This window comes from Arcicella aquatica (assembly GCF_034928825.1).
Taxonomy (GTDB): domain Bacteria; phylum Bacteroidota; class Bacteroidia; order Cytophagales; family Spirosomataceae; genus Arcicella; species Arcicella aquatica.
In genome coordinates, this window is record NZ_JAYFUL010000005.1 from 57,672 (window position 1) to 173,014 (window position 115,343).

At 34.9% G+C, this 115,343-nt stretch carries 93 protein-coding genes (2 of these 93 cut by a window edge); 51 read left to right on the forward strand and 42 right to left on the reverse strand.

Features of this window, described 5'->3' with window-relative positions; all coding sequences use genetic code 11:
• Positions 1-662: the 5' portion of an aspartyl protease family protein gene (locus VB264_RS04240; protein ID WP_323247057.1), read on the reverse strand. The gene continues 679 nt to the left of window position 1, outside the view; the window shows 662 of its 1,341 coding nt (coding positions 1-662); it begins with the start codon at positions 660-662; its stop codon lies off the left edge, out of view.
• A gap of 327 nt (positions 663-989) precedes the next feature.
• On the opposite strand from VB264_RS04240, the gene tpiA reads away from it, so the two are divergent.
• The 3 genes from tpiA (at position 990) to VB264_RS04255 (ending at position 3,676) form a co-directional block, all read left to right on the forward strand.
• Complete coding sequence (gene tpiA, locus VB264_RS04245; RefSeq protein ID WP_323247059.1) at positions 990-1,751, forward strand: triose-phosphate isomerase; 762 nt, start codon at positions 990-992, stop codon at positions 1,749-1,751.
• Between the two features lie 157 nt (positions 1,752-1,908).
• Entirely contained in the window at positions 1,909-2,799 is an 891-nt protein-coding gene (locus VB264_RS04250; protein WP_323247061.1) for a hypothetical protein, read from the forward strand.
• 13 nt (positions 2,800-2,812) lie between these two features.
• A complete protein-coding gene (locus VB264_RS04255) occupies positions 2,813-3,676 on the forward strand; it encodes a glycosyltransferase family 2 protein (RefSeq protein ID WP_323247063.1) in 864 nt (287 codons plus the stop codon).
• 1 nt (position 3,677) lies between these two features.
• Here the strand turns inward: VB264_RS04255 and VB264_RS04260 are convergent, their stop codons facing one another.
• Positions 3,678-4,781, reverse strand: a complete 1,104-nt coding sequence (locus VB264_RS04260; RefSeq protein ID WP_323247066.1) for an endonuclease/exonuclease/phosphatase family protein — start codon at positions 4,779-4,781, stop codon at positions 3,678-3,680.
• Between the two features lie 253 nt (positions 4,782-5,034).
• Between VB264_RS04260 and rpmB the strand changes: the two genes are divergently transcribed.
• Entirely contained in the window at positions 5,035-5,274 is a 240-nt protein-coding gene (gene rpmB / locus VB264_RS04265; protein ID WP_184137596.1) for a 50S ribosomal protein L28, read from the forward strand.
• A 141-nt stretch (positions 5,275-5,415) separates the two neighbouring features.
• Here rpmB and VB264_RS04270 read toward each other — a convergent pair whose 3' ends face one another.
• Complete coding sequence (locus tag VB264_RS04270; protein WP_309922433.1) at positions 5,416-6,225, reverse strand: enoyl-ACP reductase FabI; 810 nt, start codon at positions 6,223-6,225, stop codon at positions 5,416-5,418.
• 168 nt (positions 6,226-6,393) lie between these two features.
• Here VB264_RS04270 and VB264_RS04275 point away from each other — a divergent pair, with 168 nt between their 5' ends.
• The 13 genes from VB264_RS04275 (at position 6,394) to porN (ending at position 25,990) form a co-directional block, all read left to right on the forward strand.
• Positions 6,394-6,837, forward strand: a complete 444-nt coding sequence (locus VB264_RS04275) for a GNAT family N-acetyltransferase (RefSeq protein ID WP_323247068.1) — start codon at positions 6,394-6,396, stop codon at positions 6,835-6,837.
• Between the two features lie 195 nt (positions 6,838-7,032).
• Positions 7,033-7,506: a ribosome maturation factor RimP gene (locus VB264_RS04280; protein ID WP_323247070.1), complete on the forward strand. Its 474-nt coding sequence runs from the start codon at positions 7,033-7,035 to the stop codon at positions 7,504-7,506.
• A 102-nt stretch (positions 7,507-7,608) separates the two neighbouring features.
• Positions 7,609-8,856, forward strand: a complete 1,248-nt coding sequence (nusA, locus tag VB264_RS04285) for a transcription termination factor NusA (RefSeq protein ID WP_323247072.1) — start codon at positions 7,609-7,611, stop codon at positions 8,854-8,856.
• A 125-nt stretch (positions 8,857-8,981) separates the two neighbouring features.
• The gene (gene infB, locus VB264_RS04290; protein WP_323247074.1) at positions 8,982-12,458 is read left to right on the forward strand and encodes a translation initiation factor IF-2; all 3,477 of its coding nucleotides are present in this window, start codon (positions 8,982-8,984) and stop codon (positions 12,456-12,458) included.
• A 214-nt stretch (positions 12,459-12,672) separates the two neighbouring features.
• Positions 12,673-16,251 (forward strand): FG-GAP-like repeat-containing protein, encoded by a 3,579-nt coding sequence (locus tag VB264_RS04295; RefSeq protein WP_323247076.1) that lies wholly within the window; start codon positions 12,673-12,675, stop codon positions 16,249-16,251.
• A gap of 481 nt (positions 16,252-16,732) precedes the next feature.
• Positions 16,733-17,608 carry a succinate--CoA ligase subunit alpha gene (sucD, locus tag VB264_RS04300; protein ID WP_309922454.1) on the forward strand — a complete coding sequence of 292 codons (876 nt, stop codon included), beginning with the start codon at positions 16,733-16,735 and terminating at the stop codon, positions 17,606-17,608.
• Between the two features lie 60 nt (positions 17,609-17,668).
• A complete protein-coding gene (locus VB264_RS04305) occupies positions 17,669-18,925 on the forward strand; it encodes a DUF4271 domain-containing protein (RefSeq protein ID WP_323247078.1) in 1,257 nt (418 codons plus the stop codon).
• An 85-nt stretch (positions 18,926-19,010) separates the two neighbouring features.
• Positions 19,011-19,796, forward strand: coding sequence for a uroporphyrinogen-III synthase (locus VB264_RS04310; RefSeq protein ID WP_323247079.1), 786 nt, complete (start codon positions 19,011-19,013; stop codon positions 19,794-19,796).
• Between the two features lie 202 nt (positions 19,797-19,998).
• Complete coding sequence (locus VB264_RS04315) at positions 19,999-20,973, forward strand: PorP/SprF family type IX secretion system membrane protein (RefSeq protein WP_323247081.1); 975 nt, start codon at positions 19,999-20,001, stop codon at positions 20,971-20,973.
• A 256-nt stretch (positions 20,974-21,229) separates the two neighbouring features.
• Positions 21,230-22,375, forward strand: coding sequence for a T9SS ring complex lipoprotein PorK/GldK (gene porK, locus VB264_RS04320; protein WP_323247083.1), 1,146 nt, complete (start codon positions 21,230-21,232; stop codon positions 22,373-22,375).
• Between the two features lie 139 nt (positions 22,376-22,514).
• Positions 22,515-23,303 (forward strand): type IX secretion system motor protein PorL/GldL, encoded by a 789-nt coding sequence (gene porL, locus VB264_RS04325; RefSeq protein ID WP_323247085.1) that lies wholly within the window; start codon positions 22,515-22,517, stop codon positions 23,301-23,303.
• A gap of 105 nt (positions 23,304-23,408) precedes the next feature.
• On the forward strand, positions 23,409-24,989 hold the full coding sequence (gene porM / locus VB264_RS04330) for a type IX secretion system motor protein PorM/GldM (RefSeq protein WP_323247086.1): 1,581 nt from the start codon (positions 23,409-23,411) through the stop codon (positions 24,987-24,989).
• 107 nt (positions 24,990-25,096) lie between these two features.
• Positions 25,097-25,990, forward strand: coding sequence for a type IX secretion system ring subunit PorN/GldN (gene porN, locus VB264_RS04335; RefSeq protein WP_323247088.1), 894 nt, complete (start codon positions 25,097-25,099; stop codon positions 25,988-25,990).
• Between the two features lie 76 nt (positions 25,991-26,066).
• On the opposite strand, the gene xylA is transcribed toward porN, so the two are convergent.
• Positions 26,067-27,398, reverse strand: coding sequence for a xylose isomerase (gene xylA, locus VB264_RS04340; protein WP_323247089.1), 1,332 nt, complete (start codon positions 27,396-27,398; stop codon positions 26,067-26,069).
• Between the two features lie 549 nt (positions 27,399-27,947).
• Here xylA and VB264_RS04345 point away from each other — a divergent pair.
• Complete coding sequence (locus VB264_RS04345; RefSeq protein ID WP_323247091.1) at positions 27,948-28,682, forward strand: polyprenol monophosphomannose synthase; 735 nt, start codon at positions 27,948-27,950, stop codon at positions 28,680-28,682.
• Between the two features lie 22 nt (positions 28,683-28,704).
• Entirely contained in the window at positions 28,705-29,250 is a 546-nt protein-coding gene (locus VB264_RS04350; RefSeq protein WP_323247093.1) for a CopD family protein, read from the forward strand.
• A gap of 232 nt (positions 29,251-29,482) precedes the next feature.
• Here the strand turns inward: VB264_RS04350 and VB264_RS04355 are convergent, their stop codons facing one another.
• Positions 29,483-31,225: a RagB/SusD family nutrient uptake outer membrane protein gene (locus tag VB264_RS04355; RefSeq protein WP_323247095.1), complete on the reverse strand. Its 1,743-nt coding sequence runs from the start codon at positions 31,223-31,225 to the stop codon at positions 29,483-29,485.
• Positions 31,226-31,281: 56 nt separating this feature from the next.
• Positions 31,282-34,557 carry a SusC/RagA family TonB-linked outer membrane protein gene (locus VB264_RS04360; protein ID WP_323247096.1) on the reverse strand — a complete coding sequence of 1,092 codons (3,276 nt, stop codon included), beginning with the start codon at positions 34,555-34,557 and terminating at the stop codon, positions 31,282-31,284.
• A 516-nt stretch (positions 34,558-35,073) separates the two neighbouring features.
• Here VB264_RS04360 and uvrC point away from each other — a divergent pair.
• On the forward strand, positions 35,074-36,885 hold the full coding sequence (gene uvrC / locus VB264_RS04365; RefSeq protein ID WP_323247098.1) for an excinuclease ABC subunit UvrC: 1,812 nt from the start codon (positions 35,074-35,076) through the stop codon (positions 36,883-36,885).
• A 37-nt stretch (positions 36,886-36,922) separates the two neighbouring features.
• Here uvrC and VB264_RS04370 read toward each other — a convergent pair whose 3' ends face one another.
• Positions 36,923-37,939: a GntR family transcriptional regulator gene (locus tag VB264_RS04370; protein ID WP_323247100.1), complete on the reverse strand. Its 1,017-nt coding sequence runs from the start codon at positions 37,937-37,939 to the stop codon at positions 36,923-36,925.
• Between the two features lie 71 nt (positions 37,940-38,010).
• Entirely contained in the window at positions 38,011-40,338 is a 2,328-nt protein-coding gene (locus VB264_RS04375; protein ID WP_323247102.1) for a penicillin-binding protein 1A, read from the reverse strand.
• A gap of 401 nt (positions 40,339-40,739) precedes the next feature.
• Between VB264_RS04375 and VB264_RS04380 the strand changes: the two genes are divergently transcribed.
• The gene (locus VB264_RS04380) at positions 40,740-41,654 is read left to right on the forward strand and encodes a PfkB family carbohydrate kinase (protein WP_323247104.1); all 915 of its coding nucleotides are present in this window, start codon (positions 40,740-40,742) and stop codon (positions 41,652-41,654) included.
• 46 nt (positions 41,655-41,700) lie between these two features.
• On the opposite strand, the gene VB264_RS04385 is transcribed toward VB264_RS04380, so the two are convergent.
• From VB264_RS04385 to VB264_RS04440, 12 genes are all read right to left on the reverse strand, one after another.
• The gene (locus VB264_RS04385; protein ID WP_309922504.1) at positions 41,701-42,138 is read right to left on the reverse strand and encodes a CBS domain-containing protein; all 438 of its coding nucleotides are present in this window, start codon (positions 42,136-42,138) and stop codon (positions 41,701-41,703) included.
• A gap of 71 nt (positions 42,139-42,209) precedes the next feature.
• Complete coding sequence (locus VB264_RS04390) at positions 42,210-43,487, reverse strand: M16 family metallopeptidase (RefSeq protein ID WP_323247106.1); 1,278 nt, start codon at positions 43,485-43,487, stop codon at positions 42,210-42,212.
• 132 nt (positions 43,488-43,619) lie between these two features.
• On the reverse strand, positions 43,620-44,795 hold the full coding sequence (gene porV / locus VB264_RS04395; RefSeq protein WP_323247107.1) for a type IX secretion system outer membrane channel protein PorV: 1,176 nt from the start codon (positions 44,793-44,795) through the stop codon (positions 43,620-43,622).
• A gap of 95 nt (positions 44,796-44,890) precedes the next feature.
• Entirely contained in the window at positions 44,891-48,310 is a 3,420-nt protein-coding gene (porU, locus tag VB264_RS04400; RefSeq protein ID WP_323247108.1) for a type IX secretion system sortase PorU, read from the reverse strand.
• Positions 48,311-48,354: 44 nt separating this feature from the next.
• Positions 48,355-48,963 carry a SprT-like domain-containing protein gene (locus VB264_RS04405; RefSeq protein ID WP_309922519.1) on the reverse strand — a complete coding sequence of 203 codons (609 nt, stop codon included), beginning with the start codon at positions 48,961-48,963 and terminating at the stop codon, positions 48,355-48,357.
• A 107-nt stretch (positions 48,964-49,070) separates the two neighbouring features.
• On the reverse strand, positions 49,071-49,241 hold the full coding sequence (locus VB264_RS04410; protein WP_309922522.1) for a PG1828 family lipoprotein: 171 nt from the start codon (positions 49,239-49,241) through the stop codon (positions 49,071-49,073).
• Between the two features lie 239 nt (positions 49,242-49,480).
• Positions 49,481-49,969, reverse strand: a complete 489-nt coding sequence (locus VB264_RS04415; protein ID WP_323247111.1) for a GtrA family protein — start codon at positions 49,967-49,969, stop codon at positions 49,481-49,483.
• A gap of 2 nt (positions 49,970-49,971) precedes the next feature.
• The gene (locus VB264_RS04420) at positions 49,972-51,387 is read right to left on the reverse strand and encodes an NADH-quinone oxidoreductase subunit N (RefSeq protein ID WP_323247113.1); all 1,416 of its coding nucleotides are present in this window, start codon (positions 51,385-51,387) and stop codon (positions 49,972-49,974) included.
• Between the two features lie 73 nt (positions 51,388-51,460).
• Positions 51,461-52,912 carry a complex I subunit 4 family protein gene (locus VB264_RS04425; protein WP_323247115.1) on the reverse strand — a complete coding sequence of 484 codons (1,452 nt, stop codon included), beginning with the start codon at positions 52,910-52,912 and terminating at the stop codon, positions 51,461-51,463.
• Positions 52,913-52,973: 61 nt separating this feature from the next.
• Positions 52,974-54,875, reverse strand: a complete 1,902-nt coding sequence (gene nuoL / locus VB264_RS04430) for an NADH-quinone oxidoreductase subunit L (protein WP_323247117.1) — start codon at positions 54,873-54,875, stop codon at positions 52,974-52,976.
• A 55-nt stretch (positions 54,876-54,930) separates the two neighbouring features.
• A complete protein-coding gene (gene nuoK / locus VB264_RS04435; protein WP_309922538.1) occupies positions 54,931-55,260 on the reverse strand; it encodes an NADH-quinone oxidoreductase subunit NuoK in 330 nt (109 codons plus the stop codon).
• Between the two features lie 195 nt (positions 55,261-55,455).
• Positions 55,456-56,271, reverse strand: a complete 816-nt coding sequence (locus VB264_RS04440; protein WP_309922541.1) for an exonuclease domain-containing protein — start codon at positions 56,269-56,271, stop codon at positions 55,456-55,458.
• 155 nt (positions 56,272-56,426) lie between these two features.
• Between VB264_RS04440 and VB264_RS04445 the strand changes: the two genes are divergently transcribed.
• From VB264_RS04445 to VB264_RS04465, 5 genes are all read left to right on the forward strand, one after another.
• Positions 56,427-57,398 (forward strand): polyprenyl synthetase family protein, encoded by a 972-nt coding sequence (locus VB264_RS04445; RefSeq protein WP_323247120.1) that lies wholly within the window; start codon positions 56,427-56,429, stop codon positions 57,396-57,398.
• A 121-nt stretch (positions 57,399-57,519) separates the two neighbouring features.
• Positions 57,520-58,137, forward strand: a complete 618-nt coding sequence (locus VB264_RS04450) for a rhomboid family intramembrane serine protease (RefSeq protein ID WP_323247122.1) — start codon at positions 57,520-57,522, stop codon at positions 58,135-58,137.
• A gap of 267 nt (positions 58,138-58,404) precedes the next feature.
• Positions 58,405-59,556, forward strand: a complete 1,152-nt coding sequence (locus VB264_RS04455; protein ID WP_323247124.1) for a 1-deoxy-D-xylulose-5-phosphate reductoisomerase — start codon at positions 58,405-58,407, stop codon at positions 59,554-59,556.
• 89 nt (positions 59,557-59,645) lie between these two features.
• Positions 59,646-61,037 (forward strand): RIP metalloprotease RseP, encoded by a 1,392-nt coding sequence (gene rseP / locus VB264_RS04460; RefSeq protein WP_323247126.1) that lies wholly within the window; start codon positions 59,646-59,648, stop codon positions 61,035-61,037.
• 163 nt (positions 61,038-61,200) lie between these two features.
• Positions 61,201-61,710, forward strand: coding sequence for a DUF6702 family protein (locus VB264_RS04465; RefSeq protein ID WP_323247128.1), 510 nt, complete (start codon positions 61,201-61,203; stop codon positions 61,708-61,710).
• Position 61,711: 1 nt separating this feature from the next.
• Here the strand turns inward: VB264_RS04465 and mcrC are convergent, their stop codons facing one another.
• The 5 genes from mcrC to VB264_RS04490 all read right to left on the reverse strand — a co-directional run bounded on the left by mcrC (position 61,712) and on the right by VB264_RS04490 (position 67,812).
• Entirely contained in the window at positions 61,712-62,752 is a 1,041-nt protein-coding gene (mcrC, locus tag VB264_RS04470) for a 5-methylcytosine-specific restriction endonuclease system specificity protein McrC (RefSeq protein WP_323247130.1), read from the reverse strand.
• A gap of 90 nt (positions 62,753-62,842) precedes the next feature.
• Positions 62,843-64,180, reverse strand: coding sequence for an AAA family ATPase (locus tag VB264_RS04475; RefSeq protein ID WP_323247132.1), 1,338 nt, complete (start codon positions 64,178-64,180; stop codon positions 62,843-62,845).
• 86 nt (positions 64,181-64,266) lie between these two features.
• Positions 64,267-65,823, reverse strand: coding sequence for an Rne/Rng family ribonuclease (locus VB264_RS04480; protein WP_309922564.1), 1,557 nt, complete (start codon positions 65,821-65,823; stop codon positions 64,267-64,269).
• A gap of 725 nt (positions 65,824-66,548) precedes the next feature.
• Positions 66,549-67,409, reverse strand: coding sequence for a tetratricopeptide repeat protein (locus VB264_RS04485; protein ID WP_309922567.1), 861 nt, complete (start codon positions 67,407-67,409; stop codon positions 66,549-66,551).
• Between the two features lie 118 nt (positions 67,410-67,527).
• A complete protein-coding gene (locus VB264_RS04490; protein WP_309922569.1) occupies positions 67,528-67,812 on the reverse strand; it encodes an HU family DNA-binding protein in 285 nt (94 codons plus the stop codon).
• A 350-nt stretch (positions 67,813-68,162) separates the two neighbouring features.
• On the opposite strand from VB264_RS04490, the gene mutY reads away from it, so the two are divergent.
• From mutY to VB264_RS04510, 4 genes are all read left to right on the forward strand, one after another.
• On the forward strand, positions 68,163-69,227 hold the full coding sequence (gene mutY, locus VB264_RS04495) for an A/G-specific adenine glycosylase (protein ID WP_323247134.1): 1,065 nt from the start codon (positions 68,163-68,165) through the stop codon (positions 69,225-69,227).
• 141 nt (positions 69,228-69,368) lie between these two features.
• A complete protein-coding gene (locus tag VB264_RS04500) occupies positions 69,369-69,836 on the forward strand; it encodes a single-stranded DNA-binding protein (protein ID WP_323247136.1) in 468 nt (155 codons plus the stop codon).
• 132 nt (positions 69,837-69,968) lie between these two features.
• Complete coding sequence (gene gldE / locus VB264_RS04505) at positions 69,969-71,342, forward strand: gliding motility-associated protein GldE (protein ID WP_323247137.1); 1,374 nt, start codon at positions 69,969-69,971, stop codon at positions 71,340-71,342.
• Entirely contained in the window at positions 71,335-72,234 is a 900-nt protein-coding gene (locus VB264_RS04510) for a hypothetical protein (RefSeq protein WP_323247138.1), read from the forward strand. The genes gldE and VB264_RS04510 overlap by 8 nt, the downstream gene beginning before the upstream one ends.
• 66 nt (positions 72,235-72,300) lie before the next feature.
• Here VB264_RS04510 and VB264_RS04515 read toward each other — a convergent pair whose 3' ends face one another.
• From VB264_RS04515 to VB264_RS04525, 3 genes are all read right to left on the reverse strand, one after another.
• Positions 72,301-73,515, reverse strand: a complete 1,215-nt coding sequence (locus VB264_RS04515) for an ATP-grasp domain-containing protein (protein WP_323247140.1) — start codon at positions 73,513-73,515, stop codon at positions 72,301-72,303.
• A gap of 76 nt (positions 73,516-73,591) precedes the next feature.
• Entirely contained in the window at positions 73,592-75,052 is a 1,461-nt protein-coding gene (locus VB264_RS04520) for a leucyl aminopeptidase family protein (RefSeq protein WP_323247142.1), read from the reverse strand.
• Positions 75,053-75,227: 175 nt separating this feature from the next.
• Positions 75,228-75,449, reverse strand: a complete 222-nt coding sequence (locus tag VB264_RS04525; protein WP_092018230.1) for a DUF2795 domain-containing protein — start codon at positions 75,447-75,449, stop codon at positions 75,228-75,230.
• Positions 75,450-75,746: 297 nt separating this feature from the next.
• Here VB264_RS04525 and VB264_RS04530 point away from each other — a divergent pair, with 297 nt between their 5' ends.
• The 20 genes from VB264_RS04530 (at position 75,747) to VB264_RS04615 (ending at position 94,555) form a co-directional block, all read left to right on the forward strand.
• Positions 75,747-76,544, forward strand: a complete 798-nt coding sequence (locus tag VB264_RS04530; protein ID WP_323247144.1) for a copper homeostasis protein CutC — start codon at positions 75,747-75,749, stop codon at positions 76,542-76,544.
• Between the two features lie 198 nt (positions 76,545-76,742).
• Positions 76,743-78,479, forward strand: coding sequence for a tetratricopeptide repeat protein (locus VB264_RS04535; RefSeq protein ID WP_323247146.1), 1,737 nt, complete (start codon positions 76,743-76,745; stop codon positions 78,477-78,479).
• Between the two features lie 41 nt (positions 78,480-78,520).
• Positions 78,521-79,366, forward strand: a complete 846-nt coding sequence (locus tag VB264_RS04540) for a DUF4292 domain-containing protein (RefSeq protein WP_323247148.1) — start codon at positions 78,521-78,523, stop codon at positions 79,364-79,366.
• Positions 79,367-79,381: 15 nt separating this feature from the next.
• Positions 79,382-80,674: a murein hydrolase activator EnvC family protein gene (locus tag VB264_RS04545; RefSeq protein WP_323247150.1), complete on the forward strand. Its 1,293-nt coding sequence runs from the start codon at positions 79,382-79,384 to the stop codon at positions 80,672-80,674.
• A 264-nt stretch (positions 80,675-80,938) separates the two neighbouring features.
• Positions 80,939-81,628: a tetratricopeptide repeat protein gene (locus tag VB264_RS04550; protein ID WP_323247152.1), complete on the forward strand. Its 690-nt coding sequence runs from the start codon at positions 80,939-80,941 to the stop codon at positions 81,626-81,628.
• Between the two features lie 144 nt (positions 81,629-81,772).
• Positions 81,773-82,249, forward strand: a complete 477-nt coding sequence (ribH, locus tag VB264_RS04555) for a 6,7-dimethyl-8-ribityllumazine synthase (RefSeq protein WP_323247154.1) — start codon at positions 81,773-81,775, stop codon at positions 82,247-82,249.
• Between the two features lie 65 nt (positions 82,250-82,314).
• A complete protein-coding gene (locus VB264_RS04560; RefSeq protein ID WP_323247156.1) occupies positions 82,315-82,551 on the forward strand; it encodes a DUF2281 domain-containing protein in 237 nt (78 codons plus the stop codon).
• Between the two features lie 233 nt (positions 82,552-82,784).
• The gene (locus VB264_RS04565) at positions 82,785-84,143 is read left to right on the forward strand and encodes an aspartate kinase (RefSeq protein WP_323247158.1); all 1,359 of its coding nucleotides are present in this window, start codon (positions 82,785-82,787) and stop codon (positions 84,141-84,143) included.
• Positions 84,144-84,269: 126 nt separating this feature from the next.
• Entirely contained in the window at positions 84,270-85,541 is a 1,272-nt protein-coding gene (gene serS, locus VB264_RS04570) for a serine--tRNA ligase (protein WP_323247160.1), read from the forward strand.
• 133 nt (positions 85,542-85,674) lie between these two features.
• The gene (locus VB264_RS04575; RefSeq protein WP_323247162.1) at positions 85,675-86,292 is read left to right on the forward strand and encodes a hypothetical protein; all 618 of its coding nucleotides are present in this window, start codon (positions 85,675-85,677) and stop codon (positions 86,290-86,292) included.
• A 46-nt stretch (positions 86,293-86,338) separates the two neighbouring features.
• On the forward strand, positions 86,339-86,902 hold the full coding sequence (locus VB264_RS04580) for a hypothetical protein (protein ID WP_323247164.1): 564 nt from the start codon (positions 86,339-86,341) through the stop codon (positions 86,900-86,902).
• 59 nt (positions 86,903-86,961) lie between these two features.
• Positions 86,962-87,798 (forward strand): hypothetical protein, encoded by an 837-nt coding sequence (locus tag VB264_RS04585; RefSeq protein ID WP_323247166.1) that lies wholly within the window; start codon positions 86,962-86,964, stop codon positions 87,796-87,798.
• A gap of 241 nt (positions 87,799-88,039) precedes the next feature.
• Entirely contained in the window at positions 88,040-88,333 is a 294-nt protein-coding gene (locus tag VB264_RS25095) for a transposase family protein (protein ID WP_407654641.1), read from the forward strand.
• 183 nt (positions 88,334-88,516) lie between these two features.
• Entirely contained in the window at positions 88,517-89,092 is a 576-nt protein-coding gene (locus tag VB264_RS04590) for a transposase (RefSeq protein ID WP_323247289.1), read from the forward strand.
• A complete protein-coding gene (locus VB264_RS25100) occupies positions 89,089-89,226 on the forward strand; it encodes a transposase (RefSeq protein WP_407654642.1) in 138 nt (45 codons plus the stop codon). The genes VB264_RS04590 and VB264_RS25100 overlap by 4 nt, the downstream gene beginning before the upstream one ends.
• Positions 89,227-89,312: 86 nt before the next feature.
• Positions 89,313-90,032 (forward strand): LytR/AlgR family response regulator transcription factor, encoded by a 720-nt coding sequence (locus tag VB264_RS04595; protein WP_323247168.1) that lies wholly within the window; start codon positions 89,313-89,315, stop codon positions 90,030-90,032.
• 1 nt (position 90,033) lies between these two features.
• Positions 90,034-91,143, forward strand: coding sequence for a sensor histidine kinase (locus VB264_RS04600; protein ID WP_323247170.1), 1,110 nt, complete (start codon positions 90,034-90,036; stop codon positions 91,141-91,143).
• 29 nt (positions 91,144-91,172) lie between these two features.
• Positions 91,173-92,270 carry a sensor histidine kinase gene (locus VB264_RS04605; RefSeq protein WP_323247172.1) on the forward strand — a complete coding sequence of 366 codons (1,098 nt, stop codon included), beginning with the start codon at positions 91,173-91,175 and terminating at the stop codon, positions 92,268-92,270.
• Between the two features lie 22 nt (positions 92,271-92,292).
• Positions 92,293-93,396: a sensor histidine kinase gene (locus VB264_RS04610; RefSeq protein ID WP_323247173.1), complete on the forward strand. Its 1,104-nt coding sequence runs from the start codon at positions 92,293-92,295 to the stop codon at positions 93,394-93,396.
• A 61-nt stretch (positions 93,397-93,457) separates the two neighbouring features.
• Positions 93,458-94,555 carry a sensor histidine kinase gene (locus tag VB264_RS04615; protein ID WP_323247174.1) on the forward strand — a complete coding sequence of 366 codons (1,098 nt, stop codon included), beginning with the start codon at positions 93,458-93,460 and terminating at the stop codon, positions 94,553-94,555.
• Positions 94,556-94,964: 409 nt separating this feature from the next.
• On the opposite strand, the gene VB264_RS04620 is transcribed toward VB264_RS04615, so the two are convergent.
• Positions 94,965-96,035 carry a mannose-1-phosphate guanylyltransferase gene (locus tag VB264_RS04620; RefSeq protein WP_323247176.1) on the reverse strand — a complete coding sequence of 357 codons (1,071 nt, stop codon included), beginning with the start codon at positions 96,033-96,035 and terminating at the stop codon, positions 94,965-94,967.
• A 428-nt stretch (positions 96,036-96,463) separates the two neighbouring features.
• On the opposite strand from VB264_RS04620, the gene VB264_RS04625 reads away from it, so the two are divergent.
• Positions 96,464-99,424 (forward strand): TonB-dependent receptor, encoded by a 2,961-nt coding sequence (locus VB264_RS04625; RefSeq protein ID WP_323247177.1) that lies wholly within the window; start codon positions 96,464-96,466, stop codon positions 99,422-99,424.
• A gap of 141 nt (positions 99,425-99,565) precedes the next feature.
• On the opposite strand, the gene VB264_RS04630 is transcribed toward VB264_RS04625, so the two are convergent.
• The 13 genes from VB264_RS04630 to VB264_RS04690 all read right to left on the reverse strand — a co-directional run.
• Positions 99,566-100,852: a DUF4861 domain-containing protein gene (locus tag VB264_RS04630; RefSeq protein ID WP_323247179.1), complete on the reverse strand. Its 1,287-nt coding sequence runs from the start codon at positions 100,850-100,852 to the stop codon at positions 99,566-99,568.
• A gap of 21 nt (positions 100,853-100,873) precedes the next feature.
• The gene (locus tag VB264_RS04635) at positions 100,874-101,695 is read right to left on the reverse strand and encodes an alpha/beta hydrolase (RefSeq protein WP_309924253.1); all 822 of its coding nucleotides are present in this window, start codon (positions 101,693-101,695) and stop codon (positions 100,874-100,876) included.
• A gap of 116 nt (positions 101,696-101,811) precedes the next feature.
• Positions 101,812-102,159, reverse strand: coding sequence for an MmcQ/YjbR family DNA-binding protein (locus VB264_RS04640; RefSeq protein WP_323247180.1), 348 nt, complete (start codon positions 102,157-102,159; stop codon positions 101,812-101,814).
• Positions 102,160-102,327: 168 nt separating this feature from the next.
• Positions 102,328-103,914, reverse strand: a complete 1,587-nt coding sequence (locus tag VB264_RS04645) for a glycoside hydrolase family 43 protein (RefSeq protein WP_323247291.1) — start codon at positions 103,912-103,914, stop codon at positions 102,328-102,330.
• 38 nt (positions 103,915-103,952) lie between these two features.
• Positions 103,953-105,089, reverse strand: coding sequence for a serine hydrolase domain-containing protein (locus tag VB264_RS04650; RefSeq protein WP_323247181.1), 1,137 nt, complete (start codon positions 105,087-105,089; stop codon positions 103,953-103,955).
• 235 nt (positions 105,090-105,324) lie between these two features.
• Positions 105,325-106,548, reverse strand: a complete 1,224-nt coding sequence (locus VB264_RS04655) for a sugar MFS transporter (protein WP_323247183.1) — start codon at positions 106,546-106,548, stop codon at positions 105,325-105,327.
• 9 nt (positions 106,549-106,557) lie between these two features.
• Entirely contained in the window at positions 106,558-107,418 is an 861-nt protein-coding gene (locus VB264_RS04660; RefSeq protein ID WP_323247185.1) for an ROK family protein, read from the reverse strand.
• 212 nt (positions 107,419-107,630) lie between these two features.
• Positions 107,631-109,529: a glycoside hydrolase family 97 protein gene (locus tag VB264_RS04665; RefSeq protein WP_323247186.1), complete on the reverse strand. Its 1,899-nt coding sequence runs from the start codon at positions 109,527-109,529 to the stop codon at positions 107,631-107,633.
• A 28-nt stretch (positions 109,530-109,557) separates the two neighbouring features.
• Positions 109,558-110,751 (reverse strand): glycoside hydrolase family 88 protein, encoded by a 1,194-nt coding sequence (locus VB264_RS04670; RefSeq protein WP_323247187.1) that lies wholly within the window; start codon positions 110,749-110,751, stop codon positions 109,558-109,560.
• Positions 110,752-111,113: 362 nt separating this feature from the next.
• Entirely contained in the window at positions 111,114-112,139 is a 1,026-nt protein-coding gene (locus tag VB264_RS04675; RefSeq protein ID WP_323247188.1) for a LacI family DNA-binding transcriptional regulator, read from the reverse strand.
• Between the two features lie 205 nt (positions 112,140-112,344).
• The gene (locus VB264_RS04680; RefSeq protein WP_323247190.1) at positions 112,345-113,655 is read right to left on the reverse strand and encodes an oligosaccharide flippase family protein; all 1,311 of its coding nucleotides are present in this window, start codon (positions 113,653-113,655) and stop codon (positions 112,345-112,347) included.
• Positions 113,656-114,027: 372 nt separating this feature from the next.
• On the reverse strand, positions 114,028-114,627 hold the full coding sequence (locus VB264_RS04685) for an RNA polymerase sigma factor (RefSeq protein ID WP_323247193.1): 600 nt from the start codon (positions 114,625-114,627) through the stop codon (positions 114,028-114,030).
• 278 nt (positions 114,628-114,905) lie between these two features.
• Positions 114,906-115,343, reverse strand: the 3' portion of a protein-coding gene (locus tag VB264_RS04690) for a hypothetical protein (RefSeq protein ID WP_309924228.1). It continues 9 nt past the right edge of the window; only the last 438 of its 447 coding nucleotides appear in the window; the start codon falls outside the window, past its right edge; it ends in the stop codon at positions 114,906-114,908.

The window sequence follows — 115,343 nt, forward strand, 5'->3', positions numbered from 1 at the left end:
TTTTCTTCTATAGAAATAGGGAACCGTTCTCCTTTAGAAGGTTTATATTTATAATGTTCTGGATTCTCCAGAATCAACTGATTTTCTGCAAAATCAATTGTTACGGTAAAGCGGTTAAAAAGGTCATATCCGATGATACCATGAATAGGTTTTCCGACAAATTCACTCAGTCTTAGGATATCGTCTTTTAAGACAACAATATTCTGACGATAGCCAATGGCTTCGCCCAACTTGATAGTGTTGTCTAATACAATTCCTGCTTCAAGGTCATTCCCAATACCAACACCCGCAATTTTCACATTTCTACTATAAATCATGTGTTGTGATTGTGCTATTTTGAAATCAGTAAGAATGATTGAACTTACGCCAGTATCCAGAATAAAACGTAAGGTATCAGAATTATTAATTCTGAGCGGCACTATCACTAAATTAGCGTGAAATTCAAATGGGATGATAGTCTTGTTTTTTTTCTTAAGTAACTGAAAACCAAATTTTTCATCGGTTACGGGCTTCAGCTTAAATTTCTTTGGATATTCGTTTCGGGGAATAGTAGTGACAGTAACACCACTATTATTTTGTTCAGCAGATACAATAGAATCTTGACAATACCCTGCCAGCGGTAAAGTACTGAACAATAATATTTTATGCCAAGTGAGTTTCATAAAGAGGAGTCATTTTCTTAAATAAATATCGGAATAATATTACATATTTCCAAGAGCATACATAGAAAAATTAATGTTTATTCAAAGAAAAGTACACAAAACTCTCCATCACATATCTTTTAAGAAAAATAGCAGATTTAGGGTATCCAATAAAAGCAATTTTATTTTGAATTGATAGTCAATATTCTACCCATTTGAGAGGCTAACTTTTAAAAAAAATCAAAATTTTCTCTATCAGAATGAAGATACTTGTCCTTTTTTGTTTTTTAAAATTGTGATAACGAGTACTTTTGTTAAAGTATCTAATTTATAATTAACCAAAAAACAATGAGAAAGCAAATTGTAGCAGGAAACTGGAAAATGAATAAAACAGCTGATGAGGCATTAATTTTAGCATCTGAAGTTGTAAACATGGTAAAAGACGAAGTAAATACTGATGTGCAAGTAATTATTGCTCCACCAGCACTTTATTTAGCTACTCTACAGAAATATACTGAAACAGTTTCGAATGTGGGTATTGCTGCACAAAACTGTTCAAGCAAAGCTTCAGGTGCTTATACTGGCGAGATTTCAGCTTCTATGCTAAAGTCAATCGGTGTTACACACGTTATTCTTGGGCACTCAGAGCGTCGTCAATATTTTAACGAAACGAACGAGGAGTTAGCTGAAAAAGTAAACATTGTACTTGAAAACGGATTAACGCCAATTTTTTGTTGTGGTGAATCGTTAGAATTACGTCAAGGAGAAGATTTCCTTGCTTTTGTAGCTTCACAATTAACAGACAGTCTTTTCCATCTTTCTGCTGAAGATTTTGCTAAAGTGGTGATTGCTTACGAACCAATTTGGGCAATTGGAACAGGTCTAACGGCTTCTTCTGACCAAGCACAGGAAATGCACGCTTATTTAAGAGCGCATCTTGCTACAAAATATGGCCAAGAAGCTGCTGATAATACTTCTATCCTTTATGGTGGAAGCTGTAATGAAAAAAATGCTCCAGAATTATTTGCTTGTCCAGATGTAGACGGAGGATTGATTGGTGGTGCATCATTGAAATCTCGTGAATTTACGAATATTGCAAAGTCATTCTAATAAAATAATCATATAAAATCCCGTTTAGGAAAACCTATGCGGGATTTTATGTAAAATAAATGCTAACTTCACTTATTAATCAAGGACAACAACTTGATTAACAATATATTACTCAACTTTTCTTTAAACTCACATTCTTAATTATACCATTTTATACATGGCATTTAAAAAACTGAACCCATTTGAAAGACTCTATTTAAAAAACACTAACAAAGACGCTTATCAAAATTATAAATATCAACTAAAAGTTAGCAAAATTCCTTCGATCAATTTTTTAGATACCCCCAAACCTCTTGTTGACTTCAAACATAGTGGGCATTTGGGTGATATTATCTATGCTATTCCTACCATGTATGCTTTGGCTGAAAATGGCAAAGCACGTCTCCATTTGAATATCGGTCAGAAAATAAAAGTTGACGGAGAGCACCCTCTTCAAGGCATTGGGCTAAACGAAAAATCAATACTGATGCTAGAGCCTCTTTTGACTCATCAGCAACAGTTTCAGCAAATTGATATTTATGATAAGCAAGAAATTGATTATGATTTAGATGTATTCAGAAAATTTCCTTTCGATTATTCTAAAGGACATATTAGCAGATGGTATTTTAATTGTTTTGCGGTAAACTACGACCTCAGCAAACCTTGGTTAACTATCCCAAAGGACAATTCAATGGCTGATAAAATCGTTATTGCCAGAAGCACCCGCTATAACTCGCCAGTTATTGATTATTCTATTCTCAAAAAATATAACAATCTGGTTTTCGTTGGTTTACCAGAGGAATATGCTTTGATGAAGGCGGTTATACCACATTTAGTATACGTTGAAGTAAGTAATTTCTTTGAATTAGCAAAAATTATTGCAGGGGCAAAGCTTTTTATTGGGAATCAATCCTTCCCTTATGCCATCGCAGAAGCACTAAAAACACCGAGAATGCTGGAAAGTTATTATAAATCACCTAATGTTATTCCAGAAGGACCAAATGCTTTTGAATTTTCTTTTCAACCTCAATTTGAGTTTCTAGTTCAAAAACTAATTCTTCAGCATTAAAATCAATATTATTATGAAGACAGCAGCAGTAGTAATACTTTATCATCCGACACAACAAACCTTACAAAATATCAACAGCTATCATACCGCTGTTGATAAACTATTTGTATTGGACAACACTGAAGGTTCTGCCAGCATTATCAATCAATCATCATTTAATAACCCTACTATACATTATTCAAGTGATGGTATCAACAAGGGTATTGCTGAAAGGCTGAATGAAGCTGCCCAGCAAGCTATTAATGAGGGTTTTGAATGGTTGTTGTTGATGGATCAAGATTCAAGTTTTGAGGGCAATACTTTTGACTTATACATTGATAGTATTACTAATTATCAAGATAAAAAACAGGTTGCCTTATTTGGGCCTAATTTCAGCAGACAGTACAAAGAATCAATCGCCGAGACTAACCTCGTAAAAGTTCCTGCCATGATTACTTCTGGTAGCTTTTTAAATTTAGCAGCCTATCAGCAGATTGGACCATTCGACGAAGCCCTATTTATTGACGGGGTAGATACGGAGTATTGTTTAAGGGCACAGAACTGCGGCTACGACATCATAAAGTTTCTTAATATATTTCTTAAACATGAGCTTGGAGAAGCTGTAAAAAGGGCTTCAATCAAGACCCTATATATGGTAAAGAAAGTCAAGGATATTCACTCTCCAATCCGTTGCTATTATATCTATCGTAACAACCTTTATTTGCAAACAAAATACAAGCATTTAGATAAGATGGTAATGAAAGATATCAATGGTTGTGCGATAACAAATATAAAAAAGAGTATTTTTTACGGAACTGAGTCTCGACAAATTTTCAAATACCTGATTAAAGCACATCGTGATTTTAAACAAAACAAGATGGGAAAATATCAGCCATAAATCAATGTATTTTATATGTTCCAAATACAGGGTAATGGTCTGATGATTTAATATGATTATGCGTTTGAAAATCTAATACTTCAATAGATTCACTACAGAATTGGTTATCAATTCTCACAAATCGTGGACTGCGATTTAGGGTAAATCCAAAGCCATTTCCAGCTTCTTCGAAAGAATTTTTCAACCTATCACGAATATGCCCATAAGCATTTCCATAAGGCGTTTCATTAAAGTCTCCACACACAATTACAGGGTACGGACTTTCATCAATACGTCTTTCGATTAGTTCTATCTCCTTTGAATGTTTAATGAATCCCATTTTCAAACTCCATAGAATAGCACGAGTTTCATCTCTAGCCTGACCAAATGAGCTCCCCTTTACTTCATCCACTACTTTTTTTACCCTTATACCCATTGATTGTAATTGTAAATTAATTACTCTGATGGTATCATTTTTCAACGCAATATCGGCTAGTAGGTATCCATTACCATTGTCCTTTCCGGGTGTTTGACCAAACAAACTCTTTTCTTCATGAATGATTGGGTATTTAGAGAATATCGCTAATGAAAAAACTCTACCTGTGCCATAAATACTGTTAATAACATAATAGGGGTTATCCACAATCATGGCGTCAAAAGTATTAAAGGTTGCATCTTCCCTAAAACTAGAAAATTCTTGAAAGCATTTAATATCAGCCTGAGTATCTACACAATATGAAATCTCGTTCTTTACCTTTTCTTTAATCTCGTTATCTTCAAAATGTTCATAATATGCACTATGTTGAAAACCATACACATTATAATCAAGTACAGATAAGCTTTTATCTGCTTCTTTGGCTGAATGAAATCCAAATGTTCGTCGGATAAATGGATAGCCTATTAACAAAACAATAATAGGAAGAATCATTCTAGATGGGCGAATAAACAACCATGTAACGGCAGTGATAGCACAGAGCAACATGACGACGGGTAGGCTCATCATCATAAAACCAACAAACCAGTGATCAATCACTAGAGTATAAGCTAATAAATAGGTAAATAAAGTATATATATATAAAGGAAGACTTATTAGCCACAAAAGAGATGTTACTGTTTTTTTTAGCATGATGTAATCTTGGCGGTTAGCTTTAAACAAAAGTACTAATTTTGAATGTCTTGAATAAATAATAAAACATGAATATTTCCATTTAAGTGTGTTCTTGGATGATAACACGAAAAATATTCGTTTTATTTCAGTAATTAATTGTTAGATTAACAAATATTTCATAATTTTGCATTCCATTTCGGAAAACACTGGTAATCAAGTCTATTACATCGCTCTCAAGGCGATTTTACATAACAAATAAAAGAATTTTATCATGGCGAAGGTTTGTCAATTAACAGGAAGAAAAACACAAGTTGGAAATAACGTTTCTCACGCTAACAACAAGACTAAGCGTAAATTTTTTCCAAACTTACACACTAAGAAATTTTTCTTAGAATCAGAAGGTGTATGGGTACAGTTGAAAGTTTCAGCGAAAGCTATCCGTACTATTAACAAAAAAGGCTTAGAAGCTTCTTTAGTAGATGCTGCTCGTAGAGGTACTTTGAGTTTATAGTAATAAAAATATTTGCTTAAAAAGCTCTTTGCATTTGATGTAAAGGGCTTTTTTCGTTTAAGCCTAAAACAAAACATGGCAACCTCTAAAGAGATTGCCATGTTTATTTACACTAAATATTATTACGCAAGCTTATTTTGATTATCCCATTTTAGCTACGATTTCTTCTGAAATACCTACAGAACAGAAACCACCATCATGGAAAAGGTTTTGCATTGTTACCTTCTTCGTTAAGTCAGAGAATAAAGTAATTACGTAATCTGCACATTCGTCAGCTGTTGCATTTCCTAGTGGTGCCATTTGGTTAGCATATTCATAGAAAGCATTGAATCCAGAAATACCAGTCCCAGCAGTAGTTTTAGTAGGCGATTGTGAAACTGTATTTACGCGTGTTCCATTTTTCTTTCCATAATGGAAACCATACGAACGCGCTATCGACTCTAACATCGCTTTAGCTTGTGCCATATCGGTATAGTCAGGGAAAGAGCGTTGTGCTGCAATATAAGACAAAGCCACCACTGAACCATTATTAGCAATAGCATCCATTTTGTCAGCTACCTGCAACATTTTGTGGAATGATAAAGCAGAAACATCTAACGATTTCATAAACCATTCATAGTTCAAATCGCCATAAGGTCTGTTTTTACGGATGTTTGTACTCATTCCAATTGAATGCAATACGAAATCAATTTTTCCACCCAAAGCATCCATTGATCCTTCATAAAGTTTTTCCAAATCTTCCACAGAAGTAGCATCAGCAGGAATAATCTTAGCTTCGCACTCTTCGGCTAATTTATTGATTTCTCCCATTCTCATTGCTAAAGGTGCATTGGTAAGGGTAATAATTGCTCCTTCTTCTTTAGCACGCTGAGCTACTTTCCAAGCGATAGAGTTGGAATCTAATGCTCCAGAAATAATTCCTCTTTTTCCTTTTAATAAACCGTATGACATTTTTTTGATTTCTGATTGTTGATTTTAGTGCTTAAAATTAAATTATTCTTCTAACGAACTTATATTCTGAGGATACGGAGTTCATTTTAAAATAATTAAGTATTTTAGATGGATACTAAAATCAAGGTTAAAATTTTGTCCAAAAGTACTATTTTTTTTCTTAAAACCATGAATATTCAAATTCGACAAGCTATAAAAGAAGATTTACCTGCTATCCTCAGTCTCTATGCCAAAGTACTTGATAAAGGAGAAGTTCTAACCATTGAACAAGCAGAAACTCTCTTTCAGAAAATGATGAGTTACCCTAACTATAAGGTATATGTTGCTGCAAATGAGGATGAAGTTATTGGCACTTTCGCCTTATTAATTATGGACAATCTGGCACATATCGGTACTCCCTCCGCAGTGGTTGAAGATGTAGTAGTTTCTGATGCTTTTCAAGGAAAAGGAATTGGCAAAAAAATGATGATTTTTGCAATGGAGAAATGCACAGAAGCAGGTTGTTATAAATTAGTATTATCCAGCAATTTAAAACGCCACGAAGCCCATGCATTTTATGAAAGCCTGGATTTTGAAAAGCATGGATTTAGTTTTAGGATAAATTTTGAATGATTTTTTCAATATTATAATTTTATTATGCTGTTGTTTGCTGATTACTTTATCAAATACCTACTAAACCAACAAGGAAGCTTGCTTTCTAACACATTTTTTATTACTTTTGCAGAGAATTTAAAGGAAGAGGGGTCGATAGTCCCTCTTTTTTGTTTACTAGATTGTAGCACGGTTGTGTTATCGTGATAAAAAGAAATGACAAAAGAAAAAATAACCGAACTTATTGAACCATACCTTGAAGAAGGACGATTGTTTATTGTAGATGTTCAAGTAAGTGAAAGTAAGACAAGACAGAACATCATTATTTTATTGGATACCGACGAAGGTATCAAAATAGAAGAATGTGCTTCTGTAAGTAGAAGATTAGCTCATTTTATTGAAACTAACGAATTGATAACTGGTGCCTATAATCTTGAAGTATCGTCGCCCGGTATCGATCACCCGCTTAGCTTTAAGCGTCAGTTTGTAAAAAACATCGGTCGTAATTTGAAATTAGTTTTGAAAGACAACGTTGAAAAAATAGGGGCTTTGGAAGATGTAAGCGATGAAGGCATTATATTTAAAGAAGAACCAAAGAAAACAAAAAGTAAGAAAGTAGAGCCAATAGAGGCAGTCGCGATTCCTTTTTCGAGTATACAGCAAGCAAAAGTACAAATATCGTTTAAATAGTGGTCGAGTTGCCGAATTGTTGAATCATTGAAATTAGAGCAAATCTATTCCTCATACATTCTACTTGTTGGCTTCTTTTCACATTAATAAAATTATGAAAAGATGAACAGTGCAGAGTTAATTTCATCGTTTGCGGATTTTGCAAAAGAAAAAAATATCGACCGTCCGACGATGATTAAAGTGCTGGAAGACGTATTCCGCACGATGATTCGTAAAAGATACGGTACGGATGAAAATTTTGATGTAATTATCAACCCTGAAAGTGGCGACTTAGAAATGTGGCGTACACGTGAAATTGTTGATGACAATTCAGAAGATATTTGGGATTATGACAAAATTCCTTTGGCAGAAGCAAAATTGATTGAACCTGATTTTGAAATTGGCGAAGAAGTAGCGGAATTAATCAAACTAGAAGATTTCGGTCGTAGAATTGTTCAAACGGCTCGTCAGACATTGATTCAAAAAGTTAAGGATTTAGAAAAAGAAGGCCTCTTTGAAAAATACAAAGACTTGGTGGGTGAAATGGTTTCGGGAGATGTTTACCAAATTATTGGAAAAGAATTTATCATTACTGATGGTGAAGGCAACGAATTGACTTTACCAAAATCAGAGATGATTCAGAAAGATCGTTTCAAAAAAGGTGAAGCAGTAAAAGCAGTTATTCATAAAGTAGATATGAACAACGGTACGCCAAAGATTATCCTTTCTCGTACTTCTCCTGTTTTCTTGGAACGTTTGTTTGAACAGGAAATTCCTGAGATTTATGATGGACAAATCATGATTCGTAAAATTGTTCGTGAACCAGGTGAGCGTGCAAAAGTAGCGGTAGAATCGTATGATGATCGTATTGATCCTGTAGGTGCGTGTGTGGGGATGAAGGGTTCTCGTATTCATGGAATTGTTCGTGAATTACAGAATGAAAACATTGATGTTATCAATTATACTGAAAACCTTGAATTACTAGTTGGTCGTGCTTTAAGCCCTGCCAAAGTGAGCTCAATGAAAATTGATAAAGAAAGAAAGAGAATTGCGGTGTATTTACAACCAGACCAAGTTTCTTTGGCCATTGGTAAAGGAGGACAAAACATTAAGTTAGCAGGCAAGTTAGTAGGCTACGAATTAGATGTGTATCGCGATATTAAAGAAAGTGAAGTTGACGAAGAAGATGTTGACTTAACTGAATTTACAGACGAAATCGAAGATTGGGTAATTGCAGAATTACACAAAATCGGTCTTGATACGGCAAAACAAGTACTCAAATTGAATAGTGATGAATTAATTCGTCGTACTGAACTTGAGGAAGAAACCGTAAACGAGGTATTATCAATTCTACGTTCGGAGTTTGAGTAATTTAGAATGAGTAAGTGATAGAATGATAGAATAGTCATTGTTTATATCTCATTTACTCATCAAAGCTATTCTATCATTCATTACTTAAAATTACAAATTACTATAGAAAAGTATCAACAGAAATTATGGCAGAAGATAAAATGATGCGTTTGAGCCTTGTGGCAAAGCAGATTAACGTGGGAACCTCAACCATTGTTCAATATCTCTCTGTCAAAGGTCATAAGGTTGAGAACAACCCCAACGCCAAACTAAATTTTGAGCAGTTAAAGCTCGTAGCAAAAGAATATGGAGCCGAATCCTTATTAAAGGATGTTGGTGCAGCAAGTCCTGTGGTTTCATCAAAACCTACAGAGGAAGAGTTTGTTCCTGTAAAAAAACAGGATGATGATATGCCTCTTTACTTCCGAGGAAAAGAGAATACAGAAACATCAGAACAAACAAAAGTAACCGAGCCAGCAAAAGCTGAGAAAGAATCAGATGTTATTTTGGGAAGAGCCGAAGTACAATTTAAAGTACTTGGCAAAATAGAATTGGATGCTAAAGGCAATCCTGTTCCTCAAAAGCCTGCAATAGTTGAACCAAAACCAGCGCCTATAGTAGAAGAGCCCGTGGTGAAGGTTGAAACTGTTAAACCTGAGCCACAACCTGAAATTCAAGTGAAAGTTGAACAACCTAAAGTTGAAGAGGTAAAGCCAGTGATTATTCCTGTAGTAACCCAAGAGGTTAAAGTAGTAGAGATTCCAAAAGTTGAAACGGTTAAGGAAGCACCAAAGCCTGAACCTGTGGTAGTATTAGAAAAACCAGTAGTGATAGAAGCAGTCGCAACACCAATAGCAGAACCAAAAATTGCTGAAGCAGCAATACAGCCTAATAATCAGAACCAACACAATAGACCACAAGGTGGGGTGAATAATAATAATAACCAAAATCAACACAACAAGCCACAAGGCGGTGGGAATAATAACAACCCAAATCAGCCAAATAAACCGCAAGGTGGCGGGAATCCGAATCAAAACCCTCAGCATAATAAGCAACAAGGTGGCGGGAATTCCCATCAAAACCCTCAACACAACAAACAGCAAGGCGGTGGTGGAAACCACAATCAGGCTCGTCCAGTACAACAGGGTGGCAACTTACCAACGCCTAATCCAGCTCCTCAGCCGCAACAACAACGCCCTAATCCTGCTCCAGCGCAAAAATTAGGACGTAACGATGAAATTCCTGAAGATACTTCAAATGTGGAATTAATCGAAGCCAAAGGAGAGCAACTAAAAGGATTAACAGTTTTAGGGAAAATTTCTTTACCTGTCGAGCCTTCTCGTGGTGGTTCTAGAAATAACAACAACAATAATAACAATAAGAAGAAGCGTAAGCGTATTGATAAACCTGGTGGTGCTAAAGTTACAGAAGCTGAAATCCGTAACGAAAGAGGCGCTCCTCGTCCTAAAAAAGATGGTGTACCTAATACTACGCCTGCTACGAACGACCCTAATGCTAAAAAACCTGCTAATAATGGTGGAGCATCGGGCAATAACAACAATCAGAACAACAATAATACCCAGAATAATAACAACAATCAGGGTAATAACAATAATAATCAGCACAACAACAACTTTAAGAAAAAACCAGCAGGAAATAATAACAACAATAATGCTGGAGGTGGCGTAAAACCACAACCTAAAGGTGAAGTTTCTGAAAAACAAATTCAAGACCAAATCAAGGCTACGATGGCTCGTCTGCAAGGACAAACCAACAAGTCTAACTTTGGTGCAAAAGAACGTCGTGTTAAGCGTAAGTTCCGTGCAGAAAGAAATGAACAACGTCAATTAGCAGAAGACGAAGAAGCAAAAATCTTAAAAGTAACTGAGTTTATCTCAGCGAGCGAATTGGCTTCTTTAATGGATGTATCTGTAAACGAAATTATTTCTACTTGTATGAGTTTAGGAATGTTCGTTTCAATCAACCAACGTCTGGAAGCAGATGTTATCGCATTAATTACGGAAGAATTCGGCTTTGAAGTTCAGTTTGTTTCGGCCGAAGAAGAAATCGAATCTGCTATTGCAGAAGAGGAAGATGCTCCTGAAGATTTATTACCAAGAGCCCCTATCGTAACAATCATGGGTCACGTTGACCACGGTAAGACATCATTACTTGATTATATCCGTCGTGCTAAAGTTGCCGCTGGTGAAGCCGGAGGTATTACGCAGCACATCGGTGCATATTCTGTAAAACATGATGACGGTCGTAGAGTTACATTCTTAGATACGCCAGGTCACGAAGCCTTTACGGCCATGCGTGCTCGTGGTGCTAAACTGACAGACGTTGCCATTATCGTAATTGCAGCAGACGACGCAGTGATGCCACAAACAGAAGAAGCTATCAACCACGCAATGGTTGCTGGCGTACCTATCGTTTTTGCATTCTCGAAAGTTGATAAACCTGGTGCAAACACAGAAAAAATTCGTGAGCAATTGTCTATCAAAAACATGCTTGTAGAAGAATGGGGTGGTAAATACCAAACTCAGGAAATTTCTTCAAAATCAGGGATGGGTATCAATGAATTATTAGAGAAAGTATTATTAGAAGCCGAATTATTAGAATTGAAAGCCAATCCTGATAAACGTGCTGTAGGTGCTGTTATTGAAGCTTCATTAGATAAAGGACGTGGTTATGTTGCTAATATCATGGTTCAGTCTGGAACCTTGAAAGTTGGAGATATGATGCTTGCGGGTGCTCATTATGGTCGTGTTAAAGCCATGTTTGATTACCGTGGTGTAAAACTAAAAGAAGCTGGTCCATCTATTCCAGTACAAGTACTTGGTTTGAGTGGCGCTCCTAATGCTGGTGATAAACTAAGCGTCATGGAAAATGAACGTGATGCTCGTGAAATTGCTAACAAACGTGAGCAAATCATCCGTGAACAATCATTACGTACACGTAAACACATTACCTTAGAAGAAATCGGTCGTCGTAAAGCTATCGGTACATTCAAGGAATTGAACGTAATTGTGAAAGGTGACGTGGATGGTTCAGTAGAAGCATTGTCAGATTCATTATTGAAACTATCAACGGAAGAAGTACAAGTTCGTATCATTCACAAAGGAGTTGGTCAAGTTTCAGAATCAGACGTATTGTTGGCTTCTGCTTCAGATGCCGTAATTGTAGCTTTCCAAGTTCGTCCAAGTGTAAACGCTCGTCGTTTGGCAGAAAACGAACAAATCGAAATTCGTACATACTCTATCATCTACCAAGCAATTGATGATGTAAGAGACGCAATGGAAGGTTTATTAGCACCGAAATTTGAAGAAGTAGTAACTGCTAACATTGAAGTACGTGACGTATTCAAAATCTCTAAAGTAGGTACTGTTGCAGGTTCTTATGTATTAGATGGTACAGTGAAACGTTCTCATAAGATTCGTGTTATCCGTGACTTCGTCGTGGTTCATGAAGGTGAAATTTCTGCGCTAAAACGTTTCAAAGACGATGTGGCAGAAGTGAAATTTGGATATGAATGTGGTCTTTCTATCAAAAACTTCAATGACCTTGAAGTGGGTGACATCATCGAATGTTATGAAATGAAAGAATTGAAACGTACATTATAATTCGTTAATAAAAGTACAAAAAAAGCTCGGAGATATCTTCGAGCTTTTTTTGTGTTCTACCCTCCCTACCCGCTTTTTCCATACCAACTACTTAATTTTACTATTTAAATATAAATTATAAAAAAATATGCTATCAATATTTATTTAAAGGCTTTAGCATATAGAATTCATATAAAATCTTGCTAATTTTATATTCAAACTTATCTTATTTAATATGAATCAAAAACTTTTACTGCTGTTATTAATCACAATTATCTTTTCATTTAGCGCTTGTGAAAAACAAGAAACACTTTTTACTCAATTATCCGCAGAAGATACAGGCATTACTTTTTCTAATCGAATTATAGAAAACGATACAATGAATGTCCTTGAGTTTGAATATGTGTATAATGGTGGTGGGGTAGCCCTTGGAGACTTCAACAATGATAATCTTACTGATATTTATTTTACGGGCAATCAAGTAGCGAATAAACTGTATCTAAACAAAGGCGTAGATGAGGCAAATAAACTAAAGTTTGAGGATGTAACCGAAAAATCTAACGTTGCAGGACAGGGAAAATGGTGTTCTGGTGTAGCTGTCGTTGATATCAACAATGATAATCTATTAGATATATACGTATGTGCTACTGTTAAAAAGGTAGCCTCAGAACGTGCTAATATGTTATATGTTAACCAAGGCGTTGGTAAAGATGGCATTCCTATGTTTAAAGAAATGGCGAAGGAATACGGTATTGCCGACACTACTCATACAACCAATGCTGCATTTTTTGATTATGATAACGATGGGGATTTAGACTTATATGTATTGATTAACGAAATGGAAGACATTCGTTTTCCAAACAAATACCATGATAAAATAGTAGATGGTTCATCTAAACGTACAGGTAGATTATACCGCAACGATTGGGATGAAAAACTAAAGCATGGCGTATATTCGGATATTTCAAAAAAAGCAGGCATTTTGATAGAAGGCTATGGTTTAGGAATAAACATTACTGATATCAACAGAGATGGCTGGAAAGATATTTACATTACCAATGACTACCTGACGAACGATTTACTTTATATCAACAATCAGAACGGTACTTTTACCGACCAAGCCCACGATTATTTCAAGCATACTTCATATTCAGCTATGGGTAATGATGTTGCCGATTTAAACAATGATGGTCTTGTTGATATTTTAGCCGTTGATATGATGCCTGCGGATAATTATCGCAAAAAGATGATGTTGGCTCCCAATAATTACCTGACATATCAAAACAATGAAAAGTTTGGGTATGATTTTCAATATCCTCGAAATACCCTACAAATGAATCAAGGCTTTAACCCGAAAACGGGCAAACCTGTTTTTAGTGAGATTGGCTTATTGGCGGGTATTGCTGAAACTGACTGGAGTTGGACGCCTATGGCAACAGATTTTGATAATGACGGACTCAGAGATATTATTATCACAAATGGTTTTCCACGTGATATTACTGATCAAGACTTCATGATTTACCGTGCTGAAATGGGTAATGTGGTACCTAGAATGATGCTCTTGGATTCTATTCCATCCGTAAAAATTACGAATTATGCCTTCAAGAATAAAGGGAACTTTGCTTTTGATGATGTAAGTGCTTCGTGGGGGCTTACCAATCCTAGTTTTTCTAATGGGGCAGCCTATGGAGATTTAGATAATGATGGCGACTTAGATTATGTCACCAACAACATCAATGATTCGGCTTCTGTATATCGCAATAATCTAATTGAAACGAAGCCCACAGAAAGTAATTATCTACGCATAAAGCTAAAAGGACTTGATAAAAACATTGGTGGCTTAGGGGCATTCATTGAAATCAGTTATCAAAATGGACAGAAACAAGTGTACGAAAATACCCCTTACAGAGGGTATCTTTCTACTATCGAAAACGTTGCTCATTTCGGTTTAGGCAAAAGCAATAAAATAAATGAAGTGAAAATCATTTGGCAAAGTGGCAAAACTCAACTATTGAAAGATGTAGCTGCCAACCAAGTGTTAACGGTTTATGAAAAGAATGCTACGCTTCTCAATGTAAGTCAGCCATTAAAACGTACAACGCTTTTTGCAGATATTACAGATTCCCTTAATATCGATTATGTTCATACTGAAAAAGATTTTATTGATTTCAATATTCAGAAATTGATTCCCCACAAGTTATCACAATTTGGCCCCGCCATTGCCGTTGGCGATGTAAACGGCGATGGCCTTGAAGATATTTATATTGGTGGGCCTTCTGAACAAAAGGGTACTTTCTTATTACAAAACCAAAGTGGAAAGTTTGTGAAGTCTGATTTGATAGGCGGTGAAACTAACCTTACAAAAATTGCGGAGGATATGGGGGTTTTGCTTTTCGATGCTGACCTTGATAACGACCTTGATTTATACATTGTAAGTGGTAGTAATGAACAACCTAAAGACTCACCGACTTATCAAGATAGATTTTATGAAAATGATGGCAAAGGGCATTTTGTACAAAAAACACAAGCTTTACCTAGCTTCTTAAAAAGTGGATCGTGTGTCAAAGCTGCTGATTATGATAAAGATGGCGACCTTGATTTATTCATTGGTGGGCGTGTAGAAGTTTCTAGTTATCCGATGCCTGTTTCTAGTTATATCCTTAGAAACGATTCAAAAATTGGACAAGTAAAATTCACTAATGTGAGTACTCAGGTAGCCCCAAGTCTATCAAATATAGGTTTAGTTTGTGATGCTCTTTGGACAGACTTCAACAATGATGGCTGGATAGATTTGATGCTTGCGGGCGAATGGATGCCCATTACGATGCTACAAAATAACAATGGGAAATTAGAAAAACTAGAAGGAGCTTTAGACCTAAACAAGCAAATTGGGTTTTGGAACAGTATTACTTCTGGCGACTTTGATGATGATGGAGATATAGATTATATCGTTGGGAATTTTGGTAAAAACTCTATTATGAGAGCAAGCGATACCGAGCCTGTTTCTATATATGCCAAAGACTTTAATACAGATGGTAATTATGATGCTATTCCAACTGTTTTTTTTAAACCTAAAAACACAGACACTCATAAAAAAGAATTTGTTTTTAATAGTCGAGACGATTTGAATAAACAAATGATTACGACTCGTAAGAAATTTGTAACCTATAATCAACTGGCTAAATCTGACATTAAAGGTTTTTTCACCGAAGAGGAATTAAAAGACGCCCTCATTTTAAAGGCTAATTACCTAAAAACAAGCTATATAGAAAACCTTGGAAGTGGTAATTTCAAAGTAAAAGCATTGCCAATGGAAGCACAAACAGCCCCTGTATTAGGAATGCTGACGGAAGATTTTGACAATGATGGTTATCTTGACGTACTCATGGTAGGAAACGACTTTTCAGCGGAAGTGTCAGTAGGCAGGCTAGATGCTTTCAATGGCCTCCTCTTGAAAGGCGATGGAAAAGGAAATTTCAAGGCAAGCCTATTGCCTGAAACAGCCTTTGGCGTAACGGGTGATGCAAAAGGCTTAGTAAGACTTACTAATGCAAAAGGAAAAACCTTGGTAATGGCTACACAAAACCGTGGCGCATTAAAAACATTCCAATTAAGCAACAATACTCTTCAAAGTAAGCCTTTGAAAACCAATGACTGTGTTGTGCTAGAAAATCTAAAAAATGGCAAAACACGAAGAGTAGAAGTTGGCTATGGCACTTCGTTTTTATCACAATCATCACGAAGTGTATTGATAAATTCAAATTTGAAATCAATAGAAGTAATAGATTCAAAAGGTAAAAAGCGAGCACTTTAACCTGCACAATAAATAGGTATTTCAAAAAAAGCAAATCTAGCTAATTAGCTGGATTTGCTTTTTTTATTTTCTTTTCTCATTAGATTCTCTTCTTATTAGGCTTTATCCTCACAAATAGCAAAAGGATATTTGATGGTTATTTTGTTAAACATAAATTCTACCAAGGCAGGATTAAAATCTTGAATAAAATTTTAGCTCAAAACATTATCTCAAAATTGCTAAACAAAAAGTACTTTATGCCAATAAGCTATACTATATTTCCAGAAATAGAAACACTATTAAACACCTAACAATCAACCAATTAAATACAATTTAAAATAAGTATATTACTCAATATCCAAATTCCTTTTTGTCCTTTGCCTTGCAAACTATACCTTTACGATAAATTTACGTAGGCACTGTATAAATATAATCGCTGTTAAGATTAAATGCAGTAATTTCACAAAAAAACTGATTTTTACAAACCAAATATTTATCTGAAATGAGTGTACTTGTTAACAAAAACTCAAAAATAATCGTACAAGGCTTTACTGGGTCTGAAGGTTCATTCCACGCTCAGCAAATGATCGAATATGGTACTAATGTAGTTGGTGGTGTAACGCCAGGAAAAGGTGGTTCAACCCATCTTGACCGTCCTGTATTTAATACAGTTACTGAAGCTGTAGAAAAAGCAGGTGCTGATACTTCAATCATCTTTGTACCACCTGCATTTGCTGCTGATGCTATTATGGAATCGGCTGATGCTGGTATCAAAGTAATTATTTGTATCACAGAAGGTATTCCAACCAAAGACATGATTTATGCTAAGGAATACATTCAGAACAAAGATTGTCGTTTAATTGGGCCAAACTGTCCGGGAGTAATGACAGCAGGTGAATGTAAAGTAGGTATCATGCCTGGTTTTATTTTCACTAAAGGTAAAATTGGTATCGTATCAAAATCAGGAACTTTAACTTACGAAGCTGTAGATCAATTAACAAAAGCAGGTTTAGGACAAACAACTGCAATTGGTATTGGTGGTGACCCTATCATTGGAACAACTACTAAAGAAGCCGTTGAATTATTAATGAATGACCCTGAAACTGAGGGTATCGTAATGATTGGTGAAATTGGTGGTGGTATGGAAGCAGAAGCTGCTGAATGGATTAAAGCTGATGGAAACAGAAAACCTGTAGTAGGTTTTATCGCTGGACAAACTGCACCGAAAGGTCGTAGAATGGGTCATGCTGGTGCTATCATCGGTGGTGCAGACGATACTGCTGCTGCTAAAATGGCTATCATGGAAGCTTGTGGTATCCACGTAGTACATTCTCCAGCTGATATTGGTGCTACAATGTTAAAAGCATTAGGATTGTAGTAAACGGTTTCAATGAATTATTGATAGTTTTTTTCTAATTTTGCACAAAACTATCAAGACTTGAAATTCTTCCAGCAATATATTCATTCACAAAATCCTGCACGATTTATTCAATCATGCAGGATTTTGCGTTTAGTCAAATCATACTCTTTCCTCAGAATAGCCTTTTTAATCATATCGGGGTATTTATTTTTCATTCCTAACATCACTGCTAAAGACACCGTTGGTCCAAACAATGGCTATTATTTAGTGCATGACTACCGAGATGACTGGCAGGTATTTGATGAACGCTATAAGGCATACGTGCCATATGTTCGTGAGCTCCATAAAGACTATAATTCATTTAGCTTGTTTTGTGATATAGAAAATTATAAAACTTATAAAATTCTATATTATTCCTCTAAAGAAAACTATCTATTCATTAATGCATCATTACAGCAACAATTGCCCATTAATAAATGGGTTGTTTTAGATGTTGACAGCTTGCAGAGAGTCTATAAAAAAACGAAGTTATTTCTTACAATTTATGGCAGTAATACCAATATTGAAGAAATGATGGTTTATGTAGGGAATCGAATATCTAAAACTCAGGAAACATTTGAATTATCCGAGTCTTTATTAACGATTATTCCACGAGATATTTCCTCTTTTCAAAACTTTTTTGTGATTGGCCTATTCTTACTGGTAGGTGCTTACGCATTTATGTATAATTATCAGCCAAAATCTTTTGAGCGTTTTTTTAACCCTAAAGATTTGCTAACAATTAGTGTACGCGATGATTCATTTATCGTAAACAAACCCTTTGATTTAGGGAATTTACTGTTTGTGGTCAATCTTAGTTTTACTATTGGGTTTATTTTTATGTTGGTCATTAATGAAAAGAACGATTTATTCTCAACTAGCAGTATCCTTCAAGAAGGAGAAACACTTGGCGTATTATTGAGCAACTTCTTGGTAATTTCTTCTATTATCTTTGGCGCATATATTTTCAAATACATCTCACTATTGATTCTTTCAAACCTCTACAGGCTAGATAAAATCATCAATATCCATTTTTTTAAAATTATTCAAGCATCAAGTATTTTTTTCCTGATTGTACTAATTATACTCACCTACAGTACGATATCAATACCTGAAATTACGGAAAATGCAGAAAAATATCTGTTCTTTCCCATTTCATTATTCTTTATCGGACGCTTAGCACTATTATACTTTACGATAAATAAGATGACGGCACTAAAAAATCTGTATTTATTTTCGTACCTTTGCATCGTTGAATTAATACCGCTTATAGTAGGCATTCGTTTTGCACTCTAAATAATGTGATAATTCAACAAAAAAATGTTCTAAAAATAGCACATTAGCCCAAACAATAATCCAATCAAGTTTAACTGCATTGAGCATGAGCGAAATAGCATTAACCGCACATCCAGACAGATTAACCAAAGTAACCAGTATTTTAGTTACGCAAGCACGCCCAGCCGACGATAAATCACCATATTTTGAGTTGGAAAGAAGATACAATATCAAAGTTGATTTTCGCCCATTTATCGAAATTCAAGGCGTTGCTTTTAAGGACTTCCGGAAGCAAAAAATCAATATTCTTGATCATACTGCCATTATTTTTACTAGTCGTAATGCTGTAGATCATTTTTTTCGCATTTGTAAAGAAGCGCGTATAGAAGTACCAGCTGATATGAAATACTTCTGTATCACAGAACAGACTTCTAATTACTTGCAGAAATATATTGTAATACGTAAACGTAAGATTTTTACAGGAACAAAAACTGCTGCTGAATTACTTGAGTTAATCAAGAAACATAAAACTGAGAAGTTTTTATTTCCTTGTTCAGACAAGCGTCGTAGTGATATCCCAGAATTTATGGGAACAAACGATTTACAACTTACAGAGGCTGTAATGTATGAAACAGTTTCTTCAGATTTATCTGATCTAGAAAGCGTGTTTTATGATGTAATTGCATTTTTTAGCCCTTCTGGCATAAAATCTTTGTTTCATAATTTTCCAGATTTCAAGCAAAACAAAACTAGAATTGCTGCCTTTGGACCAACAACGGCAAAAGCAGTAACAGAAGCAGGCTTGATTTTGGATATTCAAGCGCCTCTTCCAAATGCCCCATCTATGACGGGTGCTTTGGAACTTTATATCAAGAAAGCAAATAGTATTTAAGACTATTAAAAGGAATTAATGAAAGACCTGTGAGTGATATAAACTCATGGGTCTCTTTTTTTATCAACATATCACAACAAATATTAATAAATTAGCGTTAGGAATATCTATGAGATACATTTTTTGACGTAATTTATACAAATGTTTATTAGATTTGGAATTAAAGCCTGTATTTGACTTATTTGTACTTTTTTGAAAGACTATGCGAAAGAATTTACAATTTTTTACTATAATTCTACTGCTATTGGCAAACTATTCCGTCTTTGCTCAACAAGATGCACAGTTAAGCCAATATATGTTTAATCCGCTATACATTAATCCAGCCACTGCTGGTACTGATGGTGTGATGAGATTTCAATTACATTACCGTAATCAATGGACAGCCTATCAAACTACTTATGATGGTTCTGGTTCATTGGGAACACAGCTTTTTACGGCCTCAATGCCCCTAAATGGCCTTCATAGTGGGCTTGGTATCCAATTTGTAAATGACAAAACACCATCTGGAAGTGGTTATCAGAATATGTTGCTATCGTATTCTTATCAAATCGGGCTTAGAAATGGTTCAATTATTTCAATTGGTGTAAAAGGTGGTTTTCATACTAAAACATTTGATTCAAATTTCAGACCTGGTGAATCTGGAGACCCAATTGTGGATGCAGCCCTAAAAAAACTTAATGAAACCAAAGCAGACCTATCACTAGGAGTTTTATATAAAGCAGAGAATTACCAAATCGGGGTAAGCCTTAATCACGTAAATAATCCAAATTATAGTTTTGGCGTTGACAGAGCTAGTCAGTATACCATCAAACAAGCATTGAATGTGACTGCGAGCTATGATTATTATTTGAATGATGACGTAAAAGTTACTCCTACAGCCCTTTGGCGTAGTGATTTCGTAACAACGGCTTTAGAAGGAGGTGCGATTTTTACTTATACAGAAAAATATTGGTTAGGAGGCTCCTATCGATTAAACGATGCTGGTATCATTATTGCAGGTATTTCGATGTTGAACAACTCTTTACGATTAGGATATTCGTTAGATTTAACCACCGTTGGGCAAACAGCTAAGTCGCCTACATCTCACGAAGTATTAATAAGTTATGCCCTGCCAGCGCCTAAATTATTTGGTGGAAAGAAGACCCCTGTACGTACGCCAAGGTTCAGACATCAGTAGTTTTTTTTGACTAAAGTGTACTTACAAAAACGTAAATAAACGATTGATGTATTTACAACAAAAAAAAATATTAACTTTGTTTTTGGGTTACTATACTAACCGAGTAAAAAAGGTCGTTTTTAAGAAGATTTAACACTAAAAATGAATTTTATTACAATAAATATAAAGTACTATTATTAATACAACCATTATCAAAATTTACAGAGATCATTACCTTATTTTACTCACGGGTATCAATTAAAAAAGTTAAGACACTATGAATTACAGTGGAATTTTCAGGAAAATATCCTTACTACTTTTAGTAGTTACTACTGTTCTGTTTTTGGATAGCTGTAGCTCTTCTGGTACTAGCAAATCGACTAGTAGTAGAGGACGAAGCAGCAGATCTAGAGGAGAACAGGTTGCTAAAGGCAAAAGCGGTAAACGAAGTAGAAGTAGTAGCAAAAAAGAAGATATTAAAATGGTCAATGGGGAAATTGCAGCTACTAGCCGTAAAGGTTGGAAGCAAACAACTCCACTAGGCATGGTTTTAATTCCGGCTGGCTCTTATATGATGGGGCAAGCGGATGAAGATATTGCTGCATCGTCAGTTGGTTTTAACAAACGTGTAACAGTCATTCAATTTTATATGGACGACACTGAAATCACCAACAACGAATACCGCCAATTTACTGATGTAATGTTGACAGACTCAATCGCTGTACTAGGCGAGGAAAAAATTATCTCTGAAATTTATCCTGATACTACCGTATGGAGTAAAGACTTTACTTATCATAATGGTGACCCCATGACTGAATATTATTACTCAAGCCCTGCGTTTGATATGTATCCAGTAGTGGGCGTAAGCTGGATTGCTGCAAGATATTTCTGCGACTGGCGAACAAAAGCTTATAACGATTACAGAACCTCAGAGGGAATGTATATTTCTCCAAGATTCCGCTTACCATCAGAAGCTGAATGGGAATGGGCTGCTCGTGGTGGAAAAGCTTCTGCTAAATATCCTTGGGGTAACCCTTACGTAGCAAACGTAAAAGGATGTTTGCTAGCTAACTTCAAGCCTCATAGAGGTAATTATGATGCAGATGGATATGCTTATACAGCTCCTGCAAACCAGTTCAATCCGAATGATTATGGTTTATACAATATGGCTGGAAACGTTGCCGAATGGTGCCTAGATGCTTATGCAGACAATGCTGTAGCTATTACTTGGGACTTAAACACGATGAATGATGATAAAGATGAACCAAGAAAAGTTATTCGTGGTGGTTCATGGAAAGATGTTGCTTATTATCTTGAAACGGGTACTCGTTCTTATGAATATGAAACAAAGAAACGATCTTACATCGGCTTCCGTTGTGCCATGAATCATTTAGGACGTTCATCTGGAAAAGAATTCAGATAAAAGAAAAAACGATTTTAAATCGTAAGCGAGGGAATCCAGTCGTTAATTTACGACAACATTCTCTCGCTTCGTTTTGATAATCCCTTCGTACATCAAATCATTCTCAAATCATATTACACTCAAAATCATTACAAAACAAATGGAAAGAATTATTAACGTTATCGCCAGTTTTGGTGCAGCAGTTGTTATCGTTGGTGCTTTATTTAAAATCTTACACTGGAATAATGCCAATGAAATGCTAATGGTTGGTATGTTCACTGAAGCATTTATATTTATATTATTTGGGGTATTGTATCTTTCTGCAAAACCTGAAAAGTCTTACGATTGGGAAAAAGTATATCCAGAATTATCTAAAGATTTTCAAGGTGAATTACCTAAAAGAAGTGTGGCAACCTCAACTGCAGGCGTTGGATTAACAGCTAAAATGGATGAAATGTTAGCTAATGCTAAAATTACGCCAGATGTTTTTGAAAATTTAGGTAAAGGCATGAAGTCATTAACAGAAACAGTTTCAAAAATTGGAACAATTACTGATGCTACTGTAGCTACAAACGATTATGCTAAAAACGTAAAAGTTGCTGCTGGTACAATGACAGAAATGAACAAAGCTTATGGCGTAACGATGAGTGCTATGGGCGAAATGGCTAATGCCTCACAAGATGCTAAAGAATATCGTGTACAGTTCCAGAAAGTTACTCAAAACATGGGTGCATTGAATGCTGTATATGAATTAGAATTACAAGATACAAACAAGCACTTAAAAGCGATGAATGCTTTCTATGGCAACTTAACAGTAGCGATGGAAAACATGGCTGATGCAAGTAAAGATACTCAGCAGTTTAAGCAAGAATTAGCCAAATTGACTTCTAACTTAACTTCATTAAACAATGTTTATGGAAGTATGTTAACAGCCATGAAAGGGAACTAATTTAAGAAACATATCCGTCTTTGATAGTTTAATACTAATCAAGACAAACATGTTGAAAAAAAACTTAAACAAAAACTCCTACAAGTAGATAAGAAAATGGCTGGAATGAAAGAAACGCCCCGTCAGAAGATGATTGGGATGATGTATTTGGTGCTCACAGCTTTACTTGCATTGCAAGTAAGCGATGCCCTTTTACAAAAATTTGTACTATTAAATAATAGCTTAGAAGCAGCGAACGGCTCTGCTGTTCAAAAAAATAACCAAACTGTCGAAGGGATTAAGGCAAAAGTAAACGACTCGCCTAATCCTGCTCAATATGCTGATATCATCAGACAAGCGCAAGAAGTACGTAAACTTTCTGATGCGATAGTTGGTGAATTAGATAATTTGAAAAGCACCATCGTTGAACAAACAGGTGGTACCGATGAAGAAACAGGTGCTTATGTCGGTATGAAAGAGACCGAAAAAGTACATGAAATAATGATCGGTGGTAAAAAGAATGGATTGGCTTACGGCTTAAAAACTCAGCTTGATAATTTTGTCACTAAAATAGCAACTTATGGTGATAAAAATACAAAGTTTGAACCGCTTGCTCTTTCAGGAAAAGAAGACCCTGCAGTAGCTAAGGATGCCAACAATAAAAACAAAGATTTTGCTGAATTGAATTTTGCTGAAACGCCAGTACCTGCGGCTTTAGCAACATTAAGTCAGAAACAATCTGAAATTCGTCGTTATGAAAGTACTATTTTAGGGCAATTAGCTGAAAAAGTAGGTATCAAAGACATCAAGTTTGATAAAATATTAGCCATGGTTTCGGCAAAATCTAATACCGTAGTAGCTGGTATGGATTATGAAGCTGAAATGTTTATTGCAGCCTATTCAAGTGGAATTACCCCCAGAATGAGCTTCAATGGTGCTGGTGTACCTGTAAGAGACGGTAAAGGTCAAATTAAGTTTAAGGCACAAGGTGGTCAATACGACAGTCGTGGCCTTTCAAAGAAAACTTATTCGGCTAGTATCTCATTCAATGGTCCTAACGGTCCTGAAACTAGAACACTTAATGGTGAATACTTTGTATTAAAACCAACTTATAATATCGAAGCAGGTAGTTTACCTCCGTTGTATTTAGGTTGTGCCAACAAATTGAGCATTGTAAGTCCAGGCTTAGGTGCTTTATGGCAACCAAGCTTTAGTGCCAATGGTGCAGAGGTTATTGCCGCAGGTGGTGGTAAAGTAACAGTAGTGCCAAGTGCTGCTGCAGTAGAATTGAACATTAATAACGGAGGCATTTTATTAGGTACAGAGAAGTTTAGAGTAAGAAAAGTACCAAGACCTGAGATAAAACTATTTGGTGGTGGTGGTGAATTAGATGAAAAACGTGGAGTAATTGCTAGTGGACTCAGAAATATTGAAGCTAGAGCAATTGCTGATGAATCATTCGCAGCAACCAATCCTGATGATGCCAGATACCGTGTTTCAGAAGTTTATATAGCGTTAGCAAGAGGTACGAAACCTGTTGGTTCGCCAATTACTTTACAGGGTGGAGGTAGTATTAGCACATTAGCTCAGGAAGCAAGAGCAGGCGATCGTTATTATATTGAAGTAAGAGGAGTACAACGCAAAAACTTCAAAGGTGATATAGAAAACATTCCTTTTAAGTTTTCAAAAGTTATACCAATTAATTAAAAGTATTGTACTAGATAAAATACAGTAATTGTCTAGTACAATATTATATAAGTTTACAAGTATTTGATAATCAAGCTTAGTGTAAAACTTGTAATGATAATAACATTATGAAAAATTTAATCAAAATTACCGGAGCAATTGTTCTTAGTTTGGTTTCTTGTTCACTGGTAACAGCACAAGAAAAAGACATTAGAGGAAAAAATCCTGACTCTGTACGTCCTATTGATGATTCTAATATCATGTGGAAAATGCGTTTATGGAGAAGAATGGATTTGAATGAAAAGCAAAACCAACCTTTTTTCTCTAAAGGAAACGAGATTACCAAATATTTAATGGAATGGGTTCAAAGTGGGGTTTTGCAACCATACAGAAACGATTCATTAAAAACGAAGATTTCCAAAGAAGAATTTTTAAAGAATTTGGTTGTTGAAAACTCTATCGGAGACAATGCCCTTTCTGATGCTGAAAAGGCTGCTGGTTTCGGTGCTGAAAGTACTGCTACCACAGGAGCTGATGATGGCTGGGGAGATCCTAAACCTGCGGCAAATGGGGCTAAAGCTCCTGCTAAAGCGGCAAGCGAAACTGGAGATTTGTACTTTGCTAAAGAGCTTTCTATCATAGAAATCAGAGAAGATGCTATTTTTGATAAGCAACGCTCTCGTTTATACTATGATATCCAAGCTATCACGATCATTATTCCTGCTAATAAAACGGCTGCTGGTTTTGATAAGACTGTAGCGTCATTCAAATATAAGGATTTAGACAAATTATTCAGAAGTAACCCAAATTGTATCTGGTATAATTCTCAGAACGAAGCTCAGCATAAAAACATGGCAGATGCCTTTGATTTACGCTTGTTCCATGCTAGACTCACGAAAAAAGGTAACCCAGAAGATAAAAGCTTAGATGAGTTTTATGGAGGAGAAAAACAAGGGCTAATCCAATCTCAACAATTAGAATATAAATTGATGGAGATGGAACATAACCTTTGGGAATATTAATCCAAGAATAAATTCATAAAAAAAGCGAGTGGAAAATTTCCATTCGCTTTTTTTATGAATTTTCAATCAACCTAGACTAGATGAATTGATTGATGATATTTTCAAATAATTCTTGTTTACCACTAGTAACTTTAGGTTCTCCAACTTCAAAAGCATAGCTTCTTAAATCTTCTAAAGTTAATTTACCAGCTTCGTAATCAGCACCTTTACCGCCATCAAAAGAAGCATAACGGTCTTTACGCAATTTCTTGTAAGATGATTTCTCTAAGATGTTATCAGCAATGACTAATGCACGAGCAAAAGCATCCATACCGCCGATGTGAGCTAAGAAAATATCGTCTAAATCAGTTGAATTACGACGTGTCTTAGCATCAAAATTGATACCTCCTTGTGTGATTCCACCTGCCTCTAAAATAATCAACATAGACTCAGCTAATTCATTTAAATTAGTAGGGAATTGGTCAGTATCCCATCCGTTTTGATAATCTCCACGGTTAGCATCCATACTACCCAACATATTGTTGTCAGCAGCAACTTGTAATTCATGTTGGAATGTATGACCAGCTAAAGTAGCATGGTTTACTTCTAAATTCAACATAAAATCGTTTTCTAAACCGTATTCTTTCAAGAAGCCGATTACTGTAGCAGAGTCGAAATCGTATTGGTGTTTAGTTGGTTCACATGGTTTAGGTTCGATGAAGAATTTACCAGTAAATCCGTTTTTACGAGCATAATCACGCGACATCGTTAAGAAACGTCCTAAGTGAGCTAACTCACGTTTCATATCAGTGTTTAATAACGTCATATAGCCTTCACGACCACCCCAGAACACATAGTTTTCACCACCTAAAGCAATCGTAGCATCAATAGCATTTTTCACTTGTGTACCTGCATGTGCTAATACTGAGAAATCAGGGTTAGTAGAAGCCCCGTTCATATAACGTGGATTCGAGAATACGTTGGCAGTACCCCATAATAATTTCACACCACTTGAAGCTTGTTTTTGTTTTGCATAATCTACAATTGCTTGCATATTGCTTTCGTATTCTGATAAAGAACATCCTTCATCTACTAAGTCAATATCATGAAAACAGTAGTATGGAGCACCAATTTTAGTAATGAATTCAAATGCTGCATCCATTTTATCTTTAGCTCTTCCTACGATTTCATTTTTTGCATCCCAAGGAAATACTTTTGTTCCAGGACCAAAAGGATCAGCACCAGTTCCACAGAAAGTATGCCAATAGGCAATTGCAAAACGCATTTGCTCTTTCATTGTTTTGCCTCCAATAATACGATTTTCATCATACCATTTGAATGCTAAAGGGTTATCAGACTCTCTTCCTTCAAATTGTATTTTACCAATTCCTGCGAAATACTCTTTGTCGCCTAACGTGATGTTTGCCATTGTCTTTGTTATTGATTGTTTAATTTGTTTAGTCGGTATAAATATGTGTTCTATACTGTTCTATAAATTTAATGCAAAAATACTATTACATCTAAGAAACACAAAAAATGTTTCTTATTATTTGAAATTATTTTTATTCAAGACAGCAGACATTCTTAAATCTTGTTAAAATAGATAATAAAATAGTATTCTAACGTTTATGTAAACCTATCTATGGGTATTTTACCTTGGTATACTTGACAAAACAATGACACATTAAAATACAATTATACATCAATATAATAATATTCATATAAGTGTTTAACCTTACTTAATTAAATGAAGCATTGAAAACATAAATAATTAGTTATAAAGGCTTTGTAAGTCCTTCTAACAGAGAAACAGTCAGATTTGCCTAATATCCTTTCCGTACCTCTTTATATAAGTTATATGGGTTATTAATGGATATTTGTTCGGCAGTTTCTGCTATTAAATTTTCTATACCATAATATGCTATAGATTTTCGTAACTTTGTATCAATATTAATTTTTAACCTGCGCAAATTCCATAATGATCTCTCGTCTTGTAATTATACCGACATACAACGAAATTGAAAACATTGAATCCATTGTCCGTAAAGTAATGAGTTTAGAACCAAGTTTTGACTTACTAATTGTTGATGATGGTTCGCCAGATGGTACTGGGATGAAAGTAAAAGAACTTCAGGATGAATTCGGTAAAAATCGTTTGCATTTACAAGAAAGAAAAGGAAAACTAGGTTTAGGTACTGCTTATATTCATGGGTTTAAATATGCTCTTGCTAATAACTATGAATATATTTTTGAAATGGATGCAGATTTTTCGCATAATCCAGAAGATTTGGTAAAGCTTTACAATGCTTGTGTAGAGGGTTCTGACATGGCTATTGGTTCTCGTTATATCAGTGGAGTAAACGTTGTCAATTGGCCTATGGGAAGGGTATTAATGTCTTATTTTGCAGGTTATTACGTTCGTTTTATAACAGGAATGCCGATAATGGATGTAACAGCAGGATTCAAATGTTATCATGCTAAAGTTTTAAAGACCATTAATCTCGATAAGATTAAATTTGTTGGCTATGCTTTTCAGGTAGAAATGAAATTTACAGCATGGAAGTATGGCTTCAAAATTGCCGAGATACCTATCATTTTTACAGATAGAACCAAAGGTGTTTCTAAAATGTCGGCTAATATTTTTAAAGAAGCGATTCTTGGTGTTATTCAAATGAAGGTTAATAGCTTTTTCAAAAACTACAAGCATTCATAAAATCATTGAAAATGATTTAACAATGGAATATAATCATATCAAAGCAATACATATCATTTTTGTAACGAGTTGGTTCGCTGGGCTTTTTTATTTACCTCGCTTATTTGTTTACCACACTGAAGCAAATCAAAAGCCTGAGGCTGAACGACAAATCTTGCAGAAAGAGTATAAACGAATGCAAAAAGTACTCTTTAATGCCATCATGGTTCCAGCGATGTGGCTGACAATCATAACAGGCGCAACGATGATTTACTGGCTATGGTGGGATAGTTTTGCATCACAAAGTTGGCTTCATTTAAAATTAGGGTTTGTACTAGGCTTAGTAGGCTATCATTTTTACTGTCGAAAATTAATTTTTGAGCTCAGAGAAGACAAATTCAGGTTCACAGGATTTCAGTTAAGATTATTCAATGAAGTAGCTACTATCTTTTTATTTGCCATCGTGTTTATCGTCGTTTTAAAGAATACAGTCGATTGGATTTGGGGCATTATTGGATTAATCGTTTTTGCAGTATTGATCATGTCAGCAGTTAGAATTGTTAAATCAATTAGAGAGAAAAAAACTTAAACTTATTAGTGAAGCTGTTTAAACTTTCCCTTTCGGATTAAACTAAGTCTTTTAGAATAGCTTGTTCCAAAATTTACTCAACGTAGCGATGCTATGCTTCGCAAATTTTGAAAAAATCAATCCAAAAATACAATACTTTCAACTAAGAAATGGAAAGTTTAAACAGCTTCAGTATAAAAAAGAAGGGGATGGCAAATTGCCATCCCCTTCTTTTTTATACTAATAAACAATATTAATAATTAGGATTTTGTTTCAAAACATCAGCTCCTTGTAAGTCAATTTGTCCTTGTGGAATAGGCAAATATTCATTTTTATTGGCTGTAAATTTAGCACTACCTAATGCTGTAACAAGTTTCTTACCTTCGTAAGTTAAATAAGCATTAATTGTAGGTTCAGCAATACCCCAACGTACAAGGTCAAAGAAACGATGTCCTTCACCTGAAAGTTCTAATTTACGTTCAAAACGAACTGCAGTACGAGCAAGAGCTTTATCAGACCAAACAGCATCATAAGTACCAATTACATAATTTGCTGCTGGTGCTCCATTTTTAGTTACCCATGAAGTCTTGTTGGCAGCTCTAGTTCTAACCATATTTACATATTTACGCGCAGTCTCAAGGCTACCTACTTCAATTTCACACTCTGCCGCCATTAATAAAACATCAGCATATCTAATTACGGTGTGGTTCATTGCTGCATAACCACGTGTCCATGAACTACCGTCAGTTAAAGTTCCTTCTTGAGTTTTGTAATAAATAAACTTCTTAGGAGAATACGGTCCAGCATAAGATTGGTCACGAATCCAGTCATATCCTGGGTGGTCTTGCCAATCTAAATATGGAATACCACGACGACCAATAGAGTGATCTAAACGAGGGTCAACATTTCCTGCATCTGTTGTAAATGGTTGAGCAGACTGTAAACCAAAATCTGTTTTCAACGCATTAGCATCTGAATTGTAAGAACCATCTAACAAAGGTAAACCGTTAGCATCTGTTCTAAATGAGTTTCCAAGCTCAAAAGAAGGTTGGAAAAATCCACAACAGTTACCTGGGCCACTTGATCCTGTATTATAAGGGTAGTTTAAGTCATCATCAGAATTTGCATTGTTTACACTACCTGTATTAGCAGCAGACTGAATAGCAAAAACAGACTCTTCATGATTATCATTTTCAGCATTGAAAATTTGAGCATATTTAGCTACTAAACCATATTTTTTACCATTAGCCGTTTTACCATTAGCAATTACTTGGTCAAATAACGTTTTAGCATCTGCATATTTTTTCTGATATAAATATACTTTAGCTAAATAAGTTACTGCAGCCCATTTATTTGCTCTACCTGCTGCTGATTGTGTTTCTGGAAGGTTATCTGCTGCATATTTCAAGTCAGCTTCAATCTTAGGCCACAAATCAGCAGTATTAGTTACTTTCTCAACACCTGTACCATAATCTACAGACTCATCAACATACGGAGTATTGTTGTACAAACGCTTTAATTCAAAATAGTAATGACCTCTTAAAAAACGAGCTTCGCCAGCAATACGCTTTTTGTCAGCATCAGTAACATCTGGTGTTGCTGTAGTTAATGAACGTAAAACGGTATTACATCTTTGAACTCCTTCATATTTTACACCCCATGTTCCACCAACTTCACCGTTTGTAGGTGTTGTATCAAAACGTTGTAATGGGTTAATCGTTGTAAAGTCACCAGAGTTAGTACCTTTATTAGCTTCTCCTCCTAACACACTTCCCCACACCCAGTTTGAACTACTTGCTACACGGTTACCTCTACCGTTCAGCATACTATAAGCACCTATCAAAGATCCTTCTAAACCAGCTTTCGACGAAAGCTGAGCACCTGCAAGTTGTCCAGTTGGCGGAACCTCTAGGAAACTATCTTTGCAGGCAAATACTAATAGCGTCATTAATACTACAGACGTTATCGTTGCTTGATGTTTTATATATTTTCTCATTTTAAAGACATGTTTTATTTTACTAAATACTTTTTTGCCAGTTGTTAAAAGAACAATTAGAATGAAAGATTTAACGCTACATTATAACTTCTAGTGATAGGTACGTTACCAATATCAATACCAAAGTTAGTATCTGCAGCACCACCAATACTTGGGTCAAGACCTTTGTAACCAGTGATTGTAAAAATGTTACTTGCAGCACCACTGATTCTTGCATTTTTCAACCCTATTTTAGACAATACATTTTTTGGAATATTATATCCAATAGAGATATTTTGCATTCTCATGTATGATCCATTTTCTACATAGAAAGAGTTAAATTCAGAGTTTGTACTGAAGTTAGAAGCTCCTTCAAAAATAGGTTGATCAGTATTTGTATTAGTTGGAGTCCAAGAATTTTTAACTCTAGCACTAACAGCAGCACCAGTAAATGAAGGATAAAAGTCTGTGTACCACTTACTAACATTGGCAATTTTATTTCCTAACGAAACAGCTAAGAATGTAGAGAAATCAAACGCTTTGTAAGTAACTCTGAAAGTCATACCTCCAGTAAAAGTTGGTACTGGGCTTCCTAGGTAAGTTCTATCATTAGCATCAATAATGCCATCAGGTACACCTTTTGGTCCACTTACATCAGCATAACGGAAACGACCTGGAGCAGCACCTAATTGAGTTGGAGATTTTGAAACTTCATCTGTAGAATTGAACAACCCTAAAACTTGATAACCATAGAATGAAGACATTGGCTTATCTAATTGGTTACGAACTGGAGTTAATCCACGGTAAGTACCTCCTGTTAAATAGTCAATACCCGGAGCAAAGCTAGTAATTTTATTATCAAGGAATGAACCTGTTGCAGTTACTTCATAATTCCAATCTTTGGCGATAGCACCACGGTTGATAATTTGAATATCAATACCACGGTTACTTAGCGTACCAACGTTTACAGCAGGTGCTGCTGCATAAGTACCCAATACACCTGGAAGAGGAACACTAAACAAAGCATCTGTAGTTTTTCTTTGCCAGAAGTCTACCGCTAAATCCCATTTACCTTTTAACAATGAGCTTTCAAAACCAACGTTGATTGTTGTATTTGTTTCCCATTTTGCATTAGGGTTACCAATACGACTTTTGTAAAATCCTGATACAGCACTTGTATTACTACCATTAATGTCATAAAATGAGTTACCAACATTAGAAGCAAAAAGGCTATACTGGTTATTTGGATCTACTGGATTTGAGTTACCCATTTGTCCCCAACCACCTTTGATTTTTAAATCACTAATCCAAGGAAGGTCTCTCATGAAATCTTCTTTAGAAAGACGCCAAGCACCAGAGAACGCAGGGAAAACACCATATCTACTGTTGATACCAAAACGAGAAGAACCATCACGACGAACAACCCCAGTAAAATAGTATTTATCGTTAAACGAATAATCTAATTGACCAAACATTGATGAAAATGTAACTCCTGAGTTGATATAACTATTAACAATCTTACCTGTTGCAGATACTGTTGTCATAGTGATGTAATCTAAATCAGTAGAGAATGGGTTAATACCAGATGCTGACATACCTCTACCAAAGCCTGTGTTTAAAGCTTCGTAACCTCCCAATAATTTAATTTTGTGGTCTCCTAGCTGTTTGAAATAATTGATAGTATTGGTAAATGTCCAGCCAAATTGGTAACCAGAAAATTCATTGTAACCAAAGCTTGCATTGTTTTCAGAGTTTTCATATTGCAAACGTGAATACGAATATGAGTAAGCATTTGTATATTGACCACCAATACTTGTTTTCAAAAGTAAGTTTGGAATTGGCTCAATTTCTAAGTAGATATTACCGAATCCATTAGCAGTATAACTTTTATCATTCTTAGAACCATCACGTGAAGCAACTGGGTTTCTTGGGTTGTTAAACCCTTTAGCAGCAGTACCAGCGTAACCTCCAAATTCATCATAAATAGGAATAATTGGCGGCATTCTAAATGCTGAAAGTACATCACCCTCGCCAGCTACAGTATTTACACCACTTCTATTAGGGTTCAACAAATCGTTATTATCCTGAGCTAATACAGACTTATACGTAAACTGCAAATTTTCACCAATTCTAATACGTTTAGACAAATCAAATTCTGAGTTAGCTCTGAATGTATAACGTTTGAATTGGTTATAAATCAATATACCTGCTTGCTCTTGAGCAGATAAACCAAAATAATATCTACCATGTTCTGTTCCACCAGAAAAGCCCAAGTTGTGTCTTGACACAGGAGCCATTCTAGTAATAGCACCATACCAATCAGTACCAGCTTTATTTGCTTTAACTACTTGATAGATAGCACCTGCATTAGGGTCAACATTGTATTTAGCTTTTTCTGATGCTAAATCAACAGTACCTATAACACCTGACCTTCCTCCTACGTTAATATAATCAGGTAAAACTGCTGTTGTACCTGTTCCATATTGAGGATGACCATAATTTGGTGCTGTACCATCAGCAATAGCTGTATTACGAATTGCATTCCAAGTCCAATCTGCTTGTTCTTGAGGATTAAGCATTGCTTGTCCTTTGCCTGGGTCAGTAACACCATACAATCCATCATAGGTAACTTCCAATGCTCTTGCTTTTTTTGTACCCTTTTTGGTTGTATAAACAATCACACCATTGGCAGCACGAGCTCCATAGATTGATGCTGCTGCAGCATCCTTCAAAATAGTTGTGCTCTCAATATCTCCTGGTGCTAAAAAGTCTGTTGATTGAACAGGTACACCATCAACAATGTATAGAGGGTTGTTATCTCCAAATGAACCAAAACCGTGAATACGTACTAAACTTGCCGCCCCTGGTTGACCACTTGAAATAACTGTAACCCCAGATGCACGTCCTTGCAACTGTTGCTCAACGTTACCAGAAGGAACAGCTACTAAGTCTTTAGCTTTGATAGTTGATACAGAACCTGTACTTTCTCTTTTTGATGAACTAGAATAACCCGTTACGATAACCTCGTCAAGTGCAGAAACGTCTTCTGCTAACTTAACTTCTACATTACTCTGCGTACCCACTTTAACTTCAGTGCTTTTATAGCCAATTGCTGAAATTAACAATACATCCTTGCCTGATTTGAGATTAATAGCAAAACCACCGTTTGCATCAGTTGAAACCCCAGTTTGGGTGCCTTTTAGAAGAACCGAGACTCCAGGGATTCCCTGGCCATCCGCACCAGTAACTTTTCCTGTTACTCGTCTGTCCTGTGCCATTGTCAAGAACGTACTTAATAAAAAGACGCACGACAAAAGCATACTCTTCCATGTAGAGTAAAATTTTGTGTTCATAATAAAATTGGGTTTTTGATTGAAAAAATTAGATTTTTGGTTGAAAATCCTTGTAAATATATGCTTATTTTAATTCCATAACAAAATGATTATATATATTCTAATAATTTATTTCATTTTAGTTTGATGAGGCTATATTCTTAATGTATCATTTTGATAAAATTTATTGTATCATTTTGATACTTTTTATAATTAAAAAAATATTAACCAATATTATTTTAACATTTTATAACTAATTGATTTTCAATACATTAAGATTATATGTGTTTTTTTAGTATTATATTCTTATTTGTCAAAATAATATTATTTGAGCTATTTTAAATCAATTAAAAAGTTTTTTAGATATAGAGCGTTACTATTAAAATAATTTAAAAATAAGAAAAATCTATTTTTTTTCTGAGAAGCCAACAAACCCGTACAGCATTTATTTTACAATTTTCTTGTAAAAATCTAAGTGAAATTTTTCCAAAATGGTGGTTGTTTTATTTAGTAAATTTGTACTTTAAATAAAATGATATGGATGAGTTTGATTATAAAAGTGCTTTAGCTAAAGTTCCTGAATTGCCAGGGGTATATAGATATTTCGATGAAGAAGGAACTGTTATTTATGTAGGGAAAGCCAAGAATTTAAAAAATAGAGTAAGTAGTTATTTTGCCAAATCAAATCAGCATGATAGAAAGACCAAACGGTTAGTTAGTCAAATCAGAAATCTTGAATTTACCATTGTTCACACTGAGTTCGATGCCTTGCTTTTAGAAAATACACTTATCAAAAAGTTTCAGCCTAAATACAACATTTTGTTGAGGGATGATAAGATGTACCCCTTCATTTGTGTGACCAATGAGCCTTTCCCCAAAATTATTACTATCAGAAGGGTTGATAAAAAAATGGGGACTTTCTTTGGCCCTTTTGCTAATCAAAAAGCAATGTATGCTATCCTTGAAATGTTTAATCAGCTATACACTTTTCGAACGTGCAGTTTGAACCTTAATCATAAAAATATTCAAGACAGAAAGTTTAAAGTATGTTTAGAATACCATATTGGGAATTGTAAAGGCCCTTGCGAAGGATTACAACCTGAAAAAGATTATCTAAAGGAAATAGACCAAGCTAAAAATATTTTGAAAGGCAATATGAGCCTTCCTAAGCAATATTTTGAAGAGAAAATGCAAGAGGCAGCCTCTAAACTGGCTTTTGAAGAAGCACAAGAATTTAAGGAAAAGCTAGCTTATCTTGTTAACTTTCAAAGTAAATCAACGGTGGTCAATCCTAACATCAGGGATGTGGATGTATTTTCGATTGTATCTGACGAAAATGCTTTCTATTTTAATTTCATGAAAGTATTGAATGGTTTTATTACGCAGACTCAGTCGTTAGAAGTAAAGAAAAAGTTGGATGAAACCGACGAAGATATATTGACCATGATGGTATGGGAGATGCGTGATAAGTATGAAAGCGAAGCGAAAGAGGTAATTACGAATATTCCTCTGTCTGTTGAATTAAAAGGGGTTGAAAATACCATTCCGCAAATTGGAGATAAGAAGAAGCTTTTGGAGATGTCTTTGAAAAATGTGCTGTACTTTAAGAAAGAAAAAGCCGACCGACAAGCATCTGAAGAAAGTGCAGGTGATGCAAAAATGAGGATTTTACTTACTTTAAAGAATGACTTGCAATTAAAGTCAATCCCACACCATATTGAGTGTTTTGATAACTCTAATATTCAAGGCACCAATCCTGTATCGGCAATGGTGTGCTTTAAGAATGGAATACCCTCTAAAAAAGACTATCGGCATTTTACGCCAAAAACGGTTGAAGGGCCTAATGATTTTGCTACCATGAACGAAGTCGTTACGCGGAGGTATTCAAGGTTACTTCAGGAAGAAGCAGATTTACCTGATTTGATTATTATAGATGGTGGCAAAGGGCAGTTAAGTGCTTCGGCAGATGCATTGAAAAACTTGGGACTCTATGGAAAAATTCCGATTATTGGTATAGCCAAACGACTAGAAGAAATTTATTTCCCCGAGGATAGTATTCCACTATATATTGATAAAAAGTCGGAATCTCTCAAGTTAATACAACGTCTTCGTGATGAAGCCCATAGATTTGGTATTACGAAACACAGAGATAAGCGTTCTAAAAACTTTATCATTAGTCAATTAGAAAGCATTGATGGTATTGGGAAAAATACAGCCGAAAAACTATTGAAGCACTTTGGTACAGTAAGTAATATTTATAAGGCTACTTCCGAGGAATTAGAAACCCTATTAGGCAAAGCAAAAGCTTTAAAATTAAAAGAGCAATTAAAAGTAATTAACGATCAATAATGGTAGTCTTTATAACATCATTCTTCTATGGATGATGTTATAAGGAACCTCTTACGATTAGTGAGCTTGCGCTAGCAATCTTTCCTTTTTGTCGATTATGCACCATTCTTCCCACCATTTTCCCCATCTGAACAAAGTCGTTTGAGATAGTAGTAATGCCGTTTTCAGCTAAAATTTCTTTAATCGGTGTATCATCATAAGAGAGTAAGCCTATCTCCTCTCCTAGTTTCAACTGTTTTTTATGGGTATAATTAACAAAACGAACCAAGTCATTCTCTAAGAAAAGTATGTATGCATGTCCTTTCTGTAGGTTTTCAACATCTAGGTTATCTACAACTTCTCCTATTACGTTGTGTGCTTCGCAGAATTTACTAAACCCTTTTATAATACCTTTGGGCGTGTATTGAAACTGGTTTTTACTCAAGAACAACGTTAAACTTTCGTATTTATTCAACATAGGAATCGCCTCTGTGAGTCCCTGATAAAAGTTCTGTTCAAAATCTTGGTATAAAACTGCATATTCTTCATCCAATTGCTCGACATCAATATCTAAAATCAATAATTTTTCTTTAGAAATTTGCGTAACAATATCCGAAACATCCTCATTAAAGTGAGGCATGATAATATAGAAATTATAATTACCAATATTATTAATAATTACGTTTTCAAAAACTTTCAAATCGTGATAATGAAAAAACAAATCAATAGAAACATTTTCTCCTAGTGCCTCTTTCATGGCATGGAAAAGTACTTCTTTATAAGAGTTCATAGCATCAAAAAGCACGAAAACGTGCATGGAAGCCTGAATATTAGTTGAAGCCACGTAATATCCCTTGCCATGCTGTGCAGCCACAATCCCTCTTTCTCGAAGCTCTTCATAGGCTCGAATTACTGTCATCCTAGCAACACCCAAAGATGCCGTAATATCATTAATTGTCGGGAGTTGGTCACCTCTTTTTAAAAGTCCTTGTTGGATTCTCTCAATGATTTCATCTACAATTTGTTGATATTTTGGTTTTTGAGCTTTAGGCTCGATTTGTAATTTATTTTTCATTGATGGGGTTTAATCGACAATTATTACACTCATTTTCTTTCCAAATATAAATGAATCGAAAATTCAAAATTTTATTTCAAAAAGCCTTCTTCTTCTTTGGGTTTAGCAGTAGGCGTTTGTACTTGCGTTGAATCTACGGTATAAGAGTTACACCCTAAATCTACTCCGTCAGGCTTTTTAAAAGGTTCTTTCTTGAAACCTGCTATTGCCAAAGACTGGTCAGCATATACTTTATCCATAAAATTAGCATAAGCAGGCATAGCCATTTTTGCTCCTTGCCCAAGTGCTAAGCTTCTAAAGTGAATACTTCTATCGTCGCCACCTACCCAAACACCAGCTACTAAGTTCTGCGTAACGCCCATAAACCAACCATCTGAGTAATTAGACGTAGTACCTGTTTTTGCACCAATATCATTGCCTTGTGCACAGTTATATCGATTCAATCCTTGGGCCGTTCCGCCTGATTCTTGCACAGCCCCTTTTAACATATAAGTCATTTTATAGGCTAAATCAGCACTAATTACTTGCTTGGTAGTAGTTTCAAAACGTCTTAATTCATTCCCGTTTTTATCTTCAATACTCAAAATCATAATAGGTTCAATACGATAGCCTTGGTTGATAAAAGTACTATAGGCTGCCACTTGTTCATATACCGAAACCTCGCTAGCACCCAAACATAAAGCAGGAACTTCCATCAAACTACTCTGAATACCCACCCTGTTGGCAAATTCAGCTATTTTTCTTGCTCCTAACAATTTCATTAATTTAGCCGCAACCGAGTTAATTGAAAGCCCCATAGCATGTCGAAGTGGCATTGAAGCATAAGAATAACTACCTGTAGAGTTTTGTGGTGTCCACGGTCTGTCTATTCCATCTTCCGGGCCAAACGTTACTGGTTCATCAACTACATTTTCACACAAACTTACCGCATCATTTTCAAGAGCACTTGCATACACAAATGGTTTGAAAGTAGAGCCTGGTTGGCGTTTACTTTGTCTTACGTGATCAAACTTAAAATATTTAAAATTTATTCCTCCTACCCAAGCTTTGATATGCCCATCGTTGGGATTCATCGCCATGAATCCACAATTCAAGATTCTTTTGTAGTAACTCATTGAATCAAGGGGCGATAAAGTAGTATCTCTATCTCCTTGCCAAGAAAAAACCGTCATTTTCACAGGTGTTTTCAACACCTTCCAAACGGCCTCTTCGTCTCCATCCAATTCTTCCATCAATGCTTTATAACGCTGAGTACGTTTCATGGCACTTTTTAGAAAGCCTTTAATTTCGCGCATTCTTTCATCAACCCATGGGTTTCTGCCTTTCCAATGGGCATAAAACAACTTTTGTTCGGCCTTCATGTGGTCTTCCAAAGATGTTTGAGCATAGGTCTGTATTCTTGAATCAATGGTGGTATGAATCCTTAAACCACTGGTATATAGGTTCAACTGGTCGTCATCATCTCTGGTTGAATTAATATCAGCAATAATCTCTTGTAATTGTTTTTTTAAAGCTTCACGGAAATAAGGAGCCTGTCCTGTGTTTTGATTTTCCACCTTAAATTTCAACTCCAAGGGTTCGTTTTGCAAGGATAGCATCTCTCCATCCGATAGATGCTCATATTTATTCATCTGACTTAGCACAACGTTTCGACGAACAAGACATCTTTCTGGATGACGACGAGGGTCGTACATGACAGGGTTTTGTAGCATTCCTACCAAAGTTGCAGCTTCTTTTACCGACACATTCCCAACACTTTTTCCAAAGTATGTTTTACAAGCCACTCTAATTCCATAGGCATTATTTCCAAACTCTACTTCGTTTAAATACATCTTAAGTATTTCTTGTTTGGTATAACGGCTTTCTAAACGAATGGCTAAAATCCATTCCTTAGTTTTAGCAATTATCGTCCTGACCAATGGGATTTTTGCTAGCAATCCTTTATAGCTTGGGCCCTCCTCTGTTGGGTCTAGCCTACGTGTATCAAAAAGGTTTTTGGCTAATTGCTGTGAAAGCGTACTTCCTCCACCAGCTCTACCAAAATGTGTTATAACCCTGAAAGTACTTCTTAAATCAATCCCAGAGTGCTGTGTAAAACGAGCATCCTCCGTTGAAATTAAAGCATTGATGATATTAGGAGAAAGCTCTTCATATTCAATCGGCGAGCGGTTTTCACGGAAATATTTTTCTAATTCTACCCCATCTTCAGAAATCAAAACAGAGGCAATCTGACTCTTTGGGTTTTCTAGTTCTTGTAAACTAGGCATCCCGCCAAAAAGCCATAAGAAGTTATATTGAACAGCAAAGATATAGAGTATAAAAGCAACAAAACCAATAATCGACAGCCTCCATAGCCGTATAATTATTTGTTTGTATTTACCAGTTTGAAGTTGAATCATGGGTAATTTTCAATAAAGATTTATAAAAGGATTATATTTAAGTGGCAACAAACTTAAACCTACAAACTCTTTAAGATATGAACGAGCACTGATATTAAATTAACTATCTTACAAATTTAAAAATTAAATATTGAATTCCTGCAAATACCTGCACTTTAGCCAATTGTAAAATCGTATTCTTGTTGCAGAGAACGTCTTGGTTTTTTAAAAATTGTAAAAGAGATGATTTCCTTTTACGGTTTTTATCAATATACAATATTTTGATAGTTTTATATGAAATTTACCCAAGCATTTCTGCGGATTTTTATCCTTCAAATACCAACTTTATAAATAACGTCTATATATAAACACTTGAAAAGTCGTAAATTGCATGATTATTTCAATATTCTAAAATATTCTAAATGAGTTTATTAGCAATTGGTTCGGTAGCATTTGATGCCCTCGAAACACCCTACGGCAAAACAGACAAAATCATCGGTGGTGCAGGAACATATATTTCTTTGTCTGCCTCTTACTTCAAAATTCCCGTAAACCTTGTAGCGGTTGTAGGTGAAGATTTTCCACAAGAATATATTCAACTTCTTGAAAATAAAGAAATTGACACTACTGGATTACAAATAAAAAAAGGAGAAAAAACTTTCTTTTGGTCTGGTCGTTACCACAACAACATGAATTCTCGTGATACTTTAGTTACTGAATTAAATGTTTTAGGCACTTTCGACCCTATTATTCCAGAACAATACCAAGACTGCCAATACCTAATGTTGGGTAATTTGACGCCGGCAGTACAGATAACAGTCATCGAACGTTTGGCAAAACGCCCGAAATTAATTGTAATGGATACAATGAATTTTTGGATGGATATTGCGATGGATGATTTGAAGAAAGTACTTACCATGATTGATGTACTTTGTATCAATGATGAGGAGGCACGTCAACTTTCGGGTGATTATTCTTTAAGAACTGCTGCCAAAACGATTATGGCAATGGGTCCTAAAACATTAATTATCAAAAAAGGAGAACACGGAGCTTTGCTTTTCCAAGGTGATAAATTATTCTTCTGTCCAGCGTTGGTACTAGAACAGGTATTTGACCCAACTGGTGCTGGAGATACTTTTGTTGGGGGCTTTATTGGCTATTTAGCTAAAACTGACGACATCAGCTTTGAAAATATGAAAAGAGCCATTGTACATGGCTCAGCAATGGCATCATTCTGTGTAGAGAAATTTGGGACTGAAAGAATTGTTGATCTGAACGATGAAGAACTTACTTCACGTATCAATGAATTTAAAGATTTAGCTGGATTTGATATTTAGGCTTTTTCGGATTACTAGATTGGTATTGTCTAGTAATCCGACTCCTTCACATTCCTCCGCCAGATATAAAGTTTTGTAAATGACTAATCGTTGCTTTTTGGTCTTCAATAATATATCGAACTACGTCCCCCATCGAAACAATTCCCACAACGTGTTTCTCTGCAATGACAGGTAAGTATCGAATATGTCTTTCAGACATTATCTCCATACACTTTTCAATAGAATCTTCAAATTTTACAGAGGGACATTCTGATTCCATGATTTCTGATACCAAAGTATCATTCGAATGTTTTCCTTTGACGATTACTTTCTGAGCATAATCTCGTTCAGTGAGTATTCCTACAAACTCATCTTGATTGTATACTACCAGCGCCCCTATATTTTTTTGGGCCATAATCTCAAGTGCCTCATAAACAGTTTTAGAAGCATCAATGACAGTAACAGTATTTCCTTTGTGATAAATAAGATTAGATACTCTTTTCATAGCTTTATTTATTTTGTTATAATGCTATAATTTAGCGAAAAAATCCTAAATAACAAAGTCAAAAAGTCAATTTATTTTCCGCCCACTACTATTTCATCTAAAGAATTTATCGATAAATGTTGATTTGCCACTTCCATAACCATCTCAGCATTAACCGCTTGGATATTTTGAATATAACAATCATAAAAATCAGTAGGAAGGTCCTCCGAAAAAATAACCTTATAACGGTCTGAAATATCAAATGGTGTATTCAAAGACCCCGCAAATGAACCAATCATATAGTTTTTTACAACCTCTAGCTCATCGGCATCTATCAACTCCTTCTGAAGTATTGTTATTTCTTTATAGATTTCATCTATTGTAAGTTGTGTGTATTCCTTTTTAACATCCGTTCCAATCACGAAATAACCTGCCTGTGTAAAGGGAGCGATATTTGAAGAAATACCATAGGTAAGCCCTTTTTCTTCACGAATGTTCTTCATTAATCTTGAGCCAAAATACCCACCCAAGGCCTCGTTTAAAACCAGCATTTTAAAATAATCTGGATGCTTACGAGTCATCATCTGTTTCCCTATTCTAATAGACGACTGTATACTTTCTTCTCTCTCTATCAATATTTTCTTCTTTTCAGGCAGTTGTTCATTACTCAATTGTCTTTTATCACTCTCCTGCACTTTAATATCTCCAAAAAAGTCTTCTACTAGCTTTACTTCTGTTGCTGTTATTTTTCCTGATAAAAATATTCGTGGCTTTTTATTTAGCCAAAAGCTTTGATAGAATTCCACTAACGAAGCTCGACTAATTGCATTGATAGCCTTTTCGTCCAAAGATTTTCCGTATGGATGGTTATCTCCAAATATGGTATTTCTAAAAATTTTATTAGCTAAAAACGAAGTTTTTTCAGCGTTGACTGCTAATGTTTGTAATTGTATTTTTTTAAATTTCAATAATTCATCTTCAGGGAAAGTAGCATTATTGAGTACTTCCTGTACCATTGGCAAAAGCTCTGGCAAATACTTTGCTAACCCATAAACGGTAATATTTGCTCTATCAAGTCCATGACCAAATTCTATGAATGCTCCGAATTGATCAAAAAAAGCACTTATCTGTGAAGACGAATATTTAGCTGTTCCTTCTCCAAGCATTTTGGCTGTAAAAAATGATACTCCATTTTCTTTTTCATACCAATTACCTGCATCAAAGCTAATTTCGAGCTTTACTACAGGTTGTTCTCCAACACTGATATAATGCAACGGAATACCATTTGACAATAAAATACTTTCAATTTTTGGGATATTTACCTGCTGAATAGTTTGATAATCTGGATTTTTTACTCTATCTACAATCATTTCTTGTTATGCTATTTTTTTATTGGGCTTTATAAATATTCATAGGTATAGGCTAATATTTTAAACTAAAAAAAATGACATCTCGTTCGAGATGCCATTTTTTCTATGCTTGTGATAATATTTTATACAAAATTATTTCGTTGTTGTCGTTGCCACTTTTGGAGCTGAATTAAACGTAGCATGTAAACTCAATCTTAGAGTTTGTGCCAATGCATTTCCACTTGTTACAGGAATTAAGTAGGCAAAATCTAACCCAAATTTCTTTTCTAATTTTACACCAAAACCTGCTGTAAAATACTTACGATTACCTTTATAAGCATCTTCATAATAATATCCTCCTCTTAGTGCAAATAAATCATTATATAAATATTCTGCTCCTAAAGAAAGGTTAATTTCCTTAATTTCTTCACTAAATCCTTCTGGTGCATCACTAAATGAACCCAAAATACCACCAATCGCTGTTTCTGGTTGTTGTAATATACCATTAACCTTTTTTGGAGTAGGCACCATTAATTTGTTGATATCCATTGTCAATGTCAACTTATTATGTTGATCAATTGTATTGATAGCCGCAAAACCTGCTTTCAAATTAGTTGGAATAAAGTTAGATTCTGATAAGCCATAAGAAACACGACCCGAAATATTTTGAATCATTACACCCCAGTTATAATTCCAAGGCTTATCTCTTTTTGATGTATGGAACAAACCAATGTCCGCAGCTACTGTGGATTCGTTCTGTACAACAATCGCATTAGCTGTAATTGGGAACAACTGAGAATTGATGTATTTTACATTTACCCCAAGCCCAAGTTTTTCAGACAATTTACGAGAATAAGAGCCTGAGATTGAATATTCTTTTGAAGAAAAATCTCCTAAAGAGTTTCCAATACCGTCAGTAGCTTGAAATTTACCTTGATCAAAATAATGAATTGATATTCCTAGTGCTTGATTTGCTTGGATTTTTTTATAAAAACTAGCATTCAAAAGTCCCATATCATTAACCAACTGGCGTAACCATGGAGTGTATGATACAGAAACAGCCATATCTTTGCCAGAAAAAGGGATTTTTCCTGGATTCCAAAAAATACTGTTGGCATCTCCATCACCTGGCGAAAGGGCTACACCCGCTTCGCCCATAGCTGCCGAACGTGCATCAGGAGTAATGATTAAAGATTGAATAGCTGGATTCGGTGCATTAGTAAAAGTTGTTGTAGTTGGATTTGTGGTTTGAGCAAAGACGTTCACAGCGGGCACTGTTAATCCAAACAACAGGGTCACTCTAAGAGCGCTGGTAATTTTTTTAATCATTGTCTTTAAGGTTAAAGTTTCTTGGAACGAGGCATATCAAAAGTACTCAATAAACCTTTTTTTACAAAATTTATCCAAATATTCTTTGCTGGAAATTATTTTAACGAGATAATCTTGCCACTTCCATTTGCTTGATATCCAGTTGTTAGTGACTTTACAAAAATACGATAAAAGTAATTACCAGTTACATTTGAAACAGAATCTTCTACAATATTCCATGAAATTTTATTAAATGGTGTGCTTACTTGGTAAGCATTTTCTTTTATTTGTTTAATTAGATGCCCAAAAGTATCAAAAATTTCTATAATTACATTAAAATCATCTCCTTCTTGATTGTGTTCAAAACTGAAAGTAGTTTTTTCACTTGTAGGATTTGGGAAACAGAATACATTTTTTAATGTATTCTGACTCTCAGCATTGACTCTGAATCGTAACGAAGACTCTGTTGAATTATTATTGGTATCCCAAACTTTTAATTTTAATTGATGTTCCCCTGCAATTAAGTTCTTGATTTGATACTTTATTTGTCCGCTTCTATAATCATCCTTATTAGCAATAAAGTATTGATTGACAATTATTTTAAGCGTATCATCAACGGTTAATAATAGTTCATGCCCCAATCCCTCGCTGGCAATATTAATACCATTTTCATCAGCAATATTAGCTAAAAAAATTGGACTCTCGTTAGTCAAACCTCCATCAACAAAAGATAAATCATTCAAATACAGTTTTGCACTTGGTGGCGTATTGTCTTGTTGCAACCGATTATCTGCACCCCCTATCATAGGGTTCAATGCACCCGATGCATCGAGTAGTCCATCAGTAGTTTGTGCATACATAAAAATTTTGCCTTCCCCTAGCTGGTAATTAATATCTTTAGGAACAACAAAAGTACTGGTAAAACTTCCATTCAAAACGCTTACTTCTCCTTTAAATAAAATATTAGTAAAATCTTGATAATTGAACTTTAAGCCCTTATTACCCTTGGTCGAAATACTTTTTTCTTTATCATAAACTGTAATAACAGCTTTTCCGCTAAATGTATTTATCCTTGTCTGTGTTCCTAGCTGTCTTATTTCGCCTTCAATTGTCACTTTGCTTTGGGCTTTTAAAGTATCTGCTTTGGCTATTTCTTTTCCATTTATTTTCACAAAAGACACTTCATATTCTGGATAAGCTAATTTCATCGATGGGTCACCCAATAATGAAAAATTTCTATTCAGTACTCCCTGCAAGCTATTATTTTTTGTATAAACCATTACATCCCCTAATCTTGGCATTACTCCATTGATAGGCGTAAAAACCGCTTGGTAAAAAGCTTGATTAATAAAAAAATTAGTATTCTGATAAACTGGTCGTGTGGTCGTTAATAAGGCAATTGCCCCGCCATTTGGATTAAGAATTGACAGCTCTGCTCCTGAAATCTGATTAGGGTCATCAAACCTCCCAAATTGACACGTTGCTGTAAGCATCAAGGGCATATTATTAAAATTTGTCCACGACTGTATATCTTTTAACGTCAATATCTGTTCGTCAGTCCAGCCAGTTTCAGCCCCATGTCCATTATAATTCACAATTAACGACCCTTGTTGAAAAGCTTGGTTAAGCGCATTATTGGCCAATGGCGACCGCTGTCCTTCGGGTAAAGAAACCAAAGGAAAGGCATCTAAATAAATTTTCTCAGTTTGATAAGCTGGCGAAAATATGTTTACCATGGTAGCAAAAGCCTCTGCATCTTGCTGATGAATATTTCCATCATCATCGTCAGCCACAAAAGCTAGCTTGCTTCGCCATTGCCCAATTGTATTTTTGTTTGTACCATAGTTTATCAACTTATCTACTATCTGCTTGGCTTCTTCTGAATTCTTAACAGGCAATCTGCCTATCCCAATTTCAAGGGTATGATTGCCTGCTTGGTTCTCCGTCCATTCACCTTCATTATCTTGTAAAAAGCCAAAGTAATCATCTGAAGAATAGCTGAAAATAGGGTGTAAAGATTCCCTGCTCTCGTAAGTAGGTATTAAAATAGCCTTGGTTTCATCATTAATTACGTTTAGCCTTTTCTTATAATCATAAGAAGCATCTCCAAAAAGTAATAAATATTTTATGGTATCAGGCTTTTTTTGATAAAGACTCCTCAAAAAATCTCTGATGGCAGATATATCTTGTTTCCCAGAGGAGTATTCGTTATAAATTTCTTCTGGGGATACCACCAATACCGATAATTTATCATGCTCTTTTCTAAAATCTGCCAGACGTGAGGCTTGGTTTTTCAAAAGAGGTGAGCTTACTATTACTAAATTAGGAACATCAATATTATGCAAATTTTGATTATTAATCTTCTGGGCTGATACTGGAACAAGAAAATCAGTATTACTAAAAATGATGAATTCTCTGAGTATTTGGCTAGTAAGCCCAAAGTTTACGGATTGATTTTGTAAAGAATATACCTGATTTTGTACTTGTAGGGGATTAGTAATATCCCAAATGCTAAAGGTAGCCGTGGGCTTTTCGATTACATAATTTACGGTTGGATTATTTACGCTTTCAATAGCCCTAAAAATCGTTTGTTGATTATATAACTTCAACGCTCTTTTTGCCTGAATCCCTAAATAATTTAAGTAGCCTACACCATAAGTGAGTGTCTTTTTATCATAGGTCAGGCCTATTCTAAAGGCATCTGTACTCGCAAAAGCACTGCCACTAATAGTAAAGCTTTTTGTGGCACTCGCTCCTTTATAATCATATCTGTCACTGCCTATTGCCGACATGGCCATTCTGCCCAAATCCTCCTCGTTGGTTCTTACAACAAAGTCGGTTTGCCCGTAAGCCGATACTGCTGCCGAACAAGTTACATTTACCATTGAAGTAGCTATAATTCCCGGAAGATTAAAAGCAAAAATTTGTTCATTCGTCCCCGAAAACTCTTCTCCAAACCATTCCCTACCAGAACCAGCAAAAGGGGCTTGTGCCAAAATATTTTTTTGATCTACTTCATGAAAAACGTAATCATCGAATGTTGAGATATTGTTCGTAGCTACTACAGAGGCTTGGTCTTTTATTCTTAATCCTTTGGTTTCAGCAAGGGTTAAAAAATAAAATGTAGTATCAGCATAAATATTGAATTGGTGTTTTAATGAGCCAGTTGTAGCATCATAATAGGTCTTATGCGGGCTTTGTCCATAGAAAAGAATAAAATCTTGGGCATCAAACTTTCCGTCTGCTTCTCCTTCAATATAAATATTATTTTCAGTCAAATCAACAGCCCTATCCTGTAGATTGTTTTGGGGTAACATTCCTCCACCATTGCCAAAGAGTTGAATATTTTGAGGATTGATTTTAGCTAAATCAAAGCCATTGCGTTGTAGGAACTCAGCATCTAATCGGTAAACCCCATTATTTTTTACCCCAATTTTTATCCAGTTACCTTTTGCCAATACTGAATTTTGAGCATAGTTTTTTAAAGGAAAAAAGAAAAGGAAAAATAGAATACTATTTATAAGTGATTTTTTCAAAACTACATTTTTTACTTTATTTAAACGTAAGCTGGTTTCAAAAATTATATTTTTTTTACCATCGCTATGGCCGATACCACATACCGTTTGCCATTAGCTTTATCTGTACACAAAAACCGTGTTCTGCGTAAATCTCCTTTTTCAAAATACCTTCCATTCAATTCAAATATTTCGCCTTTTTCCAGATTTGTTAAAATTATTTTTGAGCAATCATCTGATAATTGATCATATTTTCTCAACTCTTTCATCAATGGCGAATAGCTCTGAGTAGTCGCAGAGGGATTTTGTAGATATTCTTTCAATGGAATAACTATCTCTATAGGCAAAATTTGTTCATTCAATAATGGTACAAATAAATCTTTAAAATACTTCTTCCATTCTTTGCCGTGGGGTTTTGGCTTATTCCCAAATTGTTTAAAGGTAGCTAAGTGAGCTACTTCGTGAACGTAAGTAACTAGAAAAGAATATGGGTTTAAATCACCATTCACCGTAATTTGATGTCCTTTATCTCTCCTAAAGGAATAATCACCTAATTTGGATTGGCGTGTACGAGTAATTTTAAAGTTAAATTGGTATGTTCTCCACAAGTCAAAACAGTAATTAATAGTTGTGCTTGGGAAATATTTTTGAAAAACTTCTAATTCTTTTTTCATGATGCTAATATACTACAAAACCTCGTTGATTTCTGAATGAAATACACGAGGTCATAAAAAAAGCCTTAACTAGGTTAAGGCTTTTTTTTCCAAAAGGCAACTGATAATTACTTAGTTGTTGTATCAGCAGCAGCAGTATCAACAACAGCAGCAGTATCAACAGCTGTAGTAGTATCAACAGTTACTGAATCAGTTGTAGTAGTTTCAGCTTTCTTTTCTGAACAAGCAGCTAATGAAATCATACCAGCTACTAAAGCGAATGCAAAAAATTTCTTCATTTCGTTGTGATTGGGGTTTGTTTGATACAAATTTATGTACAACTTTTATTCCATGCAAGGATTTGTAAATAAATTTTAAGTATTTCTTAATAATTGATAAAAAATCTAGTTTTTACAGTGTTTAATCAATGAAAAATACAATTAAAACCTTAAAAACTCTTTTATTTTAATATCTTTTTATAAATTCAATTAGTGAGTTAACAGTAAAAAATTTAATTAAATATTATAATATTTATATTTTACAAAACTAGCTTCTTCAACCTGTCGTAAAAGCCTGTATCTTTAAAAGTAAAAGTTTTATGTAACGTATAGTTTGACATAAAACTAAATCCATTTCCAATTAAATGGCAAACCAGTTGATTGACATTAATTACCTTTTTTGAAAAAGGGATTAAGTAATGAAATATTTCGAAATAATGATTTGAAATTCTGTAAGAGAAAGTAGCGAAAAACCAAGTTACTCCTCCCGAAAAAGTAGCTACCATTAAGTATTTTACTACTTCACGACGAGTTTGGCTTGACTTACGTGCGTTAAATGCAAATAGTTTAGTGAGGATAAAACCTGCAATCAAAGAAATAAAATACGATGGAGCAATGCTTACTTCGTAACTTATTGAAAACCAAGACTGAAAGAGGCTACTACAAACTAGCTGAATGATAACTCCTGTTCCAGCAACCAAAAAGTAAACGATTAGATCCTTTTTGTTAAGTAATTTTGAATTCGACAAGATTAAAAGATATTTTTAACTAAATCAGGAGCTATTCCTAATATAATAGTCAGCGCTGTTGTTAGAATTAAGATATATTTATAAATAGGCGAGAGTTCTATTTTCGCTGTTTCACCTGTTTTCATGTACGCCGCAATGATTGGTTTAAAGTAATAATAAACCCCTACAGCAGACATTAAAATGGCAAGAATTAGAATCCCTTTGAACAATACTGAAGGGTTAGAGAACGCATCACTAAAGATAAAAAACTTACCAAAGAAGCCAGCAGTCAGAGGAATTCCTGCTAAAGACAACATTGATACGGTTAAAGAAAATGCTAATAATGGATTGTTTTTGGCTAGTCCGTTCAAAGCATCAAAACTTTCATCTGCTTTGCCACCTTTAGATTTTGCTTCTGATACTACAATTAATACTGCAAAAGCTGTAATGGTAGCAATGGCATAAGCGAGAGAATAAAACAAAAGCGAAGAGTTTGTCTCAGGTCTTTTAGCTAATACTGTGATTAACAAATATCCAGCATGAGAGATACTAGAGTAAGCTAGCATTCTCTTGAAGCTTTGCTGATAAACAGCTGAAATATTACCAATAATTAAGGTTGCACAAACAATATAGACTAATGGATTTCCCCACAAGCCATATACTGAAGGGAAGCATGTTGATAAAATACGATAAGTAGCTGCAATACCTGCTGTTTTAACTACTGTTGACATAAATGCTGTAAAGATACTTGGTGCACCCTCATACACATCTGGTGTCCAGAAGTGAAAAGGTGCTGCCGAAATTTTAAAGAGCAAGCCAACCATTATTAATATTACGCCAGCATACAACAATGGGCCGTATGCACCACCCATTTGTTCTTTTGCTTGAGCCACTGCTAAACCTATTCCATGAATATCGAATGAACCTGTTGCACCATACACTAATGCTACACCAAACAACAAAATACCTGTCGCAAAAGAACCCATTAAGAAATATTTCAGTGCTGCTTCGTTTGAACGTAAACTACGTTTATCTGAACCTGTCAACACATACATTGAAACAGAAAGGATTTCTAAGCCTACAAAAAGCATAATCAGGTTCTCGAAAGTTACCATCATGATAGCACCCACCGTAGAAAACAACAAAATAGCATAGTATTCGGCTGGATGCGAGTGTTCGTCGTCATCACCAAAACTACGAGAGATACCTACAACGAGTAATGTTGACAACAAAATGATAGAAACAAAGTTGACTGATAGATTATTGGTTTTCAACATATTATTGAACCAATAATATTCGTGATTCCAGTCTGCGAAATTTAATCCAAGAGCAATAAGGACAAAAACTAGCGTAGCTGGTAATAATATTTTACGGTTGTTCAAAAAACCTAAAAATAGATTAGAAATCCCGAAGAGTGATAATGCTATAATTGCGTTCATGTTTCAAATTTGAAAACTTGAATAGTTGAATTTCTGAAAAGGCAAAAACAATTTCACAAATCCAATAATCAAATTATTTGATGATTGATAATAATTGGCTAACAGCTGGTTCAGTTAATTTTAAGAAAATATTCGGTGCAATACCCAAAGCAATTACTAAGAATGAAAGCGGTAACAAGACTGCTTTTTCATTAAAAGTCAAATCAGCGAATCCTTCTGTAATTGGAGAAGTATGACCAAACATTGATTTTTGAACCATTCTTAACATATAAACTGCTCCTAAAATGATGGTTAATCCTGCTACTGCTCCTATCCAAGCATTGTATTCATATACTCCTTTCAATAACAAAAATTCACCAACAAAACCATTGGTAAGTGGTAAGGCAACTGAACCCAACATTAAAATGATGAAGTAAACCGTCAGGTTTGGAGTCGTTTGTGTAATTCCGCCTAAAAGTGCTAATTCACGTGATTTTGTTCTTCTTTCAATAATTTCTACCACAAAGAATAAACCAACTACGTTAATACCGTGTGCCAACATCTGAATCAACGCTCCCTGAATACCGTCAAGGTTTCCTGAAAAAATACCTGCCGACATCAATCCTACGTGTGCAAATGATGAATAGGCAATCAATCGTTTCATGTCTTTTTGCTGAATAGCAATCACCGAACCATAAATGATACCAATTACAGAAAGGATGATGGCAACAAAGCCCCACTTTTCAACACCTAGTGGAACAATTGGTAAGATAAAGCGAATTAAGCCATAAACACCCATTTTCAACATAATACCCGATAAAAGCATTGTTCCTGCCGTAGGAGCTTCCTGATAAGTATCTGGTTGCCAAGTATGGAATGGGAAAAGTGGCATTTTAATAGCAAAAGCAATAAAAAATGCACCAAATAAATAACTCTGAGTTGATATTTCTAATCCTTTTGCAGATTGATAAATCACATTAATATCTGAAGAATGTGTTCCTGGTGTTAGTAAATACAAGTACACTAATGCCAACAACATAAACAAAGAACCAAACAATGTATACACAAAAAACTTGAATGTTACTTTAATACGATTCTCTCCGCCCCAAATAGCGGCAATAAAATAGATAGGAATCAAAGCGGCTTCAAAGAAGAAATAGAAAAGGAAAGCATCTTTAGCAGTAAATACGCCTACTAATGCCGCTTGCATAAACAATATCAATGCATACAGTTTTGAAGCATTTGGATAATTATTCCCAAAAGTAGAAAGGATGATAAATGGCACCATTAAAGTAGTAAGAATTACCAATATCAAACTGATACCATCCACGCCTACAGAAAACTTAATACCTGCAGAATGAATCCAATCGTAACTAACACTAAATTGTGAAGTAACATCTGGTACAAATGACTTATACAAATATACCCCTAAAGCCAACTCAGCAAAAGCAAAGACAAGGGCAACAGTTTTAGCGGTTTCTCCCTTGATGGCTAATGTAATTAGCCCTGCAATAATGGGAAGAAGAATGAGAGAAAGTGTTAGCATATTTTTTTATCAATCGGATTTGTAATGAGCAAATCTTTCAATGTATTTAATTGTCTTTAATCTATCCCAAAAGGAAACTTTTCAAGCCCCAAACTAATATGACTGCAATAGATAACACCATTGCAAAAATATAATAACCTGTTGTTCCACTTTGAAGCAAACGAATTTCGCCAGAGAGTGTCTTTACTAATTTTCCTATACTTTCTACAATTAAATCAATTACTAGGAACTCAATAACCGAAGTAAAGAAATTAGAAAGTACTGTGATTGGTTTTACAAAAATGGCATTGTACAATTCGTCTATATAATACTTATTGTAAATTACTTTTTGTAAACCACTTTCTTGCCCTTCCGCTAATGGAACGTTTTTCTTCACAACGTATATGAAGTAGGCAACACCAGCAGAAACCAAAGCCGCTATTACTGAAACAATCATTAATTTTATTTCAAGAGATTCATCAACTGCGACGTGTTCAAGCGCTGATTGCTCAAACAATGGAGCCATAAATGCTGCTAAACTAGCATGACCCCCAAAAATATGTGGGAAGTTAAAGAATCCGCCTATTGCTGAAAGTACTGCAAGAATCATCAAAGGGACAGTCATCGCAAGGGGTGACTCGTGCAAATGATGCTTTTGTTCTTCTGTTCCTCTGAATTCTCCGAAAAATGTAAGGAATAATAAACGGAACATATAGAATGAGGTCATTATTGAACCCAATACACCAAAAGCCCACATTAATTTATTATGCTCGAAAACGTGTGCTAAGATTTCGTCTTTAGAGAAGAACCCTGCGAAAGGAGGAATACCAGAGATAGCAATGGTAGCAATCAAGAAGGTAATGAAGGTGATAGGCAATTTTTTACGAAGCCCACCCATTGAACGAATATCTTGTTCATCAGACATAGCATGAATCACAGAACCCGCTCCTAAGAACAAAAGTGCTTTGAAGAATGCGTGAGTCATTACATGGAAGAATGAAGAAGAATAAGCCATTACTCCCAAGCCCATAAACATATAGCCTAGTTGCGAAACCGTTGAATAAGCCAATACCTTTTTAATATCATTTTGGAAAAGACCAATAGAAGCCGCCAACAAGGCAGTAGCCAACCCTACCCAAGCTACGATATCAAGCGTTTCGGGTGCTAGTGAATACATAACATTCGAGCGAATAATCATGTAAATACCAGCCGTTACCATCGTAGCTGCGTGGATTAAAGCAGATACGGGTGTCGGACCAGCCATCGCATCTGGCAACCATGTATATAATGGAATCTGTGCCGATTTACCCATTGCTCCAACGAACAAAAGAATCGTGATATAAAACAACGTTTTGTCGCCAGAAGAATATCCATCTTCTACTACTTTTCTAAATACTTCTGAATATTCAACAGAACCAAAATGAGTAATTATCAAGAAAATACCCAATAGAAAGCCTAAATCACCGATACGGTTCATAATAAAGGCTTTACGTGCGGCATTTCCGTAATTACTATTCTTATTCCAGAAACCAATTAATAAATATGAACATAAACCTACGCCTTCCCAACCAATGAACATTACGACATAGTTTGAGCCTAATACTAGTAAAAGCATGAAGAACAAGAAGAGATTTAAGAAAGCAAAAAACTTTCCGAAGCCTTCGTCATGACTCATGTAGGCAATAGAGTAAATATGAATTAGCGTTCCTACCCCAGTAATGATTAAAAGCATCAACAACGAAAGTTGATCTAGCTGAAATGACATCGAGATATTCAGGGTGCCAACTGTAATCCAGTCGAACAAATGAACAATCTGAGGTTGACCATTAAAGCCTAAAAACAAGGTTAAAGCACAAGCAAATGAGGCAAATGCTACCGCAGAGCTAATAATACCAGCTAGAGACTTTGGAACATGGCGGAATCCGATTCCATTGATAAGGAAGCCGATTAAGGGAAATAGTGGAATGAGTGTAATTAGAGACATAATTCTAATTTGAAAGTTTTCTAAATTTGAGATGATAATGTTTTAAATTGGAAAATTACCATTTCAATTTATTCAACAAACCAACATCAATTGTCTGGATATTTCTATAAATCATCACGATGATAGCAAGCCCAACAGCTACTTCGGCTGCGGCTACTGCCATGATAAAAAATACAAAGATTTGTCCAGAGGGGTCAGCTTTATAAGATGAAAATGCTACCAGTAATAAATTTACGGCATTCAGCATTAATTCAACCGACATGAAGATGATGATTGCGTTGCGGCGTGTTAATACGCCAATAATTCCGATACAAAATAAGGCTGTACTGAACCAGACATAATAGTTCAAATCTATTTCACGGATGACATCAGGTATTTGTTGCATGAGTATAGCGTTTCTGCTTGAGAACTTAATTAAACGAAACTTATTTTGCTAAATCAAAAAGCACTACTTGTTTATTGAATCTTATAATGTACTTATGAAAACTTATCAGCAAAATTAAGGAAAAACTGATAAAAGCATAAAAACAAAAGACAAAAGTGTAGGTTTATTCTGCCCAGACCTTTGTCTTTTGCTATTTTACTTGTTATTGAAAGCTCTAAGCTTTATTTCTGTGAGTTTTCTCTTGGTATCCATCGGAAAATCACCCTTCATCATCCAATCATAATATGACGGTTCTTCCTTCAATACTTGCACAACTGGCTTGCCAGCATGCTTGCCGAAATTGATTACTTCAATTCCTTCTTTATTGAAAGCCATTCTTTGTGCAAAATCTACGAGTTTAGAGGCCGTGATTTCGTGCAAAGCATCCATGTCATTTTTTACGGGCTCAATCTCAACACCATTACTATCTTTAATTTTCACGCCTTCATAATGTTTTACTTGGGCGTTCAAAACTTCGAGCGTAGCAATTGTATCAGCCTCTGCCGAGTGTGCATCGATTAATTCTTTTTTACAATAAAATTTATAGGCGGCCGATAGCGTACGAGGTTCCATCAAATGAAAAATACGTTGTGCATCAATCAGCCTACGATTTTTAACATCAAAATCTATCTCGTTTCTAAGAAATTCTTCTACTAAAATCGGAACATCGAAACGATTTGAATTAAAACCAGCTAAATCACACCCTTCTAAAAACTGAGCCATCGATTTGGCTATTTGTTTAAAGGTGGGTTCGTTCTTAATGTCTTCATCATAAATACCATGCACCAATGATGACTCCAAAGGAATAGGTATTTCAGGATTTACACGACGGGTTTTGACTGTAACAGTACCATCAATATTTGCTTTGGCAATACTGATTTCTACGATACGGTCTTTTACAACATTTACACCTGTCGTTTCTAGATCGAAAACGGCAAGAGGTTTACGGAGTTTGAGCTGATGGTTGAGCATAAATAATATAGACCTCAATTAGAGGTTTTGCAAAGTTAGCCAAAATAAATCTGAAACGAGTGAGAGTTTAAATTCTTCTTTCTATTTTTGGCAATTCATAACATTTCTAACATGAAGTGCGTTACTTCTTAATAAGAAGAACCATCAATTATTAAATGAAACTTACACAATTCGTACAAGCTCTCAACGAAGAATTTTCACAGCAAACTTACGGCGAACATCCCGAAGAATTATATGAACCCATTCGATATTTAATGTCATTGGGTGGTAAAAGAATGCGTCCATTAATGACGTTGATGGCAACAGCCTTATTCACAGACGATTGGCAAAAAGCAATAAAGCCTGCAACTGCCGTGGAAGTATTCCATAATTTCACTTTAATGCATGATGACATCATGGATAAAGCGCCGTTACGTCGGGGAAAACCTACTGTTCATGCCAAATGGAATGATAATACGGCCATTCTTTCTGGGGATGTAATGCTGGTACAAGCTTACGAATTATTAATGTTTGTAGAAGATACTCGATTTAAAAAAGCATTAAAAAGATTTAATCGTACAGCCGCAGAAGTTTGTGAAGGTCAGCAATTGGATATGAATTTTGAAAAACGTGAGGACGTTAGTGAAGAAGAATATCTGGAAATGATAAAGTTGAAAACGTCGGTATTATTAGGATATGCCCTAGAGCTTGGCGGAATCATAGGCGGAGCAAGCGATAAATCATGTGATTTATTGTATAATATTGGTTTAAATATTGGCTTAGGGTTTCAATTGAAAGATGATTTATTGGATGTTTACGGAGACCCCGAAAAATTTGGTAAGCAAGTAGGCGGTGACATTATTTCTAATAAAAAGACTTTTATGCTGATAGAAGCCTTAGAAAAAGCGACAGGCGATACAAAAATTGAATTAAATAAATGGCTTTCTTTAGAAGAATTTGATGCGACGGAGAAAGTAAAAGCTGTTACTGCTATTTATGATTGCTTGGGAATAGACCAATTGGCTAAAATTAAGATAAATGCTTATTTTGATAAAGCCTTTGAAGCCCTAGATTCACTAAAGGTAGATGATGAAAGAAAGGCTGTGTTACGAACATTCGCTGAAACTTTGATTGATAGAGAGGTTTAGCTTAAATTTGTCAAGAAATATTGTGGCAGTCGAACCATTTGTTTCGACTGCTTTTGTTTTATGAAAAAAGAAACCTATTGTACCTTAATATATTTTTCCACAGATATTCTAAAAAAATAATATGTCATTAACTTTCATTTTTATTGGAATTACTGTTGCTCTTAGCCTTTATGCTTGGAACAACCAAACCATTATGAATAAATGGATTATGAATCCTTATTCAGTAAAGCAATACAAAGAATATTATCGTTTCTTAACGTCAGGTTTTCTACATGCTGATTATGGACACTTATTCTTTAATATGCTGAGTTTATATTTCTTTGGAGATATCGTAGAATATTATTTTTCAGGCATTTTTGGTGCTGATATTGGTTCGTTATTATATGCTGTATTATACTTATTGGGTATTATCGTGGCCAATGTTCCGAGTTATGCCGACCATAAAAATGACCGTTATTATAATGCCTTGGGCGCATCAGGTGGGGTTTCGGCAGTGGTGTTTTCAGCCATACTTTTTCAGCCTACTGCTCAAATATATGTGTATTTTTTCCCAGTGCCGGGCTTTGTATATGCTATTTTATATTCGGCTTATTCATTCTACATGTCTAAACGAAATTTAGATAATATCGGTCACTCTGCCCACTTATACGGTGCTGCTTTTGGGGTTGCTTTTACATTACTCTTACAGCCATCATTATTTTCGCACTTTATTAATCAAATTCTAGGCTGGAGTCTTTAATTTTATACCATAATTCAAACGAGAGATATAAGAATGTCCTTCTTTGTGATTTCTAACCAAGCTTTTAATAAGTACCTTTAAATATAATTGATATTTTATTAGCGAATTGTCTGATAATTAATGAGTCAAAAATTAAATGATATAATGAAATAGAATAATTTGTGAGCGGTTCGCCACAGTTTAAAGGTGTTAATCACTCATTAAATCGCTCAGTTACTTAATAAGATTCATAGCTTACAGCTCATGGCTGATAGCTACTTATAATTTATGCAAAAAAGAAAAATTGCCATTTTGGGCTCAACGGGTTCAATCGGAACACAAGCCTTAGAAGTAATAAAAGCAAACGAAAACATTTTCGAAGTTGAAGTACTAACTGCTCAGAACAATGCTGATTTATTGATTGAACAAAGCTTGGCTTTCAAGCCAAATTGTGTTGTAATTGGTAATGACGATCTATACGATAAAGTACATTCAGCTCTAGATTCGGCAGGCATCAAGGTGTATGCTGGTGCAAAAGCACTCGAAGCCGTTGTTCAAATGGATGCTATTGATATTGTACTTACCTCAATGGTTGGCTATGCTGGCTTATTACCCACTATCAAGGCCATTGAAGCAGGCAAACACATTGCCTTGGCTAATAAAGAAACCTTGGTGGTTGCAGGTGAATTAATTACTAAACTTGCCGAAGAAAAAGGCGTAAACATCTACCCTGTCGACTCTGAGCATTCTGCTATCTTTCAATGCTTAGTAGGTGAATTTCATAACCCTATCGAAAAAATTATCCTGACCGCTTCTGGTGGGCCTTTCAGAGGAAAAAAACGGGAAGACTTATTAAACGTGACCAAAGCACAAGCCCTAAAACATCCAAACTGGGTGATGGGTGCTAAAATCACAATTGATTCGGCCAGTTTGATGAATAAAGGGCTAGAGGTAATTGAGGCTAAATGGTTATTCGGGCTGAAGGCTTCTCAAATCGAAGTAGTGGTTCATCCTCAGTCAATTATTCATTCATTGGTGCAGTTTGAAGATGGTTCAATGAAGGCACAAATGGGCTTGCCTGATATGAAATTGCCAATTCAATTTGCTTTGGGCTTTCCTAACAGACTAAAGTCGGATTTTCCACGTTTTGACTTCACAAAATATCCGTCTCTCACATTTGAACAACCTGATACCGAAACATTTCGTAACTTGCAATTAGCTTTCACAGCGATGGACAAAGGGGGCAACCTTGCGTGTATCATGAATGCAGCCAACGAAATTGCCGTTGAAGCATTTTTGCAGGATAAAATCGGCTTTTTACAGATGCCAGACCTTATCGAAAACTGTATGAATAAAGTAACATTCATTCCTCAGCCAAGTATCGACGATTATATACAAACAGACCAAGAAACACGAAGACTAGCCCAAACGCTAGTTTGATATTTATCAATATTTATTTAATCAGTAAAGAAATCTCAAAACACAAATCGTAAATAGTCAATTAAATTTTACGAGATAACACTTAGCAAATGGACGGTTTAGTTATGGCGGGACAGTTAATTTTAGGACTGTCAATTTTAGTAAGTTTACATGAATTTGGACATTATATTACCGCAAAATGGTTCAAAATGCGTGTTGATAAATTCTACCTATTTTTTGATTTCTTATTCCCAGTACCTACGGTGCTGAACTTTGCTTTATTCAAAAAGAAAATCGGTGATACAGAATATGGTTTGGGTTGGTTTCCACTGGGTGGTTATGTTTCGATTGCAGGGATGATTGATGAAACCCAAGATGCTTCTAAATTATCTGCCGTTCCTGAACCTTGGGAATTCCGTGGTAAACCAGCTTGGCAACGCTTAATCGTGATGCTTGGTGGTATTATCGTTAACGTAATTTTGGGTGTTGTTATCTACTTTGGTATTAACTATAAAACGGGTAATAACTATATTTCTAAAGACGAATTAAACAAAAACGGTATTTATGCAGGAAGCTTAGCACAAGAGGTTGGCTTTAAAACTGGCGATAAAGTACTGAAAGTAAACGGACAAGATTTTAAAGAGTATAGCGAAATAGGTGGTGCTATCTTGGATGATAACGTTTCTTATACCGTAGAGCGGGCTGGTAAAATTATTGAAGTGGTAATTCCATCTGACTTTTTGAATAAATTGTCTGACCAAAAAGATCAATTCATTCAGCCATTATATCCTTTCAAAATTGCGCTAGTTTCCGAACCAAAAAAGCCCTCATTATTAAGTAAACTATTTGGTAAATCTGGCGAACAAGAAGAATATCCTGCCTACAAAGCTGGATTGAAAGCAGGTGATAAAATTGTGAGTATGAACGGACAACCTGTGGTTTTCTATCAGTTATTAAAAGACAGTCTAACAAAATATGCTGGCAAAAAAGTAGCTTTTGGGATAGAAAGACAAGGGAAAGTTGATACAATGGATATTACTGTTACCAAAGAAGGAAAGCTTGGATTTGCGATGGAACGTTTGATTAAATTCTCTCACGAGGATTATACTATCGGACAGGCCTTTGTAATGGGTGCTCACGATGCTTTTGACGTGGTAGTAAAAAATGTAAAAGGCTTTAAAAAGATTTTTGCGGGAGATGTTCGTGCTGATAAAGCATTGAGCGGTCCTTTTGAAATTGCAGAAATGTATGGTGCTCACTGGGATTGGTTAAATTTCTGGACGCTTACAGGTTTGCTTTCGATGGCATTGGCATTTATGAATTTGTTGCCAATTCCTGCGTTAGACGGTGGTCATGCTTTGTTTTTATTATATGAAATCATCACTGGTCGCCCACCATCGGAAAAAGTATTAGAGAGAGCTCAACAAGTAGGAACAGTAATCCTGTTGGGACTAATGGTTTTTGTATTAGGAAATGGTGCCTTCAAAACATTTTTCAAATAGAATGATAGTAATTAATAATATTAATATACAAAAAACCCATACCCAACCCCTTCTCCTTCAGAGAAGGGGCTTTTTTGGCTTCAAGAAGACTATTAAATTCAATTTTTTATCCCTAGCGAGGGACTTAAGTCCCTCGCTAGGGATATTTAGCTTAACTGCATTTGTGAAACGGTTTATCCCCCTTTTAGGAATCATCATCCTTTCAAGCAGTTTCAGGCTAAGTAATACTGGTTTTCACGCATTCCATACGAGTCTTACAGAAATGCGTTATAATGCTAAAAGCAAAGGATTTGAAGTAAGCCTTAGGGTATTTACAGACGACCTAGAGAAGGTAATATCACGTGACAATCAGAACAAGAAAATTGTTATTGAGAATAATGACAAGAATGATGCTTTGGTAGAACAATATGTAAAAAAACACTTTATGTTGGTGAATGCTACCAATCAACTAAAGGCGATTCAATACGTTGGTAAAGAAAAAGAAGGTGATGCTACTTGGATTTATTTAGAAGTACCTGTGAACGAAGCCATTGCAGGATTAAAACTTAAGAATGATGTATTGGTTGATATGTTTGAAGACCAAACAAATATTGTAAATGTCTTTGTAAAAGATGAAAAAAAGTCCTTTATCTTCAATGCAAAAACAAAGATTTTTGCCATTAGCTTTGAGTAATTTATGTAGCATGAGGTTCTAACTCATCCTGTTTTTTATCTAATATTTTTAACAAATCGTTTTTGATTTCCATCCACGATTGATTAAGGTTCAAAGTTTCTACCCTGATTTGATGCCCTTCGTAAGTATAAGAAAGACTCAGACTTTTCTGAACGGTTGGGTACAACAAAATCCCTTCAGCTTGTAGGTTTGGCTGATTTTTTAAGTAGGCAAACATTTGGTATAAGTTCCGAGAATGTATTTTCTCCGCATCATAAAAATGCTGAAGCGTTTCTGAATAATACTTGGCATCTATGATAATCTTTCTGTCAGAAGGGAGTTTGACAGAAATATCCGTTTGCATTTTAGGTAAAAACTGCATCTGTTCACCTGTAAACTGCCAATGTAAATCTTCTCTGAAAACCCTAGCTTCGGGTACTTCAATCTTGTAGAAATTTCGGACAAATTCTTCAAACAGCCTAGCCATTTGGCGTTCGTCTCTCAGAAAATCTTTAAATTTTACTTCACCTGTTTTTTCGTGAATCAGTAGATTGTGATGTAACAATTCACAAATATTGAGTAAAAAGAGATAATACTGATTATGACGATTAATCTGTACACGCGCAAAAGTATCATTACTGATTGTGATAGTATCAATATCAGCTAAATGATACAAAACAGTTTGTATCTCTCTTTTCAGTTTCCTATCAAGCGTTGGCAACTTTATTACATGTTGTAAGGATGTTTTTAATACCTGATTAGATAAAATATTGACTGAAAGCTCATCAAACTCGCACATTGCTAATCCTTGCTGAAATAGATTTTTACGGAATGAATAATTAAAATCTACTCTCCCTTTGATGCCTTGATAAAGGTTTTGTTCGGCAATGTATTGTTTATCTAGCCCACGATTAATTAATAATTTTGTACCCTTCAAAAGCACCCTTGCTAGCAAATTAGGCAAATCTGTCACTTCAATGGTAGAAACATTGATAAGCTCCTTTTCCTCAAGCCGATTCCAAGCATAGCAGAGTAGGTAATATATGTTTTCGATGGGAATCATTTTGAGTGAGGAGTTTTGAATGCGGAGTGCGGAGTGTTTTTTTATTAATCCTTTAGTTTTCTAAATAAGCTCATTTCTCGAAGCTTAAAGCTAAAAAATCTCAAGCAATTTCTTAATCTCAGCCTTTACTTTATCCTCATTATCAAACCAATATTCTTCTAAAAGCGGAGCGATTTCTAGGTTTACAATCCTGCGATACCATTTATGCGTATCATCTTCATTCGCAAAAGTTGAAAAATAACTATGCCCAATCTGAAAACCTTTTTGTAGATTTTTATCATTGGCAATCACTTGATTCAATTGTGAGATTACTTTACTGATGTTTTCAGCAAAATTTCTTTCAACACCTTTTTGTACTAAATATGCTACAAACTTTTGGTTGAAAAGTGGCTCTAGGCTAATAAAGGCAAAGCGTCTTCTCAAGGCATAATCTATCATTGCCAAAGAGCGATCTGCTGTATTCATTGTGCCGATGATGTACAAATTATCAGGCACATAAAACGGTTCAGAGTCTTTATCGCCATAAGTCAATGGCATTTCGTTGGCTCGTCCACGTTTGTCAGATTCAATTAGGAGTAACAATTCACCAAAAATTTTGCTCAGGTTACCACGGTTTATTTCATCAATAATAAAAAAATGGTCTATCCCTGCATTGCGTTGCGCTTGTCTACAAAACTCATAAAATACTCCATTTTTAAGTTTAAACCCTCCTTCTCCGTCAGGTCGTAGCCCTTGAATAAAGTCTTCATAAGAATATGACTGGTGAAACTGTACCATTTTTATCCTAGAATCGTCCTGAGTACCGACCAGCGTATAAGCTAGCCTCTTAGCAATAAAGGTTTTGCCCACGCCCGGAGAGCCTTGAAGAATAATATTTTTCTTGTATTTCAGCGTCTCGAGTATCTCTTCAAATTGCTCTTCATCCATAAATAGGTCAACTAAAGCATCCTTTTTTTCATAAGGTATCAACACATCTTCCCCCATCATTGCTTCTTTCTGTGCATCAATCATTGCCTGAATAGCCTCAAATTCATCCTCGGTAATGTTGAATAAACTTCCTTGATTGTTTCTATTCTTTAATACTTCCGAATCTTTAAAAAAATGAATGGATTTTAGCTCAATCCAATCGATAGGTTCGGGTACTCGTTCTTTCAGTTTGAAAGAAATTATTTCTCCAAAATGAGGGTCGACGTGCAGTGCTTCTGTAATCTCAAAAATTGCTTTTATTTGTTTTACAGGAGTAGATTCATAGCCAATCACTAAATCGCCTTTCTTTACAGCCTCGAAATATTTATAGATCCGCCTTTTATGGTCAAACTCGTTATGCGAAGTATAAGACTGTACTTGTTCAGGTTTGAGCGAGTCTATCGACCAAATACGAGGATTGGCATTCAACCACCAATAATTTCTAGCATTTTTTTGAGGCATCTCTATCATAAGTTTATACAAATATAGGCAAAAAAAACAGCCTGAAATCAAAGTGAAATCAGGCTGTTTTTTCAGGTAATTATCGTTTATCCATTCAATTCGATTGGCTCGCTATGGTCGTTCAGAAATTTGAAATCTGTAATACCAAAGGACGTATCCTGAATTAAATTCACCCATGTTTTATATTTAAAGAACCACTTCATACGGATTGAAGGGAACCCTTTTGTAAAATATGCATGTAAAAACGGATGAAGTAAAATAGTTGGTTTTTTCTCGTTTTGTTTCTCTAGAATATGTTCAAGATGATGCTCTATAATATCCGAAATAGCAATACTTGCCGTAATCTTGCCAGTTCCGCCACATGTCGGACAGTTTTCTGCTGTTACCACATTCATTTCAGGACGAACCCGCTGACGTGTAATTTGCATCAAACCAAACTTTGTCAAAGGCAAAATGGTATATTTAGAACGGTCGGTCTTCATTTCATCCTTCATGATATCCTGAATCAATTTCTTGTTTTCAGGTCTTTTCATATCAATAAAGTCAATGACAATAATTCCGCCCATATCTCTCAGTCTTAACTGACGAGCAATCTCTTTGGCAGCTTCACGGTTTACGCTCAGGGCTGTTGCTTCTTGGCCATCTTCGTTGTTAGATTTATTACCTGAGTTTACATCTATTACGTGCAAAGCTTCGGTATGTTCTACAATTAAATAACCTCCCTGCGGCAAACTTACTGAACGTCCAAACAACATTTTCAGTTGTTTTTCGATACCCAGTTGTTCAAATACTTTATTCTTCCCTTGGTGAAGTTTCACAATTTTTTCCTTTTCAGGAGCAATATTGGAAACATAATTGCGGGCTTCTTGAAACAGTTCTGGGGTATCAACGACAACGCTATCAAAATTCTCGTTTAATAAATCACGCAACATTGATGTTGCACGGCTCATCTCTCCGATTATCTTATCACGTGGTTTAGCACTTTTCAGTGCTTTCATTCCTGCATCCCATTTAGCGATGGACTCGCGGAGGTCTTTATCCAATTCCTCTACTTCTTTTCCTTCAGCTACTGTTCTTACAATCACTCCAAAATTCGCAGGTTTAATTGAAGACATCAAACGTTGTAAACGCTGACGTTCAGCCTTTGCGGTAATTTTTTTGGAGATATTCACCCCATTTGAAAAAGGAACTAAGACGGTATAACGCCCTGCGATAGAAATATCACAAGACAATCGAGGTCCTTTTGTCGAAATAGGTTCCTTCACAACTTGCACTAAAATTGGCGTATTTTTACTTAATACCTTATCAATTTTATCGTGCTTGTCAATTTCAGGTTCTAGCTTAAAGTTATCTAATCGTCCAGACTGTAATCTTTCAGCGATAACCTCTTTCGTAAATTTGTTTAAGGAATTGACGTTCGGACCTAAATCATGATAATGAAGAAAGGCGTCTTTCTCATAGCCAATATCGATAAAGGCAGCGTTCAATCCCGTTACCATCTTCTTGACCGTCCCGAGATAAATATCTCCGACAGAAAAGTGTGGTTCGGACTCCTCTAAGTGGTATTCCACAATACGCTTGTCTTGCAACAAAGCAATGCGGTCACCTTTGGGAGTCGAATTGATAATTAATTCATTACTCACAGGTGATTAAAGCATTTAGAAATGAAAGAGATATGAAGGACGTCGTAGTAGTGAGTATGCTTGCGTTAAGTCTTTAAAAATTTAGAAAATTCCAGATATGTGCGAGCCTAGAAAAAAAGGAAAAATCGATTTTTTATTAGGAGAATTATCACAACAAAAGGGTGATAATTATTAATTAAAATTAGTCTGAAATTTAATATTTTTAAATTGACTTTAATGAAGGTGACTTATCTTGGTTAAGCAAATGATTTTATTAAATAGCCTGATTAAACACTAAATAGAAAACAAAAAGCATTAGTAATTAATACTTAGTATTTTTTTAAAATCACTACATATCCCCAAAATGTCATGACCGAAAATTACATAAAAAACTGACAATGAAACCTTTATGTAATTAAACTTTTCTTTCAAGCAATCAATCTCACAAAAACAACAAAAACAGGCAAATTCCACATAGGAGACTCTGCCTGTTTTTTGGGTACTAAGGCGAAAGGAAAAGACTGGTAATAAATATTTACTTTGCCCGTTTCCTTATGCCTTAACTACTTCTTCTTATGTCTACTTTTTCTAAGACGCTTCTTTCTTTTGTGCGTTGAGATCTTATGTCTCTTTCTTTTTTTTCCGCAAGGCATGATTCTAAAAGGTTTTAAATGTTAAAAATATGTTTAATGTTTTTGTATTTCTGATGCTAAAGAAGCTCGAAAAGTAATATTCAAAGTGCAATATTACTTTAATTTTGACAAAATTTCATTAGCTGCAGCTTTTTCTTGTGAATCAGTACTATTCGCAAGTACTTTTTCTAGAATAGCTTTAGCCTCTTCTTTTCTGTCTAACTCAGCTAAGCAATATCCCAAATTCAAAGCTGCCTTTGAATTAGACGGGTTATTCTTCAAAATTTGTTTAAAGCGTTCAACTGCTTTTCCAAACTGATTTGAACGAATAGAAAGTATGCCTAAACTGAACAAAGCTGGTTCATAATCTGGTTCCTTTGCAATTACTTCTCTCAACATCGTAATACCCTGCATAGGGGTCGAAGTAGATACGTAAGTCATTGCCATGTTGGTTTTAGCCAACAAGTTTTCAGGATTTTTTGCCAAAACTTTACTAAAAATTTCTCTGGCCTTTTCCCCTAACACTGTAGTCTTTTCTGCTTGAAGCGAGTAGGTAAATGCTTCGTAATACAAATTACCTGCTTTCATCAAATTCGTCTCTGAGGGTTCGATTTTGTTGGCTACTTCCTCAGCATAATAAGCGGCACTGTCAAAGCGAGTATATTCTACAAATTTGGCAATCAATTCGTCTGCCGCCTTCATTTTTACTTTCGCTGTGCTACCATTCAAATAACTCCCCTTCAATTGCGCAATCACACGTTGCTGTTCAACACTCAATGTAGCACCATGGCTTTCGGCACTTTCTTGTGTTTTAGATGCTGCCATTTTATCGCGATTGGCAGTTGGTGCAGGGGTTTCTTCCGAAGTTTGCTCCAACTTTCTCTTCTCATCGTTCACAACTACTTTTGGTAAACTGTATAAACCTCCAACCAATCCGAAGGCAATAACGATGATAATGATAAAAGGCTTTTGCATGATTTTTTTAGTTTTTAAGCTATTAATTTATCTGTAAAGGTAAATTTTAAAAACCCCAATTACTGTTAAAGTGTTTCACACGGATAACAAAGAATTTGAACAGACAACTAAACTTAATCTATTTTGCGTTTGATTTAACCTGTTCTACAAAAGTTTTTGCAGGTTTGAAACTAGGAATAAAGTGTTCTGGAATCTCGATTGAAGTATTCTTAGAGATATTACGAGCGATTTTGTGTGCTCTTTTCTTGTTTACAAAACTTCCGAAACCTCTTACATAAATTGGTTCACCATTTGAAAGGTTGTCTTTTACTACCGAAAAGAAAGACTCAATTGCACTTGATACATCTGCTTTGTCGATACCAGTCTTGTCTGAAATTTCTGCGATTACGTCTGCTTTAGTCACTTTATTGAAAATTTTAGGATTAATAAAAAATATGTTAAACAAATAATGATTGGTTGCGTTTCAGCATTGAAAATAACGGTAGAGTTCACCTTGATTTTAGTGATGAAATCATTACTTTCGTAACCCCTTGATTATTAAGGGTCACAAAGGTACGGCTTTGGTTTGAATTATGAAAGAAACAAAAAAATATTATCCGAACTTTTTTTTCGTAATTGCTTAATTGTTAGCCGATTGCCAAAACTTAAATCCGTTCTCGAATATCAATTTTTAGATTAATTTCTTGGAAAAACAATAAATTCAGTCATTTTTAGTACAAAAGTCTATTTGCGAACAAACAAACTACTCATCCTTTGAAAAACGATTTTTTCTCAAAAAAAATTACGAATTGGTATCTTCAACACAAACGAGATTTACCTTGGCGAAACACCCAAAACCCGTATTACATCTGGTTATCTGAAATTATTCTTCAACAAACTAGGGTAGCACAAGGCATGCCTTACTACTATAAATTTGTAAATGCCTTCCCTACTATTCAAGACTTAGCCAATGCCGAAGAAAACGAAGTATTAAGGCTTTGGCAGGGTTTGGGGTACTATTCAAGGGCAAGGAATCTACACAAAACAGCCAAAATGGTTGTTGAAGATTATAACGGTATATTTCCAAAAAAGTATTCAGAATTATTAAAATTAAAAGGAATTGGTACTTACACCGCCGCTGCCATTGCCTCTTTTTCCTCAGGCGAAAAAGTAGCTGTGCTGGATGGCAATGTGTATAGAGTACTCGCAAGGGTATTTGGTGAAACAACCGATATTTCGGGGAAGGATGCCAAAAAAGTATTTACCCAATTAGCCGAAAGTGTATTGCCTGATGATAATTCGGCTATGCACAATCAAGCCATTATGGAGTTCGGAGCATTACAATGTACTCCTGCTTTGCCCAATTGTATGTTTTGCCCACTTTCAATGGAATGTATTGCTTATGCTACTGGCCGTGTGGGGGTACTTCCTGTAAAATCTAAAAAGATAAAAGTAAAAGAACGTTTTTTTAATTACTTTATCATTGAACAAAATGGTAATTTTGCCATGCGTAAACGAAAAGGAAGAGATGTTTGGGAAGGAATGTATGATTTTTATCTAAAGGAATGTGAAGAAAATATTCAAGATTTATTGTATCTTGCTACTGAAGATATGTTCTTGACTGACCTGATGAAAAAATCATTAATCAAAAGAGAATCAATCACATACACTCATATACTTACTCATCAACGCATACAAACGAAATTTTGGCATCTAGAAGTACAAGAAAATTTTCTTGTAGATTTGCCTCAAGAACTTGAATGGTACAGCCTCAATGAAGTAGATGATTTACCAAAATCAACCTTGGTCAATAATTACTTAAAAGAGTTTGTATTTTAATAGAAAATAGGTGCGCAATTTGAACTTTTTGTAGATATTTAACGATAAAATATAATATCAGTTCCTATCGACAAATTTGTAACTTGAATTGTTTTTCATTAAATTCACATAGGTTCTCAAACTTTTAAAAACAATTAAAAAATGGCTGGCGTAAATAAGGTAATTCTGCTAGGACGATTGGGTGCTGACCCAGAAGTAAGATCACTCCCTAGTGGTTCTAAAGTAACAACTTTTAGTATAGCAACTTCTGAAGCTTATAATAACAGAGATGGACAGAGAGTTGAACAAACTGAATGGCATAGAATAGAACTTTGGGATAATTTAGCCAACATTGCAGAGCAATACCTCCACAAGGGAGATTCTGTATATGTTGAAGGTAAAATTCGTACTGAAGAATATACTGACAAAGATAATATCGTAAGAAAAGCGACTAAGATTAGAGGAACTTCTATGACTTTGGTAGGTGGCAGAAGCAATGAGGGAGGCTCTGAAAGTGCTCAGGCAGTGCCTTCGCAACAATCACGCCCTGCACCAGAAAGAACGCCTGCTCCGACTCCTGAATTCAGTAGCAATACTGGTAGTGACGATAGTGATGATTTACCATTTTAAATTATAAGTTAGTTAGTGATTGAAGATTGGTAATTAGTATGTTTGCTTTCAGAACTATCAGACAAAAATATCAAAACAATTAATTACCAATCATTACCAATTAATCACTAAAGCACTAAAACCCATTATATTTTGGAAACCCGATTATCCGACGAACCTCACCCGATTTTGGTGCTTTTAGCCCAAGTTGAAAGCACCTCATCTTACAGCGTTTATGGAATCAATGCGTTGATTCTATTAGGCTTATTAATATTATCAGCCTTGTTGGCTGGCTCTGAAGTCGCATTCTTTTCATTATCTTCTGACGAACGTGCTTCTTGCCGTGAAAGCGATAGTGGTACTGAAAGAAAAATCTCTAAATTACTAGACAAACCACAGCTACTACTAGCTACTTTATTAATTTCCATCAATCTAGTAAACATTACCTTTATCACTATTGCTACTTATGTAACCGAACAAGTAGTAGGCGAAAAAGAAAAAGAAGGCTTAGTAGCTACCTTAGTCCTTTTGGTTGGGGTGACTTTTATCATTACTTTTTTTGGGGAACTAATACCGAAAGTTTGGGCTCAGCAAAACAACCTCCGCTTTGCTAAAATAACGGCTCCTTTATTAGAAATTGCTACAATCATCTTCCAACCTCTATCTTCGCTATTGCTAGGTATCAGTAATATTATTGAAAAAAGAGTAGAACGAAAGGGGTATACCATTACTGCCGACGAGCTAAACCATGCCCTAGAGATTACAACAGGCAAAGACACATCAGAACAAGAAAAAGACCTTTTAAAAGGTATTGTAAATTTTGGGAGTACCTCCGCCAAAAGCGTAATGCGTTCGAGAAGAGATATTACGGCCTTTGATATTGCTTTTGATTTCCATGAATTGATGGATAAAATCAACAAATCTGGTTATTCGCGTGTGCCCGTTTATAAAGAAACTGTTGATAAAATAGAGGGTATTTTATATATCAAAGACCTTTTGCCACATCTGGAAAAAGACGAGCATTTCAAATGGCAAGATTTACTACACCAAACTTTTTTCATTCCAGAAAGTAAAAAGATTGACGACTTGTTGTACGATTTCCAAGAAAAAAGAGTGCACATGGCCGTGGTAGTAAACGAATATGGTGAAACAGAAGGGATTGTGACAATGGAGGATATTATCGAGGAAATAGTAGGTGATATTCATGATGAGTCGGATGTAGAAGATTTGGGCTATGTAAAATTAAATGATGGCTCTTTTGAATTTGAAGGCAAAGTTTCTTTGAATGATGTATGTCGTGCACTAAGTGTAGATAATGATTATTTTGATAAGGCCCGAGGCGATAGTGAATCATTGGCGGGTCTTTTGATTGAGTTGTTTACTCGTTTGCCTCATGCTGGAGAAGAAGTGGAGTATGACAAATATAAATTCAGAATTTCTTCCGTAGATACTCGTAGAATCAAGAAAGTAAAAGTAACCCCTAAAGTGGAGGAAGAAGAAAAGCCCTCTTTAAAGGAAAATGAATAAGCTTATTTTCTTATTGCTATTATCGTTAGTGGCGTGTGAAGAAAAACCTACCCCGATTACGATTAGTGACAATTTTGATAACCCGACAGACTTAGGACTTATCGAAAACAAGGCTATCGACGAAGCCTCAGGTTTAATAGCAAGTCAGACAAACAAAGGATACCTCTGGACTCACAATGATAGTGGTGATAGCAATCGTATTTTTTTGATGGATAAAGCAGGTAAAGGCTTGTATGAGTTTTATTTACAAGGTGCTACAAATAGGGACTGGGAGGCTATTTCGAGCGTTACTTTTCCAGAAGGTTCGTATTTGTACGTTGGCGAGATTGGTGATAACAATGCTCAATATGACGAATATGCTATTTATAAAGTAGCTGAACCTACTATTGCAGCGAATACGCCAAGTGTTAACACATTGACTAACGTTCAAAAAATTACGTTTAAATATCCTGATGGTGCAAAAGATGCTGAGTGTATGTTAATCGACCAAGAAACGAAGGATATTTACATATTAAGCAAAAGAGAAAAAAACCAACGCCTTTATCGGATTCCTTATCCACAGTCTTTTTCGCAAACAATTACGGCCGAATTTGTAGAAGAGGTTTCATTTTCAGTAGCCAACAATCAAGGATTTTATATTACAGATGGGAGTATTTCTGCCGATAATCAAGAAATACTTATCAAGAACTATCTACAAGTATTTCACTGGAGACGCCAAACCAATGAAAGTATTCCGTCAGCCTTAAAGCGTGCGGCTAGTTTGTTGCCCTATACAGCCGAACCACAGGGAGAAGGCATTAGTTTTAGCTACGATGGCTCAAGCTTTTATACCATCAGCGAAGAAAGCGATAATAAAATTCCAGTGCATTTGTACCAGAGTAAACGCAAATAAGAATGCAGTTATAGTAAAATCACTAGAGAGGGACTTAAGTCCCTCTCTAGTGATTTTAAGACATTTTTAATGTGTTGGTTTATCTGGAACAGGAGCCGAAGCATGAAAATTTTGATAAATACGCTGAGCATAATCATTTAAAATTTCAATGACTCTTTCACGGCTTTCAGATTTCACAATCATACCTATGTGATACTCTTCGTTCATTCTCCAATAAATCTCTGGCGCATCAAACCCTGCTAAATTGGGATATTGTTGTCTAGTTAAAGAAATAATAATTCCCGAATAGTTGTTTTCAACAGGCGGCAACGTATATTCTTCTTTTTTAGCTACAGCCGTTTCAATATTTGCCCATTCTCGCCATAGATTAATCCCCGATGAGGCTTCGACCATCTCAGCTAGGTTCGCCCCTCCTACCCTTGACGCCGTTTCTAAAAAGATAATCTCACCCGTTTCATGGTCTTTGATAAACTCTGAATGAGTAGCAGAATAATTCATGCCAAAGGCTTTCATTACTTGGGCATTAGCTTCTTGTAGGGCAAGGTCGAGCTCTGAACCAATAGGCACAGTGACCGAACGGAAAATACCTCCACCATGTGCCACTTCCATCGGCGTTGATAGGTATTGACTTGAACGCGTAAATACAAATTCTCCATGTAAAGAAATTGAATCCACATGAAATACATCTCCAGGCTTGAATTGTTCAACCAAATATTCATGGCGACGGTCGCCCAAATAATGAACTACCTCCCACAACTGTTCAGAATTATATACTTTTTTGATACCTGTAGCAGAGGCCTCTGAACGAGGTTTTATAACGCATGGATAGGTTACTTTCTGAGTAAATTCAAAAATATCATTATCATTAAACAAGCTTGAAAACATAGGTACTTTTATCCCTGCATCCTCAGCTTTCATCCGCATAGCTAATTTATCCCTAAAATGTCGGCTAGTAGTTTGTCCCATGCCCGGAATACGGAAATGTTCTCGTAAATGGGCAGCCTTTTCTACATCAAAATCATCTAAAGCCACAATTCTATCTACCTTTCTTGAACGCATCATATAGGCTAAGCCTAAAATTACCTCGTTCATATCAATGGAACCGTCCGCTTTTTCTTCAACGTAAAATATTTCATCAATAAATGCTCGAACCCAAGGTTTGTGCTCTAGCTTTTTATTCGTCAATAAATACACCTTGTTTCCAGCCTGTTTACAAGCTCGCAAAAACTCATTCCCTTTAAAATAAGTAGAAATACAAAGAAAAGAAAGCGTTGATGACATAGTTTATCAGGATTAAATAGATTTTGCAATTAATTAAAATTAATAAAATCAACGGATTAAGCCAAGAAAGTACTAACTATATTTTACTTAAAAAATCGACTAATAGTCTTACTCCAAAAGCCGTTCCAGTTCTGTGCGGAGCAAATTCTGTGTCACCAAAGGCTGTTCCAGCAATATCTAAATGAGCCCACTTTGGATGATTATCAGTAAATACTTCTAAGAATTTTGCCGCAGAGATAGCCCCAGCCATTGGCTTACCCGAATAGTTGCGAACATCAGCAATATCCGAAGTAATATCTTCTTTGTAAACATCCCACAAAGGCAAACGCCATAGTCGTTCTCCCGTCTCAGTAGCAGATTGATTCAACGCATCAGCTAATTCATCATTGCTCGTAAACATACCCGCAGCATGATAGCCCAGTGTGGCGACACAACTACCTGTTAGCGTAGCTAAATCGATGATAGTATCAACCTTGAAATTCTTCGTTAGGTAACTTAATCCATCTGCCAGAATCAATCTTCCTTCCGCATCAGTATCAATCACCTCAATCGTTTTTCCTGAATAAGAATTGATTACATCGCTTGGCTTAAATGATTTGCCATCTACCACATTTTCGCAAGCAGGGATTATGCCTATTAAATGTATAGGTAATTCAAGCTTGGCGGCTAATTCTATCGCACCAAAAACAGCAGCGGCACCTCCCATATCCGACTTCATCAAGTGCATATTAGTCGACGATTTTATGGATATTCCACCAGTATCAAAAGTAACTCCCTTGCCTACTAAACCTACGGTTTGGGTAGCTTTGGGCGAACGATATTCCATGATAATCAACATCGGGGGATGTTCGCTACCTTGTCCTACCGCCAAAAGCGCATTGAGTTTCTGGGTATTCAACTGCTGTTTTTCAAGTACCTTTACGGAATAATTATATTTTTCGCCAGATGCTAACGCCCATTTTGCTAAAGTATGCGGCATTTTTTTATTAGCAGGAGCATTCATCAAATCAAACACCTGCATTTGCGTTTCGGCAATTGCTTTCCCTTTTTGAATGAAGGCTTCTAAATTTTTCGATTCGCTGATGATATTCAATGTTCCTTCGTTTCCCAACAGTGGAATATTGGCTTTATCATCCGTTTTATACAAGCCAACATCATAAGTACCCAATATGCAACCATTCACAAGGTATTCTACCCATGCTTCGGGCAATGTTCTGGCATCAATACATACTGTGTTGGGTAGCTTTGTTTTTTGTTCGTGAATCAGTCTCCTGAATGCACGAATGATATCAGCAGTGTTGGGATTTTTCCCTAAACCCAACAATATTACTTTCTGGTGCAGAGCAGAGTACACTACATGAATTTCTTTGAAATCTGCCTTAAAGTCTTGTTTAAGTAAAAGGGCATCTATTCCAAAATTTTGGGCTACTTTTTCTAGCTCATCCGTAGGCTCATTAGTCTGCAAAATCGGCACAATGATAGCTTTATCCTCCTGATTGAACTGACTAATAATATTAATCCTGATGTTATTTTTCATGTAAGTAGTTTAATTTAGAGCTATGAGCTGTGAGAAATAAGCTTTTTGTTATTAACTCTAGGAATGTAAACAGCTCACAACTTATAGCTGATTGCTTAAAGCAATGTATAATATTAACAAAAAAAGTGCCACCCTCAACAGGTGGCACTTCGTGATTACTTTCTATTATCCAATTTTAATATTCATCTTCGTTAAAGAAGAAATCATCTTTAGTAGGATAATCTGGCCAGATTTCTTCGATGCTTTCGTAAGGTTGACCGTCGTCTTCCAATTCTTGCAAATTTTCAACTACTTCAAGTGGCGATCCAGTACGGATGGCGAAATCGATTAGTTCATCTTTCGTGGCAGGCCATGGAGCATCTTCTAGATAGGATGCTAATTCAAGTGTCCAGTACATATTATATGAATTTGATTACAATTAATTACTAATTTAAAAAATAAAATACTGATTATAAGAGACTTATACAGCTATTATTTAACCTGTTTTTCTCAGGATTGCAAAAGTATACGTTTTTTATTTATGAAAAGCTTTTTTCTTTAAAATCTTGTGTTGAATTAACTAAATTTATTTGAAAAAAGTACATTTAAAGCTATAATTATTTACAATTTTGTAGCTATATTCTTTTATTATCCTGAAATTCAATAAAATACTATAATCTTCCCAAGAGATTAAATAAACATTAAATTTGTCCCAATGAAGTATTCAACCCTTACTTTACAACAAAAACCCCTCGTAGAAGTCTGTGCTTATTCTTTTGAATCATGTGTGGCAGCAGAAAAAGCCCATGCAAATAGAATAGAACTTTGTAGTTCAATGTTTGAAGGTGGCACTACACCTTCGGCTGGTTTAGTAAAAATGGTCACTCAAAAAGTCAAGCTTGGAATCAATGCCATGATTCGCCCTAGGGGTGGAGACTTTTGTTATACCGATGAAGAGATTGCTATCATGAAAGAAGATATACTTTCCATGAAAGCGTTAGGTTGTGCAGGTATCGTATTGGGCATTTTACACCCCGATGGCCGTGTAAACATTCAGCAAACTGCTGAATTGGTAAAACTAGCCTCGCCAATGGAAGTAACTTTCCATAGAGCAATTGACATGACACCTGATTATTCAGAAGCATTAGAAGCTATTATTGACGCAGGTTGTGACAGGATATTAACTTCTGGTCAAAAGAACCTAGCCATAGATGGCATAAAACAGATTGCGGCTATCGTAGAACAGGCAAAAGGTAGAATACAAATTATGGTGGGTAGTGGCGTAAATCTAGGGAACGCTATACAAATTGCCCAAACAGGAGTTGATGCCATTCACCTAACAGGAAAATCTACGAGAGATTCCATGATGACCTACCGAAAAGAAGGCATTGCGATGGGCGGTTTACCAGCAGTACCAGAATATGAAATTGCCTATTCGGATAGTGAAAAAATAAAAGCGGTGGTAGATTTGCTCAATCAAGAATTTCGAGTAAAAAATGAAACAAACCCTTGAAATTTGAAGTATTTTTGATATACCTAATTACAACAATATTCGTTAGTAGGCTTGAAACTAAATTGTATTTAATTCTTAAAGGCAATTTAGTTTCAAGAACGACTTAAATAGATTTTCCTTAACTTTGAAGAACGGAAAATACTGATACAGACAAAATTGTCTTAGAAATATTTTTTTCTTCAATCTGCTACATATTAAATGATGAATTTTAATCTTCGATATTTTTTTTCAATACTGGCTACTTTATTAATAATTAGTCAGTTTTCGTATGCCCAAAAACGTGAATCTTCTAAGAAAAAAGAAGAGCAATCGAAAGCTCAATTACTTGAAGCAGAATCGTTTTTTACCGAAGGAATGAAGTTCTATATGATGGAAGACTATGACAAAGCGGTTGAATTTTATGAAAAGGCTCTTGCTATCGTACCTGATAACAGCGGAATTTTGTATGCTTTGTCTAATAATTATCAAAAATTAAAAGACGAAAACAAGGCTATTCTATATGCTGAAAAAGCATTTCAACTCAATAACGAAAACGAAGCCTATGGAGAGTTATTGGCAGACTTGTATGTAAGAAAACAAAAATATGATGCAGCGGCAAGGGTGTATCAAAACCTAATTGCCCTGAATCCTTCAAAATCTGAATTATATGTAGCACAAGCAGCCGTTTATATTTTTGATAATCACTTTGATGAGGCATTGAAATCGTATAACCGAGCTGAAAAAATCATCGGTATTAATGAAGAAATTACCCGTCAGAAACAGATGGTTTTGGTGAAAATAGGTAAAGTAGATGAAGCCATTAAAGAGGGTGAAAAACTGATTTTATCTGACCCTGAAGAGATTGATTACAACATAGACCAAGCAGAATTGCTGATGTCGAACAAGCGTAATGACCAAGCCATTCCTTATCTTGAGAAGATTCTGAAAATGAATCCTGAAAATGCACAGGCTCATATCATGTTGGCACAGTTGTATCAGGAAAAAGGAGAAATTGATAAATGTAATCGTGAGTTAGAATTAGCTTTTGCCGATGCCAGCCTTGATGCTACCACAAAGGCACGCATCCTGATTGGCTATATGAACATGGCCAAAGATGAAAAATCAAAACAAACAGCATTTAATTTGGTAAAGGTATTGATTAAGGCTAATCCACAAGACCCAAAATCTCATGCTATTTATGGCGATTTGCTTTTTCAAAAAGGTGATGAGAAATCAGCCAGAGATGAATATGTAAAAGCAGCTAGGCTGGATAAATCTATCAATGAAGTTTGGGGAAATATCATCAACATTGATTTTAAGTTAAGACAAATAGACAGTGCCATTGTTCATAGCGAAGAAGCCATAGAGGTATTTCCAAATCAATCTGCATTTTGGTATTTGAATGGCTCGGCGTATTATCAAAAAAGAAATCATAACAAAGCGGCAGAGTCGTTAGAAGAAGCTAGACGATTAACACCCACAAATTCTGAGTTATATCAGCACATCAATGCGCTGTTGGGCGATACTTATAATAGTTTAAGCAAATATCAGAAGTCGGATGAAGCCTATGAAGCTGCCTTAAAAGCTGACCCCAACAATGACCATGTACTGAATAACTATAGTTATTTCCTATCTTTAAGAAAAGATAAACTAGAATTAGCGGCTGAAATGGGTGCAAGACTGGTGGAAAAGCATCCTGACAATGGTACGTATCTGGATACCTATGCTTGGGTACTTTATGTGATGAAAGACTTTAACAAGGCTAAAATCTATTTAGAAAGAGCCGTTGTTCAGAATAAAAGTAATAGTGGTACAATTGTGGAACATTATGGTGATGTGCTTTTTCAATTAGGTGAAAAAGAAAAAGCTGTAGAACAGTGGAAAAAAGCTAAAACCATAGGCACAACCAGTACATTAATTGACAAAAAAATCGCAGAAATGAAATTAATAGAATAAAAGTTATAATCCTTAAGCTATTAATTACCTAATCTTAAAATATGAAACATTACTCATTAATGCTATTAGCGTTTACATTTTTTATTGCTTCTTGTAAACGTCAACATATCAATAAAACCTCCGATGCTTCGTCTATTGATTCATTAAAAGTAGCTGATACGAAGCCAGTAATTGATTCTCTGACTATCACAACACCTTCTAAACCAGAAGTAGCTGTAACAGAAGAAGAAAAAGTTAAAATAGATGAGATTGATTTTAAATATTTAAAAGCAAAAGCAAAAGTTTCATACAAATCGCCCAATGATAACCAAAGCTTTACTGTTGATATCAGAATGCGTAAAGACAGTTTAATTTGGATGAACGTATCAGCATTTGGCATTACTGTGGCTACAGCCCTTTTCAACGATAGTCTCGTAAAGCTTTATGATAAATATCATGGCGAATACAAAGAATATACTTATGAGGATTTTGCGGGAAAATTCAACTTCAATGTAAGCTATGACATTTTGCAAGCGTTGGTAGTGGGGAATCGTCCCTTCAAAAAAAATAAATCAAGAGTAGTTCGTAGCAATGAATACTTTTTATTAAAACAAGAAGAAAACAAAGTATTGATAGATAATTATATTGGCGAAAATAAAAAGCTAAAAAAAATCTTGCTTACACAAGAAGATACAAGTAATAAACTAACTTTAGACTTTGATGACTTTACGACATTGAATCAGTTTTTATTTCCTCAATCAAGCTTAATCACTTTAGATTATCAGTCGAAGGAAGATCAAAAAATGTATCAAACCGTTGTTAATATCAAGCACACAAAGGTTGAATTATTAGACACTCCTCTGGAATTTCCATTTAGAGTGCCCGAAAAACTTCTAAATAAAAATTAAAACTTTATCAAAAAGTTGAATTTACATATCAGTAATCATCAAGCAGCCCTAAAATTCGTTTCAGGACTGCTTCTTGTTTTGTTATATTTCATTCCAAACCTATCAATTGCACAAAATTCAACCCTTGCTAAAAGGAAAAAGTTGGAGGCTGCCAAGCAAGAGAATATCCAGAAGATTCAGGAAATCAATAAAATCATTGAAAAAACTGAACAGAAAAAAGAAGCAAGTGTTGGTAAGCTTAATGCCTTAGGAGAAAGAATAGATAAACAAGCTAAACAGATTGACATCATTTCAGAGAATCAGCAATTACTTCAAAATGAAGCCGAAGAACTAAAAAAGGCTACTGGGAAACTGTCGGGAAATCTTGAAGAATTAAAGGTAGAATATGCAAAAATGGTTTTTACAGCGGCCAAAACCAGCAATAAAGTAAACAAGCTAAGTTTTTTGTTTTCTTCTGCAAATTTCAATCAACTGATTCGTCGTTATAAATATCTTCAACAATATTCTTCAGCACGCGAAAAACAAGCAGTTTTAATACAACAAGTACGTTCAGAACTATTGACGGAACAAGTAAAAATCTTGCAAAAGAAACAAGAACAAGATGCTGTTTTGCGTGAAAAAATCACAGAAACTCAAAATTTACAAGTATTAAAAGGTAAACAGACAGAAGTAGTTACGGAGTTAAGCCAAAAAGAAAAAAGCCTAAGGGCACAATTAGAAGCTAATAAAAAAGTAGTAGAACGCTTAGAGACGATGATTGCCAAGATTGTAGAGCGTGAAATAAAACGCTCGCAAGAACGTGAGCAATTAGCGAATAGACGTAATCAAAACAAGAAGCCAGTTATTACTTCAAATAGAAAAGCCATTGCCCTGAATGTGGAAGAAACAAGGTTGGCCACTTCTTTTTCAGCATTACGGGGCAGAATGCCTTGGCCTGTTAATTCTGGCTTTATTTCTAGCCGTTTTGGAGTACACAATCACCCCGTTTTGAGAGGAGTCAGGACAAACAATAATGGTATTGATATACAAACAAGTGCAGGCAATGATGTAAATGTAGTTTATGAAGGCGTTGTACAATCGGTTGTTTCTATTCCAGGAACTTATATGGTTGTAGCGATTCAGCATGGCGATTATTTTACCATTTATAGTAAGTTGTCAAATGTATCCGTAAGAAACGGACAAAAGGTAGGGGCTGGGCAAAAAGTAGGCGAGGTTGCCTCTGATACTGATGGTACTTCGGAGCTAAATTTTCAAGTTTGGAAAACTTTTGATAAGCAAAATCCAGAAAACTGGCTTCGTCAGAAATAGGTATTGTATATAGATTCGATAGAAAAAACATAGAAACAGGACAAAATGTTTCGTTAAAACTGCTTAAAATCCTTATTTTTTAATACTTTTGAATTTAGACTTGAAAAGATTACACAAAAACCTTTAAAGTTCCAAGAGATTTCCTAATTTTGCAATCCGATTTTGAAGCTAGTAAAAAATGATTAGTTATTTGCTTTGTAAACTCATTATCAATTCATTATACAAGGATAAATAACCGACAACAAATAAAGATAAAAACCAACAATGACAAAGAAAGACGAAAAAACGCCACTTGATTTTTTGGAAACTGCTGATGGCTTAAAAAGCGAATTAGAGCATGACATTCATAAAGTTCAAGCGACTGTTGAAAAAAACAAAGGCGTAATTTATGGTGTAGCAGGTATATTGGTAGTGGCGATATTAGGTTATTTTGGCTACAAATATTACTTAACGACACAAGACGAAGCAGGACAAGCAAAATTATTTAATGCTGTTTATAAATTTGAAGCAGACTCAAATAAGGTAGCCGCTAAAGAATTAGGTAAAATTGCTGATGATTTTGGTGGAAATACTGGAAACTTAGCAAGCTTCTATGCGGGTGTTGCTAATTTAAAAGAAGGTAAATTTGATGCTGCCATTGATCAGTTAAAATCATTCAGTAGCTCAGATTTATTGGTGCAGGCTCGTGCTTATTCTTTAATTGGAGATGCTTATACAGAAAAGAAAGCATATAGCGATGCTATAACATATTATAAAAAAGCTGCTGAATATAAGGCTAACAAATTCTTCACGCCTACATATTTAATGAAATTGGCTGCTGCTTACGAAGCAAACAATGAACAAAAAGAGGCGTTGGCTGTTTATACTGAAATTGTAGACAAATATGCAGAGTCGTCAGAATCCATCAACGCTAAGAAGTATAAAGCGGTGTTAGAAGGCTCTGTCTCAGAATAAAGGAATCAATAAAATATTGATACGAGAGGGATAAGAGCATAAGTTCTTATCCCTTTTTTTATAGTCATTAGTTTTAAACTTTCGTACACACGCTTTAATCCGTAAACTTTCGTCATTACTTTTAGAGCCAATACCAACTATAAAATGTCTTCAGCACATAAAAATCTAAGTATTTTTTCCACAGAAAACTTACCAGACGTAAGTGATAAAAAGTTTGCCCTTGTAGTGGCAGAGTGGAATGAGGAAGTTACTAATGCCTTGGCAGCGGGCGCACATAAAACGCTTTTAGCCTACGGAGCAAAAGAAGAAAACGTAATAAGAGTGAACGTTCCGGGAAGCTATGAACTAACGTTTGCAGCCCAAAAGATGGCACAAAAAGCAGACATTGATGCGGTGATTTGTATAGGATGCGTGATTCAGGGCGAAACCAAACATAATGACTATATTAATAACGCCGTAGCCCAAGGACTTACTACAGTAAGCTTAAAATATGATAAACCTGTTATCTTTGGTGTACTTACGCCTAATACAGAACAGCAGGCATTAGACCGTGCAGGGGGAATCCACGGAAATAAAGGTGATGAAGCTGCTATTACAGCGGTGAAAATGTTGGCGTTTTAGAGAGTATAAGAATAAGGAATATATTAAATTGTCAGAGAAGTTTAGCTCATTTTAACAATAAAATTATGCTACAAGCCATCGAATTTCCGACCGTTCTTACGGAGAATCAACACATTGATATTCCGAGTAATCTTCGTTCTCAGCTCAAAGCAAATCAATCCGTTAGGGTGATTGTTTTGGTAACCAACGATGTTGAAGAAACTCCTAAGAAAAAACGACAATTAGGTACTTTAGCAGGGAAAATTTCAATTCCTGATGATTTTGATGAGCCTTTAGAAGACTTAAATGAATATATGTATTGATATGAAAAAATATCTTATTGATACTCATATTCTTATTTGGGCCTTATAGAATAACCCTAAGCTCTCTAATAAACTGAAACAAATATTAGAGGATAACAATAATGCTATGTTGGTCAGTCAAGAATAGCTACCACTTTTCAAGAACAGATTCCATTGATTTCTGCTGATGAAAAGTTCAAAAACTATCAATCTCAAATACAAATCATTGATAATCAATAATTAAAGAAGAAAAAATGCAAGTCTGGAAATTTGGGGGAACTTCCGTTGGGAAGCCCGAGCGAATGCACTCAATTAAAAATTTGATTACTGAAGACGGTAATCGTAAAATTGTCGTTTTGTCTGCCCTTTCAGGTACTACAAACGCTTTAATTTCTATCGGAGAGTCCTTGAAGGCAAACAATGATGCAGAAGCTACTCAAAAAATCAATGAGTTGTTTGCACATTACGAAACTTTTATCAAAGAGCTTTATAGTACAAAAGCGGGTTATGCTGAAGGGAAAGCAATTATTGAAAAAGAATTTTCGTTTATTCGTTCTTTAGAAAGTATCAAACCATTTTCAATAAAACAAGAAAAGGAAATTGTAGCAGAAGGTGAATTGCTTTCTACCCAAATGTTCGAAGCATATTTGCGTGAACAAGGTATTAGCGCAGCTTTATTACCAGCATTAGACTTTATGCTTATCGATGCAGACAACGAACCTGTATTGAAGTTTACGGAAGAAAAATTAGGTGGTATTCTCTCACAATTAACAGACAAGCAAATCTTTATTACACAAGGGTTTATCTGTAGAAATCCTCGTGGAGAAGTAGATAACTTAAAAAGAGGTGGTTCTGATTATACAGCATCATTAATCGGTGGTGCCATTGTAGCAGAGGAAGTACAAATCTGGACGGATATTGATGGAATGCATAATAACGACCCACGTATCGTAAAGAAAACCTTCCCTATCCGTGAATTGACTTTTGAAGAAGCAGCCGAATTAGCCTATTTTGGAGCAAAAATTTTGCACCCAAGTACCATTACTCCTGCTAAAATGAAAGGTGTTCCTGTACGTTTAAAAAATACCATGGAACCTGCAGCCTTTGGTACTTTGATTGCTGACAAGACATCCGACCGTGAAATTAAAGCTATTGCTGCTAAAGATAATTTAACAGCCATTTATATTCACTCAACCCGTATGTTGAATGCTTATGGTTTCTTGCGTAGAGTATTTGAGGTATTCGAAAAATACAAAACGCCTGTTGATATGATTACGACTTCGGAGGTTTCCGTTTCTGTAACCATCGATAACGACGAACATTTAGAAGAAATCATGGCTGAATTACGCCAATTTGCAGATTTAGAAGAATGTGATAAAGACCAGACTATCGTTTGTATCGTTGGAAACTTCTCGGCTGACAAAGAAGGTATCGCCTTAAAAGTATTAGAAGCGATGAAAAACATTCCAATCAGAATGATTTGTTATGGCGCTTCCGAGCATAACATTACTTTGTTAATTCACGGCAAAAACAAAGCTGCGGCTTTGAATGCTTTGAACGAACGTTGTTTTTTATATGAAGATGCGATGAAAGATATTTTCTCCGCTCCTTAATTATAACGACATTGCTTAATAGCCGTGTTGTGAAACCTGTTTCCAGCACGGCTATTTTTTTTATCTTTGTGGAAACATACAAGGTACTAATTCAAAGAATAGCACATTGATATTTAGAAAAAACTTATGTTACAAATACAACAAATTAAAGAAAACAAAGCCACTACGATTGAGGGCTTGAAACGTAAATACTTCAAAGATGCTGAAGAAATCGTTGAGAAAGTATTAGCGTTAGACGAAAAACGTCGTGAAACACAAGTTGAATTAGATACTACCCTAGCAAAATCAAATGCCCTTGCCAAAGAAATTGGGGGATTGATGAAAGCGGGTAAGAAAGAGGAAGCTGAAACAGCCAAAGCAGAGACTAGTGCTTTGAAAGTTCGTTCTAAAGAATTGGAAGAAGTATTGAAAAATACCGAAACTGACTTATATGAAGTATTAGTTACTTTGCCCAACTTGCCTCATAGCAGTGTTCCAGCAGGAAAAACACCTGAGGAAAACGAAGTTGTTTTAGAAAATGGAGCAATCCCTACTTTACCTGAGAATGCTCAACCTCACTGGGACTTAATTAAAAAATATGACATCATTGATTTTGAATTAGGTAATAAAATCACAGGTGCAGGTTTCCCAGTTTATAAAGGAAAAGGTGCTAGAATTCAGCGTGCTTTGATTAATTTCTTCCTAGACGAAGCCATTAATGCAGGTTATACCGAAATTCAACCTCCGATTTTGATTAATAAAGAATCTGGTTTTGGTACTGGTCAGTTGCCTGATAAAGACGGGCAAATGTATCATGCAACGGAGGATGATTTGTTCTTGATTCCTACGGCTGAAGTGCCTATTACCAATATGTACCGTGATGTAATTTTACAAGAAACAGATTTACCTATCAAGAACGCAGGTTACACACCATGTTTCCGTCGCGAAGCTGGCTCTTGGGGCGCTCACGTTCGTGGGTTGAACCGTTTACATCAATTCGATAAAATTGAGATTGTACGCATTGAGAAACCTGAAAACTCATACAATGCTTTAGAAGAAATGTCATTACACGTACAAAGCATTCTTCAAAAGTTAGAGCTCCCATACAGGGTATTGCGTTTATGTGGAGGCGATATGAGCTTTACATCTGCCCTTACTTATGATATGGAAGTTTGGTCTGCTGCACAAGGTCGTTGGTTAGAAGTAAGTTCAGTATCAAACTTTGAAACCTACCAAGCTAACCGTTTAAAATTAAGAATGAAAACTGAAGGCAAATCTCAGTTATTACATACACTTAATGGCTCTGCATTGGCTTTACCTCGTATTTTAGCAGCCATTTTGGAGAATAATCAAACTGAGACAGGCATTAAAATACCAAAAGTATTGGTGCCTTATTGCGGCTTTGAAGAGATTGGGTAAGATAATCTCATAGCCTTGTTGTGATTCAAAAAAAAATTACTAACAAGGCTATGAGATTATCAAAAATATTTTTTGCTAATTAAAATTAATTTCTTTTTTTTACATCTCAATGACTTAAAAATCACCTTATTAAATGTCAACTTTTCATCTTCTAATCCACCGTATTACATATCCCACACTATTAATATTCTTTTTTTTGCCCTTCATCAGTATTCAATGTACAACTGGACAGAAAATTAGCGAATTAAGTGGCTACCAACTTGCGAAAGGAGGGAACTATGATAATCAGGTTCGCAATTTTTATAGTATAGCCAACGAATTTTCTAAGTTAGACAAAAACAAAAAAAAGTTATCTTTTGAGGATACTCAGAAAGAAATTAAAATACTAAATGAACTGCAGGAAATTACAAAAATATCACCTAACCCATTTTTGATTATTTTTAGTATTGCTTTAATTGTTGGATTAATTTTAAGTATTTTTCCGAATCATAAAATTAAGATTCAACACTTTTTAATTATCAATATCGTTAAGCTAATCTGTTTAATCTCATTTTTTATACTATCCCAATCTTTTGAAACAAATCGAATAAATACATTAAACGGCATAGGCATGTTTATTGATACTAGCCCAGAATATGGTTTTTATTTCAGCCTTGTTCTTGTTTTTACCCTTTTTGTTTTTCATCTAAGTATAATATCGGACAGTTATTATGCCATTAAACAAACCTCTGAAATAGAGGAATTTGATTAAAGATCTATTTCCTTAATTTATATCAACCCTTAACCGACTAATTCAAATGACAAAATTGTTTAATTTATTCTCGCGCATTTCTTTTACAGTTGTGCTTGCAAGTTTATTTTTACCATTTATGGTTGTACAATGTGCTAATCAAGAGATTGTGAAAGCAACAGGTGTTCAACTTATAACGGGCGACATTAAAATGAAAGACCCTAGCAAGCAATTTAACCCTAACAATCCTTTTGAAAGTACAAGTTTGGATGACCTACACAAAAACCTTAATAAAACCACCCAAGGTAATAAAACACCAGAACATAATCCTTATATTATCGGAATTGGCATTTTGGGTTTACTTGGCTTGGTTATTAGTTTTTTAAAAATGCCTTACAGAAAAGAAGTACTTATGGGAATTGCCGCTACAGGTATAATATTATTAGTTGTATTATCCCAAACATTGGAAGTGACCGGAGCGAAGGACTTAGCGAAAGAAAACAACCCATTGTTAAGTGCTTACAAGGTTAAAGTTTCGATGCAAGAGGGATTTTATCTTTGTTTAGTCGGCTTTTTTATGGTCTTTATTGAACCCATAATTATTTTATTTAAGGATACTCAATATGAGTAATTTCCCCAAATTTAAGGTTATAAAATTATTCACTAATTTTTAAAATATGTTAAACACTCATGAAAACAAGACTAGTATACCTCACAACCAACATCATTTTATTATTATTATTTATGGGTTGTTCTTCAAAAAGTAAATACGAAGTCGCATTTAAAATTGTAAAGCATGAAGTTCTTCTAACAGAGAGTGCAAGCAATAAGGATTCTTTATTCAAAGAGCAATATGATTTACTCTTTGAAGATGAAACCTTCATTAAATTTTTTGATAATGATTCTTTAACTCTTTTAAATAATCATGGATTATTCGCTGTAGGTACATGGTCGAATAACCCTACTACTGATAGCATATTTTTTATGAATATTAATAATATAGGTAAAATTTCCTTTTTAAAACAAGATGAAGAAGGTGAAGGAGGTGAGTTTGAATATTTAGTATTAAAAAGTAAAAGTGCTAAAGGTTTAATTGTAAATTTATTATTAAAAAAAGATTATTATTATGAATCTAAAAAAACAGATTTATTAAGTGTTTCATCAAACTGGTGGCGAGTAAAGCCAACTAAAAAGGAGACAAAAGACCAAATAAAAAAACGAGTAATTGCCCAAATAGATTTTATGCTAAAGTATTTTGAACTAATTGATGACAAACAATACACTACATTTAAAACGACACCATTGATTTGCCCCTACAGTCTTTATTCAACTGGTATGGATATAAATCCATCTGAATTAACTGAATATAATAAATTATTTTACGATTATGATGACGCGGCAACAGCATACGAATTACTAGATAAAGGGCTGAAAAGCATTTCCGTATATCCTGCCGATAGTGAAACTTTTACCAAAGGATATTCTAATGCTTTAAAAGAAATTAGAAAATTTATAGAATTATCCTAGCATATACAAGTTGAACGCATAATCGAAATATTTTATATGGTTTCAGAATATTATCAAAATTATAATTGGCACTAGTCCCGTAAGTTATTGATAATTGTTAAAAAAACTCTATATTTTCAAGTACAAACCAAAGAATATTTGTTCATGCGTTCAGCCTGTAGTATATAGGCTTCCCTTGAGTATCCTTATATTTTAATTTTAGGTTCAACTATGATTTATATAGGACTGTTATCTTTGTTCTATGGACATCAACATTGAATTCCTTTTTAATCTTCCCAAAGTTAAAGTTTTGGACTGTTCAATCTCAGATAAAGAGGCACATATTTATTGTGAATCAACTCATCCCTATGGTCTTTGTCCTGTTTGTCAAAAACCTACCTCGGAAGCGATGATGTATCAAGAACGTACCATTCGAGATATGACACTCTTAGGTAGAAAAGTTTACTTACATTTAAAGACTCGTCAATTTCATTGTACAGACTGTAATCGTTATTGTTATAAGTCTTTTGATTTTGTGAACCCAGTAAAACAATGACCATTCGTTACGAACAATATATTTACCGCATCGGCGGTCTGATTTATGGCAGATGATATTTGTATCAGCCAAGTGTTTGTCAAAGAGGATATTGTCTGGTCAACAGTCTATTCAATTTATTAAAAATATGCTAATAAACAACTTGATAAAAGGTTAGTTTGGCAACAAGTTCTTTACCTTGGAATAGACGTAATTTTTATTCGTAAAGGTAAGAAAGACTATGCTTGTTGTTTAGTTGATTTAGAACGTGGTATTATCTTAGATTTTCTCGAAAATCGCCAAAAAGAAACAATAGTAGACTATTTTAAGGCAAAAGGTATTGATTTTTGTAATCAAATTGAGGTCGTTAGTAGTGATATGTGGGACGCATATTCCATCCTTGCAGGGGATTTATTTCCTAATGCCATATCAGTTATTGACCGCTATCACTTTTTTATTCATCTCTGTAAAGCAATTGACTCGACATGTAAATCTTTACGTAAAGATTCTCCCGATGAGGAATGTTTTAAAAGTCTTCGCTGGACATTATTAAAGAGTCCCGAAAACTTATCTAAGGATGAAGAAAAAACTTTGAACCAAGCTTTTTTAGTCAGCCCAGAACTTCAAGAAGTTTACCAACTCAGAAAAGATTTAAAAGCTATTTTTGATATGGATTTAACCAAAGACCATGCTTCTTTAAAAGTAGAAGAATGGCAGGAAAAAGCTCAAAAAATAGGCAATAAATTCATTGAATCTTTCCTTAAAACACTCAATAATTGAAAAAAAAAGCACTAAATTTCTTCCTCCAAAAACACACAAACTCTGTAGAGGAAGGACTAAATAATGTTATTCGGGGAATCATTCGGCGTTCATTTGGATTTCATAGTTTTGAAAATCTTAAACTAAGAGTTTAGCCCGAATTGGTATAATCCCATATAAATCATAGTAGAACCAGAAAAGTTAAATAAGCCACTAATTAATCTACTTGAACCTTAAACGTATGAAGACCCTCCGTTGCATTGTTCTTGAAGATGAAGAACCTGCTCAAAACCTTATCAAAAATTATTTATCTCGAATTCAGTCGATAGAACTCCTTCAAGTTTTTGACAATGCCATTGAAGCCTCTAATTTTCTAGCTCATCAAGTCGTTGATTTGATTATTACTGATATATCAATGCCTCATTTATCTGGACTAGATTTTATCAGGATGCTCTCACCAAGTCCACATATAATTATCATGACAGCCCATGCGGATTATGCATTAGAAAGCTATGATTTGGATGTAATTGATTATCTGAAAAAGCCCATTTCTTTTGATAGATTTCAAAAATCGATTGAAAAGGTACAACGTCTATATAGCTTTACAGATAATGAAGACAAACATGCATCTTCAGAAACTATGGTGTATGTAAAAGAAGGCAGTAAGATGATAAAAGTAAATTTTAATGATATTATTTATGTAGAAGGACTGAGAGATTATATCAAAATTATCACTGATGCAGACCGCCCAATTGTTACCCATATTACCATGAAAAAGATGGTGGAGATTCTACCTGCTCAAAGTTTTATGAGAGTACATAAATCTTATATAATCGCTACTGATAAAATCACATCAATTGATAGTAGCAATAGTTTGATAGAACTCAAAAACAATATCATGATTCCAATGGGACAAAACTATAAAGAAACACTAATGAGTAAGATTAAACCTATTAATTAATATGGAAAAAATTACCGAATTGTTTTTAAAAATTTATCCTATTGAGGGTGTATCTGTTAAGAGAAGAATTTTATTGCATTGTATTTTTTGGATAATGATGTCTATAGGGTTGTGGAAAGTATGGACGTTACCTACTTCAGACTTAAGGTTCAGTTTCATAATTGTCTTGTACTTAGTAGTTATTAGTATGATTTATTTCTACTTAATAATGTATAAAATAATTCCACTTTGGGAGAAAAACTATCAGCATAAATATTTAGCTACACTAATAGGTATAATTATAATAATTGTTAGTATAGGAATTATGTTTCGTATTAGGACTCAATTTATTTTTGATAATCATTTAGATAATTATTTAATAAAAGATACTAAAACAAACCTTATACAATTGGAAAAAAAATACAAAGATTATATGTATATTTTTAAATACCCTTCTTTTCTTTTTATAAACATAATAGGGATTTTGCTTAACACCTTACCAGCCTTCTTTATTAAACTGACTCATTCTCTAATTAAAAGCATTTCTGATAAAAAGCAAATTGAGATTGATTACTTAAGGTCTCAAATCAATCCACATTTTTTAACTAATACACTTAATAATATTTACAGTCTTTCTGTCACTGAAGATAAACGTAATAGTGAAGCTATTTTATCTTTATCTAGTCTGTTAGATTATGTTCTTTACGAAGCCAATCAACCAACAATCAGTTTGGAAAAAGAAGTAAGCTTCTTATCTAATTTTATTGAGTTAGAAAAAATGAGGAATACGAAAAGACTTCAAGTAAATTTTAATGTAGAGGGAAATATACATGGAAACATACCTCCAATGATACTTATTACCTTTGTTGAGAATGCCTTTAAACACTCTATAGGAGATTTGTATTCAAACAACTTTATCAATATATTCCTTAAAGTTGACAATGAAAATCTCTACTTTGAAGTAGAAAATAGCAAATCTAATCTGCCTATCAATAATCAAAGAAAAACATTTGGGGGCGTTGGTTTAAACAATGTAACAAAACGATTGGCAACTCTGTTTCCTGATACTCATTCTCTACAAATTGAGAATAAGGAAGATTTATACATCGTTAAATTAAAATTAAAATATTGATGAAAAAGATTAAATCTATTAATTAATATATGGAAAAGATTGCCGAGTTATTTTTAAAAATATATCCTATTGAAAGGATATCAGCTAAAAGGAGAATGCTATTGCATTGCATTTTTTGGGCGATAAACTTTGTATTTGTGTGGATAACCTGTCACAATAATCATACTGGTTTAGCTTTCAATTTTATTACAATTTCTTATTTCATAATTCTTGATATAATCTATTTCTACACAATAACTTATGTTATTATTCCACTGTGGTCAAATTATTATAAGTATAAATATATTACTACTATTTTATGTATTGCTGCATTAATATTATGTCTATTTGTTCTTTTTTACATTAGAGTTCAATTTATTTTTGATAATAATCTGACACAAGGTACTAATGTAGACTTTAGCTATTTAAAAAAATTTTACAATGATTATACTTATCTTTTTAAATCCGGATACATTATTTCTGGAATACTTGAAATATTTCTTACCGCTTTACCTGCTTTCTTTATTAAACTTACTCGTTCATTAGCCAAGAACTTTTCCGAAAAAAAGGAAACGGAAATTGCTTATTTAAGGTCTCAAATAAATCCGCATTTTTTAACGAATACCCTTAATAATATTTACAGTCTTTCTGTTACTGAAGACAAACGAAATAGTGATGCCATTTTATCTTTGTCTAGTTTGTTAGATTATGTCCTGTACGAAGCTAATCAACCAACAATCAGTTTGGAAAAAGAAGTAAGTTTTCTCTCTAATTTTATTGAGTTAGAAAAAATGAGGAATACGAAAAGGCTTCAGGTAAACTTTGAAGTTGAAGGAGATATTCATGGAAGCATTCCTCCTATGATACTTATTACTTTTGTTGAAAATGCCTTCAAGCATAGTATTGGAGACTTATTTTCAAACTGCTTTATCAAAATACTTCTTAAGGTTGAAAATGAGAAGCTATACTTTGAAGTAGAAAATAGCAAATCAAACCTACCTATCAATAATCAAAGAAAAACATTTGGAGGAATTGGTTTAACAAATATAAAAAAACGATTGGCAACTCTTTTCCAAAATACTCATTCTCTTCAAATTGAAAATCAAGAGAATGAGTATGTAGTTAAATTACAATTAGAGCTAATTTAAAATATTAAACCTATTAATGAATATGAAAAAAATTGCCGAGTTGTTTTTAAAAATTTATCCTATTGAAGGAGTATCTCTTAATAGAAGAATTTTATTACATTGTGTTTTTTGGATAATGATGTTTATAGGTTTGTGGAAAGTATGGACGCTACCTACTAGCCCAGACTTAAGGTACGGTTTCATAACTGCTTTGTACTTAGTAGTTCTTGATATGATTTATTTCTACTTGATAATGTATAAAATAATTCCACTTTGGAAGAATAATTATCAGCATAAATATTTGGCTACAGTCATAGGTATAATTATACTAATTGCTAGTATTTTAATTATTTTTCGTATTAGAGCTCAATTTATTTTTGATAATCATTTGATAAAAGATACTAAAGCAAACCTTATTCATTTGGAAAAAAAGTTTAAAGATTATATGTATCTTTTTAAATACCCTAGACATCTTTTTTCTGGTATGTTACAAATCTTTCTTTTCTCCTTACCTGCCTTCTCTATCAAACTCGCTCACTTCCTAATCAAAAATATTTCTGATAAAAAACAAGCAGAAATTGATTATTTAAGGTCTCAAATCAATCCACATTTTTTAACTAATACCCTTAATAATATTTACAGTCTTTCTGTCACTGAAGATAAACGCAATAGTGATGCTATTCTATCTTTATCTAGTTTATTAGATTATGTTCTTTATGAAGCTAATCAATCAAGTATCAGCCTAGAAAAGGAAGTGCTTTTCCTCTCTAATTTTATTGAACTAGAAAAAATGAGGAATACAAAAAGGCTTCAAGTAAGGTTTGATGTAGAAGGAAATATTCATGGAAATATTCCTCCTATGATTCTTATAACTTTTGTTGAGAATGCCTTTAAGCACTCTATTGGAGATTTGTATTCAAACTGCTTTATCAATATATTCCTTAAAGTTGATGATAATACCCTATACTTTAAGGTACAAAATAGTAAATCAACTCTCGTTGTCAATAGCCACAAAAAGACATTTGGAGGCATAGGCCTAACCAATGTAAAAAAACGATTAGTTACGATTTTTCCAGAAGCTCATTCTCTACAAATTGAAAATAAAGAAGATTTATACTTAGTTAAACTCCAATTAAAACTGATGTAAAAGAATATCTATTCATTATCAACTAATTAAAACACTGATGAGTAATATTAAACCTATTAATATGGAAAAAAATTCAGAATTATTTTTAAAAATATATCCTATTGGAGGTATATCTGCTAAGAGACGAATTTTATTGCATTGTGTTTTTTGGATAATGATGTTTATTGGTCTATGGGAAATGGTAAGCCGTCCATTAGCAGGAATCTTTTACAATTTACTTTCGACTTTATATTGTTTAATTACTGATGTAATTTTTTTCTACTTAATTGTGTATCTAATTGCTCCATTATGGGATAATAATTACAAATATCGATACTTTATTACATTATTATATAGTGTAATAATTGTAATTAGTGTTGCTATTTTTTTTTATATCAGAGTTCAATTAATCTTTGATTATGATTTACTAAAAGAGGGTAATTTAGAATCTAGGTCTTTAAGTGTATTCTATAATAACTTTTGGTTTATATTCAAGTCTGGCTTTATAGTTTCAAGTATTATAACTATTTTTTTTTTTACTCTACCAGCATTTTTCATTAAACTCATTCATTCCTTAGTCAAAAGTATTTCCGAAAAAAAACAAGTCGAAATTGACTACTTAAGGTCCCAAATCAATCCGCATTTTTTAACGAATACCCTTAATAATATTTACAGTCTTTCTGTTACGGATGATAAACGAAATAGTGATGCCATTTTATCTTTGTCTAGTTTGTTAGATTATGTCTTGTACGAAGCCAATCACCCAACCATCAGTTTGGAAAAAGAAGTAAGTTTTCTCTCTAATTTTATTGAGCTAGAAAAAATGAGGAATACTAAAAGACTTCAAGTAAGCTTTGAAATCCAAGGAGATATTCATGGAAGCATTCCTCCTATGATTCTTATTACTTTTGTCGAAAATGCCTTCAAGCACAGTATTGGAGACTTATTTTCAAACTGTTTTATCAACATATTACTTAAGGTTGAAAATGAGAAGCTATACTTTGAGGTACAAAATAGCAAGTCAAATCTCATTGCCAATAACAATAAAAAGACTTTTGGAGGTATAGGTCTAACCAATGTAAAAAAACGGTTGTCAACTCTTTTTCCAAACACTCATTCCCTTCAAATAAAAAATGAAGAGAACGTATATACAATCGATTTACAATTAGGATTAATGTAGAATACCACGCATATTTTGTCGAAAAGTTAATATGATTTGTCGATTACAAAATTTCCATGATTTCTTTTATGGCAAATTTGTACAAGAAATTATTTACACCCTTTTATTACTAACAGACAATACACCAATCTTCAAGATACCTACTAACACCTTAAATCATTTCCATAACGAAGCTTACTAAAGATAAAGTTATGTCTCAAAACGTTAGGGGTCAATTTAGTTTTTCAATTAATCATTGGCCTATACACCTATTATTAGATTTGTGATTTTGTGGCATTATTAGTCATAAAATCACAAATCTTTTTTTAAGAATACTTCTCTTCAATATTACGGAACTCCAACAAAATGAAAAATCCACTCAAAAACAGAGTGGATTCATTCAAAACATATATTTTATTTAAAGGTAAGCCTACACAAATTCTTTTCCTTTCTTGGTAGCATCTGCTACAAAGCTTTTAACAAATTGCTCCTGCTCTTTTTCACAAATCATCAATACATTGTCATACTCGGCTACGATATAACCGTCTAGTCCTTGAATGACTACTAATCTATCTTTAGGCGTTTTAATGATACTGTTTTTAACGTCATAAAGCATTGTTGCACCATCAATCACATTAGCATCTTCGTCCTTATCTGATACTTCATACAATGATTTCCAAGTACCTAAATCAGACCAGCCAATATTTCCTAACACTGTAAATACGTTCTCAGCTTTTTCCATAATGGCATAGTCAATTGAGATACTCTCACAGTTTTGATATATCTCATTGATGAAATCTGTTTCTTGCTCAGTGTAATAAATATCATTACCTGCTTCAAAAACACTATGTACAGCAGGACTATTATCTGCAAATGCCTTTTTGATTGCCTTGGCAGTCCAGATAAAAATTCCAGCATTCCAAACATAGTCGCCACTTTCAATAAAAGCTTTTGCTAATTCTAAATTTGGCTTCTCTCTGAATGTCTTTACTCTTTTAACTTCTGTTTCAGATTGATCATACTGAATATAACCATAACCAGTATCGGGTCTGGTTGGTGTAATTCCAAGCGTTACTAATACATCTCCGCTAGCAGCAGTTTCAAGCGCAATATTTATTCTTTTTTCAAACTCGTTTTCTTTCAATATAATATGGTCGGCCGGAGCAACTACAATATTTGCATCTGGGTTTTGCTTACCAATTTTATAACAAGCATACGCCACACAAGGTGCTGTATTTCTGCGGATGGGCTCTGCTAATATTTGGCTATCCGACAAAAAAGGCAATTGTGTTTTTATTAAATCAATGTAATCGGCACTTGTTACAATATAAATATTTTCATTTGGACAAATATTTTCAAAACGGTCAGCTGTTTGCTGTAAAAGCGTTCTACCCGTACCTAAAACATCATGAAATTGTTTTGGATTGTTTGTTCTACTAAATGGCCAAAAACGAGTACCTACCCCTCCTGCCATGATTACTACATAGTTATTTTTATTCATGATTTAGTATTAATTTTTATTTTTTAGTTGTGTGCTATGATTCTGGAATTTAAAGGTATGTATAGTTTTGAAAAAAAAGAAATTATCAAGAAAAGCTTCATAATTTAACAACAAAAACTATTTTAAATACCAAAAAATCTAATTTAACTACCTAATACACAACCTATGTTGTTCGGTAAATTCCTTGCTTTGATAATAGCTCGTGAATGTGTGATTTACTAAAATTAAACTATTATCTTGATTGAAGAATGGATTATGGCTAATATTTTGTGCTTATATTTATTCATATTAGATAATTTTAAGAAAAAATGTAAAAAATTTACTCTGCTTGCATAATAAAATCCAAAATTTTCTTTCTATTTGTATAATAATTCAAAACATCACGGAGAAGATACTATTTCAATTTTTATTCACTAACAAAGAAACGTATGAAAAATTATTTTACGACAATCAGGCTCGGGTTAGTCACCTCACTATTGTTTTTGACCTCAATGCTATTTGCCCAAACAAAAATCTCGGGTAAAATAAGCGATGGTTCTACAAAAGAACCGTTGATTGGTGTAAGTATTTCAGTAAAAGGAAGAGTGATAGGAACAATATCAGATACTAAGGGTTCATTTTCACTTACGACAAGTACGCCCACTCCTTTTACTGTAATTGTATCAAGCGTTGGATATAATACGCAGGAATTTATTGTGGATGGTAGTAAAAGTAATTATGATATAACATTATCAGAACAAGTTATCATGGGGCAAGAGGTAGTAGTGGCAGCTTCTCGTGTTGAAGAAAGTGTAATGAAATCACCAGTTTCTATTGAGAAAATGGATATTCGTGCCATTCAAAACACTCCTTCAGCATCTTTCTATGACGGTTTAAAAAACTTGAAAGGTGTTGAAGTAAGTACACAGTCATTAACCTTTAGTTCGGTAAATACGCGTGGATTTAACGCTAATGGAAACGTTAGAATGGTTCAGTTAATAGATGGAATGGACAATCAAGCTCCTGGATTAAATTTCTCAGTAGGAAATATCGCAGGTATTTCTGAATTAGACCTTGAGTCAGCAGAATTATTACCTGGTGCTGCTTCAGCACTTTATGGTCCTAATGCTTTGAATGGTATCTTGTTAATGAATTCGAAAAGTCCTTTTTTGTATCAAGGGTTGAGTGCCTCTGTTAAAACAGGCGTAATGAATGAAAAAAATCGCACAACACCTACAACTGGATATTATGATGCTTCAATTCGTTATGCTAAAGCATTTAATGATAAACTTGCTTTCAAATTAAACTTCTCATATATAAAAGCTGACGACTGGCAAGCAAATGATACGAGAGACCAAAGCTCTCTAGGCGCATTGAACACAGGCACAAGAGCTAATAATCCAAACTATAATGGAGTAAATATTTATGGAGATGAAAACTCTACAAGTGCTGGGCTTGCTACACTTAGCCCCACTGTTACAGGTTTATTAGCCTATTCTAATGCTCAATTATTAGGTTTAGACCCTTCTGGAAATTTAGCTCAATTGGTTGGAGGAATCAAAGCCTATGCTCAAGCTGGAATTCCCTCTTCTCAATTAATTAATCAAGTACTTTTACCTAATCAACAAGTTTCTAGAACTGGTTATGCTGAAAAGGATTTAGCTGATTATGGCACAAAAAGTTTAAAATTTAATGCTTCTTTACATTATCGTTTTAATGATAAAGTAGAAGGTATTTTACAAGCAAATTGGGGTACTGGAACAAGTATCTATACAGGAAACGATAGATATTCCTTAAAAGACTTTGTAATTGGACAATATAAAGCTGAATTAAAAGGGGCTAATTTCTTCTTGAGAGCTTATACGACTCAAGAGCGTTCGGGTGATTCTTACGCTATTGGAACATTAGGTTCTCTTGTAAATGAAGCATGGAAACCAAGCGGTGGCTTAAATGGTTGGTATGCACAATATGCGCTTACTTATGCCGGTGGAGCATTCCTTGCATTCAATAATGCTTTTACTGCTGCACGTGGTGCTGGTCAAGCCCCAAATACAGCTTATGCAACTGCCTTGGGAATTGTACAAGCTAATAGTGGTGCCATGCACGCTGCTGCAAGAAATGCGGCTGACACTGGTCGTTTGACTCCTGGATCTGCTAATTGGAATTCAACATTGGATGCTGTTAAAAGCAAAACTATTCCAAATGGTGCAAAGTTTAATGACAAAACCAACTTATATCATTTTGAGGGTATGTACAATTTAACTAAATCTCTTAATAATGTAGTTGAAATGATTGTTGGTGGTAGTTATAGAATTTACGAATTAAATTCTGGAGGCTCATTATTTGCTACTAAAAAAGCTGATGCTACTACTGGATTCAGTGACCCTACTGGTTCAGAATTCTCTATTTCTGAGTTTGGTCTTTATACACAAATTGCGAAAGCTTTGTTTGACCAAAAATTCAAATTATCGGGTTCGTTAAGATATGATAAGAACGAGAATTTTGCGGGACAGTTTACTCCTCGTTTTTCAGGTGTTTTTTCTCCAACTAACGAACACAACTTCCGCATATCATACCAAACAGGATTCAGAATTCCTACCACTCAGAATCAATACATAGAATTACAAACACCACAAGCTAGATTATTGGGAGGTCTGCCACTTTTTGAAGACCGTTATAAATTGTCTGGTACGAGCTATGTTTATACCTCTATTTTGGCTAACCCCAACGACCCTAGTAAATGGACTAAATATCAACGTAAAGAATATAAACCTGAGAGAGTTTCTTCATGGGAGATTGGGTATAAAGGGTTGTTAGCTAAAAAGTTATTAATTGATGCCTATTACTATCAGAGTACTTTTACCAACTTTGATGTTTCTCAAGTAGTACTAAGACCAAATACTGATGGAACTAACACTGTTTATTCTTTCCCAACTAATGCTGATGGTGATGTAAAAACAGAGGGATGGGCAGTAGGGTTAGACTACACTTTACCTAAAGGTTTTACAGTAGGTGGAAATGTTTCTAAAAATACATTGACTGACAAAGGGAATTTAACTCCTGTTCAAATAGGTTATAATACTCCTCCTTATCGTGTAAATTTAAATGTGGGTAATAGAAATATTGGAGGTTCAGGATTCGGCTTTAATGTTGCATGGCGTTATCAAGATTCTTTCGTATGGCAATCTTCATTTGTTGGGGTTTCAATTGGAAATTCAGAAGGAAGTGTAATTAATAGTTTCAGCACATTGGATGCTCAGGTTTCTAAAAAAGTAGCTAGTATTAAATCTATCATTAAGCTAGGTGGTACTAATATCTTAGGCAAGTCTTATGTTACTTCATGGGGTAACCCAACAGTTGGTTCAATGTTCTATATAGGTATTGCTTTTGACGAACTATTGAATAAATAAGCGAGTATATTAGAATTTATTCATCATAAAATAACCCTGAGAAAACCAAAACTGGTAATTCTCAGGGTTATTTTATTTTTGTCTTTAGTAATAACTTGATTGCTTCTATCCTTTAGTCATCAAGTCCTAAATCTTAAAATCCTACTTCAACGATGATTCCATTAACTTCATTTCTTGCTTTAAGTATTCTTCAAAACCTTCTTTATTTTTAAAGAATTCTTCACTTTTTTCCCATCCAGCATAAAACCTAAATGATGTCTTTCCATTGATTAATTTCAAATTGACAGTATAAGTATTTAATATGCCTGTACCAGCATTAGGCGTTTGTCCGAAGGATACCAAACTGCTTTTAGGAATCAGAATCGCCATGCCTAAATTATCGTGGTTCTCGCTTTGCTGGTCATACGTATAAAGTCCCGTAATTTTATTAGAGTCTATTTCATACGAATTCTTGCTATGCAAATTCACAATGCCAGTTGTCAAAACGGCACCTTTCGGAGCATTTTTTAACGATACTGAGCTTTCATAAAAATACTGTCCTCCCCAAATACTAATCACTTCTTCTACTTGAACAGGCGCTAAATGCTTTGCAATTTTCCAGTTCTTATATTTCAACTTAAAGACTGCTCTAAGTGGACCATTACTAATTTTCACATATTGTACCTCCTCAAAATTATTATCGCCTAGCCTTACCAAGGTATCTTTTCCTGAAGCATTTTTGAAGGTTAAAGCTAACGACCCTGCCCCTAACGATTTTCCAACTTTCAATACATCCATTCCCCAATCGGCTTGTTTGTGGTAATTATTGGCGGTATCTAGTCCTACTTCGTTCAGTACCATTTGGGTAGTAGTTTTACCCCAAATATCTTTGGCATTGCGGGTATCAAAATAAACCCGAAAGCCTACCTTATCATTTTCCCATGCAGGCCCTTCTGTAAGAAATGGAGGTAATGGCTGTTTTGAAAAATCTGTTGCAGGTTGTGTTCCTTTTACAACATCTTTATCTAAAATATCGCCAAAGGTATCATCAGCATTTTTCCGACGATGACGTACATTGGCTCTTACTAACGCTTTTATCGTAGCGGGTCTATCTGATACTGAAATTTTAAAGCTTTTTACTTGGTTGGCTACAAAAGACTGTAATAACACTATTTCATCCCATTTGCCATCACCATTTAAGTCGTCGTATTGTGCCAAAATAGGTTGCTTGTTTTCATTAGCAAAAACTACATATTTTGATGCTGGTACTTTACCAAGTTTTGCCTCCAAGAAAGCCCTTTTCAGTACGATTAATTCATTCTTTTTCTCGATAGCTAGTTCATTCTTAAAAGTAACTACACTACTTTTTTGAGCATAACAGAGTGATGACAAACTTAATAGGCTGACGTTAATAATTGTTTTTACTTTGATGGATGTACTTTGCTTCATATTTGAATAGTTATATTGAAATTATTTTGCCTTCGTGAAATAGTTATTCATGAAAAGCAACTGATACTGAATAGCGTTGTACCAATAAGGCCAGTTATGACCGCCTGGTCTGGTAAGGTAATCATGTGGAATATTTCTGTATAATAATTGCTCATGAAGTTTTTGATTTACTTCATAGAAAAAATCTTCTGTGCCACAGTCAATGATTAATGATAGTGAATTAGGCGTAAGCAAGTGCAATAGATTAATGACAGTGTTCTTCTCCCAACGCTCAGGCTGTTCTGAATATTTTCCAAGGCGTTTTGCCATGTCCCAATTATTAGGGAAAGGGCGAATATCAACACCTCCGCTCATGCTTCCAGCCGTACCAAAAACGTCTTGATGTTTTAAAGCAAGGTATAGCGCTCCATGCCCACCCATACTCAAACCCGTTATTCCTCGGGCTTTGCGGTCTTTTATTGTTTTGTAATTATCATCTACCCATTTTACCAATTCTGTAGATACATAGGTTTCATATTGATAGGTTGGGTCAACAGGACTATCCCAATACCAACTTGAAAAACCACCGTCTGGACAAACAATTATCATATTGTATTGGTCAACTGCTTTTTCAAAACCTTTGGCTTTGGTAAGCCAGCCAGAATAGTTATCGCTGTAGCCATGCAAAAGATATACAACAGGTAATGCTTTTTGAGTTTTATAATTGTCTGGCACAATTACTACTGCCTTAATGTTTTTTTTCATAGATGCGCTGTAAGTAACTACTGTGTCAACTACAGCTGCACGACAAACCAGATTAAAAAATAGGAAAAAAGCCAATAATGTATTTTGTATGTATCTCATTTTGTTAAATTGTTTAAAATATATTTGATTAACAAAAGTGAAAAAAACATATTGATTTTACAGTATTTCCCTCAAAATAATAGCTAATTTTCAATAGATAACACTACCCCTGTATTTCATGTTTTATCTCTCTTCAAAGCCTTTTTGGGTAGTTTAGCTTTTATCAAATCATAAGATTCTCCGAGATACCTTATCCATTCTTTATCAGTCAGTATATCAAAACTAGTTATTTGCACCCATTTGAATTTGGCACCTCCATAAGGAGCAGGAACGATGCCTTCTCTATCACAAAGCTCTTCAAATAGCTCATCAGCTACTTTGAAATTAGCTTTATCAAGATTCTTGATATTAGATGAACAAAAAACTTTACCCATGACCATAAAACAGAGTTGATCTCCGTATTTTATGCCTTCAGAAGTATCTTCAAAAGACAAACATATTTCTCTAATTCTTTCTATGTTCATAGGGTTATTTTTAGTTGCCTAGTTTAATTTTTAGTTGTCCATTGGTATAATCTACCCTGTCTTTGGTGAAGTACAGGTTCTGATGTTTTCGGGCAAAGGTCGTTATTGAAAAATAACAAAAAATAATAATGAGCAAGAATAGCTGTTTTACTTTAATTGTTTTGATGTTTATTTTTCAACCCTAAACCAATCGAAATCGGCATAGCCTGAATCGTTAATGGTTGTTTCTCTGGTAATAAAAAGACCCATTTTGGCTCCTACCCAACGTCCAGTTTCAGCTTGGAAGGCTTGCCCTACTTCTTTAAAAATTGTTCCATCGGTGCTGTAGCTAAAGGTGCAAAGTCCACCATCGGCAACTTTTAGTCTTAAATAGATTGCTTGACTAGCATCTATTTTGGTAATAGTATTTTCTTTTTCTGGTTTTAAATTGTCGGCATCTTTACCGATGGTATGTACTAAGTAAACACCATCTTTTTTTGATTTCAAGGCAATGTTTGCATAGCTATACCCCATTACGGTTAAACCTACTTTTTCGTTCTCAATACGCTCGTTAGGCTTAAATACCAATTTCGTTGTAGCTGTAAATACTGGTGCCGGAAACTTTTGTAACAATACATTAGGTGACCACCAAAGATTTTTGTCGGCATCAATCTTATCAGAGAAAAGTCGCATAACACCTTTGGATGGATTCATAAACGACCACGTTGCTTTAGGATTAGCATTCCACTGCCATTGTTTACCAATAGATAAATCATTGAATTCATCTGATTCTTGTGGTGTTTCAATCGGGAATACGCCTGTTACTTTAGGTTTTTTGTAGGTCAAAACGGGTTCTCCTTTTCCATCACCATCGGGGTCAATCCCTATTACTGGCCAATCGTTCACCCATTTCATGGGTTGCAGGTGCGTAATTCTACCATACATCGTTTTCTCTTGAAAATGAATAAACCAATCTTCACCTGCGGGAGTACTTATCCAAGCACCTTGATGTGGCCCGTTTACAGTACTTTTACCTTGGTCTAATACTACTTTACGTTCATAAGGACCATAAATATTTTTTGAACGCAAAGCCAATTGCCAACCCGTAGCCACACCGCCTGCTGGGGCAAAAATGTAGTAATAACCATTGCGTTTATACATTTTCGGACCTTCTAAAGTCGGGTCTAAATCATGTCCGTCAAAAACAAGTTTGCCATCGTCTAATACCTTTGTACCATCATCGCTCATCGTTTTTAGTACGATGATACTCTTGATTCCTGCTCTGCTTCCTGCGTAGCCATGTACTAAGTAAGCTTTACCATTATCATCCCAAAACGGACAAGGGTCTATTAATCCTTTGCCTGCTTCAACCATAATAGGGTCTGACCATGGTCCTGCTGGATTCTTAGCTTTTATCACATAAATTCCAAAATCAGGATCTGGATAATAAATCATGAATTCGCCTTTATGATAACGAATGGCTGGAGCCCAAACACCTTTACCGTGTTGTGGCGTAGCAAATACATCAAAAGGAGGTTGTTTGATTAAAGCATTGGTCAATATTTTCCAATTCACTAAATCTTTAGAATGTAGAATCGGTAGTCCAGGAATGTTTTCAAACGAGGAGGCTACCAAATAATAATCACTTCCCACCCTCACCACGTCTGGGTCTGAATAATCGGCATGAATAATTGGGTTGGTGTAGGTTCCATCTCCATTGTCAGCTACCCAAACTTTTGATTTGTACTGCGACATTCCATCGTTGGCGAGTAACATGACTCCCAACAAGCAGAACGCTTTAATAATTGTCTTTTTCATTTTTCTGAAATTTTACCTTTGACTTTAGTTTTTTTAGATGGTAACGTATGCTTAATTTCATTTCTTAATAAGTAAGCCAACACTGGACTTGCATAAAAAGAGCTAAAATTATTCTTACCCATTTTCCCATCCGCTATATGTGTTAATAGAAAGCCAAAAATTCCATTTTTATAATCAATCCAAGGGTAAGCTCCTGCCCAACTTGGGCTACTGATTAGGGTAGCGTTACCCTTCTTATCAATTTCTTCTCTCCATAAACCCAAGCCATAAATGCTTTTATGGTTGGCAGCACGTACCTTTTGAGGAAATTCTGGCATGCTCACAAAAGCGGCCCCAATTTGGTCAGCTTGCATTTCAGCAATGGCTTTTTCGGATAAAATTCTTTTGCCTTTATAAATGCCTTTGTTTAAAAACATCTGTAAAAAATGAGCATAATCGTTTACTGTTGAAACGGCTCCTCCACCCAACATGGGACTATGCCCTCCTCCTACTGAATCTACGGGACTAAAATGCGTATGCGACATTTGTAAAGGACGAGCAATCTTTTCTTGAAATATCGTCTCCCAAGGTTTTCCCGTTGCAATCTCGGCCATTCTACCTGCTACTTGCATGGCTAAACCACCATATTTGAATTGGCGTTTTATTGAAGCATCAGAGGGCGTTTCAATAGATAATGGTAAAATATGCCTAACAGATTCTTCTAATGTTTGGTAATCGTCTCTGTGGTTTCCTCTGGGTTGATAATCGGGATAATTAGCAGTATGTGAAAACAACTGACGAAGTGTAGCTTGTCCTTTAGCATCGGTAAATTCGGGTAACCATTTTACTACTTTATCGTCCCAAGATAATTTTCCTTCGTCCACCAATACGGCAATCGTAGCAGAAGCCAACCATTTACCTGCCGAAGCAATATAAGTACTGGTTTCGGGTTGATAATTACCGAATGATTTTTGATGAAGTACTTTTTGACGATTACCGACAATCAAATTCGCTCCATGATAATATCCACTATCTACCCAAGTTTGTACTTGATTATCGAGCAAGGAAAAACCTTGAGAAAAGGCTTCAGTCTTTCCTGAAAATATTAAATATATTATCAATAAAAACCGAAGCTTATTTTGTATCGTTTTCATTCTTGTTACAGAAATTATAAATATAAAGTCTGGTATTTTTGTATTATATAATATCTTACTTTCATCAAAAACATTTCCTTTCCTAAGACCTTACTTTTCTTGCCTTGATGCAAGAAAAGTAACAAAAGAAAATCAAGAAATTCCGAAACTCGCTTCGCTCAAACAGCGGAATTTCAGAAATGCTGACGCCAGAATAATATAGGACATTCAATATCCAGTATTTTAACTTTTCTCATTATTTTACCTTATACATCTTGAAGGCAAACAAAAAGATAATGGCATAACATATAATCGGTAAATAGTAAGCATGTGCTACATTTTGGTTAGCTACCAAACCCATTAGCAATGGAAAGAAAGCTCCCCCAACAACACCCATTGAAATAAATGAAGAGGCTTGTTGTGTATGTTTTCCTAAACTTTTCAGCCCTAAACTAAAAATGGTTGGGAACATGATGCTAAAGAAGAAATTGATAAACATTAGGGCAATATAGGAAGTCCACCCCCAAGCCTGAGCGACAATCAAGCAAGAAATACTACTGCCCAAAGCAAAGAAAGACAACAGGATATTGGGCTGAATAAATTTCATTAAATAAGTACCTGCAAAACGACCTACGGCCATCATTGCCATAAAAATAATCATGTAATTACCAGCAGTTGCATCCGTAAAGCCCATTACTTCGTGACCATAATTAATAAAATATGACCAAGTGCCAGCCTGAGCAGCCACATTAAAAAATTGCGCAATTACCGCCCATACAAAATGACGATTCTGCCATAAAGTTTTTTCGGTAGTATTAAAAGACGGGTTTTGAACATCGTTTTCAAGAATCTCGTGAGCATCCGTAAAAGTTGGTACTTTTACAAAAGCAAAGGCAATGGCGATACAAGCAATGACAGAACCGATGGCTGTATAAAGTGTTTTAACAGAACTTAAATCGTTAGAATGTTCAACACTGCCACTCAATAAAAAGTAAGAACCAATAGCTGGACCAATGATAGTACCAACCGCATTAAACGATTGCGAAAAGTTGATTCGCTGGTCGCTAGTTTGTTGGTTTCCTAAGGATGCTACAAAAGGGTGAGCAACAGTTTCGAGCGTAGCCATACCGCAACCTAAGATAAATAACGCCAAACGAAACATCGTAAACGACGTAGCATTAGCCGCAGGAACAAACAAAAATGTACCTATTGCGAAAAGCGACAAGCCAAACAATACGCCATTTTTATAGCCAAACTTTTTCATAAATATTCCTGCAGGAATACTCATTACTGCATAAGCACCAAAAACCGAAAGCTGAATTAAGCCTGATTGAGATTTAGAAACATTCAAAACGTTTTGAAAGTGTTTATTCAATACATCGCTCATTGAATGGGCTATTCCCCAAAGCATAAAAAGTGAGGTAACGAAAATGAAAGTAACGAGGTATTGCTTTTCGGTTAGTTTTATCTTTTGAGTCATTATTGAAATTTATTTTAATTGTTTTTTCCATAGACCAACCGCACCCATCAAGGCCGCTTGTTCGTTCAGAGAAGATTTGATAAGTTGTATTTTATGAGTGTTCTCTGATAACATTTTTTCTACTGCTGGAAAAAACAAAGGAGAAGCTCCTGCGATATTTCCACCTACTATAATTAATTCTGGATTAAAAATCTTAGTGAAATCATTGATAAATAGGCACACATTTTTGGCAAATTCTGTGAATACTTCTTGCGACGCTTTGTCGCTTTCAAAACTTTCTACTAATTGCTTGGCACCATCAACGGTTTTGCCTGTTAATTCATGGTAGCGTTTCACAAACCAACGGGTAGAGATATAATCTTCAGCAACGCCTTCTAGTAATCGATGGTTTATTCCCATTGCCATGTCTTTAGCATCTCCATTATTGTAGATTGATGTCCCTAAACCTGTGCCCATGGTGATACCTATGGCTTTTTCGTAATGCTGACCCGCTCCGAAAAGCATTTCACCTTCCAAAAATGCCTCTGAGTCATTTCTAAAACTGATATTCTCAATAGGTATTGATAGTCGCTCCGAAAGCTCGTTTCTGATGTTTAAACCATATAAGCTTTCATATTTATTAACATTCTTCATCAAGCATATTCCATTTTCATAATCAAACGGCCCAGGCATGGCTATACCCAAGTAATAGCTTTTTACTTGATTGCTTGTTTGGACAATAGCATTTGCCCAAGCCGTTAAAATTTCTTCTGACGAACCATGAGGATTAAGCTTACTTCTGACGATTGATGAAGTAATGATTTTCCCATCTTCAATATTTACTTGTGCCGCTGTGATGTGCGAGCCTCCGATGTCAACTCCGATGTACATACGTTTAAAGATTCTTATGAAAACAGTTAAGATTTGTACTAGCTACAAATCCTAAAAGTATTTTGAGAAAGGTTTTATAATAATGCTTTTGATGTATTTAAGTTGTGATTAGTAAATAGTAACTGGTAAGCGGTCCGCAGTCTAGGTAGCTTTTCAAATTAGTATTTATCAGCTATTTACGACAATTTAAAACATTGCTTAAATTGTATTGATTATTTTTGTGGCGTAAGCCAAATAGCTTGACCACCAGATGGTAAAAGTTTAGCATCCAATACAGTAGCGCTATCTACTGTAATGCGTTGGATACCTACTTTTGTAGCACTGGTTAAAGCACTGTCGTCAGCATAAATATTGGCGGTATATTTAATGCCTTTGGGTAAAAAATCTAACTTTATTTTTAGCGTTCGTCCTTCGTTACTTGTTAACGTACCCACAAACCAGTCTTTTCCATTTCTACGGGCTGTGGTAATATACTTTGATATTTCTCCTTGAATTACTCTTGTCTCATCCCAAGTTGTAGGAATTTTATTCCAAAATTCTAATTCTGGTTCATCATTACTAGCCTTAGGTTGGTCGTACCAAAACAAGGTTTGCAAAGGGCTATAATATACCGCTGCCATTGCCAACTGATGTGCGTGAGTAGTTTTGATGCGCTTATCAAAATAACAAATCGTATAGTCTGCTGCACCGCCAATGTATCTTGTAAAAGGCAATGTTACGTTGTGTGTAGCATCTGGCATTTCTTCGTTACCTCTTACTCCTTCGGCTGTCATTAGGTTTGGATAAGTACGCATTTCTCCAGTCGGACGCCAATCGTCATGAATGTTTACCATCAACTGATTGTCAGCGCATTTTTTGATAGCTTCCTCTACCCAAGTAGTCCAACGATGGCTACCAGCTTGTACAAAGCCAAATTTCACCCCTTTAATTCCCCATTTTTTATATAATGGGAAAATCTCATCTGCTTGTTTATATAGCGACTGGAGGTTTACATACAACCAAATTCCCACACCACGTTCTTTACCATAAGCCACTATTTCGGCCATATCCATTTTGGCTTTTACTTGCGTAGCATCAGTATCCCAAGTAAGGGCTGGGCCATACCATTTCCAGTCGAAAAGCACGTATTGTAAGTTTCTTTTTACGGCAAAATCAATAGCGGCTTTTGCCCCTTCAGTAGTCAGGGTCATTTCTCGGATGATTTTCCCTGGCTTAATCCAATCAGTATTCGCTATTTTATTTGGCGTATTCAAATTCAGTATAATGTCATTATTCTCAATCAATTTTCCTTCGCTTTCTGCTATCATAATTACACGCCAAGGCGTACCGAAATACGTAATACCATCTACGCCACCATATAATGCTGTTTGAATGGTGTTCTTTTTAGTTTTACTGATGATAAATTTAGCTCTGGCATAATCTACCATTTGAGCCTCTGCCAAACAAGCCCACAAACCATTACTCAAACGTAAAGGCATTGGTCTTTCCCCTGCATCCACCCAATTTTCAAGGGGTAATTCAGCATATTTTCCTTGTGCCCATTGTGTATAAAATGCAGTTGTTCCAGTAGGCAAGGCAAATTCTGTATTTTCAGCCGTAATTTGGTAGTAAGAGCCTTTAGGGTTTTCTGGAAAATAATAACGGATGGCTATGCCAGCATCATAAGCACGTACTTGTATTTCTAAGGTATAGTCGGCATTGCTAGCTTTTTTGAAAGCAAGATTTACTGCTTGATAATGGTCTCTAATCAATGAGCGTTCACCATACAGAGGCTTCCAAGAAGTATCTTTCTGACTGGTTTTAATGCCTACAAACTGTAAGTCCTCACACCACTTTTCTGTTTTATCTACTTTCAGTGCCATAGCCAATTCTGAAAGGTGATTATCCAACTGAATATCTAGCTCAGATTCCAATATTACTGCTTTGCCTTTATAGCTTACCGTATAAAAAATAGCTTTCTTTCCCTTTTCATCAATCTTCTGATAAACTGTGCAAAGGATATTTCTATCGGGTGAAGTAATGGTCGTTTTTGTACTATCTATCATACCTTTTTGTGCTAATAAGGTATGGGCAAAAACCAAGGTAAAAATTATCGCTAAAATCTTTTTCATCATTAATTTTAATAAAGGGTATCAATCGTTATTTCTTTTGATTCATTTTCTTGTATCGCAACAAGGCTTCGATATAGTAATAATCTGCATAAATAATGGAGGCATCTATCTCTCCACCAATCGGCACATTTCCTGTAGAATGCAATAAAAAGGCATCGTTCACACTGCCACTTTGATAGTTCGTGGTTGAAAGACTTTCAAGCATTTTCTTGGCTTTAGCATAGTATAAAGCACTTTTCTTTTTATCCTTCACCAAAGTAGAAAGTTCAAATAAGGCCGAAGCTATCACTGCGGCAGCAGAAGCATCACGAGTAGTATTTGGAATATCAGGTGCATTAAAATCCCAAAATGGGATTAGACTTTCGTCAGGTAAGTTTTTCAAATATACGTCTGTTACTTTTTGCGCAAAATCTAAAAATACAGGATTCTTCGTTTCGCGATAACACATTGTAAAGCCATAGATTGCCCACGACTGTCCCCTTGCCCACATCGTATTATCGGCATAGCCTTGGTGCGTCATCCCTTTAATTTTCTTGCCTGTGAGGGTATCATACAAAACCACGTGATAAGACGTATAATCATCTCGAAAATGGTTTTTCATCGTCGTCAAGGCATGTGTTTCTGCTATTTTATAGAGATTTTTATTGCCCCCATTTTTTGATGCCCAAAACAGTAACTCTAGGTTTATCATATTATCAATAATGGTATTATGCGCACCAAATTTCTGTACTTCTCTAGGCCACGAAAGGATTGTCCCTACTTTGGGATTGTATAAAGTGGCTAATACATTGGCAGTATTGAGGATTACTTTTTTATAAGAGGGGTTTTTAGTAAGTCTGTAACCATTGCCATAGCTACAAAAAATCTGGAAGCCTAAATCATGGTCATAGGCTACTTTTTGTGTTGATAATGGTAATAGTTGTTTATCAAATCGTTCGGCTTGGGCTTTGAAAAATAGCTTTTTTGTTCCTTCGTATACATACCAAAGCGAACCCGACCAAAAGCCACTACACCAATCCTGATAATCTACCAATCGCCACGTCTTGCTATCCTTATTGATACTTCTCGGAATATTCAATTGTCCGTCAGGCGGTAAAGTACTAATCGTTTTGTTGACTTGTACAGCACAGTAATCAATGTTTTTCTGAACATTGAACTGAGCCTTGGTAGGCAAAACCGACGAGATAAGAAGAATTGATAAAACTAGGATTGTTTTTTTCATTGATTTGTAATTAATCGTACACAGAAATTTAGGCAATATTCGATTCTTTCAGATTCGATAAGAATACTAGCATTTTACTTCTTATTGCTCAAGAAGTGTATGTTAATAAAATGCCTAAATATGGCTTACTTAAATGATTAAGCAAATCTAATTTAAAAAAAATATATCACAAAATATTTCTATTGTTATATTTCAAAGACTCACGATAATTCAGGATAAACAGAAAAAAAACGTATTTTGAAGGGTATCTGTTTTGAAGGCACAAAAACTAATTATTTACAGTGGTTTTCTGTCCTTTTTTTAATAAGATTTTATCAAAAACAGGTCATAAATGAAAAACACATTTGATTTTACTTAATCCGTTAAGCAATTTCATGTTTAGAAGAAGAATCTCGTAAAATAATCGAGGCTGGTAAAATGTATTCTTTAGATAAATACTTGTCGGAATTCTCCATGTGAACCAACAAAGTATTAATCAATTGCTTAGACATTTCTTGGATGGGTTGTGCAATCGCTGAAATAGAAGGTCGGTGTATTCTAAACAAATCGTTGTCATCAAATACCATTATACCGATGTCTTTCCCAATTTTTATTCTTTTTCGGTTTAATAACTCTATACCACTAATGGCTAGGTAGTTGGTTGCAAAAAATATGGCGTCAACAGAGGGATTATCTATTAAAAACTGCCCGATTTCATCGGTAATGTTTTCAATTTTAGCAGAAGAATAGTCAAATTTCTTGATGATTGAAGGAATACGCTTTTCAAAAATAGCCTTCTCATAACCCAACAAACGGTCTATCATCTGTGCCTGCGAAGAATCAAGCGTAATGAGGGCAATGTTTTTATAATTTTGGGCAATTAAGTGTTTTACGGCTTTGTAGGCACTATCAAAATTATCCATTCCTACGTAGCTCACGTCAATGTCAGTACAATTTCTATCAAAAAGCACTACAGGTAAACCACTATTAATCAGTTGAGTAATATCGTTTTCTATCCCTTCCGTCGGCGTGATGATGTATCCATCCACGTTTCTTTCTCTAAAAGTATTGATTAATTCTTTGGCTTTGGTAGGATTGTTTTTGGTACTACTATAGATAATTTTATAACCGTTTTCGTAAGCGATATTCTCGATATTTCCCGCTACACTGGCAAAAAATGGATCGGCAATATCTTCAACGATTAATCCAATTACATTGGTTTTGCCTGTTCTTAAACTTTTAGCAAGGTGATTGGGCTTAAAATTATTTTCTTCTACATACGCCAATACTCTTTTGGTGAGTTCTTCACTAATGCGTTTTTCTTTGGCTTTGCCATTAAGGATATAGGAAACAGTTGCAGTAGAAATTTTTAACGTTTCGGCAACAGCCTTAATAGACATCTTTTTCATCGTACTTATAATTAAATTGATTGCTTATAAAATTGGATAAATATAAGACAAGTTAAACGATTATTTTAATTTATCGAGCAGATATTACCTATAATTCAATCAAAGCAATACAAAGCGGTATGAAGCAGAATCACGCTGATGAATTACTATTAGGTTTTATGCCCCAGCTATTCATTAATATTTGTTACAATAAGTTAGCATATTTTTACTGTTTACCTTTGCCGAAAAGGTTAAAATTAGCAATGAGGTAGCGAAATGATTTTGCCGAAAAATTATCAAAGATAATTACTGTCAGTCCTTTACTTCTCAGTACAAAATACCCTGAAATGAGGATAAAGGCTTCTACCGAAATGTAGGCTACTACGGAAGCATAGTATTGTAAAACATTGATTAACAACAAATTGATGCCAACACTAACGATACCAGCAATCAAGGTGATGTTCAGAATATACCTATCTAATTTTAAGCTTAACATGGTTTGAGCTTGAAACAAACTCAGACTTGATAAAATCGGGACAACGCATAAATATTGAAATACACCTATTGAGTCAAGGAATTTTTCACCAAAAATGAAGGAGACGATATAGGGAGCTACTAGATAAAGAAAGACTGTGCCTAGGATAGTAATAAAGAATACCACAGGGATAATGTTTTGTACTAACTCTAGCCCTTTCTGAAGGTTAGCATTCATCTTATTGGCAATTTCAGGGAAGATAGATTGTGAAATAGGATTAATACAAACCGTTACGACAACTGTGATCAACCTTACCGCAGCGGAATAAATCCCGACACTCCTATCATCTAAAAGAAAACCAATCAAGAAAACATTGGTAGTAGTATAAAGATTAATAACGATGGTAGAAACAAAATAGAAGCGTTCTTCTACCAACAAATCGATAATTCTTTGAAGTTTTATAAAGTAAAAAGTAAGGTTGTAGCGTTTCATGGCAATATAAAATGCCCATAATCCTGCTAGTATTTGCCCTAAGCTTGTAAGAATATTAAACCAGAAAAAAGATTGTGTATCGTGTACAACAAAGAAGATGGCTATAGAAGATGCTAATTTAAAACATAGCGCAATGAGTGCTGCGGTTTGGATTTCTTGGATACCATGAAAAAACCAAGTTGGGAAAAATACACAACCCAATACAAAACTAAATGAATAAAAATGAAGAGCAAACTCTGAACGAAGGGTAGGGACAGATAAAGTACATACCAGAAACATGACAGTACTGATAACAAATAGGAATATTTTGGTAGAAATGATTTCATTAAAAGTATCTACTAATTCCGTCGGATTATCCTTTACTACTGAAATACGTTTGGTTCCTGTTGTATCAAAGCCATAATTAATCAGTAATAAAAAATAATTAATGTATGACTGTGAAAAATTTATTTTACCAGTATAAATAGGACCAATTGCCCTAAAAACATACGGTATAACAACTAAAGGTAATACAAAACTAACTAATTGAAGGAGTAGTAAACCTCTAATATTCCTTAATACAACATTCATTTTTATAAGTTTGACAATAAAATAGCGGTTATGCGGAGAATTTAACCCTCAAAGGTAAGCAAAACAAGCATAAACACTTACCATATTGCTATAGATTTATCTACGTCAATTCTTCTTGACAGTTTTTTGTTACAAACTTAGCTTAAATATTATAATTAGGAACACGTATAGTTTTTTTAATATTGAAGCTGTTTAAACTTTTCCTTTCGGGTTAAACTAAGTCTTTTAGAATAGCTTGTTCCAAAATTTACTCAACGTAGCGATGCTTTGCTTCGAAAATTTTGAAAAAATCAATTCAAAAATACAATACTTTCACCTCAGAAACGGAAAGTTTAAACAGCTTCATTTTATGAGGATTATTGATTTTAAGCATTAAAACATTTTTTTCCAATGGTTTGGAAATAATGCCCTTAGTGTAATTAATGCTTTTTGAAGGTGGTTAGAAACGGATTGATTGTTAATATTCATTATATTAGCAATATCAGAATGACTAACGCCTTGATAAAATTTCAAGAAAAGTACTTCGCGCTGACGTTTTGGTAATAACTCTATTGCTTTTCGCATGCGTTGCTCATTTTGTGAATATCGTTCATATTCGATTAAGCTATTTTCAATGGTTTGCTCATCTGTTAAGTTATCTTCATCATCAAAATTATCATACAGCACATTCCATTGATTTTTTCGCAATTGTGATATCAAGTTATTACGGGTAGCACGAACCAAATAGATGGTCATCACATTTATTTCACCTACAACATTGCGTTTTTCCCATAGATATAAAAAGAGGTCTTGAATAACATCCTTGACCAATTCTCTGTCTTTCGTAATGTTCAGTCCATAGTTAAATAATATTCTATAATGGCTTTCACAAAGCTGTGCATACGCTTCCCTGCTCCCTAGCTTAGCTTGATTCCATAATTCGAGATAAAAATCATTAGATTTTGATAACGTTTCTAGCTGTTTATTTCCCATGACTGCTTAATTGATTAAGCAAATATAATAATAAAAATATTAAATAAAACAATTTTGCGATTTTTTAGCAATTATTTTATTTCGTCTATAGTTTCCTTTCTTCTGCGCAGCGATTAAAATAAAAAAATTAGTCCTGAAAGTGGCTTGGTTTTGTTTAAATGCATTAATGCCAAAATATACTTCATAAAAAAACCTCTGCAAGCATTTATCTTACAGAGGTAAAAACAGTATTTTGAATGCGTGATATGAGGTTAAACAATCTTGTGGTAATCAAGCTATTATTTAGCTTTCACAAATTTGGTTACGTTAAAACAGTTTTCTACTACAAGCGTATCGTTCTCAATTTTTTGAACTGTCCAACCATCACACGCTATAGCGATACAAAGTACATTTGGACAAGGTTTAAAATCAGAAAAAGTAATTTTGTTATCTTTGAACGTGTATTTATTGCCAATCCAGCCACAACAATCTGCACCAGGCTTTCCATCACTTAAATAGTTGCCATCAGCTGTAAATTCAATGGTTGGTAAAGCAACTAATGTATTAATCGTTGTCCATTTGGCATCTGCCCCTTTATCTTTTTGCATATAAGTAGGGTTCCATTTTCCTACTAATTGATTAGCAGAAACTTTGGCTGAACTTTCTTTTCCGGGGGTTACTTCATCTACTGATTTACAAGAGCTAACCATTAAAAGTAATCCTAAACTTAATGTTAA

Coding starts and splice junctions, on each gene's coding strand:
- VB264_RS04525 (WP_092018230.1), bottom strand. CDS start 75,449: ATGTACTGGACACTTGAATTAGCATCCTATCTAGAAGATGCTCCATGG.
- nuoK (WP_309922538.1), bottom strand. CDS start 55,260: ATGCAACAAATACCTGATGTCATCCGTGAAATAGATTTGAACTATTAT.
- VB264_RS04595 (WP_323247168.1), top strand. CDS start 89,313: ATGAAGACCCTCCGTTGCATTGTTCTTGAAGATGAAGAACCTGCTCAA.
- VB264_RS04615 (WP_323247174.1), top strand. CDS start 93,458: ATGGAAAAAAATTCAGAATTATTTTTAAAAATATATCCTATTGGAGGT.
- VB264_RS25095 (WP_407654641.1), top strand. CDS start 88,040: ATGGACATCAACATTGAATTCCTTTTTAATCTTCCCAAAGTTAAAGTT.
- VB264_RS04455 (WP_323247124.1), top strand. CDS start 58,405: ATGCAAAAAAGAAAAATTGCCATTTTGGGCTCAACGGGTTCAATCGGA.
- VB264_RS04270 (WP_309922433.1), bottom strand. CDS start 6,225: ATGTCATACGGTTTATTAAAAGGAAAAAGAGGAATTATTTCTGGAGCA.
- VB264_RS04575 (WP_323247162.1), top strand. CDS start 85,675: ATGTCAACTTTTCATCTTCTAATCCACCGTATTACATATCCCACACTA.
- VB264_RS04605 (WP_323247172.1), top strand. CDS start 91,173: ATGGAAAAGATTGCCGAGTTATTTTTAAAAATATATCCTATTGAAAGG.
- VB264_RS04670 (WP_323247187.1), bottom strand. CDS start 110,751: ATGAAAAAAACAATCCTAGTTTTATCAATTCTTCTTATCTCGTCGGTT.
- VB264_RS04310 (WP_323247079.1), top strand. CDS start 19,011: ATGAGCGAAATAGCATTAACCGCACATCCAGACAGATTAACCAAAGTA.
- VB264_RS04645 (WP_323247291.1), bottom strand. CDS start 103,914: ATGTTACTCGCCAACGATGGAATGTCGCAGTACAAATCAAAAGTTTGG.
- VB264_RS04640 (WP_323247180.1), bottom strand. CDS start 102,159: ATGAACATAGAAAGAATTAGAGAAATATGTTTGTCTTTTGAAGATACT.
- VB264_RS04610 (WP_323247173.1), top strand. CDS start 92,293: ATGAAAAAAATTGCCGAGTTGTTTTTAAAAATTTATCCTATTGAAGGA.
- VB264_RS04280 (WP_323247070.1), top strand. CDS start 7,033: ATGACAAAAGAAAAAATAACCGAACTTATTGAACCATACCTTGAAGAA.
- rseP (WP_323247126.1), top strand. CDS start 59,646: ATGGACGGTTTAGTTATGGCGGGACAGTTAATTTTAGGACTGTCAATT.
- VB264_RS04450 (WP_323247122.1), top strand. CDS start 57,520: ATGTCATTAACTTTCATTTTTATTGGAATTACTGTTGCTCTTAGCCTT.
- VB264_RS04260 (WP_323247066.1), bottom strand. CDS start 4,781: ATGCTAAAAAAAACAGTAACATCTCTTTTGTGGCTAATAAGTCTTCCT.
- VB264_RS04420 (WP_323247113.1), bottom strand. CDS start 51,387: ATGAACGCAATTATAGCATTATCACTCTTCGGGATTTCTAATCTATTT.
- VB264_RS04385 (WP_309922504.1), bottom strand. CDS start 42,138: ATGAAAAGAGTATCTAATCTTATTTATCACAAAGGAAATACTGTTACT.
- VB264_RS04515 (WP_323247140.1), bottom strand. CDS start 73,515: ATGTCATCAACGCTTTCTTTTCTTTGTATTTCTACTTATTTTAAAGGG.
- VB264_RS04405 (WP_309922519.1), bottom strand. CDS start 48,963: ATGAAAAAAGAATTAGAAGTTTTTCAAAAATATTTCCCAAGCACAACT.
- VB264_RS04485 (WP_309922567.1), bottom strand. CDS start 67,409: ATGCAAAAGCCTTTTATCATTATCATCGTTATTGCCTTCGGATTGGTT.
- VB264_RS04550 (WP_323247152.1), top strand. CDS start 80,939: ATGACAAAGAAAGACGAAAAAACGCCACTTGATTTTTTGGAAACTGCT.
- VB264_RS04675 (WP_323247188.1), bottom strand. CDS start 112,139: ATGAAAAAGATGTCTATTAAGGCTGTTGCCGAAACGTTAAAAATTTCT.
- VB264_RS04585 (WP_323247166.1), top strand. CDS start 86,962: ATGAAAACAAGACTAGTATACCTCACAACCAACATCATTTTATTATTA.
- VB264_RS04500 (WP_323247136.1), top strand. CDS start 69,369: ATGGCTGGCGTAAATAAGGTAATTCTGCTAGGACGATTGGGTGCTGAC.
- VB264_RS04530 (WP_323247144.1), top strand. CDS start 75,747: ATGAAGTATTCAACCCTTACTTTACAACAAAAACCCCTCGTAGAAGTC.
- VB264_RS04625 (WP_323247177.1), top strand. CDS start 96,464: ATGAAAAATTATTTTACGACAATCAGGCTCGGGTTAGTCACCTCACTA.
- porN (WP_323247088.1), top strand. CDS start 25,097: ATGAAAAATTTAATCAAAATTACCGGAGCAATTGTTCTTAGTTTGGTT.
- VB264_RS04445 (WP_323247120.1), top strand. CDS start 56,427: ATGAAACTTACACAATTCGTACAAGCTCTCAACGAAGAATTTTCACAG.
- VB264_RS04560 (WP_323247156.1), top strand. CDS start 82,315: ATGCTACAAGCCATCGAATTTCCGACCGTTCTTACGGAGAATCAACAC.
- VB264_RS04580 (WP_323247164.1), top strand. CDS start 86,339: ATGACAAAATTGTTTAATTTATTCTCGCGCATTTCTTTTACAGTTGTG.
- VB264_RS04655 (WP_323247183.1), bottom strand. CDS start 106,548: ATGACTCAAAAGATAAAACTAACCGAAAAGCAATACCTCGTTACTTTC.
- mcrC (WP_323247130.1), bottom strand. CDS start 62,752: ATGATTCCCATCGAAAACATATATTACCTACTCTGCTATGCTTGGAAT.
- VB264_RS04665 (WP_323247186.1), bottom strand. CDS start 109,529: ATGAAAAAGATTTTAGCGATAATTTTTACCTTGGTTTTTGCCCATACC.
- VB264_RS04540 (WP_323247148.1), top strand. CDS start 78,521: ATGAAACATTACTCATTAATGCTATTAGCGTTTACATTTTTTATTGCT.
- VB264_RS04440 (WP_309922541.1), bottom strand. CDS start 56,271: ATGCTCAACCATCAGCTCAAACTCCGTAAACCTCTTGCCGTTTTCGAT.
- VB264_RS04565 (WP_323247158.1), top strand. CDS start 82,785: ATGCAAGTCTGGAAATTTGGGGGAACTTCCGTTGGGAAGCCCGAGCGA.
- VB264_RS04350 (WP_323247093.1), top strand. CDS start 28,705: ATGGAATATAATCATATCAAAGCAATACATATCATTTTTGTAACGAGT.
- VB264_RS04370 (WP_323247100.1), bottom strand. CDS start 37,939: ATGAAAAATAAATTACAAATCGAGCCTAAAGCTCAAAAACCAAAATAT.
- porL (WP_323247085.1), top strand. CDS start 22,515: ATGGAAAGAATTATTAACGTTATCGCCAGTTTTGGTGCAGCAGTTGTT.
- VB264_RS04425 (WP_323247115.1), bottom strand. CDS start 52,912: ATGCTAACACTTTCTCTCATTCTTCTTCCCATTATTGCAGGGCTAATT.
- VB264_RS04520 (WP_323247142.1), bottom strand. CDS start 75,052: ATGAAAAATAACATCAGGATTAATATTATTAGTCAGTTCAATCAGGAG.
- VB264_RS04650 (WP_323247181.1), bottom strand. CDS start 105,089: ATGAAAACGATACAAAATAAGCTTCGGTTTTTATTGATAATATATTTA.
- VB264_RS04635 (WP_309924253.1), bottom strand. CDS start 101,695: ATGAGATACATACAAAATACATTATTGGCTTTTTTCCTATTTTTTAAT.
- ribH (WP_323247154.1), top strand. CDS start 81,773: ATGTCTTCAGCACATAAAAATCTAAGTATTTTTTCCACAGAAAACTTA.
- nuoL (WP_323247117.1), bottom strand. CDS start 54,875: ATGTCTCTAATTACACTCATTCCACTATTTCCCTTAATCGGCTTCCTT.
- VB264_RS04315 (WP_323247081.1), top strand. CDS start 19,999: ATGCGAAAGAATTTACAATTTTTTACTATAATTCTACTGCTATTGGCA.
- uvrC (WP_323247098.1), top strand. CDS start 35,074: ATGGATGAGTTTGATTATAAAAGTGCTTTAGCTAAAGTTCCTGAATTG.
- VB264_RS04345 (WP_323247091.1), top strand. CDS start 27,948: ATGATCTCTCGTCTTGTAATTATACCGACATACAACGAAATTGAAAAC.
- VB264_RS04535 (WP_323247146.1), top strand. CDS start 76,743: ATGATGAATTTTAATCTTCGATATTTTTTTTCAATACTGGCTACTTTA.
- sucD (WP_309922454.1), top strand. CDS start 16,733: ATGAGTGTACTTGTTAACAAAAACTCAAAAATAATCGTACAAGGCTTT.
- rpmB (WP_184137596.1), top strand. CDS start 5,035: ATGGCGAAGGTTTGTCAATTAACAGGAAGAAAAACACAAGTTGGAAAT.
- VB264_RS04255 (WP_323247063.1), top strand. CDS start 2,813: ATGAAGACAGCAGCAGTAGTAATACTTTATCATCCGACACAACAAACC.
- VB264_RS04685 (WP_323247193.1), bottom strand. CDS start 114,627: ATGGGAAATAAACAGCTAGAAACGTTATCAAAATCTAATGATTTTTAT.
- nusA (WP_323247072.1), top strand. CDS start 7,609: ATGAACAGTGCAGAGTTAATTTCATCGTTTGCGGATTTTGCAAAAGAA.
- VB264_RS04355 (WP_323247095.1), bottom strand. CDS start 31,225: ATGAGAAAATATATAAAACATCAAGCAACGATAACGTCTGTAGTATTA.
- VB264_RS04380 (WP_323247104.1), top strand. CDS start 40,740: ATGAGTTTATTAGCAATTGGTTCGGTAGCATTTGATGCCCTCGAAACA.
- VB264_RS04375 (WP_323247102.1), bottom strand. CDS start 40,338: ATGATTCAACTTCAAACTGGTAAATACAAACAAATAATTATACGGCTA.
- porM (WP_323247086.1), top strand. CDS start 23,409: ATGAAAGAAACGCCCCGTCAGAAGATGATTGGGATGATGTATTTGGTG.
- VB264_RS04295 (WP_323247076.1), top strand. CDS start 12,673: ATGAATCAAAAACTTTTACTGCTGTTATTAATCACAATTATCTTTTCA.
- VB264_RS04510 (WP_323247138.1), top strand. CDS start 71,335: ATGAATAAGCTTATTTTCTTATTGCTATTATCGTTAGTGGCGTGTGAA.
- VB264_RS04680 (WP_323247190.1), bottom strand. CDS start 113,655: ATGAATGTTGTATTAAGGAATATTAGAGGTTTACTACTCCTTCAATTA.
- VB264_RS04660 (WP_323247185.1), bottom strand. CDS start 107,418: ATGTACATCGGAGTTGACATCGGAGGCTCGCACATCACAGCGGCACAA.
- xylA (WP_323247089.1), bottom strand. CDS start 27,398: ATGGCAAACATCACGTTAGGCGACAAAGAGTATTTCGCAGGAATTGGT.
- porK (WP_323247083.1), top strand. CDS start 21,230: ATGAATTACAGTGGAATTTTCAGGAAAATATCCTTACTACTTTTAGTA.
- VB264_RS04360 (WP_323247096.1), bottom strand. CDS start 34,557: ATGAACACAAAATTTTACTCTACATGGAAGAGTATGCTTTTGTCGTGC.
- VB264_RS04630 (WP_323247179.1), bottom strand. CDS start 100,852: ATGAAGCAAAGTACATCCATCAAAGTAAAAACAATTATTAACGTCAGC.
- VB264_RS04475 (WP_323247132.1), bottom strand. CDS start 64,180: ATGCCTCAAAAAAATGCTAGAAATTATTGGTGGTTGAATGCCAATCCT.
- VB264_RS04390 (WP_323247106.1), bottom strand. CDS start 43,487: ATGATTGTAGATAGAGTAAAAAATCCAGATTATCAAACTATTCAGCAG.
- VB264_RS04250 (WP_323247061.1), top strand. CDS start 1,909: ATGGCATTTAAAAAACTGAACCCATTTGAAAGACTCTATTTAAAAAAC.
- serS (WP_323247160.1), top strand. CDS start 84,270: ATGTTACAAATACAACAAATTAAAGAAAACAAAGCCACTACGATTGAG.
- tpiA (WP_323247059.1), top strand. CDS start 990: ATGAGAAAGCAAATTGTAGCAGGAAACTGGAAAATGAATAAAACAGCT.
- porV (WP_323247107.1), bottom strand. CDS start 44,795: ATGATTAAAAAAATTACCAGCGCTCTTAGAGTGACCCTGTTGTTTGGA.
- VB264_RS04275 (WP_323247068.1), top strand. CDS start 6,394: ATGAATATTCAAATTCGACAAGCTATAAAAGAAGATTTACCTGCTATC.
- infB (WP_323247074.1), top strand. CDS start 8,982: ATGGCAGAAGATAAAATGATGCGTTTGAGCCTTGTGGCAAAGCAGATT.
- VB264_RS04620 (WP_323247176.1), bottom strand. CDS start 96,035: ATGAATAAAAATAACTATGTAGTAATCATGGCAGGAGGGGTAGGTACT.
- VB264_RS04410 (WP_309922522.1), bottom strand. CDS start 49,241: ATGAAGAAATTTTTTGCATTCGCTTTAGTAGCTGGTATGATTTCATTA.
- VB264_RS04600 (WP_323247170.1), top strand. CDS start 90,034: ATGGAAAAAATTACCGAATTGTTTTTAAAAATTTATCCTATTGAGGGT.